General features: G+C 50.8%; 106 protein-coding genes, 9 tRNA genes, 1 rRNA gene, 1 riboswitch and 1 other annotated feature (1 of these 118 only partly in view). Of the genes, 89 read left to right on the top strand and 27 right to left on the bottom strand.

Features of this window, described 5'->3' with window-relative positions; translation table 11 throughout:
- The first annotated feature begins 122 nt into the window (after positions 1-122).
- The 13 genes from rrf (at position 123) to QQZ12_RS06950 (ending at position 4123) form a co-directional block, all read left to right on the top strand.
- Positions 123-237, top strand: a 5S ribosomal RNA gene (gene rrf, locus QQZ12_RS07010).
- Between the two features lie 583 nt (positions 238-820).
- The gene (locus QQZ12_RS07005; protein WP_284724155.1) at positions 821-1165 is read left to right on the top strand and encodes a hypothetical protein; all 345 of its coding nucleotides are present in this window, start codon (positions 821-823) and stop codon (positions 1163-1165) included.
- 117 nt (positions 1166-1282) lie between these two features.
- On the top strand, positions 1283-1756 hold the full coding sequence (locus QQZ12_RS07000; protein ID WP_284724154.1) for a hypothetical protein: 474 nt from the start codon (positions 1283-1285) through the stop codon (positions 1754-1756).
- Positions 1757-1764: 8 nt separating this feature from the next.
- Positions 1765-1941, top strand: a complete 177-nt coding sequence (locus QQZ12_RS06995; RefSeq protein WP_189318886.1) for a hypothetical protein — start codon at positions 1765-1767, stop codon at positions 1939-1941.
- A gap of 181 nt (positions 1942-2122) precedes the next feature.
- Positions 2123-2791, top strand: a complete 669-nt coding sequence (locus tag QQZ12_RS06990) for a hypothetical protein (RefSeq protein WP_102993225.1) — start codon at positions 2123-2125, stop codon at positions 2789-2791.
- 192 nt (positions 2792-2983) lie between these two features.
- On the top strand, positions 2984-3265 hold the full coding sequence (locus QQZ12_RS06985) for a DUF4190 domain-containing protein (RefSeq protein WP_102993224.1): 282 nt from the start codon (positions 2984-2986) through the stop codon (positions 3263-3265).
- Between the two features lie 227 nt (positions 3266-3492).
- Positions 3493-3586: transfer RNA gene (locus QQZ12_RS06980), tRNA-Ser, on the top strand.
- A 42-nt stretch (positions 3587-3628) separates the two neighbouring features.
- Positions 3629-3704 (top strand) — tRNA-Phe (locus tag QQZ12_RS06975).
- A 1-nt stretch (position 3705) separates the two neighbouring features.
- Positions 3706-3781, top strand: a tRNA-Thr gene (locus QQZ12_RS06970).
- 3 nt (positions 3782-3784) lie between these two features.
- A tRNA-Trp gene (locus QQZ12_RS06965) sits at positions 3785-3858 on the top strand.
- 8 nt (positions 3859-3866) lie between these two features.
- Positions 3867-3940, top strand: a tRNA-Cys gene (locus QQZ12_RS06960).
- A gap of 10 nt (positions 3941-3950) precedes the next feature.
- Positions 3951-4037 (top strand) — tRNA-Leu (locus QQZ12_RS06955).
- Between the two features lie 9 nt (positions 4038-4046).
- Positions 4047-4123: transfer RNA gene (locus QQZ12_RS06950), tRNA-Arg, on the top strand.
- 50 nt (positions 4124-4173) lie between these two features.
- Here the strand turns inward: QQZ12_RS06950 and QQZ12_RS06945 are convergent.
- On the bottom strand, positions 4174-4815 hold the full coding sequence (locus tag QQZ12_RS06945) for a hypothetical protein (RefSeq protein ID WP_284724153.1): 642 nt from the start codon (positions 4813-4815) through the stop codon (positions 4174-4176).
- Between the two features lie 243 nt (positions 4816-5058).
- A complete protein-coding gene (mnmA, locus tag QQZ12_RS06940) occupies positions 5059-6153 on the bottom strand; it encodes a tRNA 2-thiouridine(34) synthase MnmA (RefSeq protein ID WP_223247970.1) in 1095 nt (364 codons plus the stop codon).
- A 126-nt stretch (positions 6154-6279) separates the two neighbouring features.
- Here mnmA and QQZ12_RS06935 point away from each other — a divergent pair, with 126 nt between their 5' ends.
- The 6 genes from QQZ12_RS06935 (at position 6280) to QQZ12_RS06910 (ending at position 13067) form a co-directional block, all read left to right on the top strand.
- Entirely contained in the window at positions 6280-7632 is a 1353-nt protein-coding gene (locus QQZ12_RS06935) for a TrkH family potassium uptake protein (RefSeq protein WP_102993221.1), read from the top strand.
- A 242-nt stretch (positions 7633-7874) separates the two neighbouring features.
- On the top strand, positions 7875-9449 hold the full coding sequence (locus QQZ12_RS06930; protein ID WP_284724152.1) for a vWA domain-containing protein: 1575 nt from the start codon (positions 7875-7877) through the stop codon (positions 9447-9449).
- Between the two features lie 11 nt (positions 9450-9460).
- Positions 9461-9790 (top strand): hypothetical protein, encoded by a 330-nt coding sequence (locus QQZ12_RS06925; protein ID WP_102993219.1) that lies wholly within the window; start codon positions 9461-9463, stop codon positions 9788-9790.
- A 136-nt stretch (positions 9791-9926) separates the two neighbouring features.
- Positions 9927-11327, top strand: coding sequence for a basic amino acid/polyamine antiporter (locus QQZ12_RS06920; protein WP_154987996.1), 1401 nt, complete (start codon positions 9927-9929; stop codon positions 11325-11327).
- Between the two features lie 131 nt (positions 11328-11458).
- Entirely contained in the window at positions 11459-12079 is a 621-nt protein-coding gene (locus QQZ12_RS06915; protein WP_054095908.1) for a DUF47 domain-containing protein, read from the top strand.
- On the top strand, positions 12072-13067 hold the full coding sequence (locus QQZ12_RS06910) for an inorganic phosphate transporter (RefSeq protein ID WP_284724151.1): 996 nt from the start codon (positions 12072-12074) through the stop codon (positions 13065-13067). Before QQZ12_RS06915 ends, QQZ12_RS06910 begins: the two co-directional genes overlap by 8 nt.
- Positions 13068-13192: 125 nt before the next feature.
- Here the strand turns inward: QQZ12_RS06910 and QQZ12_RS06905 are convergent.
- Together QQZ12_RS06905 and QQZ12_RS06900 are read right to left on the bottom strand one after the other, a co-directional pair.
- Positions 13193-13269: transfer RNA gene (locus QQZ12_RS06905), tRNA-Arg, on the bottom strand.
- Between the two features lie 9 nt (positions 13270-13278).
- Positions 13279-13365 (bottom strand) — tRNA-Leu (locus QQZ12_RS06900).
- A gap of 410 nt (positions 13366-13775) precedes the next feature.
- Between QQZ12_RS06900 and pepV the strand changes: the two genes are divergently transcribed.
- Complete coding sequence (pepV, locus tag QQZ12_RS06895) at positions 13776-15191, top strand: dipeptidase PepV (RefSeq protein WP_284724150.1); 1416 nt, start codon at positions 13776-13778, stop codon at positions 15189-15191.
- A 40-nt stretch (positions 15192-15231) separates the two neighbouring features.
- Here the strand turns inward: pepV and QQZ12_RS06890 are convergent, their stop codons facing one another.
- Positions 15232-15873, bottom strand: a complete 642-nt coding sequence (locus QQZ12_RS06890; protein ID WP_154986833.1) for a hypothetical protein — start codon at positions 15871-15873, stop codon at positions 15232-15234.
- Between the two features lie 21 nt (positions 15874-15894).
- Positions 15895-17055 carry a cysteine desulfurase family protein gene (locus QQZ12_RS06885; RefSeq protein ID WP_284724149.1) on the bottom strand — a complete coding sequence of 387 codons (1161 nt, stop codon included), beginning with the start codon at positions 17053-17055 and terminating at the stop codon, positions 15895-15897.
- A gap of 174 nt (positions 17056-17229) precedes the next feature.
- Here QQZ12_RS06885 and QQZ12_RS06880 point away from each other — a divergent pair, with 174 nt between their 5' ends.
- The 3 genes from QQZ12_RS06880 to nadA are packed head-to-tail and all read left to right on the top strand — an operon-like array spanning position 17230 to position 20705.
- Positions 17230-18741: an L-aspartate oxidase gene (locus tag QQZ12_RS06880; protein WP_284724148.1), complete on the top strand. Its 1512-nt coding sequence runs from the start codon at positions 17230-17232 to the stop codon at positions 18739-18741.
- 12 nt (positions 18742-18753) lie between these two features.
- Entirely contained in the window at positions 18754-19602 is an 849-nt protein-coding gene (gene nadC, locus QQZ12_RS06875) for a carboxylating nicotinate-nucleotide diphosphorylase (RefSeq protein ID WP_284724147.1), read from the top strand.
- On the top strand, positions 19602-20705 hold the full coding sequence (nadA, locus tag QQZ12_RS06870; RefSeq protein WP_106341646.1) for a quinolinate synthase NadA: 1104 nt from the start codon (positions 19602-19604) through the stop codon (positions 20703-20705). The genes nadC and nadA overlap by 1 nt, the downstream gene beginning before the upstream one ends.
- Positions 20706-20794: 89 nt before the next feature.
- On the opposite strand, the gene QQZ12_RS06865 is transcribed toward nadA, so the two are convergent.
- A complete protein-coding gene (locus QQZ12_RS06865) occupies positions 20795-21952 on the bottom strand; it encodes an SH3 domain-containing protein (protein ID WP_284724146.1) in 1158 nt (385 codons plus the stop codon).
- A 267-nt stretch (positions 21953-22219) separates the two neighbouring features.
- Positions 22220-23365, bottom strand: a complete 1146-nt coding sequence (locus QQZ12_RS06860) for an SH3 domain-containing protein (RefSeq protein ID WP_284724145.1) — start codon at positions 23363-23365, stop codon at positions 22220-22222.
- A 333-nt stretch (positions 23366-23698) separates the two neighbouring features.
- Here QQZ12_RS06860 and QQZ12_RS06855 point away from each other — a divergent pair, with 333 nt between their 5' ends.
- The 11 genes from QQZ12_RS06855 to QQZ12_RS06805 all read left to right on the top strand — a co-directional run bounded on the left by QQZ12_RS06855 (position 23699) and on the right by QQZ12_RS06805 (position 35453).
- Positions 23699-24838, top strand: a complete 1140-nt coding sequence (locus QQZ12_RS06855; protein ID WP_284724144.1) for an HAD family hydrolase — start codon at positions 23699-23701, stop codon at positions 24836-24838.
- Between the two features lie 143 nt (positions 24839-24981).
- The gene (locus tag QQZ12_RS06850; RefSeq protein ID WP_102993207.1) at positions 24982-25593 is read left to right on the top strand and encodes a superoxide dismutase; all 612 of its coding nucleotides are present in this window, start codon (positions 24982-24984) and stop codon (positions 25591-25593) included.
- A 167-nt stretch (positions 25594-25760) separates the two neighbouring features.
- Entirely contained in the window at positions 25761-26042 is a 282-nt protein-coding gene (locus QQZ12_RS06845; RefSeq protein ID WP_106341641.1) for a small, acid-soluble spore protein, alpha/beta type, read from the top strand.
- A gap of 137 nt (positions 26043-26179) precedes the next feature.
- Positions 26180-27280, top strand: a complete 1101-nt coding sequence (locus QQZ12_RS06840) for an MGDG synthase family glycosyltransferase (RefSeq protein WP_284724143.1) — start codon at positions 26180-26182, stop codon at positions 27278-27280.
- A 98-nt stretch (positions 27281-27378) separates the two neighbouring features.
- Positions 27379-28389, top strand: a complete 1011-nt coding sequence (locus tag QQZ12_RS06835; protein WP_284724142.1) for a fumarylacetoacetate hydrolase family protein — start codon at positions 27379-27381, stop codon at positions 28387-28389.
- Positions 28390-28474: 85 nt separating this feature from the next.
- Positions 28475-28586, top strand: a riboswitch (SAM riboswitch).
- Between the two features lie 87 nt (positions 28587-28673).
- Positions 28674-29990 (top strand): homoserine dehydrogenase, encoded by a 1317-nt coding sequence (locus QQZ12_RS06830; protein ID WP_284724141.1) that lies wholly within the window; start codon positions 28674-28676, stop codon positions 29988-29990.
- 152 nt (positions 29991-30142) lie between these two features.
- Positions 30143-31531 carry a 23S rRNA (uracil(1939)-C(5))-methyltransferase RlmD gene (gene rlmD / locus QQZ12_RS06825; protein ID WP_284724140.1) on the top strand — a complete coding sequence of 463 codons (1389 nt, stop codon included), beginning with the start codon at positions 30143-30145 and terminating at the stop codon, positions 31529-31531.
- Positions 31532-31568: 37 nt separating this feature from the next.
- Positions 31569-32525, top strand: a complete 957-nt coding sequence (locus QQZ12_RS06820; protein WP_102993202.1) for a nucleoside recognition domain-containing protein — start codon at positions 31569-31571, stop codon at positions 32523-32525.
- Between the two features lie 145 nt (positions 32526-32670).
- The gene (locus tag QQZ12_RS06815) at positions 32671-33135 is read left to right on the top strand and encodes a GNAT family N-acetyltransferase (RefSeq protein ID WP_154986824.1); all 465 of its coding nucleotides are present in this window, start codon (positions 32671-32673) and stop codon (positions 33133-33135) included.
- 365 nt (positions 33136-33500) lie between these two features.
- Positions 33501-34430, top strand: coding sequence for an ATP-binding cassette domain-containing protein (locus tag QQZ12_RS06810; RefSeq protein WP_189318885.1), 930 nt, complete (start codon positions 33501-33503; stop codon positions 34428-34430).
- A gap of 120 nt (positions 34431-34550) precedes the next feature.
- Complete coding sequence (locus QQZ12_RS06805; RefSeq protein WP_284724139.1) at positions 34551-35453, top strand: DMT family transporter; 903 nt, start codon at positions 34551-34553, stop codon at positions 35451-35453.
- Between the two features lie 87 nt (positions 35454-35540).
- Here the strand turns inward: QQZ12_RS06805 and QQZ12_RS06800 are convergent, their stop codons facing one another.
- Positions 35541-35897, bottom strand: coding sequence for a YolD-like family protein (locus QQZ12_RS06800; RefSeq protein WP_102993198.1), 357 nt, complete (start codon positions 35895-35897; stop codon positions 35541-35543).
- On the bottom strand, positions 35894-37123 hold the full coding sequence (locus QQZ12_RS06795) for a DNA polymerase IV (protein WP_102993197.1): 1230 nt from the start codon (positions 37121-37123) through the stop codon (positions 35894-35896). The genes QQZ12_RS06800 and QQZ12_RS06795 overlap by 4 nt, the downstream gene beginning before the upstream one ends.
- A 116-nt stretch (positions 37124-37239) precedes the next feature.
- Between QQZ12_RS06795 and QQZ12_RS06790 the strand changes: the two genes are divergently transcribed.
- The 3 genes from QQZ12_RS06790 (at position 37240) to QQZ12_RS06780 (ending at position 39668) form a co-directional block, all read left to right on the top strand.
- Positions 37240-38844 (top strand): amidohydrolase, encoded by a 1605-nt coding sequence (locus QQZ12_RS06790; RefSeq protein ID WP_284724138.1) that lies wholly within the window; start codon positions 37240-37242, stop codon positions 38842-38844.
- Between the two features lie 83 nt (positions 38845-38927).
- On the top strand, positions 38928-39356 hold the full coding sequence (locus QQZ12_RS06785; protein ID WP_102993195.1) for a cell wall hydrolase: 429 nt from the start codon (positions 38928-38930) through the stop codon (positions 39354-39356).
- A 12-nt stretch (positions 39357-39368) separates the two neighbouring features.
- Entirely contained in the window at positions 39369-39668 is a 300-nt protein-coding gene (locus QQZ12_RS06780; RefSeq protein ID WP_022736918.1) for a spore coat protein GerQ, read from the top strand.
- Between the two features lie 95 nt (positions 39669-39763).
- Here the strand turns inward: QQZ12_RS06780 and QQZ12_RS06775 are convergent, their stop codons facing one another.
- Complete coding sequence (locus QQZ12_RS06775) at positions 39764-40207, bottom strand: YtoQ family protein (RefSeq protein ID WP_102993194.1); 444 nt, start codon at positions 40205-40207, stop codon at positions 39764-39766.
- Between the two features lie 429 nt (positions 40208-40636).
- Between QQZ12_RS06775 and QQZ12_RS06770 the strand changes: the two genes are divergently transcribed.
- The 5 genes from QQZ12_RS06770 to sat all read left to right on the top strand — a co-directional run bounded on the left by QQZ12_RS06770 (position 40637) and on the right by sat (position 45200).
- The gene (locus tag QQZ12_RS06770; protein ID WP_102993193.1) at positions 40637-42265 is read left to right on the top strand and encodes a nitrite/sulfite reductase; all 1629 of its coding nucleotides are present in this window, start codon (positions 40637-40639) and stop codon (positions 42263-42265) included.
- Entirely contained in the window at positions 42262-42483 is a 222-nt protein-coding gene (locus tag QQZ12_RS06765; protein ID WP_102993192.1) for a DUF3906 family protein, read from the top strand. The genes QQZ12_RS06770 and QQZ12_RS06765 overlap by 4 nt, the downstream gene beginning before the upstream one ends.
- A gap of 67 nt (positions 42484-42550) precedes the next feature.
- The gene (locus tag QQZ12_RS06760; protein ID WP_102993191.1) at positions 42551-43279 is read left to right on the top strand and encodes a phosphoadenylyl-sulfate reductase; all 729 of its coding nucleotides are present in this window, start codon (positions 42551-42553) and stop codon (positions 43277-43279) included.
- Entirely contained in the window at positions 43225-44025 is an 801-nt protein-coding gene (locus QQZ12_RS06755) for a sulfite exporter TauE/SafE family protein (protein ID WP_102993190.1), read from the top strand. Before QQZ12_RS06760 ends, QQZ12_RS06755 begins: the two co-directional genes overlap by 55 nt.
- A gap of 14 nt (positions 44026-44039) precedes the next feature.
- Positions 44040-45200 carry a sulfate adenylyltransferase gene (sat, locus tag QQZ12_RS06750; protein ID WP_102993189.1) on the top strand — a complete coding sequence of 387 codons (1161 nt, stop codon included), beginning with the start codon at positions 44040-44042 and terminating at the stop codon, positions 45198-45200.
- A gap of 84 nt (positions 45201-45284) precedes the next feature.
- On the opposite strand, the gene QQZ12_RS06745 is transcribed toward sat, so the two are convergent.
- A complete protein-coding gene (locus QQZ12_RS06745) occupies positions 45285-46001 on the bottom strand; it encodes a S1C family serine protease (protein ID WP_284724137.1) in 717 nt (238 codons plus the stop codon).
- Positions 46002-46233: 232 nt separating this feature from the next.
- On the opposite strand from QQZ12_RS06745, the gene QQZ12_RS06740 reads away from it, so the two are divergent.
- Entirely contained in the window at positions 46234-46806 is a 573-nt protein-coding gene (locus QQZ12_RS06740) for a biotin transporter BioY (RefSeq protein WP_284724136.1), read from the top strand.
- Between the two features lie 52 nt (positions 46807-46858).
- On the opposite strand, the gene QQZ12_RS06735 is transcribed toward QQZ12_RS06740, so the two are convergent.
- Positions 46859-47239, bottom strand: a complete 381-nt coding sequence (locus tag QQZ12_RS06735) for a hypothetical protein (protein WP_102993187.1) — start codon at positions 47237-47239, stop codon at positions 46859-46861.
- Between the two features lie 57 nt (positions 47240-47296).
- Between QQZ12_RS06735 and QQZ12_RS06730 the strand changes: the two genes are divergently transcribed.
- From QQZ12_RS06730 to cobT, 3 genes are all read left to right on the top strand, one after another.
- Complete coding sequence (locus tag QQZ12_RS06730; protein WP_102993896.1) at positions 47297-47488, top strand: YqgQ family protein; 192 nt, start codon at positions 47297-47299, stop codon at positions 47486-47488.
- 210 nt (positions 47489-47698) lie between these two features.
- Positions 47699-48493 (top strand): inositol monophosphatase family protein, encoded by a 795-nt coding sequence (locus tag QQZ12_RS06725; protein WP_223247968.1) that lies wholly within the window; start codon positions 47699-47701, stop codon positions 48491-48493.
- 25 nt (positions 48494-48518) lie between these two features.
- A complete protein-coding gene (gene cobT / locus QQZ12_RS06720) occupies positions 48519-49598 on the top strand; it encodes a nicotinate-nucleotide--dimethylbenzimidazole phosphoribosyltransferase (RefSeq protein WP_102993895.1) in 1080 nt (359 codons plus the stop codon).
- On the opposite strand, the gene QQZ12_RS06715 is transcribed toward cobT, so the two are convergent.
- On the bottom strand, positions 49548-49964 hold the full coding sequence (locus QQZ12_RS06715; RefSeq protein WP_102993185.1) for a hypothetical protein: 417 nt from the start codon (positions 49962-49964) through the stop codon (positions 49548-49550). The genes cobT and QQZ12_RS06715 overlap by 51 nt on opposite strands.
- Before the next feature lie 232 nt (positions 49965-50196).
- Between QQZ12_RS06715 and cobD the strand changes: the two genes are divergently transcribed.
- The 6 genes from cobD to cbiB are packed head-to-tail and all read left to right on the top strand — an operon-like array spanning position 50197 to position 54888.
- Complete coding sequence (cobD, locus tag QQZ12_RS06710; RefSeq protein ID WP_284724135.1) at positions 50197-51309, top strand: threonine-phosphate decarboxylase CobD; 1113 nt, start codon at positions 50197-50199, stop codon at positions 51307-51309.
- A gap of 10 nt (positions 51310-51319) precedes the next feature.
- Entirely contained in the window at positions 51320-51868 is a 549-nt protein-coding gene (gene cobU, locus QQZ12_RS06705) for a bifunctional adenosylcobinamide kinase/adenosylcobinamide-phosphate guanylyltransferase (protein ID WP_181352786.1), read from the top strand.
- Positions 51865-52611, top strand: a complete 747-nt coding sequence (cobS, locus tag QQZ12_RS06700) for an adenosylcobinamide-GDP ribazoletransferase (RefSeq protein WP_102993182.1) — start codon at positions 51865-51867, stop codon at positions 52609-52611. Before cobU ends, cobS begins: the two co-directional genes overlap by 4 nt.
- Positions 52608-53213, top strand: a complete 606-nt coding sequence (locus tag QQZ12_RS06695) for a histidine phosphatase family protein (protein ID WP_102993181.1) — start codon at positions 52608-52610, stop codon at positions 53211-53213. The genes cobS and QQZ12_RS06695 overlap by 4 nt, the downstream gene beginning before the upstream one ends.
- A 5-nt stretch (positions 53214-53218) precedes the next feature.
- The gene (locus tag QQZ12_RS06690) at positions 53219-53908 is read left to right on the top strand and encodes an adenosylcobinamide amidohydrolase (protein ID WP_102993180.1); all 690 of its coding nucleotides are present in this window, start codon (positions 53219-53221) and stop codon (positions 53906-53908) included.
- 5 nt (positions 53909-53913) lie between these two features.
- Complete coding sequence (gene cbiB, locus QQZ12_RS06685; protein WP_102993179.1) at positions 53914-54888, top strand: adenosylcobinamide-phosphate synthase CbiB; 975 nt, start codon at positions 53914-53916, stop codon at positions 54886-54888.
- Positions 54889-54904: 16 nt separating this feature from the next.
- Here cbiB and QQZ12_RS06680 read toward each other — a convergent pair whose 3' ends face one another.
- Positions 54905-55309, bottom strand: a complete 405-nt coding sequence (locus tag QQZ12_RS06680; RefSeq protein WP_102993178.1) for a DUF3054 domain-containing protein — start codon at positions 55307-55309, stop codon at positions 54905-54907.
- A 92-nt stretch (positions 55310-55401) separates the two neighbouring features.
- On the opposite strand from QQZ12_RS06680, the gene QQZ12_RS06675 reads away from it, so the two are divergent.
- The 4 genes from QQZ12_RS06675 (at position 55402) to QQZ12_RS06660 (ending at position 57439) form a co-directional block, all read left to right on the top strand.
- Complete coding sequence (locus QQZ12_RS06675) at positions 55402-56097, top strand: serine/threonine protein kinase (RefSeq protein ID WP_102993177.1); 696 nt, start codon at positions 55402-55404, stop codon at positions 56095-56097.
- 4 nt (positions 56098-56101) lie between these two features.
- The gene (locus tag QQZ12_RS06670; protein WP_102993176.1) at positions 56102-56524 is read left to right on the top strand and encodes a CoA-binding protein; all 423 of its coding nucleotides are present in this window, start codon (positions 56102-56104) and stop codon (positions 56522-56524) included.
- 55 nt (positions 56525-56579) lie between these two features.
- Positions 56580-56768, top strand: coding sequence for a hypothetical protein (locus QQZ12_RS06665; protein WP_102993175.1), 189 nt, complete (start codon positions 56580-56582; stop codon positions 56766-56768).
- Positions 56769-57031: 263 nt separating this feature from the next.
- Positions 57032-57439 (top strand): YjdF family protein, encoded by a 408-nt coding sequence (locus tag QQZ12_RS06660; protein ID WP_102993174.1) that lies wholly within the window; start codon positions 57032-57034, stop codon positions 57437-57439.
- 466 nt (positions 57440-57905) lie between these two features.
- On the opposite strand, the gene QQZ12_RS06655 is transcribed toward QQZ12_RS06660, so the two are convergent.
- Positions 57906-58379, bottom strand: a complete 474-nt coding sequence (locus tag QQZ12_RS06655) for an acyl-CoA thioesterase (RefSeq protein ID WP_102993173.1) — start codon at positions 58377-58379, stop codon at positions 57906-57908.
- 256 nt (positions 58380-58635) lie between these two features.
- On the opposite strand from QQZ12_RS06655, the gene QQZ12_RS06650 reads away from it, so the two are divergent.
- The 10 genes from QQZ12_RS06650 to QQZ12_RS06605 all read left to right on the top strand — a co-directional run bounded on the left by QQZ12_RS06650 (position 58636) and on the right by QQZ12_RS06605 (position 66167).
- Positions 58636-59130: a DUF3907 family protein gene (locus tag QQZ12_RS06650; RefSeq protein WP_102993172.1), complete on the top strand. Its 495-nt coding sequence runs from the start codon at positions 58636-58638 to the stop codon at positions 59128-59130.
- A 55-nt stretch (positions 59131-59185) separates the two neighbouring features.
- Positions 59186-59905, top strand: coding sequence for a tetratricopeptide repeat protein (locus QQZ12_RS06645; RefSeq protein WP_102993171.1), 720 nt, complete (start codon positions 59186-59188; stop codon positions 59903-59905).
- 313 nt (positions 59906-60218) lie between these two features.
- Positions 60219-60599, top strand: a complete 381-nt coding sequence (locus QQZ12_RS06640; RefSeq protein WP_189318883.1) for a DUF309 domain-containing protein — start codon at positions 60219-60221, stop codon at positions 60597-60599.
- Positions 60600-60692: 93 nt separating this feature from the next.
- Positions 60693-61256: a hypothetical protein gene (locus QQZ12_RS06635; protein ID WP_102993169.1), complete on the top strand. Its 564-nt coding sequence runs from the start codon at positions 60693-60695 to the stop codon at positions 61254-61256.
- A gap of 41 nt (positions 61257-61297) precedes the next feature.
- Positions 61298-61540 carry a hypothetical protein gene (locus QQZ12_RS06630; protein ID WP_102993168.1) on the top strand — a complete coding sequence of 81 codons (243 nt, stop codon included), beginning with the start codon at positions 61298-61300 and terminating at the stop codon, positions 61538-61540.
- A gap of 90 nt (positions 61541-61630) precedes the next feature.
- A complete protein-coding gene (locus QQZ12_RS06625) occupies positions 61631-62848 on the top strand; it encodes an FAD-dependent oxidoreductase (protein ID WP_189318882.1) in 1218 nt (405 codons plus the stop codon).
- Between the two features lie 876 nt (positions 62849-63724).
- A complete protein-coding gene (locus tag QQZ12_RS06620) occupies positions 63725-64009 on the top strand; it encodes a hypothetical protein (protein WP_123827473.1) in 285 nt (94 codons plus the stop codon).
- A 129-nt stretch (positions 64010-64138) separates the two neighbouring features.
- Positions 64139-64354 (top strand): hypothetical protein, encoded by a 216-nt coding sequence (locus tag QQZ12_RS06615; RefSeq protein ID WP_102993164.1) that lies wholly within the window; start codon positions 64139-64141, stop codon positions 64352-64354.
- Between the two features lie 65 nt (positions 64355-64419).
- A complete protein-coding gene (locus QQZ12_RS06610) occupies positions 64420-64704 on the top strand; it encodes a spore coat protein (protein WP_022736881.1) in 285 nt (94 codons plus the stop codon).
- Positions 64705-64709: 5 nt separating this feature from the next.
- Entirely contained in the window at positions 64710-66167 is a 1458-nt protein-coding gene (locus QQZ12_RS06605) for an FMN-binding glutamate synthase family protein (protein ID WP_102993162.1), read from the top strand.
- A 51-nt stretch (positions 66168-66218) separates the two neighbouring features.
- Here QQZ12_RS06605 and QQZ12_RS06600 read toward each other — a convergent pair whose 3' ends face one another.
- Positions 66219-67277 carry an isocitrate/isopropylmalate family dehydrogenase gene (locus QQZ12_RS06600; RefSeq protein WP_035951991.1) on the bottom strand — a complete coding sequence of 353 codons (1059 nt, stop codon included), beginning with the start codon at positions 67275-67277 and terminating at the stop codon, positions 66219-66221.
- Positions 67278-67910: 633 nt separating this feature from the next.
- On the opposite strand from QQZ12_RS06600, the gene nagZ reads away from it, so the two are divergent.
- From nagZ to acsA, 10 genes are all read left to right on the top strand, one after another.
- Complete coding sequence (nagZ, locus tag QQZ12_RS06595) at positions 67911-69668, top strand: beta-N-acetylhexosaminidase (protein WP_194830530.1); 1758 nt, start codon at positions 67911-67913, stop codon at positions 69666-69668.
- Positions 69665-70054, top strand: a complete 390-nt coding sequence (locus QQZ12_RS06590; RefSeq protein ID WP_189318879.1) for a DUF948 domain-containing protein — start codon at positions 69665-69667, stop codon at positions 70052-70054. The genes nagZ and QQZ12_RS06590 overlap by 4 nt, the downstream gene beginning before the upstream one ends.
- Before the next feature lie 20 nt (positions 70055-70074).
- A complete protein-coding gene (locus QQZ12_RS06585; protein WP_102993158.1) occupies positions 70075-70368 on the top strand; it encodes a YtxH domain-containing protein in 294 nt (97 codons plus the stop codon).
- Between the two features lie 148 nt (positions 70369-70516).
- Positions 70517-70864: a bacillithiol system redox-active protein YtxJ gene (gene ytxJ / locus QQZ12_RS06580; protein WP_102993157.1), complete on the top strand. Its 348-nt coding sequence runs from the start codon at positions 70517-70519 to the stop codon at positions 70862-70864.
- A 95-nt stretch (positions 70865-70959) separates the two neighbouring features.
- Positions 70960-72054, top strand: a complete 1095-nt coding sequence (locus tag QQZ12_RS06575) for a bifunctional 3-deoxy-7-phosphoheptulonate synthase/chorismate mutase (RefSeq protein ID WP_054095931.1) — start codon at positions 70960-70962, stop codon at positions 72052-72054.
- A 194-nt stretch (positions 72055-72248) separates the two neighbouring features.
- Positions 72249-73625, top strand: a complete 1377-nt coding sequence (locus QQZ12_RS06570; RefSeq protein WP_284724134.1) for an SseB family protein — start codon at positions 72249-72251, stop codon at positions 73623-73625.
- A gap of 144 nt (positions 73626-73769) precedes the next feature.
- Positions 73770-74807: a catabolite control protein A gene (gene ccpA / locus QQZ12_RS06565; protein ID WP_154986493.1), complete on the top strand. Its 1038-nt coding sequence runs from the start codon at positions 73770-73772 to the stop codon at positions 74805-74807.
- Between the two features lie 33 nt (positions 74808-74840).
- On the top strand, positions 74841-75557 hold the full coding sequence (locus QQZ12_RS06560; RefSeq protein ID WP_284724133.1) for a 5'-methylthioadenosine/adenosylhomocysteine nucleosidase: 717 nt from the start codon (positions 74841-74843) through the stop codon (positions 75555-75557).
- Positions 75558-75616: 59 nt separating this feature from the next.
- A complete protein-coding gene (locus QQZ12_RS06555) occupies positions 75617-75769 on the top strand; it encodes a DUF1540 domain-containing protein (protein ID WP_022736869.1) in 153 nt (50 codons plus the stop codon).
- 120 nt (positions 75770-75889) lie between these two features.
- Positions 75890-77608, top strand: coding sequence for an acetate--CoA ligase (acsA, locus tag QQZ12_RS06550; RefSeq protein ID WP_284724132.1), 1719 nt, complete (start codon positions 75890-75892; stop codon positions 77606-77608).
- 41 nt (positions 77609-77649) lie between these two features.
- Here acsA and QQZ12_RS06545 read toward each other — a convergent pair whose 3' ends face one another.
- Both QQZ12_RS06545 and QQZ12_RS06540 read right to left on the bottom strand, forming a co-directional pair.
- Positions 77650-79935: a transglycosylase domain-containing protein gene (locus QQZ12_RS06545; protein WP_102993154.1), complete on the bottom strand. Its 2286-nt coding sequence runs from the start codon at positions 79933-79935 to the stop codon at positions 77650-77652.
- 828 nt (positions 79936-80763) lie between these two features.
- Positions 80764-83112 (bottom strand): transglycosylase domain-containing protein, encoded by a 2349-nt coding sequence (locus QQZ12_RS06540; protein ID WP_102993153.1) that lies wholly within the window; start codon positions 83110-83112, stop codon positions 80764-80766.
- Positions 83113-83193: 81 nt separating this feature from the next.
- Positions 83194-83411 (top strand) — a binding site (T-box leader).
- Positions 83412-83454: 43 nt separating this feature from the next.
- Here QQZ12_RS06540 and tyrS point away from each other — a divergent pair.
- Entirely contained in the window at positions 83455-84714 is a 1260-nt protein-coding gene (gene tyrS / locus QQZ12_RS06535) for a tyrosine--tRNA ligase (protein ID WP_102993152.1), read from the top strand.
- 216 nt (positions 84715-84930) lie between these two features.
- A complete protein-coding gene (locus QQZ12_RS06530) occupies positions 84931-85314 on the top strand; it encodes a hypothetical protein (RefSeq protein WP_102993151.1) in 384 nt (127 codons plus the stop codon).
- Positions 85315-85382: 68 nt separating this feature from the next.
- On the opposite strand, the gene QQZ12_RS06525 is transcribed toward QQZ12_RS06530, so the two are convergent.
- From QQZ12_RS06525 to QQZ12_RS06505, 5 genes are all read right to left on the bottom strand, one after another.
- Positions 85383-85793 (bottom strand): NUDIX hydrolase, encoded by a 411-nt coding sequence (locus tag QQZ12_RS06525; protein ID WP_102993150.1) that lies wholly within the window; start codon positions 85791-85793, stop codon positions 85383-85385.
- 351 nt (positions 85794-86144) lie between these two features.
- On the bottom strand, positions 86145-86747 hold the full coding sequence (gene rpsD, locus QQZ12_RS06520) for a 30S ribosomal protein S4 (protein WP_022736862.1): 603 nt from the start codon (positions 86745-86747) through the stop codon (positions 86145-86147).
- A gap of 261 nt (positions 86748-87008) precedes the next feature.
- Positions 87009-87689, bottom strand: a complete 681-nt coding sequence (gene trmB, locus QQZ12_RS06515; RefSeq protein WP_284724131.1) for a tRNA (guanosine(46)-N7)-methyltransferase TrmB — start codon at positions 87687-87689, stop codon at positions 87009-87011.
- A 274-nt stretch (positions 87690-87963) separates the two neighbouring features.
- Positions 87964-89160: a cytochrome P450 gene (locus QQZ12_RS06510; protein WP_102993148.1), complete on the bottom strand. Its 1197-nt coding sequence runs from the start codon at positions 89158-89160 to the stop codon at positions 87964-87966.
- Positions 89161-89302: 142 nt separating this feature from the next.
- On the bottom strand, positions 89303-89881 hold the full coding sequence (locus tag QQZ12_RS06505) for a TetR/AcrR family transcriptional regulator (RefSeq protein ID WP_102993147.1): 579 nt from the start codon (positions 89879-89881) through the stop codon (positions 89303-89305).
- 444 nt (positions 89882-90325) lie between these two features.
- Here QQZ12_RS06505 and holB point away from each other — a divergent pair, with 444 nt between their 5' ends.
- Both holB and QQZ12_RS06495 read left to right on the top strand, forming a co-directional pair.
- Entirely contained in the window at positions 90326-91336 is a 1011-nt protein-coding gene (gene holB / locus QQZ12_RS06500; RefSeq protein WP_284724130.1) for a DNA polymerase III subunit delta', read from the top strand.
- Between the two features lie 185 nt (positions 91337-91521).
- A complete protein-coding gene (locus tag QQZ12_RS06495; protein WP_284724129.1) occupies positions 91522-92124 on the top strand; it encodes a histidine phosphatase family protein in 603 nt (200 codons plus the stop codon).
- On the opposite strand, the gene QQZ12_RS06490 is transcribed toward QQZ12_RS06495, so the two are convergent.
- On the bottom strand, positions 92106-93014 hold the full coding sequence (locus QQZ12_RS06490) for a diacylglycerol/lipid kinase family protein (protein ID WP_102993143.1): 909 nt from the start codon (positions 93012-93014) through the stop codon (positions 92106-92108). The genes QQZ12_RS06495 and QQZ12_RS06490 overlap by 19 nt on opposite strands.
- A gap of 368 nt (positions 93015-93382) precedes the next feature.
- Here QQZ12_RS06490 and QQZ12_RS06485 point away from each other — a divergent pair, with 368 nt between their 5' ends.
- From QQZ12_RS06485 to QQZ12_RS06475, 3 genes are all read left to right on the top strand, one after another.
- Positions 93383-93859: a PaaI family thioesterase gene (locus QQZ12_RS06485; protein ID WP_022736857.1), complete on the top strand. Its 477-nt coding sequence runs from the start codon at positions 93383-93385 to the stop codon at positions 93857-93859.
- A 12-nt stretch (positions 93860-93871) separates the two neighbouring features.
- Positions 93872-94306, top strand: coding sequence for an NUDIX hydrolase (locus QQZ12_RS06480; RefSeq protein ID WP_284724128.1), 435 nt, complete (start codon positions 93872-93874; stop codon positions 94304-94306).
- Positions 94307-94412: 106 nt separating this feature from the next.
- Complete coding sequence (locus QQZ12_RS06475; protein ID WP_102993141.1) at positions 94413-94970, top strand: hypothetical protein; 558 nt, start codon at positions 94413-94415, stop codon at positions 94968-94970.
- Between the two features lie 26 nt (positions 94971-94996).
- On the opposite strand, the gene QQZ12_RS06470 is transcribed toward QQZ12_RS06475, so the two are convergent.
- Positions 94997-95497: a GAF domain-containing protein gene (locus tag QQZ12_RS06470; RefSeq protein ID WP_102993140.1), complete on the bottom strand. Its 501-nt coding sequence runs from the start codon at positions 95495-95497 to the stop codon at positions 94997-94999.
- Positions 95498-95646: 149 nt separating this feature from the next.
- Here QQZ12_RS06470 and QQZ12_RS06465 point away from each other — a divergent pair, with 149 nt between their 5' ends.
- The 6 genes from QQZ12_RS06465 (at position 95647) to hfq (ending at position 102221) form a co-directional block, all read left to right on the top strand.
- Positions 95647-96777, top strand: a complete 1131-nt coding sequence (locus QQZ12_RS06465) for an aminopeptidase (protein WP_102993139.1) — start codon at positions 95647-95649, stop codon at positions 96775-96777.
- Positions 96778-96799: 22 nt separating this feature from the next.
- Positions 96800-97282: a PTS sugar transporter subunit IIA gene (locus QQZ12_RS06460; protein ID WP_102993138.1), complete on the top strand. Its 483-nt coding sequence runs from the start codon at positions 96800-96802 to the stop codon at positions 97280-97282.
- A 79-nt stretch (positions 97283-97361) separates the two neighbouring features.
- Positions 97362-98408 carry a M42 family metallopeptidase gene (locus QQZ12_RS06455; RefSeq protein ID WP_102993137.1) on the top strand — a complete coding sequence of 349 codons (1047 nt, stop codon included), beginning with the start codon at positions 97362-97364 and terminating at the stop codon, positions 98406-98408.
- 199 nt (positions 98409-98607) lie between these two features.
- A complete protein-coding gene (locus tag QQZ12_RS06450) occupies positions 98608-101067 on the top strand; it encodes a DNRLRE domain-containing protein (RefSeq protein WP_284724127.1) in 2460 nt (819 codons plus the stop codon).
- A 240-nt stretch (positions 101068-101307) separates the two neighbouring features.
- Positions 101308-101787 carry a PaaI family thioesterase gene (locus QQZ12_RS06445; protein WP_022736849.1) on the top strand — a complete coding sequence of 160 codons (480 nt, stop codon included), beginning with the start codon at positions 101308-101310 and terminating at the stop codon, positions 101785-101787.
- A 191-nt stretch (positions 101788-101978) separates the two neighbouring features.
- Positions 101979-102221: an RNA chaperone Hfq gene (gene hfq, locus QQZ12_RS06440; RefSeq protein ID WP_223247966.1), complete on the top strand. Its 243-nt coding sequence runs from the start codon at positions 101979-101981 to the stop codon at positions 102219-102221.
- Positions 102222-102274: 53 nt separating this feature from the next.
- Here the strand turns inward: hfq and QQZ12_RS06435 are convergent, their stop codons facing one another.
- Positions 102275-102340: the final stretch of a hypothetical protein gene (locus tag QQZ12_RS06435; protein WP_102993134.1), read on the bottom strand. 300 nt of this gene lie beyond the right edge of the window; only the last 66 of its 366 coding nucleotides appear in the window; the start codon falls outside the window, past its right edge; its stop codon occupies positions 102275-102277.

Raw genomic sequence — 102340 nt, 5'->3', positions numbered from 1 at the left:
CGTTTAGCTGACGGATACGAATCGGTCGAGGGCTTATCCTACTTCATCTCTTCATCTTGCAACACGCTTTATTCCATTCTAATTTTCAGGGTGTGGTTCACACCTTGAACAACAACATAACGTCTGGTGATGATGGCGGAGGGGACCCACCCGTTCCCATACCGAACACGGAAGTTAAGCCCTCCAGCGCCGATGGTACTTGGGCTTAAGCCCTGGGAGAGTAGGTCGTTGCCAGGCCACCAAACCCCACTTCAGAATGAAGTGGGGTTTTTGCTTTGCAAGTTGCCTCATATGGTATGCCAACGGCCAGTAGACAGAGATGTTTAGGAACTGATTCTTTATCCTTGCTTTGAACAAGGAAGCGGAGCAAAGCTCCATGTCACATGAGTGAGATGAACTTGGATTTGTTCCGTTGTCCACTTCTTGTATGATGATTAGCTAAAAGTATCCAACCGTTATCTTGAAACAATATAGGCTGTTGGATACGGCAGACAAAATTGTGGAGCTAAATGATTAGACGAAAAAGACAATTTTTGTTGTGGCGGAAGCCCACCAGTTCAGCCGAGACAATATATATGAGTTATATGATGCAATTAGGAGTCGCACCCGGCCGGTGGTGTTTTTGGTGGTGCAACGGGGATCGAAAAACGAGTTGAAAAATATAGACCACAAAAAAAGATTGTATACCACTATCCTAAATCTAACGAAACCAATGAATTCTTGAACGAATACAGCAGACATCTTGAGCGATATGATGATCAGGAGTTAAAGCACAAGAAAAAATGAACTAGAACAAATCAGGCATTCGAATTCTCCGGCGTTGCGGAATCCATTTTATATCGGATTGGTTACGTTTGAGGAGGATTTCCTGGGACTGTCCGATTATATTGAAAAGTTTATCAGCACAATTCGGACAGAAGAGCAAAAGAAAATTCTCATATATATCGCCTTGTGCTATCACTTTGAACAAAAAAGCCTTCCGGCCAATTTGTTTGCAATCCTCCTTAATAAAGCTGGAACTGATAAAGTGTCAGAATGGGATAAAATTGATTTGAAAAAGCACTTCAATTTCAATCTGGAGTTATTGTTGATTAAGGAGAAATACGGCAAATTTACGCATTGGTGGCCTCGTCACTATTTGTATGCAGAAGAGCTGTTGCGTTAATTGTTAGGCAAAAAAGAGGAAGTGGATAATTTTACGTACAGAAGCATTTTGGCTCAATAGTCGCTTGCTTTTTTGGGAGACACGTTTTCTGAGTATGGAGAGCAGCCAGAGTATATCATGGAAATTTTGTTCGACTTGTTCATCTGCCGAAACAATAAAGAGATGGGAGAAGAGAAGTTGGCTCGATTAATGACCGAGATCGAAGATGTCAAGTGGCAAGGGGATATTCTACGTAAATTGGTTCACTTATATCCGGAAGAACCGCATTTTCCGGCACATTTGGCACGGTATTATCTATATATGGGCAAGAATCTCGATGAAGCGAACAATGCGGCAGATAAGGCGATTGAAACATCGGAGCGGCAAGGTAAAGTGGACTCCCTGCTTTATCACATCAAAGGATTGTGCATACGAGAGCAGTTAAAAGATAAGCTAAATGCACTAAAAGCGAAGTACACAAAGCAGCCCAAGCTTCTTTCCGGGGAAGAGTTGGAGGAAGTAAAAGTGTTGCGAACCATGCGGGGAGTTGGTTTAAACGGTCCCGTGATCACAACAACTTGTTGCATGAGTCCATCTCCTATGTTGAGATGATCATACACATGATTGAAGATGTGGTTAAAATCTCAGGACTCACACATGCAGAATTTTTTAAGCGCCCAAGTAACCAGTGGGTTTTGGCTTGTCTGGATTTGGTGGAGGGCCTTTTGGAAAGCGTGAAACAAACACATATTGAAGAGGAAAGCAACACCTATATCACGCATTGTGAAAATGATTGAAAGAAACTGTACATGGATTTGAACATCGTGATACAAAACTTGAACAACTTATTGTAGTCGATCTCTAACAAACCGATGATCCGTCTGCAAATCGTTCGCTTTGCAGACAGAAATTTAAGGATTTCAGCAAAATCGGCACAAAAAATCTCAATTATATCATGAATTGCTGAAAGACAATCTCATGGAAGAGCCGGACAATGAGAAAAACATTTATTTATGGTTCCAAGTGGCACGCCATCATCCCAATGTGACTCTCGATGATGCGATTGAATATTTGTCCGCTTGGAGTAGCAGAACCAATCAGGTGCAGGCCCTTTATTATCATTATGTCCTCATGGTATTGAAAGGGATGGAAGGATATGAGTTTGAGAAAAGCAGGGCAAAGAGATTAATTGAAGCTTGTGCCAAAGAAGCGGAGAAGTCCCCCTACAAGACTTTTTGTTTTGAGTGGTTTGGAGTAGGAGAGGGATTGCAGTCATTGGTTCATCATCGGATGGTTGATGAAGCTGGTGGAAACCCGTTGCGGACAGTAAGAGGGATCGTGACGGAGTATAAGCATCCCGGCAATGGAAAAATCGAGGTCAATGGATTTGAGGTGTTTTTCAAGCCAGGGCAAGCAAAAGGAATTACAAAGGATTCTCTCAACAAAGAGGTTGAGTTGCAATTTGGATTTAGTTACGACGGGCTTCGGGCCAAGAGTAAAAGTGTCAGGGCACTCGACTACCTTGAAGAAAACGTGCCAGCAGATGATAAGAAAACGGCTCACAAAAAGACGCAACAAGCGCAAGAAGAGACCGCTTTTGAACTTGCTTACAAAAAAGCGAGTTCCAGCCAAAAAGAAAGGACATAAAGGAAAAAGCTGCCAGCAGGTGGCTTTTTTTATCAAAATGACCTCATCCCGCCACATGGAATGAAGGGGGGCTTGGGGAAAATTTATAAAAAGGGGGTTTGCGATGGAAGGAAAATGAAAAGAATGAAGAGAGAGGGAATATCTGCTTCCTGATGAATAAACTAACATTAAGATGCGGGTTGGAGGGATTTGATGGAACCAACGCAAATTCAAACCAATTTGGAAAGAATGCCACAGCGGAACAAAGAAGCGCAGATTGCATTGGTGTTGGGAATTGTCGGCTTTTTTTCAGCCTTTGTGTTTGCGCTGGCCGGGATTGTGTGCGGAGTGGTCGGATTGGTGCTGGGGCTGAGGGGTAGAAGATCAGAAAAAGGGAACTTGGCGAGCGTGGGGATGATGTTAAGCGGATTGGCGATTGGGTTCAGTTTTATTCATGCGCTGTTAAAAGCGGTGTTGATGACCGCACTCCCATAACGCAGATAGCAATCGGTTGCGGAAAAGGAAAGTCAAATCATATCTTCGGTAGATGGCGGAGCATGGGGTTGACCAGTGAGAGAAAATCCAAGCGTGCGGGGTGGCAACCAAATAAATTCAGAATAGAATTAAATTAAAATTCCCGTTGACAACATGAATGAACCAGTGTAATATATATTTTGTCAGCGAGATGAGCTGACGAAAACGAAAATTTAACTTCACAACACGGAGAGATGTCCGAGCTGGCCGAAGGAGCACGATTGGAAATCGTGTAGGCGGGCAAAACTCGCCTCGAGGGTTCGAATCCCTCTCTCTCCGCCATTTTTGACAAAAACGATTGTCTATGTTATAATAAAAGAATGTGGCTCGGTAGCTCAGTCGGTAGAGCAGAGGACTGAAAATCCTCGTGTCGGCGGTTCGATTCCGTCCCGAGCCACCACGCTGGTGTAGCTCAATTGGTAGAGCAACTGACTTGTAATCAGTAGGTTGGGGGTTCAAGTCCTCTCACCAGCACCATACAGGGGCGTAGTTTAGTGGTAGAACAGAGGTCTCCAAAACCTCCAGTGTGGGTTCGATTCCTACCGCCCCTGCCAATTATCATGGCGGCATAGCCAAGTGGTAAGGCAGAGGTCTGCAAAACCTTTACCCCCGGTTCGAGTCCGGGTGCCGCCTCCATATGAAGTTTGCGGACGTGGCGGAATTGGCAGACGCGCAAGATTCAGGTTCTTGTGGCCGCAAGGCTGTGGGGGTTCAAGTCCCTTCGTCCGCACCAATCGCATATGTGCCCTTAGCTCAGCTGGATAGAGCGTCTGACTACGGATCAGAAGGTCGGGAGTTCGAATCTTCCAGGGCACGCCATATAAAAAGTAGCCGGCTTTGAAAAAAGTCAGCTACTTTTTTTATTGGCTTCAATTGGTTAAATCTCGCAATATTTCTGCCAACTTTTTTTTAGTAGATTTTGTCGCTTCGCAGGCCAGCTCGCATGTGGGCGTATTTTGCTGTGGTTTTTCCTTCTGTACAACGGTTGAAGGTTTATTATGTATGTCTGAACTTGGTGAAGGGTTTTTTTCATATGAAGGCGTCGCGCTGGCCACTACATTTGAGGAGGCGTGAAAAATGTTAAGCGGATCCCGGTTGTCGTCATTCCCGATGTGTGAGGGTTTGTTCGGAGATTGGTTAGGGTGAGTCGCATCTGGGGTTGGGTTGGCATCTCCGTCAACCATGCCGGGAAGATGTTTTGCCGGGTCGTTGGGTTGATGGCCGTTGTCCGACGAATTCGCTTTTGTAGCGGTGGATGCGGACTGGCTTGACCTGTGCAGTTTTTGTTCCGTCTCTGGGGTAGGCCGTTTCGTTTGCTTGGCGGTGACTTCGTTGTTGTCAGTTGAAATAGAGCCAGTTGAGTTGGTGAAAATGGCGTAGGAAAAGACGGAACATGCAATGCCAGCACCAATCAGAGCGATGGTTTTTCGTTTGATTTGCGTGCTGTATTCTTCGGGAGACAGGTCGTCTGTGTCAAACTCAGGGGCGGGTAAATACGCTTTGTCCTTCAATGCTACAATCCCCCTTTATACTATGAAACTCGACTTAATGCTACTCTATTTTCCAATATTTGAATAGTAGACTAAAGTCCCGTTTTCGGTTGTGCCATAAAACGGAAACATTTTGGTAGCCAAAAGAAACAGGGGGATAGAAGTTTGCTGAACGATGTCGAGAGAGGCATCGTAAAAATAAGGTGCGGCTTTCTTGATTCAGCCCTGTGGCCGTTCAAGAAAACCGCCCAATTCTATTTTATATTAAAAGGTGCTGTCAATAATGCCCCCACCTAAACAAATTTCCTCATCATAGAAAACCACGGATTGCCCCGGGGTGACCGCCCGTTGCCGTTCGGCGAATTCTACGCGGAAAGTGCCGTCCGGTTGCGGAAGTACGCGCACCGGTTGGTCTTTTTGACGGTAGCGGAATTTAGCGGTGCATGTAAAAGGCTCGTTTGGAGTGTCGCCTTGGCCCAACCAATTGATATCGGTGGCGATGAGCCCACCGGAGTACAGTGCTTCATGGTCATGGCCTTGCGCCACATAGAGAATGTTCTTTTCAATGTCCTTTTTCACGACAAACCAGGGTTCCCCTGTTCCGCTTCCACCGATCCCCAATCCTTGACGTTGGCCCAACGTATAATACATCAAGCCGTCGTGCCGCCCTTTCACTTCCCCATCTAGGGTATGGATCTCTCCAGGTTGTGCAGGCAGATAGTGGCTGAGGAATTCGCGGAAATTTCGCTCGCCGATGAAACAGATGCCGGTGCTGTCTTTCTTTTTGGCTGTGGCCAAACCGACTTTTTGCGCGATCTCGCGCACCTCCTGTTTCTGCATGTGCCCAATGGGAAACATGGCCTGTAGCAATTGCGGTTTGTTGACGGCGTACAAGAAATAGGTTTGGTCTTTATTGGGGTCCGCGCCACGGGCTAGGTACTTTTCTCCGTTTTTCTCGATGATTTGTGCGTAATGGCCCGTTGCGATGAAATCGGCCCCTAGCTGTTTCGCTTTGTTTAAGAACTCGCCAAACTTGATTTCCCGGTTGCACATGATGTCCGGATTGGGGGTTCTGCCTTTTTTGTATTCATCAAGGAAATACTGAAACACTTTTTGTTCATATTCCTTTTCGAAGTTGACAGAGTAATAGGGAATGCCAATCTGTGCGCAAACGCGACGCACATCTTCGAAGTCCTCCGTGGCTGTGCAATGGCCGAATTCATCGGTGTCATCCCAGTTTTTCATAAACAGCCCGATAACCTCATAGCCTTGCTCTTTTAGCAACCAGGCGGTCACGGACGAGTCCACGCCGCCGGACATGCCGACCACCACGCGTATATGTTTCTTGCTCATTTGCATCACTTCCAGTGTTCGGTTTCATACCCTTGTTTCGATGGCATGTCTTCATTATAATCGAAACCAAATGTTTTCAACAAATCCGTAGGCAAACGATCTGATTGATTAGAGATTGGTGGATGTGCAAATATGGACCAAAAACAATTGTTGCAGAGCAGGCTCACTTCGACACAAATTTTGGTGCTCGGGTTTGCTGTGACGATTTTGATCGGGGCGTGCTTGTTATCTTTGCCGGTGGCCACAGAATCCGGACAGGGATTGCCTTTTATTGACGCATTGTTTACAGCCACCTCGGCTGTATGCGTGACTGGGCTAGTGGTGGTTGACACAGCTACAACGTTTAACACCTTTGGCGAAGTGGTCATCTTGTTGCTCATTCAAGTGGGCGGATTAGGTTTTATGACGTTCGGCACGTTTTTCGCATATCTTGTGGGCAAAAAAATCGGATTTCGGGAGCGGTTGGTGTTGCGGGAGACATTCAACCAGTTCAACATGCAAGGGGTAGTCAACCTCGTGTTGAAAGTTCTCAAAATTACCTTCATCATTGAAGGAATCGGATTTGTATTGTTGAGCGTGCGTTTCGTTCCCGAATTCGGATTGGAAAAAGGGCTTTATTTCTCCCTTTTTCATTCCATTTCTTCATTTAATAGTGCCGGGTTTGATCTGTTTGGGGAAAAGGAAGCGTTCAGTAGCATCACCCATTATGTTGAAGATCCGTGGATAAACCTGGTTGTTTCCTCCCTTGTTATTTTGGGAGGGATCGGGTTTGTCGTTATTTTAGAATTGCTTCATTATCGGAAGACCAAACGGATTAGTTTACATTCCAAGATTGTTTTGACCATGACGGGAATCTTGATCGTTATGGGTATGCTGGTGATTTTGGTGGTGGAATGGGCCAATCCCAAAACCTTGGGCGGGTTGTCGTTTCAAGGAAAAATCATGGCATCTTTTTTTCACTCTGTTACACCGAGATCAGGCGGCTATAACACACTTAGCTTGGGGGATATGTACTCAGCGACATTGTTTTTCACTGTATTGCTGATGTTTGTGGGGGCCTCCCCTAGTTCCACGGGCGGGGGAATCAAGACGACCACCTTGGCTACCATTCTGCTGTCGGTCTGGTCGATGATCCGTGGACGGGATGATGTCATCGCATATAAGCGCCGCATTCCCCACGGGTTGGTGTACAAAGCGCTTACTGTGACTGTGGCGGCGACCACGCTGGTCATCTTGGATACGATGCTGTTGACGATCACTGAGCAAACGGATCTGTTGACCGCTGGGTTTGAGACGGTTTCCGCGTTTGGCACAGTTGGTTTGACCATGGGATTAACCCCGACGCTGTCAGTGCCAGGTAAAGTGATCGTTCTGCTCACGATGTTTGCCGGTAGGTTAGGGCCGCTCACCATTGCTTTTGCTATCGCCCACAGTCAGAAACAACCGCCTTACCGTTATCCTGAAGATAGACCGTTGATCGGTTGACGAACGGGTTGGACAGGGGGTGCCAGTTGCCCACCCAGCATGGCAAGCGGTTGATCGGTCTTTGAAGTGGGCATGCTGGTAAGGAATGTGGTGTGACGGAGTTGGCTAAAAAATCGTACTAAGATTGTCGAAACGCCAGGCTTAAAAGCGGTTGTCAAAGCAAAGTGGTTCCAGTAAGCTATTTACAAGCGCAATGGCATAGAAATGAGTATCATGTAACCACTTTCAGTAAGGAGGGGCTTATGCGAATCACAAAAAAAGATTTCTTGCCATCGGCTCTCCTCTGCTGCAGTTTCCTCTTCTTAAGCGGTTGCGCCACCGTGATAGAAAAAATTCAGCATACGACTGGAAACCAAGTTGAAAAAGTAGAACAGCTGGCAGTAGACGATATTCAGAAGCAAGAGACGGAAGAGATGCCGAGACAAGAGGATACATCGGATTTGCCCAAGAGCCCGGCTCCACATACGGAGTTAAATGATATTTTAAACGATGAAGGAAAAGGGGAGTACGCCGGCGAGAAGTTCAACCGGGGTAAGGTGGTTCAAGCTTTGAACCAGATGCCCAAAGGATTGAGCGATGACAAGGCGTATGCCTATTTATTGGGTTTAGTGGGTGAGAACTACCGGAGCGATGTGGAACGCTTCAAAAATCTAGAGGAAGCCGATTATGAAGAGATGGTCGATGTTTGGGTGGCGGCGCGCCACAAATACCCCAAGCCGACACCTGCTTCCGCTTCCAAGGATAAGCCGTCTTCAGCGCTTACACCTGAACAGCCCAAGAAAATGAACATGTCCGTCATGCTTGACGCCAGCGGCAGCATGAAAAGTCAGTTGTCGAATCACAGCAAGAGCAAGATGGACAGTGCCAAACAGAGCATTGAGCAATTGGCCGCTGCCTTGCCTCCGAAGCGCTCCCTGTTGCAAGTGAAAGTATATGGCCATGAGGGAACCAGTGCGCAAAAGGACAAAGAGCGGTCATGCCGAAGTCAAGCTAAAATTTACGCCGGGGATAAATGGGACCGAGAAAAACTGCGTAAAGCGCTGAGCCAAATTCATCCGGCCGGATACAACCCATTGGCGCTGGCCATGGGTAGCAGTTCCAAAGACATGCAAAAAGGGGCCCCGGCTACCGTGGAAAACCATATACTCATCATCAGCGATGGGTTTGAGAATTGCGGCGGGGACCCGGTTCAAACGGCTAAACAGTTGCATCGCGAGTACATGGCCAACATTCATGTGATCGGTTTGGATGTGGAACCGGAAACGGAGCGGCAATTGCGGGAAGTGTCCACCGTTACGGGAGGCGCTTATCAAACAGTGACGGATGAAAAAGAATTGAAGCAGGCCGTAAAAGAACGGGTGCAGATGGTGAACCGACTGAACGATCCATGGCAGATCCGGGCACTCCAAACTGCGATCCATGCGCATCATCAAGACGAAAAAGAATTGACTAAACATAATCAGAAGATGAAGAAGAAAGTGGAAACTGAGCACCAGCGTTTGAATGAGGCCAATTTGTATATCAAGAAAGAAGGAAAAATTGACAAAAGGACATGGACGGAAATCGATACGTGGATTGACCAACGCTGGCAACAGCTTGAAACATTCACCGAAGATCGATATGGGGAAGTAGATTCCCTGTTGGATTCCGAGTTTCAAGAAGAGACACACCGCTTGATGAATGAATGGGAAAAAGATGGCGGCAAAAAGGAAGAGTTTCAGAATAAAGCCGTGCAGCTGTTAAAAGAGGATTTGCTGAAGAAAAAAGCGGAAGAGGCTGACGGTCTGACTGACCTGTCGAATCAGCAGAGCGAATGAGGTTGAATGTTATGTCAGAGTGTCCATTTGCGTTTGTGTATGATGAGCGTCTGGGATTAGCTCGACCCGTTCTTTATGTCGAATATGAAGAGCTTTCCCAAGAGAAGCAAGATGAATTTGAATTGAAATGCCAAGAGTGCTGTTCGTATATTCCAGAACGGATTAAGGAGATCGAGCAGGACTATTTGCAACGGTATGAAGCACTAGCAAATACGGAGGATGAAACGGAATTTTTGCGGTTGAACGACGAATTGAACGAGTTGTCCAAGCGCATCTGCGAATTGAATTTGCTGTATTTGCAAATAGAAGGAACCTATTTGTCTGCCAATGTGCATGCATAGATCAAAGGTTGGGGTGTGGAAACATATCCCAACCTTTTTTATTACTATAAGACTTTACCATACTAATGTATTAGTGTATCATCAAACAATAGTGAAACAATGTACAGAAAGAAGATGCGTTTTAGGAGTGGAGAAAATGAAACAGAAACAATTGGGCTTATTCTCTTTGATGGCGGCGGTCGTGGGGACCATCGTCGGCGGCGCCGCCTTCAATTTGCCAAGTGACATGGCGGCCGCAGCGGGAAGCGGTCCGGTCATCTTGGCTTGGGTGATCACCGGCTTGGGCATGTTAGCGCTGGCGATGGTTTTCCGAAATCTTTCTTTGCGGAAGCGGGAGTTGAGCGGAGGTATCTACAGCTATGCTAGGGCCGGATTTGGTCCGTTCATCGGTTTTAGTAGCGCTTGGGGTTATTGGATTGCATCAATTTTGGGGATTGTCGCGTTTGTGACGTTGTTTTTCCAGACACTCCGCTTTTTCTCTCCGTTGTTTGGCCAAGGGGATAATCTGCCATCCCTGGTGGGAGGGATTGCGTTTGTGTTGTTTTTCCATTGGTTGGTGGCACGTGGGATCAAGGAAGCAGCCATTATCAATATCATGACGACGGTGGCCAAGCTGATCCCGATCCTGATATTTTTAATCATTGTAGCGGCGGCATTTAAGCGCGACGTGTTCATGGCCGACTTATGGGGTTCGGGGAGCTTTTCTTGGCAGTCGGTCGGCCAACAAGTGAAAGACACGATGTTGGTCACTTTGTGGGCTTTCGTAGGAATTGAGGGTGCCATAGTCTTGTCGGGTCGGGCCAAACGAGCAAAGGACGTGGGCGTGGCGACCATTGTGGGATTGCTGGGCACTTTGGCGATTTATCTGCTGATTTCCGTACTGTCGACAGGGATCTTATCGCAAGCTGAGCTGGCTGCATTGCCGGAACCGTCCATGGCCTATGTATTGAAAGCGATCGTGGGGCCTTGGGGGGCGGTGTTGATTGTGATCGGCCTTCTGGTTTCCATCTCGGGGGGCATGCTCAGTTGGTATTTGGTGACGGTTGAGATTCCGTATGTGGCGGCGCAAGATGGCGTGTTTCCGGACCGATTTGCCCAGGTGAATCGTCAAGGTACACCGATGGTATCGCTGTGGTGGTCGACGGGAATCACTTTGCTCTTTACCGGTTTGGTGTACGTGTCGGCGTCCACTTATCAAAAAGTATATTCAATGGCCAGTGTTGCCATATTAATCCCATATCTATTGTCAGCCTTGTACCAAGTAAAATTGGCCTTGGTGGGGGAAACTTACCTAAAGGATGGACGGAGAACAAGAGATCTTTTGATCGGCGCGTTGGCTACAGGCTATTCGCTATGGACGCTTTATGCCGCTGGCCTGACTTATCTGTTGATGGTTTCCGTTGTGTACGCGGTGGGCATGGTGCTGTATCTCTGGGTGCGACGAGGGCAGGAGCAGAGCATGCGCAAGTGGGATTGGATTGTTGCCGGAATCATTGTGGTGGCGGCTTTGGTAGCACTGGGCGGCGGAATGGTGTAAATTGGTATATTAATTTTTTGTAAAGGCGAAATTAATATATGGTTAAATGTGCGTCCAAACTCTGTTCAATCCCATTTGTTAAGTCTATGATTATTTTTGGTTAAATAATGGTTAACTAGGAGGAATTGAACGTGCTGTTTAACCGCTCAAAAGACCGCCTTTTTTTCAAAATAATGGTCGATGCAACCACCAACATCGCGGAGGCCGTCCAGCTTTTCCGTGAAAATGTGGAGACGCTGGAAGAAAAGGAAGCCTATGCGGAACGCCTGAAAGAACTGGAAGACAAAGGGGACGATTACACACATCAGCTCATCAGAGAGTTGAATCAAACCTTTGTTACGCCATTAGACCATGAAGATATCCTCAAGCTGGCCTATACGCTGGATGACGTCATTGACGGCGTGGAAGCCTGCGCGGCTCGCTTTGTTTATATGCAGGTGGATAAAACCAATTCCTGCCTGATCAAGTTTGGAGAGATCTTGGAGAAGAGCGCCCGCCATCTCCATGATGCTTTCATCGCTTTGGAAAAGCGCGACTATGAGTTGATCCGCAAGATTTCCATCGAGATTAACTTGCTTGAGAATGAGGGCGACCGGTTGATGCGCGAAGGCATCATGGAGTTGTTTGCCGATCCGGTGGATGTGGTTCATCTCATCAAAATGAAAGAGATTTATGAGAAACTGGAAGATGTAACGGATGCTTTTGAAGATGTGATGGACATCATGGAAAGTGTGGTCATGAAGTATGCTTGATCCATTTTGGGTTTTAGTCGCCGTCGTCGCATTGGCCCTCGTGTTCGACTTCACCAATGGATGGCATGATACGGCTAACGCCATTGCCACTGTTGTGGGGACACGAACACTTTCTCCGGCGATGGCGATTCTGATGGCTGCCTTGCTCAACATAGCGGGGGCTTTTTTTTCGACGGAAGTGGCGAAAGCGATCGGGAAGGATATTGTCGATCCAAATCACGTGACATTGATTGTGCTACTGTCGGCGTTGTTGGCGGTCATCTTGTGGAATATCATTACGGTGATGCTGGGGTTGCCGACGAGTTCGTCCCATGCCTTGATCGGGAGCTTGATTGGCGCCGCCGTCGCTTATAAAGGTACTGCGATTCTGCAAACTCACGGTATCCTGATGATATTGGTCGCTTTGCTGATTTCACCGGTGTTGGGTGCGTTGGTTGGGGCTGGTCTCATTAAACTCATTCGTGCGTTATTCAGCAATATCCCTCGTTCCAAGGTGAAAAGAACGTTTAAGCCGTTGCAGATCTTTTCTTCCGCGTTCATGGCGTTCAGCCATGGTGCAGCCGACGCCCAAAAGGCGATGGGGATCATCGCGATGGCATTGGTTGCGTATGGCTCCCATACCGAGCTGTATGTGCCCGATTGGGTGAAGATCGCAGCCGGGCTCGCCATGGGTTTGGGTACAGCGATGGGCGGTCGGAAAATCATCCACACCATTGGCTCGCGTCTGAGTCGCTTGGAAACACCGCAAGGTTTTGCTGCTGAGACGGGAGCTGCGCTGTTGTTGGCGACAGTGGCGAAAATCGGAGTTCCGGTGAGCACCACTCACACCATCACGGGTGCCATCATGGGCGTGGGTGCTGCGGAACGGGTACGTAGTGTCCGCTGGAGTGTTGCTACCAAGATAGTGTATGCTTGGATTTTGACATTGCCGGTTACAGCATTGATGGGCTATGTGTTTTACACTATCTTTAAAGTATTAGAAGGATAAGATGACAAAGCTTGCGTTCCGTTTGTTAATTGGATGGGCGTAAGCTTTTTTCGTTTGTCAGGGGAGTTTTATGTGAACGGAAAGAAATACGAAAAAAACCAGTGGTTTCCCACTGGGTTTTTGATTGGCGTGCCCTGGAAGATTCGAACTCCCGACCTTCTGATCCGTAGTCAGACGCTCTATCCAGCTGAGCTAAGGGCACATATGTGATTGGTGCGGACGAAGGGACTTGAACCCCCACAGCCTTGCGGCCACAAGAACCTGAATCTTGCGCGTCTGCCAATTCCGCCACGTCCGCATGAATGGTAGTGGTGAAGACAGGTTTAAATATAACATCATCTTAGAGAGATTGCAATCATTTTTTTGCAACAAAATCATATTTTTAATATTCGACCCTTTTTTGATAAATTGGCATGGCTTTTTTATCCGGTTCGGGAACGTGGCGCAGGAGTGGCGCGGTGTTCCTGCTATTGATGGGTTGTTTGATTTTAAAAAAATTTGGTCGAATGTTTGGCCGCATGGTATAGTAAAAGCAGTCAAACTTCAATGAGCGGGGGGTTACCTACCCCTTACCTTGCAGGTGAACGCCTTAAGAGGGCGGCTTACTGGCTCCCCATTGCAGGGTGGGGAGGTTCGCAAAGAACATAGCAACGGTCTGTATACATCATCGCGGAAATAGAGACTGAACAAAAGCAGGAGGAATGACCGATGAGTGAGATTCGCTGGTTGGACGAAGTGGAAAAACGAAAAGAAGATTTATTAAAAGATCTGGACGGATTGCTTAGAATTGAAAGCGTACTCGATGAATCCACAGCGGGGGAGAAGGCTCCATTTGGGCAAAAAATTGCCGAGGCGTTGGAATATATGATGCGGTTGGGGGAGAAAGACGGGTTCATCACCAAAAATGTGGATGGGTATGCAGGTCACATCGAATACGGTGAAGGCGAAGAACTGATCGGTTTGATTTCCCATATCGATGTCGTTCCGGCGGGCGAAGGGTGGACTTCCCCTCCTTTCGAACCGGATGTGCGCGATGGCAAGCTTTATGCTCGCGGCGCAATCGATGACAAAGGGCCGACCATGGCCGCTTACTACGCCTTGAAAATCGTTAAAGAATTGGGCTTGCCCCTCTCAAAGCGCGTGCGGTTGATCATCGGTACTGACGAAGAATCGAAGTGGCGGGACATGAAGGCTTATTTTGCGCGTGAAGAGATGCCGACAATGGGATTTTCGCCGGATGCTGATTTTCCGATCATCGCCTCTGAAAAGGGGTTGTTGGATATTCTGCTCACTGGGAACGGACAGGGGCGACCAGTCGACGGGGATTATTGGACACTGGCTGAATTCAAGTCAGGCCAGCGGGTTAACATGGTTCCTGATCAAGCGGTGGTCAAATTGGTTGGTGAGGGCGATGTGTTCGAATTAAAAGAGAAAGTGCAAGACTTTCTGTTGACACATCGGATTCAAGGTTACGCGGAAGAAAACAACGATGGTGTGTCGATTGTGATCCAAGGGCAATCCCACCATGGTTCCGAACCGCATAAAGGGTTGAATGCTGCATTGGAAATGGCTCGCTTGCTGGGGCGCGTTCCGCTTGATCCATCGGGGCGGAACTTTGTTGACATGCTGAATGACCTGCTCGTTGACGGGTATTTTGGCGAGGGATTAGGTATTGCCCAAGAAGAGGAAGTCTTAGGCAAACTGACTGTAAATGCGGGCGTGTTTGAACATGTCCACGACGGGCGCCAGTCGCTCCGCATCAACGTCCGGTATCCGCTCAGGGGGGATTCTGAATCCATCTTGCGGACTATTACTGACAAAATGTCGGCCTATGGCTTCACCATCGACAATGTGGATCACAAACCGTTGCATCACGTAGAGCGCAATCATCCATTGATTCAAACGCTGGCCAAGGTCTACGAAGACCAGACAGGAGAAAAGGCCGAAATCCTGGCCATCGGCGGCGGCACGTTTGCACGGGCGCTCAAGACGGGAGTTGCTTTCGGCCCGTTGTTCCCAGACAGTGAAGAGACAGCCCATCAACGGGATGAACACATCCTGCTGGAAGATTTATGGCGGTCTACGGCAATATATGCCCAAGCAATTTACGAATTGGCGCGCTGATAACAAACCCCCCGGCCCATTTCAGGGTCGGGGGGTTGCGTTATTTGGCATGATACATTTTATAGATAAAGCTGTCTGGTGTGACGTCTGGAGGAAGAGGCCGCATCGTTTTCACCCGAATCTTGTTATTGAGGATCGTACGGTGAAGTGCTTCAAACTCCGTTTGCTTGTATAAAGGGGAGTTGTAACCGTTCAAGTCGATCATGGTGTTGTCTTTGAAATAGACCATGTATTTTAACCGCAAATGACGGTCGTCATTAAACGGCAACCGCTCGTAATCGTAATCCAGCACGACTTGGTCGATATCGCGCCAGCGTTTCACTTTGGCATCGTCCAAACTGAACAAGGTGTTATAGGCAATCCCTTTGGGAGTCACCAACAGATAGTTGTCAAAGGCCAATATGACCAACGGGCTGGCTACCAAATACAAGGAGGCGAAGACCAAAAAGGTTCGCCGCAGTTTCTGTGGGTGTTGCCGCATCCGGAAAAAAGCGATGACAAAGAAGACGACGCCACACAAGAACAAGAAGACAAACCCATAAGCGAATGGGGTGCCCATCAGGTAAACCTGATCGGGTTCTGCGTAATTTTCCAACTGATAATAGATGAAAGCAATCCACAGCAAGGTGGACACAATCAATCCGCCAGCTAGCCGAATAATCCAATTTATCATCGTCCGCAATGAAGTCGAGCCTCCAGATTGTTAGTGTTCTTGGGGAGATAAGGAACGCAGATAATGCATGACTTCTTTCAACTCGTCAACGAATCGGTCGATCAGTTCTAGGGTCGTGTCTTTGCCAAAGGTGATTCGCAAGCTTTGGAACGCGGTGTCCAAGCTTTTGCCCATGGCGAGTAACACATGTGAGGCGGCGTGCTTGCCAGCGCTGCAGGCGGAACCGCTTGACACGTAGATTTGTTTACGATTCAGTTCCAAGAGAATCGCTTGCCCCTCCACACCATGAAAACTTAAATTCAAGTTGTTGGGTAAGCGGTCGCTGGGGTGTCCGTTTAAATCCACATCGCCGATTTCCGACTGGATCCGCCGCCAGCAATGATCGCGTAGTGCGGTGAGGCGCGCCTGCTCATCAGCTACTTCCTGTGAGATAAGTTGGCAAGCTGCGCCGAATCCGACGATGGCCGGCGTGTTTAGTGTGCTGGCACGCATGCCGCGCTCCTGTCCGCCGCCGTGAAGCAGGGGTTCAATCCGCACCCCTTTTTTTATAAACAGGGCTCCAGCTCCTTTCGGTCCGTACACTTTGTGCGAACCGAGGGAAAGGAGATCGACGCCCAACTCGATGACAGAAAAAGGAACCTTGCCAAAGTATTGAACGGCGTCAGTATGAAACAATATAGGAGAATCCTTCAGTAATAGCCCAATTTCGCGGATGGGTTGTAGGGTTCCCACTTCATTGTTGGCAGCCATGACGCTAACGAGAATGGTGCGGTCGGTGAGCGCCTGTTTTAATTGATCCAGCTTCACCAACCCATTGGAATCCACCGGCACATAAGTAACTTCAAACCCTTCCCGTTCCAAAAAACGGCAGGCTTCCAAGACCGATGGATGTTCCACGGATGATGTGACAATATGGTTGCCGAAGGCTTTCCGTTTGCGGGCGGCGCCGATCAAGGCGAGATTGTTTGACTCGGTTCCGCTGCTGGTGAAAATGATTTCACGCGCAGTGGATGCCCCGATTGCTTGGGCTACCTGTTTTCGGGCCGTTTCAATTGCCTCGCGGCTTTGCTGGCCGAAATCATGGATGCTGCCGGAATTACCATAAGCTTGGCTAAAGAAAGGTAGCATTGCCTCTAGCGCATCGGGGCGCACAGGGCTGGTTGCCCCGTAATCAAGGTAAATCGGTTTCATTAGTTGTGCCTCCGCTCTTTCTTTCCTTTCTTCATTCATTATAACGGAAAACGCTTAGTTGAAGACCTTCATTTCCAATCTGTTCACAATGAAGTCGCTTAAAATAAAGGTTGACATTCGTCATTTTCCTGAGAAAATAAAAATGTTAAGATTTCGTGAAAGGATTAATCAAAAATGACCCGATTAGTGACCGATTATGTTGTGGTGGGAAGCGGAATCGCAGGCTTGACTACGGCTCTTTCTCTTGGGGAATCAGGTCGTGTGATTGTGCTGACCAAATCGCGTGAGCAAGAAAGCAATTCTTTCCGGGCCCAGGGAGGGATCGCGGCCGCCATTGGCGAAGGGGATTCTCCTGAATTGCATAGACAAGACACCTTGCGCACCGGGGTTGAATTATGTATTCCACAATCGGTCGACGTTCTGGTAGAGATGGCTCCCCAAACCATTCAACTGCTGTCGGGATGGGGTACTCCGTTTGACCAGGAAGGGGCGCAATTTGCTTTGGGGCGGGAAGGCTCCCATAGCGTTTCGCGCATCTTGCATGTCGGTGGGGACTCGACGGGGGCGGGCATCACAGACAGCTTGTTGAAGCAGGTGCAAGCTCATGAGCGGATTGAAATCATGACACACACCATGGTGGCGGATCTGATTGTGCATGGGGGAGTCTGCCTTGGGGTCACCGCGCTCGATGAAGGCCGTGAACCTATCGCTTACCTGGCGCGCAAAGGGGTGGTTTTGGCCACGGGCGGTTGTGGACAGTTGTACCGCTATACAACGAACGATCTGGTGTCCACCGGTGATGGTTTTGCGATGGCTCATCGCGCCGGTGTTAAATTGATGGACATGGAATTTGTACAGTTTCATCCGACAGCGCTAGCGATAGAGCAAAATCCGATGTTTTTGGTTTCGGAAGCGGTACGTGGAGAAGGCGCGCATTTGGTGAATGACCGGGGTGAAGCGTTTATGGAGCGTTATCACACCTGGAAGGATTTGGCCCCGCGCGATGTAGTGTCCCGCGCGATTTATACGGAGATGAAAGCAGGAAGAAAGGTTTTCCTCGATGCCCGAGTTCTGGGAGAGCGGTTTGAGAAACGCTTTCCGAAGATCTACCGGCAAGCGCGCGAACACGGAATCGATCCTGAAACAAACCTCATTCCTGTAACCCCAGCGGCTCATTTCATCATGGGTGGGATTCAAACGGATTTGCACGGACAAACATCGTTGCCACGCCTGTTCGCGTGCGGAGAAGTTGCCTGCACGGGTGTTCACGGGGCGAACCGCTTAGCGAGCAACTCCTTGTTGGAAGGCGCCGTGTTTGCGCAACGGGTGGCAGATAAGCTGTCTTCCTTGGCGGAGCAAGCAGTTGAGGATGTGCCCGATTTTTCTATCCCGACTTTGTGCAATGATAAGCAATCTGAAGAAAAGTTAAAACAATCCATACGGCAGATCATGTGGGACTATGCAGGAATTGTAAGAACGGATGAATGTTTGCGCAAAGGGCTATCCCTACTGGATAAGGTGGCGGAACAAGTGGAAGATGGGATGCTTGAAACGAGAAATATGTTAATAACTGCACAAATTATTATGAAAGCGGCGTGCATGCGTGAGGAAAGCCGCGGCGGCCACTACCGGCGCGATTTTCCGGAAACTCGGTTAGAGTGGTCTCATAAACATTTGGTGATATAGGGAGCATGGAAGATGAATCCAATTTATTTAAAGCAGTTTATTCGTGAAGTTTTGAACGAAGATATCGGCGCCGGTGATTTGACAACGGAAGCACTCGCTCCGGAAGGGCACCGCAGCACCTGCGTGCTTCTTGTCAAGCAACAGGGGGTTGTGGCCGGGCTGCCGGTCGCCGAACAAGTGTTTAAAGAATTGGACCCCGCCTGTGAGTGGACTCCCTTGGTTGAAGAAGGGGCGGAGGTGGACAAAGGAACGGTGATCGCGCGGATCACGGGAAGCACCCGCGCTATTTTGACCGGGGAGCGGGTTGCGCTCAACCTGATGCAGCGCATGTCGGGCATCGCAACTGTTACCCGTGAGCTGGTCAATAAGCTGGAAGGGCTTTCATGTCGTGTGCTGGATACGCGCAAGACGACGCCGGGGATGCGCCAGCTGGAGAAATACGCGGTTCGTGTTGGAGGCGGCGTCAATCACCGTTTTGGTTTGAGCCACGGGGTGATGATCAAGGATAACCACATCGCCATGGCCGGAAGTTTGGAAGAAGCCATCAAGCGCGTGCGCGAACGGGTCGGACACATGGTGCAAATTGAAGTGGAGGCCGACACACTGGAGCAAGTGAAACAGATATTGGCGTTCGATGTCGATGCGATCTTGTTGGACAATATGGATCTGGATACCATGCGCCAGGCTGTGAAGTTGATTGATGGACGCGTGTGGACGGAAGCGTCCGGAGGCATCACTCCCGAGACGATCCGCCCGATTGCGGAGACCGGGGTGGATGCGGTGTCTTTGGGCTGGCTCACACACTCTGTCTCTTCACTGGATATCAGTTTGGATTTTGAAGATGAAACGGGGGATGAATAATGTCTATTGACACGCTCACCTATTTGGACGCGGAGTTGCCCGAAGTTTACCGCAATATGTCCAGCCAGGAGCTGGATGAACGCATCGCTCGCGCTAAGCAGCAACTGGGGCGGGATCTCGTGATTTTGGGCCATCATTATCAACGGGATGATGTGATCAAGTTTGCTGATTACCGTGGGGATTCGTTGAAGTTGGCGCGGATCGGCGCGGAGCAGAAAGAGGCCAAAACAATCATTTTCTGTGGAGTACATTTTATGGCTGAGACGGCTGACACATTGGCACAAGATCATCAAATCGTCATTTTGCCCGATTTGCGAGCGGGATGTTCGATGGCCGACATGGCTGACATTGAAGACTTGGAAGAGGCGTGGGAGATCCTGCAAGAGCGGTTCGGTGACACGATTATTCCGCTGACATATGTCAATTCCACTGCCGCGATTAAAGCATTTGTCGGCAAACATGGTGGAACCACATGCACTTCTTCCAATGCCCACAAGGTGCTGGAGTGGGCTTTCAGCCAGAAAAAGCGAATTCTCTTTTTGCCTGATCAACATCTGGGCCGTAACACGGCGTATGCGATGGGCATCCCGTTGGAGCAGATGGTGGTTTGGAACCCGCAAACGGTCGAATTTGAAGAAGTGAAAGGCGATCTGGAGCAAACGCGGATGATTTTGTGGAAGGGCCATTGCTCTGTGCATCAGAAATTTACTGTTGATCAAATTAAACGCATTCGTGAGCGGGACCCAGAGATGAAAGTGATCGTGCATCCGGAATGTTCGTTTGATGTGGTGCAAATGGCTGATGACTCAGGATCGACGGAGTACATCATCAAAACGATTGAAGCGTCTCCAGCGGGGAGCAAATGGGCTGTGGGAACGGAAGTCAATTTGGTGCAACGGTTGGCCAATGAGAATCCGGACAAGAAAGTGGTGCTGTTAAGCACGACGATGTGCCCTTGCCTCACTATGAACCGCATCGACCGTCCTCATCTTTTGTGGGCGTTGGACAGCGTATTAGAAGGTCGTCCCATTCATGTGATCGAAGTGGATGATGAAACCAAGCATTGGTCTAAAGTGGCGTTGGATCGGATGTTGGCGATTTAATAAAGAGGGAATACAAAATCAACTCTTGCTTTGCAGAAAAACGAAAAGGAGCCCGATTATGGGCTCCTTTGTTATTTGAAGGGGAACAGTTATTTGGCGACGGAATTGTGAATGAATCCAGTGCGTCCGTCTTTTAACTTCACAATAAACCATTCGCCGTTTGTGCCAGTGCGTTCCAGTTTGGTGCCTTTGGCCACCCGCATGATAATGGTTGCTTTTTGTGAAGGGGCATTGCGAATGTTGGCCAAGTTCACCGTGACGGTCACCATTTGCTTTTGCACCGGTGCTGGTGCGGAGATTTTGGCGACCGATTTATGGACATACGCTGTGTAGCCAGTTGTCAGTTGAACCCGGAACCAATCTTTGTTCTCCCCGGTCAGCGCGATTTTGGTTCCTTGTTTTACTTTTTGCACGATCGGTGCACTCAGTGAAGGGTTGGAACGAATGTTGACCACGTTTTCAGTGGTGACCACGGTTCCGCTTTTGGAGACAAACGAAGAAGTTGGTGTTTCGCTTGGTTGACCGGAAACTTTGGTGACGGTCGAGTTGTGGATGAAACCAATCTTCCCGTTTTCCAGTTTTACCTGGTACCAATCTTTGACGAAGCCGGTCAACTCCAAGACGATGCCGGTTTTCTCCTGTTGGATGATAAAAGCACCAATCGATGGACCGGTACGTACATTGGCCAAATTGACGGTGACTTTCACTTTTCCTTCAGTTGGTTGTACAGCGAACGAGGGGTCGCCTGACCATTTGCCATTGGAAGCGCCTTTGTGAATCCATACGGGCGTTCCTTCAGGAATGGTATTGTACAATTCAATCAAGTCTTCTTTTTTCATGCGCACACAACCGCTGGAAGCGTGCGTGCCGATGGACTCAGGCTTGTTGGTGCCGTGAATGCCGTAAGTCCGGCCATTGTCGCCGTTGACGCTCAGACCCATCCATTTTTCTCCGAGGGGATTGTTTGGGTCGCCGCCAGGAATGTTTTTCCAGCCTGGCTTGTTGATCTTTACGACCATGGTGAATGTGCCTTCAGGTGTGAGTTCTTCCGTCCGTCCGGTAGCGACCGGATAGGTTTTTTTCAATTCACCGTCTTTATACAAATGTAACTTATTGTTGGTTTTGTCGATCTCTACTTGGTAATTGGCTGCGGCCCCAGACGTCGTGTAGTAGAACCCGAACACGACGGCGATGGCAACAAGTGTGGGGACGAACCATTTCAGATGTCTACCCGTAACTCTTCCCACCTGCGGGCCAGATGACGAGCAGGTGGGTTTCACCTCTCTTTGTTTATGTTTTTCAATGTATTTGTGATTTACTCTCTTTTCTAAATGCGAACAGACGGCTTCCCCTTCATGTGTTCATGAGGACAAGCCATTTGCAGGCTTGTCTTTTTTTACTATACAAGGAAAAGGAAGCGAACGGGGAAGTATATTTTAGCTAAAATATGAATTATTGATTAACAAAATATGGCGCCCGTAAGCGCCATTAAAGACCGTCGCGGTTATGCATTTTCAGGAAACACAAGAATGATGGATGTATGCTGTGCTTCCGCTTTTCAGTCGGATTTGTACCCACTCTCCCGACATGCCCGTCTTGGTCAGTGTCGTGCCCTTGGCCACGCGTTGCAGCACCTTGCCGGAAGTAGAAGGCGTGGCGCGGATATTGGCGAGATTGACACTCACTTTTACGGTGGAAGTGGAGGCTGTGCTTCGGGTGGCCACCGTGTGGTGCAGATATGCGGTGTTGCCATTAGACAATTTGATGCGGAACCATTCCTTGCTGGTTCCGGTCAAAGTAAATTTGGTGCCTTTTTTCGCTTTGGTGACAATGGAAGCGGATAGGCTTGGAGCGGACCGGACATTGGCGACCGAAGCCGTCACCGTCACTTGCCCTGTGGCCGGTTGGATGCCGAATGCCGGGGGTGGGTTGCTCCCCTTGGCCTCATATTTCACATAGGGACTGTACACAAATGCGAGGCGCCCATTGGCCAATTTCACTTGATACCAATCGCCAGAAATGCCGGTGACCGCCAAGCGGGTGCCTTTTGCTAGGGTTTGTATGACGAAGGAACCGGTTGATGGGCCTGAACGGGCGTTGACATTGCTACCCGTGATCGTGGCTGTCCCTGATTTGGGTTTGAGTCCGACGCGGCTGTCTCCACGCCATTGGTTGTTGCTGGTCCCGGAGTGAATCCAAACCGGAGTCCCTTCATAAATGGTGTTATACAATTCAATCACGTCTTTGTTGTGCATCCGGACGCAACCGCTGGAGGCATGTTTGCCAATTGATTGGGGATTGTTTGTCCCGTGAATGCCATAGGTGCGGCCGTTGTCGCCGCGGACGCTGATGCCATTCCAACGCTCCCCGAGTGGATTGTCGGGATGACCACCAGGGATGTTTTTCCAGCCCGGCTTGTTGATTTTGACCACCACGGGCCAAGTGCCTTCAGGTGTGAGTTGGCTGGTTCGCCCAGTTGCCACGGGGTACACCTTGCTCACTTTTCCATTTTTGTATAAGTAGAGTTTGTTCGTTTTTTTGTTAATTTCGATTTTGTAGTCAGTTGAAGCCGCGAAGCTGTGTTGTGGAATGATCAATGTGGCCATTAAGGCGATGATGGCAATCAAGGCCATGTTAAAAAGTATCTTTCTATGGAACAATATGTTCCCCTCCCTTTAAATAAAAAGCCTTTCGCGACGGGCAAAATTTGACAAATGCCTCTATTTCGATCATACTTCATGTCAAATTCCCTGTGAAGACTATATAATCAAAAATATTTAAAAATAATCGTAAGATCATTAACTTGACTTCTACTTGTCAGATAGTGATGCCTGTGCTGCTGGTAGGAAGTGGATTTATGGCGTGTGACATCATTTTAATAAAGAATTAATGCGATAAAGGCTAGAAGTCGGCGGCGGATTGATGGTAACATCAATCTCATAACCAACGGCAAGGTAAAAGCGAATGCCATCACTTTGGGGGAGGGTTTTGCGGTGTATAAGACGGTTTTGTTTGATGTGGATGGTGTGTTTTTGAGTGAAGAGCGGTGTTTTGATGCTTCGGCTCTGTCGGTGTGGGAATTGTTGCATGCCCCCCACTTCCTTGCGTTGCCGCAAGCGGAGCATGATGTTCAACTGGAAGAATCCGCCATTCGGCTGATCCGGGACCAGGTGTTCGACCGCAATCGGGTCTTGGACTGGATGAAGACACGGGGGCTTAATTCCAATTGGGACATGGTATATCTCGCTTTTGCGGGTCAGCTGCTCTTGTTGTTGAAACATCTGTATCCAGCGCATCCGACGGAAGTGAAGGCTTTTGTCAGCCAGCCGATCACGGAAGAAGCCCTTGTCGGAATCCAGCAGTGGGCAGGCGAAGATAAGAATGGTTTCACGCCAGAGTTCGCTCGGTTCCCGGAACTTTTCGTGGGGCAAGAGCATTTGGACAAGATGGCTTTGCTCACCTATTTCAACGAGTTAGCCTCTGATTGGTTTGGCGTAGAAGTGAAGCAGTTTTCACGCAACAGCGCCTTGTGGGAATGCTGTTACTCCGTTTATCAGGAGTGGTATCTGGGGGATGAATTGTACCGGAAAAGCGAAGGCGTCGATGTGCGCATGCCAGGAAAAGTAGGATTTTTGCAACAGGAAATTCCCATTGCCGCCCCTGAACGGATGGGAGAGATGCTCAAGCGGCTCAAAGAGAAAGGGATTACCGTGGGCATCGGAACCGGGCGCACCTTTGAAGAAACGGCAGTGCCGTTAAAAGAGCTGGGGCTATTCGGATTGTTCGATGAGTCGCACATCGCCACGGCATCAGACGTGATCGCCGCAGAGGAAGCCCATCCTGAAAAGGCACCGCTCGGCAAACCCGAACCGTATACGTATATCAAGGCTCTCTTGGGGGCGTCGGCCTCCATAGAAGCGTGTCTCGATTGCGCTTTGCCGCTGGCAGAGGGCGCTGAGATTTTGATCGTGGGGGATTCCGTCGCTGACTTTTTGGCAGCCAGAAAAATGGGTTGCGCTTTTGCGGCCACATTGACAGGTTTAACCGGGCAGGCGGCGCGGGCCAAGTTTGAGCAGCTGGGGGCGGATTACATTCTGGACGATGTGACCGAATTGATGAAGGTGTTCACTTAAGAAAAATAAGTTTTTGGGTGAGTTCGTTGACTAACATCACCGATTTTTTGCATAATAAAAATTGAGACGCAATCATGATAGCAGCTCTTCTCCCCTTGAGTGGGGAATAGGAGTGTGGACATATTACATAGGAGGGTTCTGGAATGGCGAAATTCGAACTGCCCGCATTGCCTTACGCTTTTGATGCTTTGGAGCCGCACATTGACGCGCAAACCATGGAAATCCACCATGACCGCCATCATGCCACATATGTGAACAACTTGAACGCCGCTCTGGAAGGGGTGGAAGTGAGCGCTACTTCCGTGGAAGCATTGATCTCCAACCTGGATGCACTGCCAGAAAATGTGCGCACCGCTGTTCGTAACAACGGTGGTGGCCACGCTAACCACAGCCTGTTCTGGGAAATCTTGAGCCCAAATGGCGGCGGTGAACCGACCGGTGAAGTAGCTCAAGCGATCAAAGATACCTTCGGCGATTTCGACAGCTTCAAGAAACAATTCACCGATGCGGCGACCAAGCGCTTCGGTAGCGGTTGGGCTTGGTTGGTTGTGAAAGACGGCAAGCTAGCTGTGACCAGCACCCCTAACCAAGACAGCCCGCTGATGGAAGGGGCCACACCGATCTTGGGCCTGGACGTATGGGAGCACGCTTACTACCTCAAATACCAAAACAAGCGTCCGGCTTACATCGAGGCTTTCTGGAATGTGGTCAACTGGGAAGAAGTAAACAAACGTTATCTCGCCGCGCGCGGATAATGGGGGAGCGCAACCCGTTATGGGGTTGCGCTTTTTTTGCTTTGGCGGCATTCCGGGGCGAAGTGTGCGCTTTTGCGCCCTGTGAACAAAAAGTGTAGAATAAAAAAAGTTCACCCCTTATATTTGCCAAGGTGTTGTCGCAGACTATCCATCAAGGAGGGGATGTGATGGCGCGTAAAAGAAAAAAACGGTTGCTCAATCCCGCAGCCAGACAGGGAATGGATTTGCTTAAGAAGAATGTGATGGGCAAGGCGTTGGGCAAGCATATCGCAAGCCCAGATGACGTAAGTATGGAAGTAGCCAAGCAATTAGGCATTCCGTTTCAGGAGCGGGGGAACGGAGAGCTGAAGGCTGAGGACGCCGGCAAGATCGGCGGAGCCATCGGAGGAAGCATGGTTAAAGAACTGGTGCGCATGGCCGAGGCCTCGTTGGCTCACAACCGGAAATGAGGGCAAATCTGTATGAACAGTTAGTTAAGATTAGTAAAGAAATCAACAGATTCATATATATGCGCTAAATGAGCGCGCTATAATGGGGAAGATGGGTTAAGGAGGGGAGTGCCATCGAACGCATACTCTTGCTTACAATGGGATTTGGGACAGGCCACAACTCCGCCGCCAAAGCGTTGGCGTGCGAGTTTAATAAACAATCGAACGTCACCGCGGAAGTCGTTGATCTGCTGCAACTCATTCCAAACAGTTTTCATCCCCTGTTGCAGTCCGGATATCACGGCATGCTAAGTAAGTTTCCGACCTTATACTATTATTTATATGATTGGACTCACCATAACAAAGTCATTCGATACGTTTCTAGTGAAGTGATTGAAAAGATGGGTTGGTCCATTCGCAAAAGGTTGAATCAGCTGATTCGCGTGACGGAGCCAACCAAAATTGTGACCACCCATCCTTTCGGATTGCTCATGTGTCCGGACATCTACGAAGAGATCCCGACGGTTGGGGTGGTGACGGATTATGAGTTGCATCCCATTTGGCTCGCTCGCGTGCCCCATGTGTTGTGCGTGCCCAAAAAATTGCCCAATTGGCATCAGTTTGAGCGGATACAGTGGCAAACCGGGTTGTCATTGATTGAGACCGGCATTCCGGTCAATCCCACATTTTATGAGCATGTATCCAAGCAAGAGGCGTGCCGCCGGTTGGGGTTGTCCCCCGTGCGCCCGGTGGTGCTCGTCATGGGCGGAGGCACTGGCCTGGGACCGTTGGAACAAGTTGTGGGCGAATTGCAAGAGTTGGACCATTTGCAGTTGGTGGTGCTGACAGGGAAGAATCGGGGATTGTTTGAGCGGCTGACCCGGCAGTTTGTCGCACCGCACATACGGATTGAAGGGTACCGCACCGATGTACCCATATGGATGTCCGCTGCCGACCTTTTGATCACCAAGCCGGGTGGGGTGACCATCACTGAAGCGATTGCTAAACAGTTGCCGATGCTGTTGTTCGAAGCTTTCCCGGGTCAGGAAGAAGCTAATCAGCAATATCTCTTGCACCATCGCGTCGCCATGATTACGCGTCCGTCAACCATTCGCCTGCAAGTCTCCAAACTGCTCGATTCGCCGTTGCAATTGGGGCGGATGCGCGAACGGTTTGGGGTGCTGATGTCATCAGACGCGTGTCAGAGAATCGTCAAAGAGACATGCAATGCCAAAGCTCCCATTTTGCAGACTTTGTAATGAAGTCTGTTTTTTTATTCGCGGTGGGATGAATCATTTCGCCGCTTGCTAAACGATTCAAAGTTGGAATATTGTAAAAAGGAGGGGAGGGAAAGTGGATGAAGTTGGTTACTTATATGGTCAAAGCGGATGAACTCAATATTCAATCACAGGATGGGATGCTGGCCCGTTTGGGCTGGGTGCGGGACGGGCATGTGATCGATGTCGGGCTGGCACAGCAGTGCATGGAGTTGGCGCAAAACCTCGTCTTTCCTTATCGTCTCGCCACCGACATGCTTACGTTTTTGCAACGGGGCGAACAGGAGCGCGACTTTCTGCAACGATTGGATCAAGCACTGGGGCAGAGAGATTGGTTGCGCTTGCAAGTGGAAGGGGAACCGGTGGCATTAGCTTTGGCGGAAGTGGATCTATTTGCGCCGATCGCGACGCCGAGTAGCCTGCGCGATTTCTACGCATTTGAAGAACATGTACGGACATGCCGCCAAAAGCGGGGATTGGGCATGGTACCGCAGTGGTATGAAATCCCCGTTTTTTATTTTTCCAACCATCAGGCAGTGATTGGCCCGGAAGCGCCTGTGAAGAAACCGGCGTACACCAATCAGCTTGACTATGAATTGGAGATTGCCTGCGTCATCGGCAAAAGGGGAAAGAACATCAAGCGCGAAGAAGCTCTTGCCCATATCGCTGGCTTCATGATCATGAATGATTGGAGTGCCCGCGACGCCCAACTGCAAGAGGTGGCGGTCGGGCTTGGGCCGGCGAAAGGGAAAGACTTCGCCACGTCGCTCGGCCCCTGGTTGGTGACGACAGATGAATTGGAAGACTGCCGCGCCGGAGAGCGCTGGTCGCTTACGATGCGCGCGCGTGTCAATGGCCGTGAGCTATCCAAAGGGAATACCAAAGATTTGCATTGGACCTTCGCGCAAATGATTGAACGAGCGTCTGCTGAGTGCGAATTGGTACCTGGAGACGTGATCGGATCGGGCACGGTGGGCACAGGCTGCTTGTTGGAGTTAGGTGAGGAAGTCCATCCTTATCTCCAACCTGGAGATGTGGTAGAGTTGGAGATCGAACGGTTGGGATTGTTACGCAACACGATTGTGGAATGACATTTTCTTTTTAATGATTGACAAGTATCCTCGGTTAGCCCATAATAAATAAAAATATTGGAAAAACGATATCGGTTGTACGATTTTCTTATCCAGAGTGGCGGAGGGACTGGCCCGATGAAGCCCGGCAACCTCGGTATATCCTTACCGGAAGGTGCCAAATCCTGCAGTGCACATGTAGCACTGAGAGATAAGAAGAATGGTTTCGTCGTGTGCAAAAACCCTCTTCTTATCTAGAAGAGGGTTTTTTCTATATTCAAACACAATCATTTGGAGGGATTGGGATGGAACAGGTGCGAGTGGCACTGTTGGGCTTGGGAACGGTAGGCACCGGCGTGTGGAAGATGATTCAAAGCAACCAAGACGTGATCGCCCGGCGCACGGGCATGTGGGTAACGGTGGAGGCCATCTTGGTGCGCGATATCAACAAAGAACGCCAAGTGGAAGGAACGCAATCGTTGTTGACCACCAGTTTTGACGAAGTACTGGCCCGCGAGGTAGATGTGGTCATCGAAGTGATGGGAGGCGTCGAACCTACCCGTGATTATTTGCGGCGGGCAATGGAAAACGGTTGTCACGTTGTGTCCGCCAACAAGGAGTTGTTGGCCCGCCATGGGGAAGAATTGCGCTCATGGGCAAAGCGGTTTGGTGTGAAGTTGGCTTATGAAGCCAGTGTGGGCGGCGGAATTCCGATTATCGGTACGGTATCCCATTTCCTGAAGGCCAATCGCATATGTAAAGTTTCGGGAATATTGAACGGTACAACCAACTTCATATTAACCAAAATGAAGGACGAAGGTCGTACGTATGAGGACATATTGATAGAAGCGCAACAAAAGGGATACGCTGAAGCGGACCCGACGGCAGATGTCGAGGGGATCGATGCTGCCCATAAACTGTCGATTCTCTCGCGCCTCGCTTTTGATGTGCATGTGCCTGTCGATCAAATTCAGCGGGTGGGCATCACGCAGGTCTCCCCGATCGAATTGGACTTGGCCGATCAACTTGGTTTTGCGGTTAAATTGCTCGCTTCTGCTGAACAATATGGTGAAAACGGCCCAGTGTCCTGCTCGGTATCCCCGACCCTGTTGCCGCTGTCCCATCCCTTGTCCAATGTGAACGATGTGTACAATGCCGTGCATGTGGAGGGGGACTTTGTTCAGGATCTTACGCTGATCGGCCAGGGGGCGGGTGAGAAGCCGACCGCCAGTGCTGTGGTGGAGGATTTGTGCAACTTGTGGCGGCTGACGGGACAGACCGCCGGCAAAGCGGCTCCCCGCGCATTGTTATTAGAGAGTGCGGATGGAGACGGCTCGCGCTTTCATCTCTTGTCTTTTCCGTCCGCGCAAGCATCGGCTGGCCAAGTGGTCGGGCACCTGGAGCGGGCGGATCTATCGGTGCAGGCATGGAAGGCGGCGCAAGAGGGGGAAACGACGTGGTTAGCGTTGATCGCCAACGGATGGGAGCGAGGGCAAGCGGACCGCTTGTTGCGTGAGCGGAGCTTGGCAGTGACTTGGCACGCAAACCGTCCCGTTGTGGGCGGAGGAGTTCCATGGGGCTCTAAGGCGGTGCCGTTGGCTAAAGCGGCGGGCGACCAGTGAACAGGCAGAATTCAAGCTTTCGGTTTTTTAGTTAGTCTGGCGGCCACTAATGGCCGTCTTTTTTTAGGGATCACCTGCCGTCAGACCTGCGTTTTCAAATTGTTTCGGGTACAATAGGATAAGCGCATTTATTAAGGAAAGGAAAACGGCAGATGAACAAGTCAACCAAGCAAGCAAAACAGATTCGCTTGAAGCGGGGGGAGGTGATCCAGCTTCCCATCCGCCGCATCGGCATCAATGGCGAGGGCATAGGCCACTACCAAAAGCAAGTGGTTTTTGTGGAAGGCGCTGTACCGGGTGAAATCGTGGTCGCCCGCGTGGTACAAGTGGAACCCAAATTTGCCAAAGCCCAACTATTAAAAGTGAAGAAAAAATCGGCTTATCGGGTGGAACCGCCGTGTCCGGTGTATCGGGAGTGCGGTGGGTGCCAATTGCAGCACATTGACCGCCGGATGCAGAAGCGCTTGAAGCGGGAGTTGGTTGCCGAGAGTTTCGCCAGGTACGCTGGTTTGCGAGATGTGCCGATCAGCGAGACTGTCACGATGGATGAACCGTGGTCGTATCGCAACAAGGCGCAATTTCCTTTGCGGCGTATGGGCGGTCAAGTCTCCATGGGCATGTTTTCCGCCGCTTCCCACCAATTGGTTGATGCGAGTGCATGCATGGTGCAACATCCCAAGCTGAACGAAGCCCTCTACGAAGCCAAGCGACTGGTGGAGGAGTTGGGGGTGGATATCTATGATGAGCGGAAACATCGCGGCACACTCAGGCATCTGGTGGGGCGGATTGCTTTCGCCACAGAAGAAATCCAGTTGGTGTTGGTCACCCGGACGAAATCATTTCCCGAAGAAGAAGCTTTTGTGCGTGAAGTGACCCGACGGCTACCTCAAGTGAAAAGCGTAGTGCTGAACCACAATCCAGATAAAACCTCACTTGTTTTTGGAGAGGAATCCCGGCTGTTGTGGGGGAATGAGAAGCTGATTGAACGATTGGGAGAATTGACGTTTGCGTTATCCGCCCGGGCCTTCTTTCAGCTGAATCCCGCCCAGACCGTCCGGCTGTATGACGCGGTCAAACGAGCGGCTCGCCTGACAGGGACAGAAACCGTGATTGACGCCTATTGCGGAGCGGGAACCATCGGCTTGTGGTTGGCTTCTGAAGCGAAGCGTGTCATCGGCATGGATACGGTGCCTGAAGCCGTTGCCGATGCCAAGGAGAATGCCAAATTAAACGGTATCGCCCATGCCGAATATTACGTGGGTGCGGCGGAAACGCTTTTGCCCAAGTGGATCAAAGAAGGATTGCGGCCGGATGTTATCGTGGTAGACCCGCCACGGACCGGATTGGGACAGCCTTTGTTGCAGGCTCTGATGCGGACAAAGGTGCCGCGCGTGGTATATGTTTCTTGCAATCCAGCGACGTTGGCCAAAGATTGTGCGCAGTTGTTGAAGAGCGGGTATCGGGTTGCCGGGATTGAACCGTTTGATATGTTTCCGCAGACAGCGCATGTGGAAGCCGTGTGTGAACTGGTGCAGATGTAAAATTGAATCGCCAAACAGAAAGAGCGGGTGGGAGAAGATGAACCGTAGCGTGGATTGGAAGAAGGGGATGCGCGCTGGCCTTAAAACGTCGTGGGAGTTGAGCAAAATCGTTCTTCCCATTGCGTTTGTCATTCAGGTGGCTAAGCAGACGCCCGTGTTGGGATGGGTGACGGAGAGCATCGCCCCCTTTATGTCTGTGTTTGGATTGGGTGGGGAAGCGGCGATTCCGCTGGTGCTGGGCAATGTGTTGAATCTTTATGCCGCTTTAGGGGCTATGCAGGCGGTTGACTTGACGGTGAAGCAAGCGTTCATCTTGGCGGTCATGCTTAGCTTCTCACACAACATGTTTATCGAATCGGCGGTTTGCCGCCGGGTGGGTGTGGCGACATGGGCCGTGATCACTGTGCGGATGGGACTGGCAGTGGTCTCGGCCTTGATCATCAACTGGACGTGGGCCGGTGGCGGAGAACCGATTGCGCAAGGAGTGGTGGCGCCAGTTGAGCATGCTCATGCTGACAGCTGGGGGGATATCTTGCTCACTGCCTTCTATGTGGCGGCCGAAGGTGTATTGCAACTGGTGGTGATTGTGCTACCGTTGATGGTCGTTTTGCAGGCCCTCAAGGATGTCGGTTTTCTGGATAGGGTGGCGCAGTGGATTATGCCGTTACTCAAACCCTTGTCGATTTCCGGGCATGGAGCCATTGCGATGGCCACGGGGTTGTTTGCTGGCTTGTTTCTAGGGGCGGGTCTTATCATTCAAGAGGCGGAAGAGCGCAACTTTTCCAAGCGCGACATGACGTTGATCATGATTTTTTTGGCCGCTTGTCATGCGGTAGTTGAGGACACCTTGATTTTTGTCCCGCTTGGGATTCCGGTCGTTTACCTGTTGTTGATCCGATTGCTGGCAGCGATTGCCGTCACGCTGGTTGTCGCCCGCCTTTTAGTGAATTCCGGGGAAGAGCCCTTAGGGCAACGGATGCAAAGAAGCAGTTAGGGCAAGTCAGGTGCATTGAAATGGATGATTGGGTATTTTTCTACATTTTATAAATGTTTAGCAGGGTTAATCTATATAAAAGTCGAATAAAATTATTTAATATTCTAGTGGTTTGGTGCAATGACATGAAAGGGATGAACATGACATGGAACTCGTTTTTCGCACGATTAAACCTGCTGATGCACCTGTGTTAAAGGAATTCTTGGAGTTGGCGATGGAGTTTTATGGAAACGAACGCGAACAAATGATGGATCATTATCTCGCAGATTGGGGAAAACGGGTGGATATCGGCTTTATCGTTTTATTAAAGAAAGAAAAAAAGCCGATTGGTGCGGTGTGGTTCCGCCAATTCACACAAGACCGCCCGGGGCTCGCTTTTCTTGATGAGAAGACGCCAGAGCTGATTGCGGCTGTTTCGCCAGAGTATCGCAATCAAGGGATTGGGCGCTACCTGATTACCCGGTTGGTTAATCAAGCCCGCATGGAGGGCTTTCAGTCGCTTTCGGTCGCCGTGCATAAAGATAACCCGGTGCTCGGCTTATACGAGCGGCTCAGCTTTCAAGTTGAGCGGGAAGACGGGTCCCTCAAGGTGTTGCGGCTGACGCTTTAGCCTTGAAACTCCTAGCGCATCGCTTTTTATCGTTCTTGCTTCTGTAAGGTTTGCCTTTTGCCCGATCGCTTTGCTGTTCGTTGACGGAGCGCGTTTGGGAGGGTTATAATAAATGACAAATTGAAGGAAAGGAACGGTATGCGAACAATGGACAATGTATCTCGCTAATCGAAACCAATCATTGAGGAATCAATTACTCAGTGTTTTCGGAGCGGGATTCGCCTGTCCATTTTTCGTTATTGCACGAGCATCACTGGCGCGTTGCTTGGCTGGTTTATACCTACCTGCCAGGCGATGGGCTTTTCGTGCATGCCGTTAAACGGATATGGCATGAATCCTCTCTGAGAGCGAAGGGAGGATTTTTTTTGTTTTTGCTAGAAGCGGCGAATGTGAATAAGTGGTTGGGTGAGCGGTTGTTGTTCACGTTGGATGAAGCCCGCTTGGAAGAGAAAGAAAAGCCGCGCGAGTTGCCGCATGTGCAATTTGATGCCAGCCATCACCATCCCATCGGGAGCAAGGTGGTGTTGCGACTGGAGCAAGTCGGCAAACCAGGCCTGTTTGCGCCGCTTCGGTGCGCGATTCCGACGGGAGCGAAGGTGGGCGTGATTGGTGCCAATGGTGCGGGCAAATCGACATTGCTTCAGCTGCTGGTTTCCCGCGCGCCTGGGGTTGCTTGGGCCTCGGCGGCGAAAATCGGCTTTTTCCAGCAACAACTCAATGTGTTGGATGAAAGAAAATCGATTTTGGAGAATGTGCGGGCATCCAGCCGGTATGATGAGACCATGATCCGCACGGTACTCGCTCGGCTGTTGTTTCGACGTGAGGAGGTGCACAAGCCGGTGAGCGTGCTCAGCGGCGGCGAGCGGGTGAAGGCGGCGTTGGCCAAAGTGTTTTTGAGTGAGTCCAATGTGCTGGTGTTGGATGAACCAACCAATTTCTTGGATCTGTTTGCGCGCGAGGAGTTGGAACGGGTGCTCAAAAGTTATCCGGGAACGTTGCTGTTCGCTTCGCATGACCGCCATTTGCTCCGGGAGGTGGCTGAACGCTTGATCATCATTGAAGATCAGCGCGCCGTTTATTTCGAGGGGACGTTTGCGGAGTATGAGCGGAGCTTGACCCGGACATCCGCCTCTCAGCCCAAACAGTCGGCCGAGGCCTTGTTGCGGATTGAAACGGCATTGGTGGAAGTGCTGGGGCGACTCGGTTTCCCGCTACCAGAGGCGGAGCGAGCCGAGCTGGAACGGCGTTTTCAAGAGCTGGTGCGAGAGCGTGACTGGTTGAAGCGAGGGGAATAGAAGCGCGTGAGAGGGTTGCATCCATGTGCCGGAATGCGACCCTTTTTTAGTGGAGGGAGTGGAGACATCGGCATAGTTTTGTCTTAAAATCAGAATATGATGCCAAAGGGAGGTGAAACGATGAATCCATCGCGTGCAGGTGTGTTTTTGCTACTCGCATTGGGAGTGGTGGCTTTCTCTTTTTCCGGTATTTTCATCAAGTGGTCGTCTGCGCCTGCCAGCGTTTTGGCCACGCATCGTCTGTCGCTGACTGCGTTGCTCATGTTGCCGTGGGTCTGGCGGGAGCGTGCTGGGCTGGTCAGCCTGACAGGTAAGGATTGGGTTCGACTGTCTTTGTCGGGCTTTTTTTTGAGCTTGCATTTTTTGTTCTGGATGTCATCCTTCCATTACACCTCAGTGGCCAGTGCGATGATTTTCTTGAATCTGACTCCGCTCTTGGTGGCGGCGGGAGCTTTTCTGATGTTTAAGGAGAAGTATCCGGCGCGCGCGTTTTGGGGAATGGGATTGGCGCTGGTCGGCACGGGGCTGGTTGTTGGCGGTGATTTTGCTTGGACCCTGACTGCGCTGTGGGGAGATGTTTTGTCGTTTTTGGGCGCGGTTGCTGTTGCCATCCATATGCTATTGGGGCAAAATTTGCGCCAGCGCATCTCTTCGACGGTTTACAGTTTTGTGGTGTTTGTGGTCGCAACCTTGGTGCTGGCCGGATATAACGTTGTTCTCGGTGTCCCGCTGTTTTCCTATCCAGCTGAAGAATGGGGCATCTTCTTCCTGCTGGCCGCCGTGCCGACCGTCTTTGGCCACTTGTTGTTCAATTGGTTGCTCAAGTTTACCAAAGCGGTTACGATTCAGATGGCAGTACTGGGTGAACCGGTAGGAACGGTCTTGTTGGCAGCGTGGCTCCTTGATGAGGCGGTTATTTGGTCGCAACTGGTGGGTGGATTGCTCTCTATCGTCGGAATTGTGTGGTTTATTCGGGCGCAGGCGCGGTCAGAAGAAGATGGAAAGTTTCAGACGGCTGCTTGAGAAGGCTTCAACCTCTGAGCGCAGCCACATCGGTGACGCTCTTCGATGGATCAATCCCCGCCCCGTATGGCCTAAGGCGGGAAGGCCTTATACGTCATCTCTGTCCGTAGCCTTTTCCATTCCGTAGATGTCGGAGAAGGGGATGGTGGTGGTTTCCCGCCCATTGGCCAGTCGAATCCAGCGCTCATGCGGATTGATCTTCTGCACAAAGCCGCACCATTCACAGGGGCGGCGCCGGTTCACATAACGGACGAGCAGAGGGAAGTCGCCATCCACCGCCTCCATCAGCAGGCGATTCATCTCGACGAGCTGGTCTTCATCCAACTGGGGGGGAATGAACGCTTCCTCGTCCTGTTTGCGCTGCAAGAGCGCCGCACGGTGTTCTGGGAGAAACATGCGGCTGCCTTCCCACAGCATGTTGTGGCGATTCAAAAATTCACTCATCGGTGATGCCCTCCTATTTTTTGTGACCGTTCAAGAGCCTGCCCGGCGCGGGTGAGCGAAGCGGCCCGCAAAATGGCAGTGGGGCCGAAGCGTTGGTTGATTTCATCCATGACATGGCCCAAACGGTGCTGTTGATCATTGTTCTCAAACAAGCTGAGTTGCATGGGTCGATCGGCGGACAGCTGGCTCAAGCTTACACCGATGGAGCGGATCGGTTGGCCGTCCCAAAAGCGGGTGAACAATTCCCGAGCATGGCTAAATACAGTCATCGTGTGATTGGTCGCTTCCGGCATGGTGCGTTGCCGATGGAAGCCGCTGGGGAAGTTGAAATCGGCTCCGCGGCAACCGACGCTGACAGTCCACCCCACTTGCCGTTGCCGACGCGCGCGCCGGCACACTTCCTCGCACAACTCCAATAAAACGACGCCGATTTCTTCCGTGGTGTGATAGTCACGGGGCAAGGTCATCTGGTGCCCGATCGCTTTTTGTTTCTGAAACGTGTCGGGATGAACGGGTGATAGGTCAATGCCGTTGGCTGTCATCCACAGAACATACCCGTTCACCCCCCACCGTTTTCGCAGGCGAGCCAGTGGGCAACGGGCGAGGTCGCCAATCGTGGCGATTCCCATGCGGCGCAAGTGGCGTCCCATCCGTTTGCCGACACCAAACATTTTTTCAACGGGCAACGGCCAGAGATGGGTTTCCAACTTGTCTTTGGTCAGCTCAAATAGGCCGCTTTCGTTCTTTTTGGCGAAGTGGTCGCAAGCCATTTTGCTGAGCACTTTGTTGGGGCCGACGCCAATCCGGGCATATAGACCGAGTTGGATGGCGATCTCTTGTTGGATTTTGCGGGCCGTTTCCATCGGGGAGCCGAATAACGTTTGGCAACCGCTGATGGAAATGAATTGCTCGTCAATCGAATATGGTTCAACCCGATCGCTAAATTGGCCCAAAATCTCCGTGATCCGCAGGGAGGTTTGCAGGTAAAGGGACATTCGCGGCCGAACCACGATCAAGTGGGGGCAACGCTCTTCCGCTTCCCGCAAGGTGATAGCGTTTTGGATGCCATAGGATTTGGCGAGCGGGCAAGCGGCGAGGATGACGCCACTTCGCCGCTCTGGGTCACCCGAGACGACCAAAGGGCGATGTTGCAACTCGGGTCGCAAGGCTTTTTCGATGCTGGCGTAGAAAGATTGCATGTCAATGAGAAGCACCGTTGATTCCATATGGGTCACTCCATTATGCGAACGTATGCTTTCGTTTGTTTTTATTATATGCAAATATATGTTCGGGTAATATCGTAAAATGTTTCCAATCAGATCGGACAGGGGAGAGGACTGGCATGAACGGGAAAACGATCTATTATCACGGGCGGATCACTACGTTGGACCCGTCCCAGCCGTTGGCGGAAGCGGCGGTTGTGGAGCGGGGGCGGATTGTGGCGGTGGGGGAGACGAAACAGCTTTTGCTCGATCATGGCCGAGCGCAAGTGAACAAGGTAGACTTGCAAGGGGGCTATGTTTATCCAGGATTCGTCGATAGCCATCTCCACTTGTCAGGGGTCGGGCAACGGTTGCGATGGCTGGATCTGGGCACGTGTCGGAGCAAAGCGGAGTTATTGCAGGCGATCAAACGGCGGGTGGTAACCAGCAAAGAGGGTGAATGGATTCTGGGCATGGGGTTGGATGGAAACCGTTTGCAGGGCGGCGCGCCGACACTGGAGGAGTTGGATGAAGCCAGCCCCCACCATCCCGTGCTTTTGGCCCGGGTCTGTTTGCATGCCCATCTTGTCAATTCGGCCGCTTACCGGGCGGCGGGGATCACAGAGGCAACGGCGCCATCGGAAGGCGGTGTGTTTGGGCGGGATGGAAACGGACGGCTGAACGGATGGGTGTATGAACAAGCTTCCCAGCCTTTCTATGCTGCGCAACCCGCCCCGTCTTACCACGAAAAGAAAGAGACGATTCGCCAAGCGATGAAACAGGCGTTGGCTTGTGGATTGACTGGCGGACACAGTGAAGATTTGCGGTATATCGGAAATGTTGGGGAGTTGGTGCGGATTTATCGCGAGTTGGTGGATGAGGGAGTGAAGTTTCGAACGCATCATCTGTTGTATCACCCTTATCTGGCTGAACTCGATGAGCTGGAGCCAACGGAGCTGGCGCCAAATCCGTGGGTACGCTTGGGGGCGGTAAAAATTTTTGCCGACGGTTCGATTGGCGGAAGGACAGCGTTGATGTCGGCGCCTTATGCTGATGATCCGAGCCAAATTGGGGTGGCGATCCACGAGCAGGCGGAATTGCTGGACTTGGCGCGCCGTGCTGCCGCCTATGGGCGCCCCATCGCGGTTCATGCGATTGGTGATGAAGCGGCGCGCCGGGTGATTGAGACCATGGAGCAAGTCCCCGCTCCGGCAGGAGAGCTACGGCATCGCCTCATTCATGGTCAATTTTTGCGGGCGGATCTGATTGCGCGCCTGCATCGACTGGATGTGGTGGTGGACATTCAACCGCGTTTTGTAGCGAGCGACTTCCCATGGGTGTTAGAGCGGGTGAGAGAACAACGGATTGCTTATGCCTATGCATGGAAAACGTTGCTCGAAACGGGAATTCCCTGCGCGGCGGGAAGTGATGCTCCAATCGAGCCCCTACATCCGCTCTTGGGAATGCACGCGGCGGTAACCCGGCGGCGCCTAGAAGATCCAGATACGCACCCTGGATATCTGCCTGAGCAGAAATTGCAACCGCTTGCAGCTTTGCGCTTGTTTACGCAGGGAAGCGCTTACGCTGAAGGCATGGAAAAGGAGAGGGGCGTGATCGCTGTTGGGCGCTGGGCCGATCTCACCGTGTACGACCGCGATCTTTTGCAGTGCCCAGCGGAGGAATGGATAGAAGCGAAGACGGTATGCACAGTGGTGAACGGACAGATAGCATACGATGGGAGATAACCCGAACCCGTCGACTCCGCTTCCAAACATTTGATGTTCTTTTTTGACAGGGGTCCACATATTTTTACCTCAGGGGGGATGGTATGGCCATCATCAACGCGCGGGAAAAAGATGTCAAGTTGTTGGCCCGGTTGATGCGGGCGGAAGCAGAGGGAGACGGGAGACTCGGTATGTTGAATGTGGGCAATGTGGGCGTGAACCGGGTGTTGGCCGATTGTCTCGATTTTGAGGGGCTGCGCTCGGTTCAGGATATGGTGTTTCAATCTCCGGGCGGGTTTGAAGCAGTGCAAAAGCCTTATTTCTACCAAGCGGCGCGCCAACTGGACATCCGGCTGGCCCGACAAGTCATTCGCGGCCAACGGTTCATCCCGGGCCGGTACGCTTTGTGGTTTTTCGAGCCACCAGGAGCATGCCCGGCCCGATGGTTCAACCAAGTTAACGCCGGGCGTTATAAAAGCCATTGCTTTTATATACCGAGCCAAAGGGATTGCCCCAAAGTATTCAGTTTTTAGGAGGCGGTGGAGATGTACTGGTCTTATCCATATGTTATGGGCATGGATGCCAATGTGTCGCAGCGGCGGCAGGAACGGCGGTTTTCAGAAGATTTGATGCAAGCCAATGTGGGAAGACGAATCACGGTGTTTTTGACTTATGATGGTAGCCAACAGTGGCGGGATGTGACATTCTCAGGGGTGTTGCGCCAAGTGGGTCGGGATTATTTCATGATCCGGGAACAGAATTCTGGCCGGGACATGATGTTTTTAAACATCAATTTGGATTATGTGGTGTTTGAGGATCAACCAGCGCGATTGGCGGATGCATAGGGGATTGCGTGACAGAAATGGAGAGATAGAAACCGGGCAGAAGGGCGCCTGGTTTTTTTGCTGTGGATGAAAGGACTCCAAAAAAGCGGAGTCCTTTACTCTTTGAAGAGATAAGCCAAGGCGTCCAAGGCTTGTTCAGGGGTTTCGACGACCAGTTGCGCGCGTTGGGCGAGTTCTTTGAGTGGATGGTGCAGACTTTCTGGCCGAATGAGAATCAATGGCTTATTTAAAGCCAAAGCCATGGATGCATCCATTGCCGTGTTCCATTGTCGGTATTTTTCACCGAATAGCGCGATCACGATATCTGCTTTTTGCATCCAAACCCGTGTGCGCAGGTTATTCACTTCTGAAGCGACATGGTCGCGATACACAGCGTTTGGTTGCGTTCCTTTGATGCGTTCGCCGATCTCATCGGAGAGATCATGGTTTTCTTGCGGCCCTTTGAAGCGGATGGGGAGGTTGCGGGCTTGCGCGCCTTGACGCAATTGCTCCCGCCAATCATCGTGAATCTGCCCAGCCAAATATACGATCAATTCCATAGCAAACGCCTCCTTGATCCCCACGGGGGAATGTGTTTTACATGGCGGCTCCATGTGGGTGGGCCACAAACTAAAGTGTATCAAATGAGCGTTCTGCGATAAATGGGTTTGCCGCGAATCGGAACAAGTGAAAAGGAAGGGTTGGCAAAGCATATGATGACAGAAAGCTTCCTACAGCGGAAGATGAATGGATCGCATCGGCAAGGCGGTTCGGTCGAACTTTAATAAATCCGATCATCTAACTTGGGTTATGATGTAAGAATTGAATAAAAAATGATTGACTGCATTAGTTATCTATTTTATTCTTAAAGCAGTGTACTTAATTCCGAGTTAGTGTATATGGAATACCTGTTTTACATGAGCAGACGCTGGAGGAAAGCGTGGGTTGCCTGTTAACACGGGGGAAATTGGGCAAAGGGAGTGACTGCCATGACGGTAGAATGGAAGTGGGCTGAACAAGCAGACAAACTAAACTCAGTAGAGCAATTGAAATTGAGACAGGATGGGCTCGACATCATTGACGAGATTAGAGAAGTTTACGCCAAACAGGGATTTGCCTCCATTCCGGAGGAGAAATTCTCCTTGTTCAAATGGGCGGGCGTATATCAACAGCGCCCAAAATCCGACGGTTACTTCATGATGCGGGTTCGCATTCCCACAGGCATATTAAACAGCCGCCAAGCGAGAGTCATCGCGGAGCTCTCTGAACGGTTCGGCCGTGGCTTGATTGATGTGACCACCCGGCAGGCCATTCAATACCATTGGTTGCGGGTGGAAAACCTGCCGGAGATGTTCGACCGTTTAGGCGAAGTCGGCCTCCATTCATATGAAGCGTGCGGAGATTGCCCGCGGACCATTATCGGCAATCCGCTGGCGGGCATCGATCCCAATGAATTGATTGATACTCGGCCGATTGTGGCTGAGTTGGAGAAGACTTTTTTGCTGAACAAAGAGTTTTCCAACCTGCCGCGCAAGTATAAAATTTCGGTTTCGGCAAGCATTTATAATCCTGCCCATGCGCAGATCAACGATCTTGCGTTTACTCCCGCAGTCAAAGAACTAGACGGGGAAGAAGTGGTCGGATTCCATGTTTGGGTGGGCGGCGGCTTGTCCAACCGTCCGCATTTGGCGCAACAATTGGATATGTTTGTCCGACCAGAGCAAGTGGTGGATGTAGCCGTGGGCGTGACCAAAGTGTTCCGCGATTATGGGTACCGACAAAAACGACACCGCTCCCGCCTGAAATTCTTGGTCGCCGACTGGGGTCCGGAGAAGTTTTTGGAGGTGTTGTCCGGCGAGATCGGCACCTATCCGACGCGCGGGGAAGATCGGATAGTTGGCTGGAATGCGGGATATTTCACCGGAGTGCATCCGCAAAAACAAGCGGGCCTCTCCTATGTGGGATTGAGTATTCCGGTCGGCCGGACTTCGGCGGAAGAATTCGCAGCGTTGGCTGATTTGGCTGATCGTTACGGCTCGGGCACATTGCGCACAGTCAACACGCAGAACATCATCATCTCCGATGTGCCTGATGAGAAGGTGGCCGCCATGCTCGAGGAGCCGCTCTTGAAGCGGTTGAGCCCGTCGCCAAAACCGTTTGAAGGCCATGCCGTGTCCTGCACCGGCAATGAGTTTTGCAACTTGGCGCTCACAGAGACGAAAGAGTTGATGCGAGAAGTGGCGCGGTATCTGGATGAGCATGTGAAGTTGGACACCCCGATCCGGATTCACGTCAATGGATGCCCCAACTCCTGCGGGCAACAGCAAATCGCCGACATCGGCTTGATGGGCGGCAAAAGCAAAACAGCCCAAGGGATGGTCGAATCTTATCAAATCTCCGTCGGAGGCCATCTGTTCGGGGCAGGGAAGTTCAACACTCCGCTCAAAGGGCGCGTGGCCAAAGAGCATGTGGCTCCGGTGTTGAAAGAGCTTGTTCTGTTCTATAAAGAACAAAGACAGGCCGGAGAACGGTTTACACAGTTTATTGAGCGGGTTGGCATAGAGGCGTGCCAAGCGGAGCTGGATCGCATTTGTGAACGGGTGGTGCCGTCAGTATGAGCCAGGAATTGTACTTATACCGGTTGAAGGCTGAACTTAAAGATGGCGACACCCATGCGGTGGTGGTGTTGTCGACCGGCGACGAGCAAGCTTTCACCCATGCGGAAAAGGAATTGGAGCGTTATCTAATAGCAACTCCAGATGTGAGGGAATGGACACTGGAAGAGAAAAAGAGAGTTCGCCCAGGTTCTGGTTATGTCTTGCCGTCCAACGGCTGAAAATGGGTCGGATATGTGATCAAACCGTGCAACCAGACATATATGGAATGGGTGAGGAGGAATGAAAATGGAAAAACAGCTGTTGCAACATGCGGTGTTGGATGAAACGCGGTTGAAGAGCCTGCAGGAAGAGTTGCGGACGAAACATCCGGAAGAAATCATCCGTTTCGGCGTGGAAGAGATTGGAGTCAAAGCGATCACACTGGCTTGTAGCTTCGGTTATGAGGATGTGGCGCTGGTGGATATGGCGCTGAAGGTGAATCCTGAACTAGATATTTTTTATTTGGACACCGATTTGCACTTTGCGGAGACGTATCAGGTGCGCGACCGCTTGAGCGAGCGTTACCAGAAAGAATTTATTCGCGTTGCGCCGGCACTGACGTTGGAAGAACAACAGGAGCGCTATGGAGATGAGCTTTGGAAACGCGATCCCGACTTGTGCTGCAAATTGCGCAAGGTGGAGCCGCTTAGAAAATTCCTGACCGGCTATCAAGGGTGGATCACCGGCATCCGCCGCGAACAGTCGCCCACTCGAGCGCATGCGGAAGTGATTGAATGGGATCAAGCCTTTGGCATGGTCAAATTGAATCCTTTGGCCTTTTGGAAGGAAAAACAGGTGTGGAACTATATCTTCGCCCATGATATTCCGTACAACCCATTACACGACCAACAGTATCCAAGCATCGGTTGCCAGCCATGTACCCGGCAAGTGAAACCGGGTGAAGATCCGCGCGCGGGCAGATGGGCCGGGTCTGCAAAAACGGAATGCGGGTTGCACGTCCCGCAAAGCGAGTAATGTTGACGGTCTCCTTCACTGGATTCATCGTCGGTTTGCTCGTGGGCTTGACGGGAATGGGTGGCGGGCTTCTGATGACACCACTTCTCATCTTGCTGTATGGCTTTTCACCGACGATGGCAGTGGGGACGGACTTGATATATGCAACAGTGACCAAAGCGGTGGGGAGCTTTCAGCATTTCCGCCAGAAGACAGTTGATTGGAGCATTGTTCGGCGCCTGGCCAAAGGAAGCGTTCCCGGCGGTTTGTTGGGTGTGCTGACGATCCAAGCGTTGAAGCGGTTTGCCAATTTAGATATTGAGCAGGTGTTGGGCCAGTTCCTAGGGTTGACGTTTATCTTTGTATCACTGTTCATGTTGATCAAAATGACGGGCAAAACGGAACGCCCAAGTGAGTGGATCAACAAGGTTCCGCTGGGATGGGTAGGCTTCTTGGGTGGTTTATTGGTGGGCCTGACATCGGTTGGCAGCGGGACGCTGTTTATGGCGATCTTGCTTTCCAGCACGTCACTCGCGGCAGCGAAATTGGTGGGGACCGATGTGGTTCATGCCTTTTTTCTCACCTTGAGCGCGGGTGCGATGCATGCTTCATTCGGTCATGTGAACGTGGAGTTTGTAGCTTGGCTGCTTTTGGGTTCGGTTCCCGGGATTTTGCTCGGGGGGAGATTGACTCTCCGCGTTCCCGACCGGGCCCTACGCATTGGCATTATCGTTGTGTTGTTTGTTACAGGAATCAAGATGGTGTGAAGGGAGACGAAAGCATGGCAGAATTGATCGCCCCTCACGGAGGACGATTGGTGCAACGTGTTGCAACAGGAGCAGAAAAAGAGAAATGGTTAGAAAGGGCGGCGGCGTTTCCCTCCATATCGGTCGGCGCAGTGACGTTGTCTGACTTGCATTGCTTAGCAACGGGCGTGTTTTCCCCGCTGACGGGATTTCTCAATGAGCGGGATTATCAGTCCGTTCGGGACGAGATGCGGCTTGCTGATGGCACGGTATGGAGCATTCCTATTACCTTGCCTATTCCTGAAGAGAAAGTGGCAGAAGTCAAGCGAGCAGAGTATGTGTCCCTTGAGACGGAAACAGGAGCGCTTGTGGCTGTGGTACGCGTGGAAAGTGTGTACCGAGTGGATTCGGAGCTGGAAGCGAGCAAAGTGTATCAGACCGTGGATCGCAACCATCCAGGGGTTGCCCGGTTAACCGCGCAGTCAAACGTGTACCTAGGCGGGGAAATCACGCTCTTGGAGAGATTGGATCAAGGCATTTTTGCGAAGTATGCGTATGACCCCGCCGATACGAGAAAAATGTTCGAAGAGCGGGGCTGGCGGAAGGTTGTCGGCTTTCAGACGCGCAACCCCGTGCACCGGGCGCATGAATACATTCAAAAAGCGGCGTTGGAAACGGTGGATGGCCTCTTTTTGCATCCGCTGGTAGGACAGACGAAGTCGGATGACATCCCTGCCGATGTGAGACTAAAAAGTTATGAAGTGATTTTGGAACACTACTACCCGCGCGACCGGGTGATGTTGGGGGTATTTCCAGCAGCCATGCGTTACGCCGGGCCGCGTGAGGCCATCTTCCATGCGATGGCTCGCAAAAACTACGGTTGTACCCACTTCATCGTCGGCCGCGACCATGCGGGGGTAGGCGATTATTACGGCACGTATGATGCGCAAAAAATCTTTAGCCGGTTTACCCCCGACGAATTGGGAATCACACCCCTGTTTTTTGAACACAGCTTTTATTGCAAGAAGTGCGCAGGGATGGCTTCATACAAAACATGCCCGCACGGTAAAGAAGACCATGTGATCCTGTCGGGAACAAAAGTAAGACAGATGTTGCGCGAGGGAACGATGCCGCCGCCGGAGTTTTCCCGTCCAGAAGTGGTTCGGGTGTTGATTGACGGCATGAAAAACGCTTGAACAAGCAAATCCGAACAACGAAATCAATTGGAAGACAAACGCAAACCACCCGGCATATGCCGAGGTGGTTTGTCGCATTTGCGGTCACGGCAAGAAACGCCGGATGTCGGCCAACACATCTTCAATGGGGATCGCAAACCCCAAGCTCTGTGAGGGAAAAATAATCAGGGTGTTGATGCCGATCACTTCGCCCAAGATGTTGACCAATGGCCCACCGCTATTGCCGGGATTGATAGCGGCATCGGTCTGAATGACGTTGTCATAGTGCAAGTCATTAATGTGGAGGGGACGATTTTTGCCGCTGATCACCCCGACGGTGACGCTTTGTTCCAGGCCCATCGGATTGCCCATGGCTAGCACCCATTCTCCCACTTGGGTCGCTTCGGAAGATCCCAAAGTAAGCGACTTTAAGGGCCGCGGTGGTTGAATTTTCAATACAGCAATGTCCTTGTCCGGGTGGGACCAAACCACAGTGGCGGGCAAGGTACGCTTGACTCCGTCCACTTTGACCCGGATTTCCGACGTGCGTTCGATCACATGCTGATTGGTCAAGACATAACCGGACGGATGGATGATGAAACCCGAACCGAATTGGCGCGACCGGTTGACCGGCTTGGCGAGTTCGGGAAACAGCATGCCCAAGACCGCGCTTTGCAGGGAGAGGCCTCTTTGCTCCTCCATGGTTTCGATCGCTACGACACCGCTTTTGATACGGCGGGCGACGGATACAAAGAGATTGGCGGGGTGATGGGCAGCAAGTCGAAATTTGTGCGTGTACGCACGCGGATTGTCATGGTTCAAAGAAGGTCACTCCTCAGCACTTGTTGACCTGGATGGGATATCTTATGTTCCGCGCCTGCGCGCTGACAAGGCGCCTGCCCGGAAACCAGCGAATCAATTGGCGTGGGGATGGCACACGGAGAGGGAAAGTGAGGTTTATTTGTAAACAGAGAATGGCTAATTAGTTGACAATATAAACGGAACGCTATAATCTAAAAATGATTTTATAGTCAATTATTAAGGAGACTGCAAGATGGACAAAAATAGGCAGACCGTGCGTGACATGACATGGATTGCATTGTTCACGGCATTGTTGGCAGTGAGCGGACAATTTCAGATTCCGATAGGACCGGTTCCCATCACCTTGCAACCATTGGTAGTCATGTTGGCAGGCTCTCTCTTAGGCGCCAAGCGGGGCGCTATCAGCATGGCGGTGTTCATCGGCCTCGCCGCGGCCGGGGCGCCAGTCATGGCGGGAGGAACAGGCGGGCTGGCTAAGTTGGTCGGGCCGACCGGAGGTTATGTCTTCAGTTGGCTGTTGGCCGTTTGCGTGATTGGTTGGATGGTTCAGAAGATGGGGCGGCATGGGCAGATCGCCTTATGGCAGCTCATCTTGGCCCACTTGATCGGAGGCGTCGCAGTGGTACATGCGATCGGATTCGCTTGGGTGGTCACTTACTTGAACCTTCCCCTCACCATGGGCACGTTGAGCGCAAGCCTGTTGATTTTCCTGCCTGGCGACATCGCCAAAGCCGTTGTCGGTGCCATTGCGGCGCAAGCGATGTATCGCGCGGTTCCCGCGTTGCGTCCCGTGTCGAAGAGATAATCCCATAACTAAAAGCCCCCCCGTTCCGTCATCAGGCATGGGGGGCTTTTTATTATGGCAACAGCGTTAAGTTGGTCACGTGGCTCAAAAAATGGATAAAACGGCTGTTGAGGGGAATGATCAAGTCCGCGGTATCTTGGGTGAACGCGCCTTGGCGGTTGACCAGATGAAGGCGGGCGACGGATAGCTTGTAAAAATCGCGGTGCCGATTGGGCTCAAGCCAGCCGACCACCGAGTGGGTTCCGCGCTGGTTGGTTGGCAGGGGATAGGGGACAAGGCCCAAAATGTCATCTAAAAAAATATGGTAGGATAAATGGGGACGTTGAAAAATCAACTCTTTGGTTGTCAAGGTGGCTCCCCAATTGTTGTGACGTTGCGACAAAATCAATTGACCGGCTAATCGTTTGATGGGAATGAATGATGATCGGTACATGGGGACACACCTTTCATGATTGAGTTGCAACTATTGTATCATAAGGGAGGGAATCTGATGCGGACGTTCGCGGATGTGTGCAAGCTATTGAAGCAATTCGGAACCGTCATTTACACCGGGGATCATCTCGGCGATTGTGAGTTAATCTTAGATGAATTGCGGGAAATGAAATCATATGGGATGATCGACGCGGACACGTACCGGATGGCCGTGATGATAGTAAAAAGTAGCCAACAGCGCCAAGCTTGACTAGGGTGTGCCTGGCAAATCAAGTTGGTGGGGAAGAAGTAGCGGAAAAACCTTTTCTCGAGGAGCGCCGAAGTACAAGTGAAGCGAATGAGAAAATGGTTTTGGAGCTGCTGGCCTATTCATCAGACACGCCCTAGTGGGAAAATTTACTCTAGTATGCTGGATACAACGCCGTCAGGCGTGAGCGGTTTGTTGACAGGAGGCGATCAAGTGGAGTGGCAACGAGTGGTGCGTGAGGCGCGCGCGGCCGCCGAAGAATTGGCGGTTGCGGCTGGGAAACTGGCGAAGGAAGCTTTTCTGCTCGACAAGGAGATCGAAGCCAAAGGGGAATACGGTGACATCGTGACGGAGATTGACCGCCAAGCGGAAGAATGGATCGTGTCTGGCATTAAGAAGCGGTTTCCAAGTCACCGCATCTTGGGCGAGGAGTTTGGCTGGCAAGGTGGGGACGATCCCGACTGGTCCTGGATGATCGATCCGCTGGACGGTACCAACAACTATGCGATCGGCTTGCCGGTGTATGCGGTGTGCATCACCTGTTTTTATCGCGATGAGCCCGTGTTGGGAGTCATTTATGATTCGCATTTGGAACGGTTGTATGTTGCCGTAAAAGGGGAAGGGGCAACAGTCAACGGCAAACAGCTAACCATCGCACCCCAAGCGTTCAAGCGCCCTACTGTCGCCTGGGTGCAGGGACATCATGTACAGGGGGATGAACGCTCTTTGGCTTTGCGCCAAGTATTGGAACAACGGTGTAAGCGGGTGTTGCGTCTCTGGGCGCCTGGGATCGCTTGGAGTTTGTTAGCACAAGGGCAGATTGACGCCATGGTGGTGTACCGTTCCGGTGGGGTCGATATGTATGCGGGAATGCTGCTAGCCCGTGAAGCGGGAGCCGTCACCGTCGATTATGAGGGCAAAGCGTTTGACGGCATCGATCCCGACGCTTCCCTGATCGCCTGTCATCCCGAGCGGTTGACAGAGATCATCAAGCTGGTGCGAACATAAAAGGGGGGGCATCGTGGTGCGTCAGATGAATCACAAACGACTGCATGAAGAGGTTCAGAGACAAGCAAAGCGGCATGTGGACAATTTGACCAAGCCGTTGGGTAGCTTGGGTGCGTTGGAACAAATCTATGTTAGGCTAGCCGGCATCACTGGACAATTGCATCCTGATATCGGTCAAAAAGCGATTGTCATCATGTGCGGGGATCATGGCATCGCGGAAGAAGGGGTGAGTGCCTATCCGCAGGCCGTGACTGGATTGATGATACATAATTTCGCCAAAGGGAAAGCCGCGGTCAATGTGCTAGCTCGCCAGCATGGAGCAGAAGTGAGAGTGATTGATGTCGGGAGTTTGTTGGATGAAGTGCCAATTCCTGTAGTGGACAGACGGGTGCGCAAGGGCACTGCTAATTTCACGGTTGCTCCGGCGATGAGCCTGAATGAAGCGGAGCAAGCCATTCAGGCCGGGCTGGACGTAGTTCGCCAATTGAAGGCAGAAGGAACGCGCCTGCTGGCTGTTGGTGAGATGGGCATCGGCAATACGACTTCGGGGGCAGCTTTGACCGCGGCGCTCACCGGGTTGGAGGTGGAGCGCCTGACTGGCCGCGGCACGGGGGTTTCCGACGAAAGCTTGTCTAAAAAGCAACAGGCGATCAAACAGGCGCTTGCCACTCATCGCCCCGACCCTAGTCGTCCGCTCGAAGTGTTGGCCCAACTGGGTGGCTTGGAAATTGCGGGCATGGTAGGGTGCTATTTGGGGGCGGCGCAAGAGGGACTGCCAGCGGTGATGGATGGTTTGATTTCCACCGCCGCCGCCCTCGTTGCCGTAAGATTAGAACCGATGGTCAAAGACGTGTTGTTTGCTTCCCATTTGTCGGTGGAACCCGCTCATGCCGTGCTGTTGCAAGAGTTGGGTTTGGAGCCACTCATTGCGGCCGGAATGCGGTTGGGAGAAGCAAGCGGTGCAACGCTCAGCTTACCGCTGTTTGATTCAGCTGTGGGATTGGCCAGGGAAATGGCTACCTTCGCTGATCTGGGTTTGCCAGAACCAAACCCGTCACTTGGTGAAATAGAGCAAGGCGAAGAACAGGGTGCCAATCAACCATAGCCACCATAACTCCACGCATTGTATCAGCAACAGCTTGGAGGCGGGAAGTGTGATGGCGGGATTTTGCCGATAGATCACGACCCAGTATCCGTCATTTACCGCATGGATGTCATGTCGCCATTCATCCTCGTGTTTAGAGGTGAGCCACGCATCCATGCTTTCTTCCATGCCCCGATGAAAGAAGCGGGCGCGGGTGAGCAGGCGGTGGGCAGGATCGTGGATCAAATGGGCGAAATAACCCGTTTCCAACTCGGTGAGGGTGGCAATGGCATAGCCGCGGTTGAAATGTTCGTTTAACCAATCTTCTTTTTCACGAATTTCTTCTTTGGTGAAGAAACGTGAACGAAAATGCACATTGTCAGCCATAGGCATTCTCCTGACGATGAAAAGGTGTCTTTGTTGATCTTATTCGAAGACAAGCGTCATTTTAAAGAGGTTTTATAAAAAAGCGCATTCTTTCCATGGTGAGAGTGCGCTTTTTTACAAATGGGGCTGAGCGTGCCTGTCTGGCGTGTTATGATGAAATGGCAGACTTTGAAAAGGTCACCGCAAGGTTAAAAAGGGGTTAACGAAGGGAAAAGAGAAGGGAAGGACAGAGATGATGATCGAACGTTTTGGGCACGGCGGGGATCTGGCCACAGCCCAAGCGATGTTCTCAATCGAAGAAAATGCATGGCTCGATTTCAGTTCAAACATATATCCTTACGGCCCTCCGTCCAGTGTGTTGGATGTTTTAAATCAGGCGCTCAGAGAGCCTGGGGTCCCTGTGTTAAGTCGTTATCCCGATCCGGACGCTCGCGTGCTACGGCGGATGATTGCCCAGTTTCACGAAATGGATGCCGAGGGGGTGATCGTGGGTAATGGAGCGGCTGAACTCATCGATTTGTTGGTGCAGGCCTTGTCGCCACAGAAGGTCGGCGTGATTCAGCCCGCTTTTGCCGAATATGCGGACAGTGCCACAAAGCGGGGAATACCCGTGCATTCCATTCATACTTGCTGGGAAGAAGGTTTTCTGCCGGAGCCGTCTGCGGTGGAGGCATTGATGAAGGAAGTGGATGCGCTCTTTGTAGGGACGCCGAACAATCCCACTGGCCATCTGCTCCCCGCCGGACTAATGGAGCAGATGGCGGCAGGGGCGAAGCGGTGGCAGACTTGGTTGATTGTGGATGAGGCGTTTCTCGATTTCGTGGCCGATGGTGAAGAACGTTCAGCGGTGCGGTTGATTTCTGCCCATCCACAGGTGATTGTGTTGCGCTCTTTGACGAAATTCTTCGCTTTGCCCGGCCTGCGGTTGGGATATGCGGTGGCCGTCCCTGAAGTCGCCGCGCGGTTGCGCTTGATGCGGACGCCATGGAATGTGAATGGCTTGGCGCAGATTGCGGGAGAAGAGGTGATGTGCCCGGAAGTGTATCGTGCGCACGCGTTGGCGGTGCGTAACTGGCTTGAGCCAGAGCGCGCGCGGATGGTTGGAGAATTGGCTCAGTTTTCGGAAATGGCGTTTTTCCCAAGCGAAGCCAACTATCTGTTGGGAAGGGTCAACGGCGGCAAGATTGACGCGCGGCAACTTCAACACGCCTGCGCCAGCCAAGGTGTCCTGATCCGGAGTTGTGCCAATTATCCAGCATTGGGGGATGATTATTTCCGTATTGCCATCAAAAGACCGGAAGAGAATGACCGGCTGCTCGCTGTTTTGCGGTCATGCATGGATTGAGGAGGAAACGATGGGAATTCGATTGGTAACGGGCGGCGTGCGTTCTGGCAAAAGCCGTTTCGCCGAATCGTTGTGTGTGAAAGAGGGGAAACCGGTCGTCTATTTGGCAACAAGCCAAGTGGTGGACGATGAGATGAAGGCACGTGTGATAGCCCATCAGCGGCAACGGCCCAAAGAGTGGGAAGTGAAGGAGGAAGCGTTTGATTTGGTGGGAGTGATCACAGAGATCCCCACGGGTAGCGTACTGTTGGTTGACAGCCTTACGGCTTGGGTCAGCAATCTGTTAATGAGCGAACCTCTCGCGGAAGGGGAAGACCCTTCGCGTTGGCGCTCCCGGAGGCTGGCGCAGGTAGAATCGCATGTGCATGCCTGGCTTGACCGTCTGGCGGCGCGAGATGCGGTGATCGTGACCGATGAGGTAGGTTTAGGCGGTGTGTCGATGCATCCGATTGGCCGGTGTTTCCAAGATGCGCTTGGCTGGGTGAATCAGGAAGTGGCACTACGGGCGGATGAAGTGTGGTTTGTCGTATCTGGTGTGCCGTGGAGAGTGAAAGGATGAGCGGTTTTGCACATGCAGTTGCGTTTTTGACCCGATTGCCCATGCCGCGGCGATGGCTGTTGGGAGATCATCGGACCAGTCCGATGTGGTATCCCGTGGTGGGGGCGCTATTGGGTTTGTTGTTGGTCTGTTTCGATTGGCTAGTGGCCCGATGGTTCCCGCAGATGGTGCGTGCGGTACTAGATGTGGGATGTTTGGTTTATCTCACTGGCGGATTACATTTGGATGGCCTGATGGATACCGCCGATGGGTTTGGGGCCAATCGTGATCCCGAGCGCACACGCCAAATCATGAAAGATCCGCGTGTCGGAGCGATGGGAGTGTTAGCCGGCGTTCTCGCTCTGTTGTTGAAAACGGCCACATTGTATTATCTCTTACAGTACCATGTCTGGAACGGAGCTTTTGCTTGGGCTAGTTCGGTAATGCTCGCGCGCTTTGCGGCCGTTGTGGCAATCTTCGTGTTTCCTTATGCCCAAGCGCAAGGATTGGGAAGCGGCTTGAAAGAATCCTTAACTTTGCGGCGCATGAATGCGGCCAGTTTTTTCACCATTCTCCCCCTGATCTGGTGGTGGGAGTGGGAAGGCGTCGTCTTGTTGGGCATTGTGTGTGTTTTGACCTGGTACCTCGGCAAAACGGCGGTTCGCCGGTTGGGAGGTTGCACGGGCGACATATACGGGGCTTTGATTGAAGGGGCTGAAATCGCCGCATTGCTCTTTTTTACGTTGGGGGTGAAACTGGCATGAAATGGGTTTGGATTCGGCACGGGGAAACGAAAGCTAATCGCGACAAAAGGTACTGCGGACAACTGGATGAACCGTTGACGGAGGTTGGAAAGAAGCAAGCGTTGCAGCTGTCCAGCCAATTGGCGGATTTGAAGCTGGATGCCATCTATGCCAGCGATCTGCAGCGATGCGCCGAAACAGCGCAAGCCATCAAAGAGGCTCACCCGTCTCTTTCCATCCGTTTCACGCCGGCATTGCGCGAGTGCTCATTTGGCGCTTGGGAAGGGCGAACCTATGAAGAACTGATGGGTACTAATCCCGAACATGTAGGCAAATGGCTGGAAAACCCTTTTTTTCATGCTCCTCCAGACGGTGAAACCCTGCGAGACCTAGACCAGCGCTTGATGGCATGGGTTCGGCAGGCGATCAAGCGGCATCGTGGAGAGACAGTTTGCGTTGTGACACATGGTGGGCCGATGCGATGGTTTTGGGCGCGGATGATTCGCCGCGATTGGGAGTCTTTTTGGGAGCCGGAGTTGCAGACGGGTCAAGGCTGGCTGGTAGAACGTATTGGAACGGAGTGGCAAGTCGTGAGGAAGTTTGGGGAAGAACGGGAGGAGTGAGTGGGATGTTACCACAGGAAAGCCGGCTGACAGTGCAATGGGACGCGGAAATGATTCAGCTGGTCGCAGCAAAACCCCTCACTTGCCTGAGTAGTGCGGTGGTTGGCGGAGGTGTGCAACATGCAGTGCGCATTATCAATCGCCATGTAGATAAGCAATATGACGCGCTTGACCCCACGAAGGAGATCAACGAATGGTTGGCCGCGCGGGGCATACCGCGAGAAGGAACAGTCGTATTGCTGACCGCGGCTGATTTGACGTTGGGCAGCGAACAAACAGTGGAGGCACCGACATTTGGATTGAGGACATGGGTGACGGCTGGGATCGGGAATGCAGCACGAGCCGGGCAGAAGGGGCCCACGTTTAGGGAGCCCTCTTTTGGTATGCCTGGTACAATCAATATCTTGTTGTTGATTGAGGGGGCCGTCGCTCCAGCCGCGCTGGTGGGCGGGGTGATCACGGCCACAGAAGCGAAAGCAGCGGCTTTAGCTGATTTGGGAGTGACAGATTCCAAAGGGCTGGTGGCGACAGGGACGACGACCGACGCAGTGGTTATCGCCGCCACGGGGAACATCCAGGATGGGGTCATTCATCCGTATGCCGGCACCCTGAGTCCGCTTGGGCAAGCGATTGCGCGGACGGTGTATGCGGGAGTAACAGAAGCGGTGGAAAACGAACGGCGCAGAAAGCGGTGAGGAAGATGGATTGGGGTTTAATCATATTGTTCGCCTGCCTGCTAGATGTGATGTGCGGAGATCCGCGATGGCTACCCCACCCAGTAGTGGGGATGGGAAAAGTGATTTCCTGGATGGACCGGGGGATTGGCCGGTGGCTGGAGAAGAGAGGGTGGTCTAATGAGACGCATCGTGTCCCCATTCGTTGGCTGGGGCTCAGTTTCCCTATCGTGGTCGTGGGTGGAGTCTGGGCGGTTAGCGCGGGATTGGTGCATCTGGCCTATGGTTGGCAACCGCTGGCTGGAGGGATGCTGGAAGCGATGATGATTTGGCTGGCGATTGCGCCCCGAGGATTGGCTGAAGCAGGGTTGAACATATACCGCGCGCTTAACAAGCAGGAACTGGAGGAAGCGAGGCGCCAGCTGGCGATGGTCGTCGGCAGGCAAACGGAAGGGTTGGATGAAGGAGAGGTGGTGCGCGGGGGGGTGGAAACCGTCGCCGAAAATCTGGTCGACGCCGTCGTGGCGCCGCTGTTTTTTGCGGCTATCGGGGGGGCGCCTCTGGCGATGGCGTATCGGGCGGTGAATACGCTGGATGCGATGGTGGGTTACCGCTCTGAGCGTTATCTTCATCTGGGGACAGCTTCGGCCCGCCTGGATGACTTGTGCAACTTTATCCCCGCCCGCCTGACAATTGGGGTCTTGCTATTGGTGTTTTGGATCATGCGCTTAGATGTCAGACAGGCTTGGCGCACTTACCGCCGCGATGCCCATCTTCATCCCAGCCCCAACAGCGGAATACCCGAGTCATTAGTTGCGGGAGCACTCCATATCCAATTGGGTGGGGTAAATGTTTACCATGGGCGCCTGTCAGAACGGGCGCGGCTGGGAGACCCGATCGAACCGCGCCAGGCCAAGCATCTGTTGCAAACAGTGCGCGTGATGTGGTGGGCGACCGGGGTGTGGGTAGCCATCCTGATCGGGGTCAGTGCATTGGTTTAGCTCTTTATTGACTTCGTTAGTTGGAGGACGTAGCCAGCCAGCGCCGGACAACCCAGCACCATCCCAGCCGCCATAGCGAGAAAGCGGCCAACATGAAGAGGGCGGTGATGCATAGAAACAGCCAGTCGAAAGGACGATTCAGATGCCAAGCCCTGAGCGCGGTTCCCAAGCAAGTGCTGATCAGAACCGCGCCGCACAACTGGAGCCAACCCGACAGTAGCGGTTGGCGATGCGGAGCGCGATAAAGCCCCATAGAGAATGCGACCATGAACCAGGCGATGAGGAAGGGAGCGGCCGTAGCCAATACCGACGGCACATCCAACGGCATCTGGTGAGTGACGCGCCCTTGCCATGAAAAATAGATAAACAAGAAGCTATCTCCAAGCAGAAGAGATGCCAATAACTTATAACATTGGCGCATGTTCTTCACTCCAATCGGGAAAATACTGTCTATAGAATAATAGAAATCTTTGATTCGGTACAGGGGCACACTCAATCACAGGAGGATCCGGAATGGATGACAAGCTTGACACAAGCTTAAAGGAAATAATCGTTCATGCGAATGACCGAAATGAATTAGTGGATGTGGAATACATCCCGTCTCCCTTTCGCTTGATCGGCGTTGGTACGGATGCGGTGGTCGTCCAGCATCCCGACTACCCTGACCTAGTATTCAAATGTTACGCGCCAGATCGGCTCGTCAAAAAAGAACAGGAAAAACAAGTGTATGAACGCTTGGGAAACTCGCCGTACTTCGCTCGCTTACGTGGGAGTGGAACCAATTACTTGGCGTTGAGTTATGAACCGGGTCCCACGCTGTACCAATGTTTGGAGCGGGGAATCACCATTCCAGAGCAGGTGATCGAGCAAGTGGAAGAAGCGCGCCGATTTGCAAGGAGCAAGGGGCTCAATCCGAGGGACATTCATTTGAAAAACGTGATTCTGCAAGGAAATAAGGCCAAGGTGATTGATGTCTCTGAATACTTGAACCCCGGCGATGACAAAAGATGGGATCATCTTGTTGAGGGATATAATGCATTTTACAGTTTGATCAAGGGAAAAAAACTGCCCGTTTGGTTGATTGAAATGGTGAAACACATTTATATGCAACAACAGGGCGGCCCTTTTCATTTGCAAGAATTCGGCAAAAAAATCATGCAACGGTTCGGTCTAGGACTAACCAATCACGATCGGAATGAAGGAGGATAATCACATGTTTCAAAATCCATCGGATCAGGAAAGAAAAGAATTGCTGGCAACTGCCAAGAACATCGCCGTCGTCGGTTGTTCCAACAATCCGGAGCGAACCAGTTATCTGATTGCGGAAGCATTGCAAAAAGCTGGCTATCGTATTTTTCCGGTGAACCCAAACCTGACAGAACCGGTGCTTGGGGAACGTCCCTACGCTTCCTTGGATGAGATTGCTGAACCGATTGACATTGTGGATGTGTTCCGGCGAAGTGAGGCGGTTTTGCCTGTGGTAGAAGAGGCAGTAAAGGTGAAACCGCGTGCAATCTGGATGCAGTCAGGCGTGGTGAATGAGGAAGCGGCCCGCTTGGCGCAAGAATATGGCATCATGGTGGTCATGGATCGTTGCATCAAAGTGGATCACGCGATCTTGCTCGGCGGAAAATAGTGTGGATGGTAGGAGGGCTGAAAGCGGATAAACATCACATCAAGAGGTGAGGCGGATGCAAGCGGTAACCTTGTCCCGCTTAGTGTTGGACCGGATGCCCGAAATACATGAGCTGTTGACGGAAACAGAAAAAGAAGCACAAATCCTCATCTATGGTGAAGTGTCGGCATTAAAAGAAGAAGAGATTTATTACATTGTCGCTGAAACGATTGCAAAAAAGCGCATGTGCCAATATTACCACTAGGGCATGTCTGGTGAATGGCTAATAGAGCTAAAACATCAGAGAAAATAAGGACGATTTGCAATAAAATGATCTGGCCTCTCACGAGGCCTCCCTTTTCCTAAACGGGAACACAAACGGAGTCGATATAAAAGGAATGAAAAATCACATTACTGGTTGGTAGTCCAGTAACATTAGGGTGCGAACCCCTAATGAAGTATCCTTGCCCCCTCGGGCTCGTCCATCATTCCTTTATTATTCAGATTTTTTTAGAGGGGGAACCTGAAATGAAGTTAACCGTTTATCATGACGGTCAATTTTGGGTTGGAATTATTGAAGAAACCATTGATAACAAACTACGCGCAGGCCAAGTCATATTTGGATCAGAGCCAAAAGATACTGAAATTCTCGATTTTGTCAACAAGAAATTGCTCGCTCATATTGAAAAACGCAAATTCCAAGTAGATATAGAAAAGAAAGAGAAAAAAGTCAACCCTAAACGCCTCGCTCGCCAAGTGGCCAAAGAGATGCAACAAAAAGGGGTCTCTACCTATGCCCATGAGGCATTGCAATTGGAACTGCAAGAGCGCAAAAAAGAACGAAAAATACTGAGTAAAGAGGAGAAAGAAGCATTGGCCAAGAAAAAAAGGGAGATAAAAATTGCCAAAAGAAAGGCAAAACATAAGGGGCGATAGGTTTTTAATCTATCGTCCTTTATGTATGTCCCCCAGTACAAACGCTGCTACCCAAAACAACAAATGAGTTTCTTTATATCTTCCAGTAGAAACGGAATCCAAATATCATTCTCTTAAATTTATTCGTATCAATACGAGCTGACATGTTTTAAAGCATGTCGGAGTATGTAACAGAAGACCAGGGATTTCTCATCCTGGCCTTTGCTATTTATCATTCGCTTTTTCTAGTTTATCCAAGCGCCGGGCGTGTTTGAAGACCGTTTTTTGGAGCTGCATGATCATACTAGCACAATCAATCTATATCCTGACGCTCGGAAATCGTATGGGGAATACCCCGCGTTTGAGGAGAAGACGCCGATCGAACAGATAGCTGGAGCCCCCCATGTGTTGCGAAAGCGCCCCATCAGATAAGCTGTGTTTCCTCCCCGCACGCCTTGAAGGTGCGGGGAGTGTTGGTTGTGGCTGATTAAGGCCGTTCTTCTTCAAAGGAGCGAATCAATTCTTTCGCCTGTTCAGGTAAAGGCTGGCTTTTGCCAGTCGTGGGATTGACATAGACCACTGTGCCGCGTCCGATGGCGGCGATGATTTCTTCCTCTGCCAAAAATAAAGCGTATTCAATATCCAAGCTGCTTGTTCCAATGCGACTGACGCGGACACCTAGGCGCACGTCTTTGCCGAAATGTATTTCTCGCAGATATTGGCATTCTAGATTGGCCGTGACAATATATCCGCCCGGCTCTGTCGGGGACTGCAATAAATAACGGGTCAGACCCAATTTTTCCAGATAAGCGATCCTGCCATGCTCGAAATAGCTGAAGTAACTCACATTATTGATATGCCCCAACATGTCAGTGTCGGAGAAGCGGACCTGGATAGGAGTGATAAAGCGGAATTGTGTGCTCCATTGGGCCAAATCGGTGGGTGGCCAAGTTGTGTTCATATGCCATTCCTCCAGTGGGATTTAAACTAGGTGTGTCTGGCAAGTCGCGTTGACGCATATCATAAGGATCAGACACGCCTTGGTTTCGGTAAATTCTTGTTTCATAATATGAATTCCTTCTAATGTCCTAGTCTTTTTCTCTCTTCTTATTTTTAAAATATCTAAATTGATTGCAGAAATGAAATGGGCCATATGATATACTAAAAGTGGAAATTTAACATGGGCGTAGTTTGTCGCAACAGGGGGTTGTTTCATCATGCCAGCCGAGCAAACCAAAGAGCTGTGCATTCTGGTGAAGGAACATTTGAAAGAGGCCAAGACACAACTGAACGAGTTTTTGGATTATACCGCCGTGCCGCAGCTGACGAGTGAGTTCACACCAGCAACCAAAGAGCAGGAAGCGTACGTTCGGGAGTTTTTGCACGATTTGCGCTATCTGAGCGTCGCCTGCGAACGGGGCTATGAACAGGTGAGCCGGGTGTTGCGCCGTGCTGATTTTCATCAGGAGCTTGCGGAAAAAGCGTTGCGTAACATCGCCCATACTTGTGTTCATTTCTTCTATCATCCCCAAAACGAAGTGTATTGGGAAAACAGCCGATATAGTTACACCCGGGGTGACAGCATTATTTTTCGGCAGACGCCGCCGACCATGTTGCGCCGCGTTACGCTCTCGTTGTCGGGATTGTTCACCACATTGCGGGATGAGCTGGACTGTTACGAGACGGACGATGTGACCCGCATGCGTCTGTGATCGCGATCAGGTAGCTGCGCTTAGGATGTTATATTAGATAAAGGGGGAGAGAAACGTGGCCGGACCCATTATCGAGTTGGATTTCGCAAGGGAGGCACAAGGGAAGCGGTATATATCGGGGAGCTACCGCCGCAATCGGGCAAAACTGGAACGCATGATCAAAGAGGAGCCTCAAGCGGAGTATTTTTTGATGTTGGCTGTGCTGGAGGTTAGAAAGCAATATTGGAGCCGGGCGCACCAGGCTGTGGAAAGCGCGCTCGCCCTTGCACCGGATCACAAAGAAGCGCATCTGCTGTATGCGCAAATATTGGAAGCCCAACAGGAGTTGACGGAAGCGGGCCGGTCTTATCAAGCGATTTTGCACCGGTTTCCCCACTTCAGCAGAGGGTACCGGGAGTATGCCCGTTATTTGATGACCCACACCGATTGTATCACCATGGCACAAAACTTGTTGTTGCGGGGGTTGGAGTTGGAGCCTACCGACGCGCTGAGCCATATCTTGATTGCGGAGATTTGTTTGTTGCGCGGCAAAACGGGACAGGCGCTGTTGCATTTTGAATTGGCGCAACAATATTATATGGAGCACCCCCGCTACCATCTAGGGAAAGCCCGTTTGTTCATGGAGATGGAGCGCTATGAGGAAGCGGCCAAACATCTCAAAATGGCGATGCGTCTCGATCCGAAGAACAAAGTGTTGCGAAATCAATTCGCGCAGGTGCTGAAAGCGACAAACACGCCGAAAATCTTTATGTTTTGGAAGCGTTGGGTGATTTGAAAAGAAGGGCAAAATTGAAAAAGTTCGAAAACAACCCTCGACACCATATCGACAAAATTCGCGGAGCGTGATAAAATGGTTCCTGTAAGTAAGGTTGACCTTCTTGCTTACGCTACCACGCTTCTTTTAACTCCTTAATCTTGACCCTCTTTCATGTGACCAGGAACGGAACCTGGTCTTTTTTCTTTGCCTTTTTTAGGCAAGGTTCCCTTGGTGGGGCAAGTTCATATAAAATGAAATCGGATGAATGATTTTCCTTCGCCGGGAAAAGCGAGGTCTCCCGCGCGTTTGGAGAGAGGAAAGGGAGTTGGCGATGTACCACACCAATTATCTCAGCTTCTTCCGCCATTATCACGCCGAAGAATATTGGGAAGCGCATGAAGTGTTGGAGGAGCTTTGGCAAACACAGCGGGACAATGATTTCTATCACGGACTGATCCAGATTGCGGCGATCATGCACCAACTGAAGCGCGGTAAAGTGCGGGGAGCGCGTAAATTGGCTACAAGCGCCTATCGCTATCTGTCGCCTTTCCGCCCTGAACGCGACGGAGTGGATGTGGATGCGTTGCTGGCGTGGCTGGCCTTGTGCTTAGAGCGTTTGCCAGAAGGTCAAGCGAGCATGGCGTTGCCAGACTTGGAGCAACTGTCGATTCCCGTGGGGCCACTCCCTCGGTTGCATGAGATGGGATTTTAAGTTTGAAACATAATATCCTCCCTTCCTGACTACATAATATATATAGAAAAATATTGTTCACAGGATGAAAGTGAGGGGAGGGGCAGAATAGATATGAAAGGGCGTCGCTGGACAGAAGAGGAAGACCAACTGTTGCGTGAGTTTGCGTTAACGGCAATCGAAAGTGGCAAAACGCAGATCGAAGCGTTTGAGGAAGTAGGCCGGAAGTTGAACCGAACACCAGGAGCCTGCGGTTTTCGCTGGAACGCCGTGCTTAGGCAACAAGACCTGAAGGCCTATGCCGACGCGAAGAAGAAGCGTGTTTATAGACAATTAAAAAAGAAAAAAGGGGATCAATTGGAGTCGTTGACGCAAGTGATTCCGCTCATCAAAGAGCTAGATCGGGAAGGGCGCCGGGCCAAAGATGAGGTCAAACGGCTGACCAAACGCTTGGCTGACGCGGAGAAAGCTTTGCGCGAGCTTGAATCGGAGAATAGCAAACTAAAAGAAGAGCGGCAATCCTACGATTGGTATGAAAACGAAGTGAAAGACAAGTACCAAGATCTCTTGCGGATGTTGCAATCGGTGCGAAAACAAGCGGAGATGCCGGAGCTTGTCATTAAAAATGAGAAAGGACAACAGGTAAATGCGGATAGCGGAATAGGGGAATCATCATAAGATAAAGTAGCAGCCAATGGGGAGAAAGTAGGTGGCGAATATTGCCTAATCCAAGCAAGTCCGCCCGTGAACTCAGCCATGTCCGCATATCCCAACTGGAAGAGCAAGTGGAACAGATGGGGCAACAAATGAAACGGTTGACCCAGGAAAATCACAAATTAAAACAAGACTTGCGTTTTTTTGAAGTGATGTTGATTGAACAATATCACATGTTGCTCCATCTGCTCGGCAAAGACCAAAGTAAATGCTTGATCCAATCGGTTGCGCCTTATCCTGAAATTTAGCGAGCCGGGAGTTTCCACGGCTCGTTTTTTGTTTCGTCCTTTTCTTCACAAATGATTTGATAGCGTTTTAAAATGAAAGGGCGAGGCTGGATGAAAGGGACGAAAAAAATGAAGCGATATCAACTCATTGTGATTGGTGGCGGAAGATTGGGCTCAGTCATTGCCGGCCAAGCGGCCACCTGGGGTGCCCATGTGGCTTTGCTGGACCCGGGCGGCGTGGGAGAAGAGGACTTTTTCGCCTACGAGGGCATGGTGGATGTGTACAAGGGGAGCGTGCGCTTTCTTACAGAACATGAAGTAGAAGTGGCTGGACAGGTGCGATTAGCGGGTAAGGCATTCATCATCGCTTTGGAACGCGTCCGGGAGGTTCCGGAGCCCGCAAGTGTAGCCGCAACCGGGGAAGTGACAGAAGAGAGCGGTTGGAGGCAGCCGCCAACCAAAAAGTGGGTTGTGCTGGGCGGAACACCGCATGGAATCGAATGGGCCCAAGCTCTTGCCCGTCAAGGGGCCCAGGTGACGGTGGTTGAAACAGGCACCCGCTTGTTGCCAGACTATGATCCGGAGTGCCTATCCATTTTGGAAGCATCGTTGCAGCAAGAAGGAGTCAGAGTGCGATGTCACACCCAAGTGGTGAAAGTGGTACAACGCGCCAACAAAAAGATCATCCAGTTGCAGTTTGACGGTTTGGTTGAAGCCTTGGAAATCGATGAAATCGTATCGGCGGATGCGTCTTTACCCCAAGTGTCCGGCCTGGGATTGGCGGAATTGGGATTGACCTACAAGGAGGGAGGGGTGGTTACGGACTCGTGGATGCGGACTTCCTGCTCCCATATCTATGCCGTTGGGCCGCAAGTCCATGGGCGTCCCGATTGCGGTGTTTGGCCGGAAGAAGTCAGGCGAGTGACGATGAATGCCCTTTTGGGCACCAAACACCGAATCGATTACTCCATTGCTCCCCGAATTGTCAAGACCGATCCGCCCTTAGTGGCAGTGGGTATGAGTGAGGAGCAAGCGCGGCAAGAGGATGAAGGTGCTCGGGTATGGCGCGCGCAGCGAATGACGGGACTCGTCAAGCTGATCACCCGCCGAGATGGGGCGATTGCAGGAATCCATGCGGTAGGGCCGGATGTGGATGGCCCGGTGGAGGCATTGCGCGAAGCCAAGCGGAACCGCGTATGTCTAGATCGTCCAGAGCGCTTTCAGCAGTTGTTGCAGCAAAATCGGACAAGTTGGGCCCATTCGTTGCCCGTTTGGTGGGGGGACTGGGTGGACAAAGTCATTCGCGCCTATGTGCGGTTGCGCAGATAATGAAAAGCGCCCTCTGATCAGAGGGCGCTTTTTTCACTCCTGGCCACCAACGCTTTGGAGGTGGAGGCTTATGCATTTTCTTATTTGGGAAGCATCCGCCGACAAAGATGCTTTAGCAATATCCTCTGCCATGGCATCCGGCTACAAACACGAAGATGGTCGCGATAACCAGCAGGAAGATCAAGAGCTGTCTCCAACCGAATCCGCCGTAATATCCGCTCATGATTACACCCCCTTTCAGGTTCAGGAGAGATGCGGCCTGCCGCAAGCGAAGTTACATCGCTTAGCAGTAACCGCCGCCTTTATAGCTGAATCCGCATCCGACGAAGACGAAGATCGTCGCGATCACCAACAGGAAGATAAGAAGTTGTCTCCAGCCAAAGCCACCATAATAACCGCTCATAGCGATTCCTCCTTTGATCTGATTTAGCTGAATGAAAGAGTGGTTGATAAAAGTCTTTAAACTTTCATCAGCAGTTGCTTTACTCTATGCCCCGGTGGAAAGGGTGGGAAAGGCGGGTGTCCAGATTGCGGTAAAATGGGATTCTGTCTAGGGGCACAGGCTTTCAACGAAGACGAAAATGGTGGGGACAATCAAAAGAAAGAGCAACAGGCACTGCCACGGATGGAGACGGTGGGGGGGCGCCACATATTGGGAGCGGCAAAGCTTCAAAGCGTGATCCATGCGAGCCATCCTTTCTCGCTGAGATATAGAAACGTGCTATCAACTTTATATACAGCGTGGCGGTTGGAAGTAATAGGTAATTCGTCCATTTTCCACGGCTTGGGCGCGCTGATTTGGGCGTATGCCCGGGACGGGATGGGCAAACGTGGCATATGGTGTAACGAGTGCGCAAACAGGAGGGAATGAATGAGATGCCACGAAACAACGAGTTTTCCATGAAAGAATTGGCGCAAATGATCAATACGATCATGGGGCGCAAGGTGTTGACTGAAGAGCAATTGGGCAAAATCATGGACGGCGCCAAAGAGGCTTTCGATAATGGTGGCATGAACGCGGTGTTGGAATATCTGATGAAAGTGACGCAAGCCGACGTCGACATGGGCCAGCTTCAGCGATTTGCCGACCAGGTGCAATCCAACCCTGCGCTGGGCCTGGACATTTTGCAAGGCAAACAGCGCTTACCGAGAAAAAAATGATGGCCATCAGATGAAGCCCTGCGGGGCTTTTTTTGTTGCACATAAGATGAAGAGGAAACATCCATACTAATTGATAAGAGCAGAGCGATTGATAAAAATTGAGCCATGCCAGCATAAGGAGGGAAACAGATGGAGCAACTCACACAAGAGGAATTGTTGAAATTGGAGGAACTGCTGGAGTTGGAGGCATTGTCGATCAAGAAAACGCAAGCGGCCATCAATGAAGGGAATGAGACCGAATGGGAGCCGTTGCTGACCGAGGCTTTAACGATGCACAAACAGCATCTGCAACAATTGATCGACCAATTGCGCAACCATAGCGGACAAGCACGGATGCAACATTGAAAGAGGTTGTCGCCGACTTTTTAGGTCGGTGAAAATGAAGTTATTTTGTAAGGAGGATGTCAAGGATGGAATGGGTGATGCGGGACATGATTCGCGACCTATTGACCACAGAGCGGACATTGAGCCAACACTATCTGCAAGCGCAGCACATCAGCGCTAACGAGGAGTTGCGGCAAACGCTGGAACAGTGTTTATACGAGGTGAACCGGGTTCAGACCAAATTGTTTAACGAAATGGAGCAACGGGGTTGGTTGACGTTGACGACGGCGGGGCAGCAACCGATTGAGAGCGCCATTATTCACTGGGAACAACAGCTGGAGCGCCATCCTGAATTGGCTGCAAAGGAGTAAGCGTTATGTTGACTCGTATTGTACACCGCATCATCAATAGTGTGGCGGATGCGGTGATGAACCGGATGATGCAAGACCCTTATACCGAGAACTTGTTTTCCTATGTGACAATTACGCAAAAGCTGACATTGCGTGCGATTGTAGAAGCGGCGATGCGGGCGGAATCGGGCAAACCGATCCCCCGGCCGTTGGGTAGCCCTATCGTTTTATCACGGTGGGAGCAATTGATGTTCAACCCCGTTCATCTGTATCGTATGCCCACGCAAGACGGGGTGCGCGTACAGACGGGCGTGACCATCGGCCCCAAAGCGAAAAAGCCGCTCATGCTGGAAATCCCCATCTTGATTTCGGGTATGTCTTACGGCGGGGCATTAGGATTAAAAGCGAAACAGGCGTTGGCGCGGGGCGCGAGCATGGCCGGTACGGCGACCAACTCGGGGGAAGCGCCGCTGGTGCCTGAAGAGCGTCGCGAGGCCCGGTATTTTATCGGCCAATACAACCGGGGAGGGTGGATGAATGACCATGAATCCCTCTCGCAACTCGATGCCATTGAAATTCAGTTAGGCCAAGGGGCCCAAGCATCCGCGCCAATGGGTACGTCTTCGTGGCAGATGGATGACGAATTCCGTCGCCGTTTCAACATCCCGGAAGGGGAGGACGCCCCCATCCATTCGCGGCTAAAAGGGGTCAATCGCCCCGAAGAGTTTCCGCCGTTGGTGCGCAAATTGAGGCAGACTTACGGTGTGCCCGTCGGATTGAAGACATGTGCGACGCACTATCTGGAAGATGAGATCGATTGCGCATTGGAGGGTGGGATCGACTATATTGTGGTCGACGGTGCCGAAGCGGGAACGCACGGAGGGCCGACGACTTTGCAGGATGACGTGGGATTGCCCACGTTGTACGCTTTGGCGCGAACCGTGCGCCATCTGGAAAAACGCGGGGTGAAGCACGAGGTATCAGTGATTGCCGCGGGCGGACTGACCACGCCAGGTCATTTTCTCAAAGCGATGGCATTGGGGGCAGATGCGGTTTATATCGGCTCGATCGCCTTGGTAGCCATGTTGCAAACGCAATTTAACCTGGCGTCCCCGTTTGAACCGCCGGTGCAGAGCGTGCTTTACCACGGAAAGTTCAAAGAAGACCTCAATATCGAACAAGGCGCAGAACATCTGGCCAAGTTTTTGAAGTCCTGTGTGGAAGAGATGAAGCTGACGGCCATTTCGCTAGGGAAAACCGATCTGCAACAAATCGGACGTGATGATCTGGTCTGTATGGATCGCGAGTTAGCTACAGTGCTGGGAGTCGACTATGCCGGATGGTCTCGCGCCGAACAGCGTGCCGCCAAAAAAGAAGAAATGGCCTTGAAGCCGAACAAGGCCGACTCGTTGTGGAAATGGGATGATTTCATGTCCTACACTTCCGGAGATGAAGCCGGAGATACGACAAAACCGCTTCATTGATCGCATGTCTGAAAGACAAAGCCAACTCCTCGTCAGGAGTTGGCTTTTTGCTTAAAACCCTTGCAAAGTGGTCCACACTTCTAATTTAGTTTGCACTTTGCTGATCACTTCATTGGTAAATTCGGAAGTGGTGGAGCTTCCTCCGAGGTCGGAGGTGCGCACGCCTTCCCGCACCGTTTCGATGACTGATTCATAAATCGCGCGTGAAGCGGCAGAGGCTTTGGCATCGCCAAAATAGGTGAGCAGGGAGGCGGCTGCCAAAATCATCGCCATGGGGTTGGCCACGTTTTTGCCGAAGAGCGATGGCGCTGTGCCATGTGGAGCTTCGGCCATGATTACTTGCGGATTGAATTCATCGTCAAAGCTCATCAAGATCGATTCGGAACCGGCGATGGAGCCAAACAGTTGCAACACCATATCGCTCAAGCAATCACCGTCGCGGTTGAGGGCGGGGATAACTAACGGATCGCCGGAGTTGTTGATCAGGAGCGCGTAGGTCGCGTCGATCAACTGCGGTTCATACCGGACTTCAGGATATTTTTGGCTCGCTAGATCCATTTCTTCTTTCAGCATGCCTTCATACACGGGGCTTACGGTGTATTTAGGCCCACCAAACACTTTGGCGTTTGTTTTTTTGGCGTGACGGAACGCGAATTCGGCTACCGCGCGGCAGGTCTTGCGATCGATGGTTTCCGTGCGGTACGCGATTTCATCGAGGCCTTCCCCATCTCGCCATTCTTTGGCGCCATAAGCGTCGCCGACAGCCATCCGAATCACGGAGATCGGCGCGAAAGTCCCTGCCACAGGCCGCACGCCAGGAATCCGACGACCTGTGCGGATGATTACCTTGCCGTCAATCTCTTTGCGCAAGATGGCATTGGGACTACCTACATCCCCTTTTTCTTCAGGGGTGATGGTGGCTGCTTTCAATCCGAAGCCAGTGCGTTTCATCGCTTGTGCGGCTTCGTATACCACTTGGTTATTGGTTTTCCGACGATGTTCCAAGCTAAGGTCAAAGGTTTGGAAATCGATTTCAAAACCGATTACATTGGGATCCAGAACGCGCAACGCTTCTTCCAGCAATTCCTGTCCTGTTTGGTCTCCCTTCATGATCACAACTGATTTTGTGCTCAAGTTTCTTCACCTCGTTCAACGGATCACAAATTTATATAAACAGGTGGGAGATAGGTCCTTTATCTCATATAGCCTGTTGACAAAGTGGCCCAGAGCCGATTTTTGAGTCCGCGTTTCCAGTTGCTCAGACGGGAAGTGGCTCCGCCGCCGAACGCAGGCAGCGGGCAACGACCGCATCCGCGAGGCGCTTTCGCCCCATAAGCCCGCTTTCTTCCTCCGTTCGGCGCTCCGCTTTGATTCAGAGCTCCCAGTCACTCTGCTCTCAAAAATCTCGCTCTTTTAGGGTTTGTCTACAATCTGGGAGATAAGCCCTTTATCTCTGTCGATATTTTATTATACTATTATATATTTGTCCATTTTATTGAATTCAAGACCATTTTTACAATGGCCTTTCCTGCCTCTTCCACCTGTCAACATGGTTCGCAGAAACACACCCGAATGGTTGAGAGAAGTTGTAGATTCATTGAAAGAGAAGTGACATTTGTTTCCGGGGTTTCGATTATCGAGTAAAATGGGGAAAGACTGATTTTTGCGCAGATGTATTAAATGATTGGCGGCCCGTGGCCTGGCGGGCTTTGTTTGAAGAGTGTGAGAAGGGAGAGTCATAGTGTGATTCTAAAACATGGGAGAAGATGGGCGCTTGTTTTGTCGGGTTTGCTCCTTGCTACGCAAGCCGCATGCTCCCCCCCAGCGCAGACTGGGCGGGAATCGCCCACCACCTGGGTGGATGAGAAGATCGAGCAGATGAGTCTGGATGAAAAGATCGGCCAGATGTTCATCATGGGCTTTCGTGGTGTGGCAACTGAACAAGCCCACACGGTGAATGCCCAGGCTGAAAAGCTGGTTAAGGACTACCATATCGGGGGGATGATCTTATTTGATCGCAATGTGGACAACCCCCGTCAAGTGGCCAAGCTCAACCAGGACTTGCAAGCGCTAGCGATGAACAATGGCGCGAAAATCCCGTTGTTTGTGACGATTGACCAAGAAGGGGGCCGCGTGAGTCGGTTTCAAGAAGGGGCTACGCTTTTTCCCGGCAACATGGCTTTGGGCGCCACCCGCAAGCCCGATTTGGCTTACCGCACGGGAAAAGAGATGGGAACCGAGTTGAGAGCCATGGGCATTAATTTGGATATGGCCCCGGTGCTAGATGTGAACAACAATCCGCGCAACCCGGTGATCGGTGTCCGCTCCTTTGGAGAAGACCCGCAGTTGGTCTCTCAGATGGGGACAGAAATGATTCGCGGTTTTCATGATGCGGGCGTGCTGACTGTGGTAAAGCATTTTCCCGGACACGGAGACACCGCGGTCGATTCCCATGTAGGCTTGCCCAAAGTGCCGCATGACCGGAAACGGCTGGAACGTTTGGAGTTGGTTCCGTTTAAAGAAGCCATCGATAAAGGCGCGGACATGGTGATGAGCGCGCACGTGGTCTTTCCGGCCATTGAACCGACACCGGGCTTGCCAGCCACCTTGTCCAAACGCGTGTTGACGGATTTGTTGCGCAAAGAGTTGAAGTTTGACGGTGTCATTACTACTGATGACATGGAGATGGGCGCCATCAAAGATCATTTCGGAACCAGCCGGGCGGCGGTGAAAGCGATCCAAGCAGGCGCGGATATCGTATTGGTCTGCCATCAATTGGATGTGCAAGAAAAGACGATTGCCGCTGTCAAACAAGCCGTCAGTGAAGGGAAGATCACTGAAGAGCGGATTGACCAATCCGTTCGTCGCATTTTGTCGTTGAAAGCAAAAAAAATTGGCAAGCGTTCGATCATCACCCATACCCAACCGGAATTAGCGCAAGGGGAGCCGTTCGCCAACAGCGCCCAAGCGCAAGCTGTGGCTAGGGAAACGGCGGAAGGGGCAGTTACCTTGCTGCAAGACAAACAGAAGCGCCTCCCGTTGGCGCCGTCCAAGACGGCTCGCCTGCTGATTGTCACTTCAAATAAGCCGCAAACGTTTAAAGCCGCGGCTGAAAAAGCAGGGTACCAAGCCGAAGTGGTCTGGGTGGAAGAGTGGGCCAAAGCGCCAGTGAATGAGCTTTTAGCCAAGGCGGAACGGGCCGACGCGGTGGTGATAGGCATGTCGCGCGCACAAACCAAACAATTGGCGCTCATCAGACAGTTGGAAATGAAACAGAAACGGGTCATCGTGATGGGCATGGATGTGCCGTATGATGCGGTGAAACTGCCGTCCACCTCCACCGTGTTGGCGCTGTATGGGGCGACCGGTCCTTCGATCGAGGCCGGCATGCGCGTGGTGGCCGGACAGCTCCCTGCTGCGGGCCGCTTGCCGGTCACCGTGTCGGGCGCTTATCCTTATGGGTTTTCAGCAGGAGTTGATGGAGGGGGAAATGAATCGTGATCATAGCGATTAGTGTGGCGGTCATCGCCGTCGCATTTGTGGTGCTGTCCATCTTTTTGATTCGCACACTCATTGCAGTCAGACAGGTGATGCTCAATGTGGATCAATCGGTGAACGGCTTGAAAGAGAAAGTGGAGACGACAGTGGAAGAAACGCGACTCACTTTGCAAGAAACCCGGTTGTTGGTTGAAGATGTCCGCGAAAAGTCCCGCAAGGCGGATGCTGTGGTCAACTCCTTAACCGAAGTAGGCAAGAGCTTGGAGCAAGTTTCTTCAAGCATCAACCGCACCGTTTCCGCAAACCAAGAAAGGTTGGGCAATGTTGTCGCATTGGTGGGAGCCGGAATCGATTTGGTGAAAAGATGGCGGTCTGACCGCAAATCTTGAACAGAGAGGATGAGACACCGATGAGCAAAGGAAAATACTTTATGGCGGGTGCCGTGATCGGCGGCTTGATCGGGGCAGCGACCGCGCTGTTGGCGACGACCAAAACGGGCAATGAAATCCGTAAAGAATTGGGGAAAGGCTTGGAATTGGCCAAAGAGCGTGGAAAAGAGTTATACCTGACGATCAAATCGCAAGCGCCGGTGGAAAGCAAATGGGAAAAAGTAAACGATGAGGGGACCGTGTTGGTCAACCGCTATATCGATGCGCCCTCCTCTAAAACGCCCGATTATATTTCGATTGAAGATAAGAAATAATGAAAGTGAAGGCGGTCATGCATGATGATCGCCTTTTTGCATAAAGTTGAAAAAGGTTTGCGAAGACGTGCCAAGAAAGAAAGCGAACGGGCGTCCAACGCCTGACGCATGAAAGATAAGCCAAAAAACTGATAAGGATGTGGAATGGATGGAAAAACCAGCGCGAATGACCTCTGTGGAACAATTGGACGAATGGATGGCAAAAGCGGGCAAACGCCCCTTGTTGTTGTTTAAACACAGCACATCGTGCCCAATCAGCGCGGCGGCCTACGCCGAATGGGAAGCGTTCTTGTCTTCAGATGCAGCAACAGAGGTGCTGTCCGCTGCCGTGTTCGTGATCGAAGACCGTCCACTGTCCAATGAGATTGCCGAGCGGTTTGGGATCAAGCATGAGTCTCCACAAGCGCTTGTCGTGGTCGGAGATGAAGTGAAGTGGCACGCTTCTCATTGGAATATCACCAAACAGGCGTTGACCGATGCTGTGCAGTCGCTCTAAGTTGATACAGGTGCAGAATTCCCTCGACAAAGTGTTTGTTTTTCGATATAATGGCGAAAATTATTTTTCTAGTTGAGAAGAGAGGAGCAAGAAGAGTGAGAGAGAATCAATTAGACGCATTGCGACAAAAGCTGGATGAAGTCAATTTGAAACTGTTGCGACTGTTAAACGAACGAGCGGAACTAGCGAAGCAAATCGGTGAAGTGAAACAAAAGCAAGGCATTAACAAATTTGATCCGGAGCGGGAGCGGGCCATGTTGGAAACGCTTGTTCAACACAACGAAGGGCCGTTTACCGACAACACCGTGCGTTACCTGTTCAAACAGATCTTCAAGGCATCTTTGGACTTGCAACAAACAAGCCAAAAGAAAACCCTCCTTGTCAGCCGCGAAAAACAGGCGACCGACACGGTGGTAGACATCAAAGGCACCTTGGTGGGGGCGGTGAAGCCCCAAGTGGTGGCTGGGCCCTGCTCCGTGGAATCAGAAGAGCAAGTGTTTGAAGTAGCCCGAGCTTTGAAAGAACAAGGCATCGAACTGATGCGCGGCGGTGCATTCAAACCACGCACTTCCCCTTACGACTTCCAAGGGTTAGGGGAAGAAGGATTGAAGATTTTGCGCAAAGCCGCTGACCAATTCGGTTTGAAGATTGTCAGTGAAATCGTCAACCCGAGTGACATGGAGATGGCTGAACAATATGTAGACGTGATCCAAATCGGTGCCCGTAATATGCAGAACTTTGAGCTGTTGAAGGCGGCGGGGGCGGTTCGCACTCCGGTCTTGTTGAAGCGAGGATTGTCTGCGACGATCGAGGAATTCTTGTTTGCTGCCGAATATATTTTGTCGGGTGGTAACCATCAAGTTATTTTGTGTGAGCGCGGCATCCGCACCTATGAGAAAGCTACGCGCAACACATTAGACATCTCGGCTGTACCGATTTTGAAAAACGAGAGCCATTTGCCGGTGTTGGTCGACATCACACATTCCACGGGCAGACGGGATATTTTGTTGCCATGTGCGCGGGCGGCTTTGGCAGCGGGGGCTGATGGCATCATGCTGGAAGTGCATCCAAATCCGGCAGTTGCTTTGTCGGACGCCAAACAGCAGATCGACATCCCCACTTTCGACACTTTTATCAAAGACTTGCGCGCTTCCGGTTTGCTAGATCAAAAACAAGTGACCGTGCGTTAACATGACATAAAAATATATCCAAAGCAGTACTTTTTGGTGAAAAAGCGAACAGACCTATCGTCGGTTCGCTTTTTTTGCTTATAATTTGTTATGATGTTACAAGGGATATTACTTTAACGCTTGCCATAGTAGATAATTGCGAGGCCTTTGCAAATAAATGAGTTGGACTTGTTTTGTAGGGGGAGGAAGCTTCGTTGAATGTACGCGAATGTTTGGAATTGGCCAGTGCCAATCGTGTTACACCAGAGCAGTTGTATCAATTTTTTGCTACACGCCTGCCGCGGTTGATTGTTTTGTACAATCACGGCGAAGCGGGGGAAACGCCGTTTCTGGCGCGGGGAAATGAACCCAACAGCCGCTTCATCGTGACCTTTACCGATTTGGAAGCGGCGCGCAATGTTAAAGTGAATGAACCGGAACATGTGCGGATGACCGAAGAACCCGCGCTTTCGTTTCTGATTAAGGCCTATCGATCGGATGCACAAGGGATTTTATTTAACCCCGGACTCCCGTCACGGCTGTTCCTGACCAAGCAACATGTTTTGCAGATGATCCAAGAGTATGCCGCCCAACAGTTTTCACAAATGACCGGGCCCTGGGTGCCAACCATGGATCAGAACATGTTGATGGTGGAGTACCAGCCTGAGTCGTATACGATCGCCGTTTACGCCTCCGAGCAAGATGCGGAGTATGTGACCCGGAAATCAGGTGGGCAACCTGTGCAACACCCATGGTCCGTCATCTGGGATCGGTGTGAGGAGTTGGGTACGTCGTCCTTGTTTTTCCACTTTAGCTTGCCGGAGCAAGCTTTGTTGACCAGCAAGCATATGGAAACGATCCGTTTTGGTAGCCAACACGGCATCATTGACGAGAGCGTCGTGGAACATCCGTTTATGATCGCTTTTGACAGCGGCTCCTCCCAGGTTGCGGCAACGCCCCAAGAAGAAGTGACACCAGTTGACGACCATCCGGTGGAACCCCATTCATCCCAAGCGGTGGAGTCCCGGCAGGAAGAAGTGCCGTTGGTGGATCATCTAGCACCACAAACGCCGATGACTCCGCCCATTCCTGAAGTGACTCCAAAAGCGACGGAATCGCCGCAACCGGTGATGCCGCCGCAGGGAGCAGCTCAGGGATCAGAGCGGCCGATAGATCCGGATGTGGCGCAAGGGCTGAAAAAATTAGAAAAGGCGACCATCGAAGGGCAAGGGATGGGCAACGGTTGGGAAGTGTGCCGGGCAATGGCGGAATTGCGCCGAATCTGGGTCGTTGTTGACCCAGACGGCAATATGGTGATTTTGGCCGGACAGGATCATAGCCCAATTGTCGACTTTTTCACTTCCGCCCGTCATGCGGAGCGGCTGATTGCGGAAGCGCGGCAAAAAAATCCGCACTTACCGCCGATGGTCCCTCGCTTGATCTCGACCAAAAAGCTGTACAAAGCGTTGGCCCCCCGTACCCCGATTGTCTGGATCAACCGGGGATCGCCGGAAGCGTGGACGAGTATCATGGGCGACACCCTGCCATATGTGTTGCAACTGATGTCCCAGTTGCGCAATGAAACGATCTGAGCAACGCCGTGAGGACATGGACAAAAGTGTGGTTGCTTTTCTCATGTCTGGAAAAAATAATTGTGCGGCCATGATCGTTGGCATAAGGCCAAGATGGACTGGCAGATCATGAAATTTGATTGAACTGGATGTGAATGGATAAATATGGTAAAGAAAAAAGAGACGATAACCATTTATGATGTGGCCAGGGAAGCGGGCGTATCGATGGCGACCGTTTCCCGCGTGGTGAACGGAAACCCTAATGTGAAACCAGTGACCCGCAAAAAGGTGCTGGATGTCATTCGGCAGTTGGGATACCGGCCCAACGCGGTGGCGCGGGGCCTGGCCAGCAAAAAGACGACCACGGTTGGCGTGGTGATCCCGGATATCTCCAACACCTTTTATGCGGAGTTGACCCGCGGGATCGAAGACATTGCCACCATGTATCATTACAATATCATTCTAAGCAATTCCGATATGAAAAAAGAGAAAGAAATCCAACTGGTTGAGGCGTTGTTGGAGAAGCAGGTGGACGGACTTCTGTTCTTAGGCGGTGAAATCACCGACTCCCACCGCGAAATTTTCGCCGCTAGTACGGTGCCGGTGGTATTGGCCGCCACGCGCGACGAAAGAAGAGAACTCCCCTACGTGACGATTGACCAAATCCAAGCAGCCAAAGAAGCGACCACCATCCTCGTTCATGAGGGGCATGAACAAATCGCCTTCATCGGCGGGCCGCTGACTGATTCGGTGAATGGATACCCGCGCTATGTGGGTTACAAAGAAGCGATCGAAGAAAGCGAAACTTCGTTTGATGAAGCGTTGGTGCGGTTGGGCGATTACCGTTACCGTTCCGGTTATGAGGCGATGAAGAGTCTGCTTGAGAGCCAGCCGGGAGTGAGCGCGGTGTTTGCGGTCAGCGATGAGATGGCGGTAGGGGCGATCCACGCTGTGCAGGATTTAGGTAAGCGCGTGCCGGAGGATGTATCCGTTATCGGCTTTGAGAATATCCCGCTTTCCTCTCAGGTGCGCCCGTTGCTTTCTACGGTCAGCGTGCCTATGTATGACATCGGCGCGGTTGCGATGCGCTTGTTGACCAAGTATATGAATGACGAGCAAGTAGAAAGTGGACAAGTATACCTGCAATACAGCATGGAGCTGAGAAACTCCACCAAACTGAAAGAATGGGAAGATGAGCGCTAAGCGGATCGGCCCGGGGAGAAGAGGGATGAACAGATGAAAGACAACAAAGAAATCATCGGCGTCATCGGCGCCATGGATGAGGAGATTAAAGCATTGCTAAACGCCATGGAGGATGTTCAAGAGCAGGAGCGTTACCGTGTCACTTATTACTCGGGGAAGCTGTGTGACACACCTGTGGTTCTCTGCAAATCCGGCGTGGGCAAAGTGAATGCCGCCGTGTGCACACAAACGCTGATCGACTATTTTCAAGTAGATGCCGTGCTGTTTACTGGAGTCGCGGGTGCTTTGCATCCCGATTTGGACATTGGGGATATCGTCGTTTCCACCGCTTGTCAACAGCATGATATTGATGCCAGCCCGGTCGGTTTTCCGAGAGGGACTGTGCCATTCCAAGACGTGTCGATCTTCCCAGCCGACGAGCAGCTCGTCGCTTGGGCGGTCGAAGCAGGCCACAGTATTTCCGGTGTCAAGGTATTGACGGGCAAAGTCCTGTCTGGTGATCAATTCATCTCTGATGCCGGCAAAGTGCGGGAGTTGCGAGAGCAGTTTGACGGGGCTTGTGTAGAGATGGAAGGGGCTGCCGTCGCCCATGTGTGCCATCTGGCCGATGTGCCATATGTGGTGATCCGCTCTATGTCCGACCGCGCTGATCACACGGCTGATGTAAATTTCGCCGAGTTTACAGAGCTGGCTTCCGAGCGTTCGGCTAGCATGATTCAAGCGATTTTGCGCCTGCGGATGCAGAAATAATTGGATGAGTACTCCCCCTTGTTCCAGGACAAATTAGGTTTAAGAAAGGGGGAGTTTATATGCCAAAAGATGTCTTGTGTGAAGTGAGCAACTGCACTTATTGGGGACAAGGCAACCAGTGCAAAGCGGATGCCATCTATGTGGTCACCCATAAAGAAGAAGCGGAGACGAGCAAGGAAACAGACTGCAAGACATTTAAACCGCAGCATTAAACTCCAACCGGCGGCTGTCTAAGCCGTCGGTTATTTTACTGTGGTAAATTGCTAATATTTATTCATGTGATATAATAATGAAAACTGAAATCGTTTGCAAACAAAGGGAGGCGTGACTTGATGACCCATAAAGAACGCGTGCCAGTCCAAACCACCGGCAACAATATGAGCCGTTATGAAGAGGCGAGGTCCCATTTTGATTGGAAACAAGTGGAGCAGGCATTTTCTTGGCACCACACCGGCAAGGTGAACGCCGCCTATGAAGCCATAGACCGCCATGTGGAAGCGGGGAAGGGAAACAAAACAGCCTTGATCTACAGTGACGCTGTGCGAGAAGAGCGTTACACGTTTTTGCAACTAAAGGAAAAATCCAATCAATTCGGCAATGTGTTGCGCAAGTTGGGCGTCAGTAAAGGGGATCGCGTATTTGTATTTATGCCGCGCACTCCAGAGTTATATGTCAGCGTTTTGGGAACCATCAAAATCGGAGCCATTGTCGGGCCTTTGTTTGAAGCGTTTATGGAAGCGGCCGTCAAGGATCGGCTGGAGAACAGCGAAGCCGTCGCGCTGGTGACGACGCCCTCTTTGTTGGAGCGGGTGCCGGTGGATGCGCTTCCCCATTTAAAACATATCATTTTGGTCGGTGCGGTGGGTGAGCTGGTCGAAGGATATTACAGCTTTGAAGAGGAGATGAGTCAAGCTTCCTCCGATTTGGACATGGAATGGGTCGATCGGGAAGACCCGATGATCATTCATTATACGTCCGGTTCTACAGGGAAACCCAAAGGTGTTTTGCATGTACATAATGCCATGATCCAGCACTACCAGACAGGGAAGTGGGTGCTAGATCTGCAAGATGACGACATTTACTGGTGCACGGCTGATCCGGGCTGGGTGACGGGCACTTCCTATGGGATTTTTGCGCCGTGGCTCAATGGCGTGACCAATGTGGTACGCGGCGGCCGGTTTAGTCCGGATGATTGGTATCAGACATTAGAAAAATACAAGGTAACGGTCTGGTACAGCGCACCGACGGCTTTCCGCATGCTGATGTCGGCGGGGGACAGCGTCGTCAAAAAATATGATCTTTCATCGGTACGGCACGTGCTGAGCGTGGGTGAACCACTGAACCCCGAAGTGGTGCGCTGGGGGCTGAAAACGTACGGCAAGCGTATCCATGACAACTGGTGGATGACGGAGACCGGTGGTATCCTCATCTCCAACTACCCGCAGATGGAGATCAAACCGGGCTCGATGGGTAAGCCTTTCCCCGGTATTCACGCGGCGATCATCGACAACGAAGGGAACGAATTGCCACCGTACACGATGGGGAATTTGGCGATCCGTACTCCGTGGCCGTCGATGATGCGCCAGATCTGGAAAAATCCCGAGAAGTATCAAGAATATTTCCGCATTCCTGGATGGTATGTGTCAGGCGACTCCGCCTACATGGATGAAGACGGGTATTTCTGGTTTCAAGGCCGGCTGGACGATGTGATCAATACATCCGGAGAACGGGTAGGGCCGTTTGAAGTGGAAAGTAAGTTGGTGGAGCATCATGCCGTGGCTGAGGCAGGAGTGATTGGTAAACCGGATGCGATCCGGGGTGAAGTCATCAAAGCGTTCATTGCGTTGCGGGAGGGCTATGAGCCTTCGGAGGAGTTGAAAGAGGAGATCCGCCAATTTGTGAAGACGCGTTTGGCCGCTCATGCTGCCCCGCGTGAGATTGAGTTTAGAGATAAGCTGCCGAAGACACGAAGCGGCAAAATCATGCGCCGGGTGTTGAAAGCCTGGGAGTTGGGTTTACCCACGGGCGATTTGTCTACCATGGAAGATTGAAAAAAAGCACCTTCCCCGGCTCGACGGGGAAGGTGCTACTATTATTGCGGCGTTTCGCCGCCACCATTTTGCGTGTTGTTTTGTCCGTTATCTCCCCCGGTTGGCTGTTGAGGAGATTGATCTCCAGCTGGCTGTTGGGGAGTTTGTCCCGTATTGGGTTGATCTCCTTGCGGAGGAGTCCCTCCTGCCGGAGGTTGTTGTCCTTGGGGTTGTCCCTCTCCCTGTGCGGGCTCTTTCCCAGGTTCCGCATCGGTTTTCGGGACGGCGCGGCCGCATTCAAAACATTTGCCGCTTGTCAATCCGCCTGGATTGTTAAAATTGCTACCCGGTTTAATCAGATCTGGCTTGGTTTGAGCCGCCGCTTTGAACAGGCGAGCCCATGCTTGCTTGGTGAACGTTTCATGTGCGTATTTATAATGTTGATCGTAACCGGACCATACTCCCAGTGACACCTCGGGAGAAAAGCCTACAAACCATAGATCAACATAATTACTGGTGGTTCCCGTTTTACCAGCGATATTGTACCCACCTAATTGTCCACCGATAACTCTAGCCGTACCAGCACGTACAACTTCCCGCATCATTTGCGTCAATTGGTATGTGGCTTGTGGGCTAAAGATTTGTTTTTCTTTAAACTGCTTACTAAATTCATAAATGACATTGCCAGAAGAATCTTCAATTCGCTCGATTAGATGAGGTTTGTTGTATACACCGGAGTTAGCGATCATGGCAAACGCGGCAGTCATTTGAGCCACCGTGTATCCTTTGCTCATTCCACCGAGAGCCGAGGCTTCACCATCCCATTTATGCGGGGGCATGTCCATCTTCCGCAAGTAGTCGAAAGCGTGTTGCACCCCAAGTTTTTTGATCAATTTGATCGCCGGAGTGTTCAACGACCATTGCAAGGCATATGTCGCTGTGACCGGGCCATTTTTGTATTTTCCGTTTGCGTTTTTGTACATCGTACCGTCACCTTTGGGAACGGGTTCATCCCAAATCATCGAATCAGGGGAGATAATGCCATCGTTTAAGGCGGGGCCGTAAACCAACAGCGGTTTGATTGCCGAACCGGGTTGCCGTTCTACTTCAAAAGCGTGATCAAGTTGCGTATCTTTAAAGTCGGTTCCGGAAACAAATGCGAGTACGGAACCGGTTTTATTGTCAATGAGTGTTGCCCCAATTTGCTCTTTGACTTTCTTTCCGTTTTTCCATTTTCCTGGGACATTCATATTTTTGATCGAGTCATTCAAAGCATTATAGAGTTGCTCATCAACGGTAGTATAAATTTTATAACCACCTTTTTTGATGCGGTCACGGTATTCTTTGATATTTGCTTCGTTTTTTTCTGCTTTGTCCTGCTCCATCAAAATATCAACAGCTTCGTTTTCTGTGGCTGTAATGATGTAGGGGTATTTTTCCAATGGATTCACAAAATCAGTTGGTTTGGCTAGGGAGCTTTTAATATCGAATTTAATCGCTTGATCATAGTCAGCTTTCGATATTTTTTTGTTCTCAAGCATTTTAGTCAGAACCAATTTCATCCGTTTTGTCCCTAACCGGATATTGTCATCCCCTCGGAATGGATTGTATGCATTGGGGCGTTGAACCATCCCAGCAATATAAGCCGCTTGTGGCAAACTGAGCTCTTTGACGTCTTTATTGAAGATCCCGCGTGCAGCAGCTACAACGCCATACATGTGTTTTCCGTGAGCACCTTTGCCAAAGTAAACGCTATTCATGTAAGCCACAAAGATTTGCTCTTTGTTGTAATATTTTTCAATTCTTAAGGCATTAATAATTTCAAGGGCTTTCCGTTCTAACGATTTTTCTTGGGTGAAAAGTTCATTTTTCACTAATTGTTGTGTAATGGTACTACCGCCTGTGGTCACTTCACTACCGGAAACTTGTTGCCAAGTTGCACGGATCAGAGATGAAGGAACGATCCCTTTATGTTGATAAAACTCATGGTCTTCGACTGATAAAAAAGCATCAGTCAAATAAGGGGTGACTTCATCCAGTTTTTTGACGAGCTTGCGATCATCAGGGGAGATTAACGCACCAATCGGTTTAGGTGGTTGCTTCCCATCTTCAGATCGGAAATAAGCGTAACTAGTTTGTGACCAACCAGACAATTCTTTGTCGAAATCAGATTTGGTACGTATTTTTTCGTCTTTGGTTAGCGCTGAGACAACTCCTGCACCAACCCCAACAGTGCCAACGGATATAATAGAAATAGTAGCTAAACTAATATATAGAACTTTGCCAATTATTTTTAATGACTTTTTTTTCCCTTTGGCTTTTTGTTTATTGTAAGGGTATTTTTTCATCTTTCGCCCCCCCTTGGTTCCATGCGAAGATAATTATATCACAGGGATATGCATGCTAGGTGTTATACAAATTATGACAATATCTTTTCTGATGAAACAATGATTTTTGATTTTGTATTCATTAATAAAGAGAATGGGAATGTATAGTGAGGATGGATGGTTATACAAGCAAGAGAGCGTGTTTGATGAATATGCCAGCGACTCCAAAACCGTTTTTCTATTCGCTTCATGCGTGGCAAGGCGCTCATTGGGAAAAGGTTTTTCCGCCGCTTCTTTTTAATTTGATGTGCTAGACACGATCAATACCATATTTGGTCATTTGCTGTTGGTGGGCAGTGTTTCATACGGGTACAGCTGATGATTCCGATCTACTCTTTTTTTGCAGGAAATCGGCGGGGAGTGGTTATACAAATAGTGCCGTGTCTGATGAATAGGCCAGCGACTCCAAAACCGTTTTTCTATTCGCTTCATGCGTGGCAAGGCGCTCATTGGGAAAAGGTTTTTCCGCCGCTTCTTTTTAATTTGATGTGCTAGACACGATCAATACCATATTTGGTCATTTGCTGTTGGTGGGCAGTGTTTCATACGGGTACAGCTGATGATTCCGATCTACTCTTTTTTTGCAGGAAATCGGCGGGGAGTGGTTATACAAATAGTGCCGTGTCTGATGAATAAGCCAGCGACTCCAAAACCGTTTTTCTATTCGGCTTTACTTGTGCATTGACACTCATTGGGAAAAGGTTTTTTCGCTACGCATTGCAGTGTAAACAAACAACCCTCCATCCCTTGACGGGTGGAGGGTTGTTTGTTAATCGGGCCTTGGCGGGATCAATCCCGATTGGGTGGGCGCGGCGGGAAAGTGGGTCTTTGATTGCCATCCCCAGGTTCGCCACCGGGATTGTCACCAGGTCCGTCGCCAGGATTGTCACCGGGGCCGTCTCCCGGATTGTCGCCAGGGTTGTCACCGGGCTCATCGCCAGGTTCGTTACCAGGCTCGTTACCGGGATTGTCGCCAGGCTGGTTTGGCTTTCTCTGCTTCTGTTCTTCTTCCTCTTTCTTCTTTTGCTTCGACAAGTAGTCGTTGATGGCGCCGCAATCCAAGCAGGAGATGTTGTCTCTTAGGCCGCCGGGCGATTGGAACCGGGCGTTTTTGTCAAAGTATTCTGGTGCGGCAGCTGCAGCGGCTTTAAAGATATTGACCCACGCCCGCTTGGTGAATTTGTCGTTATGGGACATGCGGAAGTTATGGTCATACCCGCCCCAGGCGCCGATGGTGATGTTTGGCGTGGAACCGATGAACCACAGGTCTTTGTCGTCGCTGGTCGTTCCTGTTTTGCCGGCAAGGTCATACCCGTATACGCGGGAACCGATATAGACCCCGGTGCCCTGGGTGACGACAGTGCGCAGCATTTTGATCATCTGGTAGGAGGTTTGCGGCGAGAAGACCTGTTTTTGTTCTGCTTGGTGCTCATAGATGGTGTTGCCGTTCGCATCGGTGATCTTGGCGATCAGATGAGGGGAATTGTATCTCCCTTCATTGGCGAACGTAGCAAACGCGGCAGTGATCTTATCCACGGTGTAGCCACGGTATTGCCCACCGATGGCCGCCGCTTCCGTGTCATTTTTGTGGGGAGGGATGTTCAGTTTGCGTAAGTAATCGAAACCCACATTGTGGCCCATTTTGTTAAATGTTTTGATGGCCGGGATGTTGAACGAATACGTGAGCGCTTTGGTTACTGTCACGGGGCCGTAGTATTTGTTGGCCGCGTTCTCGTAATAGCCAGAGCCGTCTGCTTTTGGATATTTCTCGTCCAGAATGAGGGTAGAGGGGCTGATAATCCCTTCTTCCATCGCTGGGCCGTACACGATGAGCGGCTTGATGGCCGAGCCGGGCTGGCGGTAAGCGTCAAGTGCGTGGTTTAGCTTCCCTTTGTTGTTGGAAGTGGGTACAAATGCCAGCACTGAGCCGGTGCGGTTGTCTAAGACCACGGCGCCCAGCTGTTCTTGCTCTTTCACTCCTTTGTAAGTGCGAGTGTGAAAGGTCAGCCCTTTGCTAGCGGCGGCGTTGATGGCGTCGTACATCGGTTTGTCGATGGTGCTGTAGATGTGGTAGCCGCGCGTCAGCACTTGTTCGATGTAGTGGTTCAAAGTCGCCAGGTATTTCCCTTCCTGACTCAGTTTTTCAATGTCCAAGCCGTCCTTCTTCATCAGGATTTCGGCTGCTTCCTCTTCCAGAGCGTACATGATGTATGAGTAGTTGGTGTAGCCGTTGCTCTCTTTATTGGGCTTGGCTAGGGATTGTTTGATGTCAAAGCTTAGAGCTTTATTATATTCTTCTTTGGTGATTTTATTGTTTTCTAGCATTTTATCCAACACGAGCCTCATGCGCTTTTTGCCGCGGGTGAGGTTTTTTTCGCCCCCAAAGGGGTTGTAATCATTGGGTCGTTGCACCATGCCGGCGATATAGGCGGATTGGGCCAGATTTAAGTCTTTGGGGTCTAAGTTGAACAAGCCTTTGGCCGCAGCCTGTACGCCATGAAGTCGCTGTTTGTTGGCCCCATTGCCAAAAAAGACAGAGTTCATATAATAAGTTAGAATTTCATCTTTTTCATACATGGCATCGAGCCGGATGGCCAAAATGATTTCTTTCGCCTTCCGCTCGAGGTCTTTGTCGAAGTCTTTCAGGATGACGTTTTTGACGAGCTGTTGCGTGATCGTGCTTCCGCCGGTGCTCACCTCGGACTTGGCCAGTTGCTGGTATGATGCACGTAATAGCGATCGGGGAACCACGCCTTTGTGCTTGTAAAAGTCGCGGTCTTCGACGGAGATAAAGGCATCCACCAGATACTTGCTCACATCGTTTTTGGATTGAATCAGTTTGCGCATGTCGCCACCATTGCGAAACGCGCCGATTCTCAAGGGTTGGCCTTGTCCGTCTTGGGTTTGGAAGTAAGCGTAGCTGTTTTGGAACAGACTGTCCAAATCCTTTTGAAAATCTTCTTTGGTGCGGATCGGCTCATCCTTCACCATGGCGGACACGATCCCCGCCCCGACTCCGATTCCCGCCGCAACCAAAATCAGTGCGACGGCGAATAAGACGTAAAGGGCCCCAAGGATTTTCTTGAATATGCGAGTATTGGAACTCTTGCGAGAACGCCGCATTTGGTGTTTATCCATTCACTTGATACCCTCCTCGTTCTAGGGTAATATTATAGCATAATCGCATGTTACAAGCCCCTGACTCGTCAGGTAACATATTGAAAAGCTGTGAACAAGCGCAGTAGTCGATGGATGGAATCCATGTCAGAGAGCTGGTGGTTGGTGCGAACCAGTGGACCGCTATCGATGAATTACACTTGGGAGCTGATGCCGGCCTAAGGGCGCCGGCGTACGGAGCGATCCGTTATGCAATGAGGGGAAAGCCAATTCGTGCTTTCAATTAGGGTGGTACCGCGGAAATAAACTCCGTCCCTTTTGGGGGGCGGGGTTTTTTATATTTCAAAAAGGTTGGTGGTAAACATGGGTACGCAAGAGCAAGCGATGAAGCCTGAAGTTCAGGCAGAATTGGAGAAACAACTGAAGATAATTCAACGCGGAGCGGCAGAAATCCTTCCAGCAGAAGGATTGATTGCCAAATTGCGCCGTTCGATTGAAACGGGAGAGCCGCTCAAGGTTAAATTGGGTTTGGACCCGACTGCACCGGACCTGCACATCGGCCACACGGTGGTCTTCAACAAGCTGCGCGACTTTCAGAAGTTGGGCCACATTGTGCAACTGGTTATCGGTGATTTCACGGCCCAAATCGGCGACCCGACAGGCAAGTCGGAGACGCGCAAACAGTTGACGGAAGCGGAAGTGAAGGAAAACGCCAAGACGTACACCGAGCAATTGTTCAAAGTGTTGGACCCGGACAAGACGGAAATCCACTTCAACAGCTCTTGGTTGAGCCCGCTCACTTTTGCCGATGTGACATTCCTCGCTTCCAAGTGCACGGTGGCTCGCATGTTGGAGCGAGATGACTTCTCCAAGCGTTACCAAAGTGGGCAAGCGATCAGCATTCATGAATTTTTCTACCCGCTCATGCAAGGATACGACTCGGTGGCGCTCAAAAGCGATATCGAGTTAGGTGGAACGGACCAGACCTTCAACCTGCTCATGGGGCGCCAACTACAAAAAGAATATGCGCAAGAGGAACAAGTGATTCTCACCATGCCGTTGTTGGAAGGATTAGACGGCGTGAAGAAGATGAGCAAAAGCTTGGGCAACTACATCGGGGTGGATGAGGAACCCAACAACATGTACGGCAAGGCGATGTCTATCCCAGATGAGCTGATGGTGAAATACTTTGAACTGGCCACGGATCTGTCGCTGGAGGAGTTAGAGGAACTGAAGCAAGGATTGGCTGAAGGAACCATCCACCCGCGGGATGCCAAGATGCGCCTCGGTCGCACGCTGGTGCGGATGTACCACGGCGAACAAGCGGCGCAAGAAGCTGAGCACCACTTCAAGACCGTGTTCCAACAGCGTGACTTGCCGGATGACATGCCCGAAGTGCAGGTCAATGCCGCCGACTTGGAGGATGGACGGATGTGGATTGTCGCCTTGCTCAGCAAATTGGGGCTAGTGGCCACCAATGGAGAAGGTCGCCGCATGATCCAGCAAGGGGGCGTGCGTATCAACCAAGAGAAAGTGACAGACCCGCAGGCAAAAGTGGAAGTGCAAGATGGGATGGTTGTGCAAGTGGGCCGGCGAAAGTTTGCCAAAGTGATCTTGGGTTGACGTAATTCAAGGTAGGTACAATCCGATCCCGATACCAGGACGGCATGCCGATGGAGGGTCGCCTCCGTCGGCTTGTTTGTCCCGGTGTGATGACAAACTTGCGTCATGGTGCCAAATCTGGATAAATAAATCATCATCCTTTTACCGATTTTTCTTATTTTTCAGTATAATGTAGGTGAGATTAAATTCCGTCTAAAAGGATGGGGATGATTTATTTTGGCGAAGCGAAGCGATAAAGGATTGCAATCGCATGATCATGGACTGCGGGTGTGGGAGAAGTTGCACCATGAGTATTGGCATGAAGAGTTGATGGAAGAGATCAAGGCTGAATTGGAGGAAGCGGTGGCTAAAATGGAAGCCCACATGGATGAGGAATGTGTGTGCGGGGACAGTCGGCTGGATGTAGCGTTTTATCGAGAAATGCTGTCATTGGTACAGACAGGGCTTCACGAGCGCAACTTTCGGGTCTTGCCGTTCGTAGAAGAATCCTTGCGTCGGTATGTGGAGGCGAAGCTGTCTGATCACAAGTGCCTCCGCCATCTTCTGAAGACGCGACACCGTTGGGGACGGGATGTGTTAAACCAAACGCATGGCTGCTAACTGACGCTCAACTACTAGGAGAAACATGCCGGCTCCGCCTCCGGCCCTTCAGAAGGCGGAGCTGACCCTTAATATTCTACAAAGAATGGGTGTTTGCGTTCATCTAAACAGTAGAGAATCCGTTGTTTAATATGGCGCCATGTGACGAGACGCATCGCTGTTTCAACCGGGAAATAACCAGCATCTTCGCATTCATCGCTATCGGTGGAGATGCGACCGCCGATAGGTTTGCCGATGAATAGCAAGTTGCAGATATTCGATCGCACATTTTGGAATATGCCGCAGTATTTGACGAGTTTGATGTGGACCCCGGTATCTTCCTTGACCTCGCGAATGGCGGCAAGGCGGATGGATTCATTCTCTTTTACTTGACCACCGGGAAGCTCCCAACCGCGTTGAGGATGTTTGACAAGCAGGATTTCCGCGTCATAGTTGAGGATCAGCACATATGCGGCGAGAATATGTTTAGGTGGTGTCACAGGGATCACCTAACCTTTGGGGATTTTGGAAAACGTTCTAATCGGTATGAAAAAGGGGATTGGGGTTCAGCACCGGGTAACGGCGCAAAAAAAGCGATATCTGATTCGAACAAGGTTTTTGAATGTTGAAACAACGGTAAGGCAAAGGAATGAAGGGATGGAGGATGGGATGGGGTGGTGAGAAGAGAAACGAACCCCTGTATCTATATTTTAACAAAAATTGCTAATGAGTTATATATAGAAAGGGATAAATATATGTAAAATAAGATTCATAGTCCTCGCTGACACTTAGTAACCATGAAAAAACGGCTGATCCATGGGATCAGCCGTTTTTTTATCAAATCCCCCAACTTAGCGGGAGTAGAACTCAACGATCATGGTTTCGTTGATTTCGGATGGCATTTCGGAACGCTCTGGCAGGCGGTTGTAGGTAGCCTCCAGTTTGTTCTCATCGAAAGACATGAACTCAGGCAGGTATTGACGCTCTTCCAGAGCTTCTTTGATGATGCTCAGATTGCGGCTTTTTTCACGCAATCCGATCACTTCGCCAGGTTGTACTTGGTAAGACGGACGGTCGAGCTTTTTGCCGTTTACCGTGATGTGGCCATGCACCACCAATTGGCGGGCTTGGGCGCGGGTGCGGGCGAAACCAGCGCGGTAAACGAGGTTGTCAAGGCGAGATTCCAGGAGTTTCATGAAGTTTTCACCATGAATCCCTTTCATTTTGCCTGCGCGCACAAACAAGTTGCGGAATTGTTTTTCGCCCACGCCGTACATCAGGCGCAGTTTTTGTTTTTCTTGAAGCTGAAGTCCGTACTCACTTAATTTTTTGCGTTGGCCTGGTCCGTGTTGACCTGGGGCATATGGGCGTTTAGCCAACTCTTTGCCGGTGCCGGAAAGAGAGATGCCCAGGCGACGGCTCAGTTTCCATGTTGGTCCAGTGTAACGTGCCATTGTTATTGCTCCTTTCATCATTTGCATTTGTTTCTTGCAAATGACAGGGTGCTGACTCGCTAACGTTATCCGCGCCTTCCGGATAGCGGCGAAAGGCCGGACACCCATGAAGTGCTCATGGGGCGAATCAGTGAGGGTGATCCTCTCACCTATCGTTTGCATGCTATCCTCAAATTCCCTTGGAGGCAGTTTGAGCCATACAAAGAATAATTATAGGGGAAATCTAGGAAAAGTCAATGTGCCAGCGGCTTGTTCCGGCTGTTAATTTTCGTCAGCTACGGCCCGCTCTTTGGGCGGAGTGACCCGCACGTAGTGAATGGGCATGCCTCGGGAAGAGAACTTATCTTCGTATTCTGTGGTGATGTTGATGGCGGCATAAGGGCTGTGGTGCAGATCGCGGCTGATTTCGATCACTTCCCATCCCCGCTCTTGAAATTCTTCCAACGAGAAGTCGAATAGGGAGACACTGTCCGTTTTTAAGATCAGGTCGCCGGCCGGCGCCAACACTTGTTCATATAAATTAAGAAACCGGCGGTAAGTTAAGCGACGCTTGGCATGCCGCTTTTTGGGCCAAGGATCGCTGAAGTGCAGATAGATGCGGTCAATTTCACCGGTTGCGAAAATGTCGGTCAAGTTTTCCACATCGGCCCATACATAGCGGAGGTTGGTGTTCTCGGTAGCTTCACCCTTGCGGACAGCCTGCAAGAGCGGCTCTTCAATCCGTTCCACCCCGATCCAATTGATATCAGGCCGCAATGTCGATGCTTTGGCCAGGAATTGGCCTTTCCCCGTGCCAAGCTCTACATGGAGCGGATGGGTTTCATGAGGGAAGACGGAGCGCCACTGGCCTTGCATCTGCCCTTTGTTGTCCTCTGTTGGGGTGAAGACAAGGGGATGTTCCATCAATTTTTGCTTTGCTTCAGGTTTTCTTCTTAATCTCATCGTTAGCCTCAACCATTCTACCAAGTATTTTCGTGTTTTATTATAAACGGGCGGAACACGGAAAACAAAAGATTTATCAAGACAAGGTCGGAGCATAGAGATCCAAAGACGACCAAAGTAACAAACTTCAAATATCCGACGAAATACCCTAGTAGAAAAAGTCTAGGCAGAACTGTCTAGAAGACAGTTTCAGATTGTAGACAAGCCAACAAAAAAGCCACCGAAGAGGTGGCAAAGGAGAGCTGGAGTCGATGCATGTGCCTTGGAACTGATTTTAAACGCGGGCGAAGGTAATGGGATATTCGTGAACGCCATAGAGGAACGGCGCGGGATTGATTACAAGGTTCGTCCCTTCTTTCAAACGCAAGTTCGCCATGCGTCCCAAAATGGTTTCAAAGGCGATTCTCGCTTCCAAACGGGCCAGGGGAGCACCCAAGCAAAAGTGGATGCCTTTGCCGAAAGACAGATGGGGATTTGGCGAGCGATCCACTTTAAAGCGGTCAGGTTTAGCAAATTTGCGTGGATCGCGGTTAGCTGCGGCAAGCCAGACTGTTACGGTGTCGCCTTGGCGGATTTGCTGACCGCGGATTTCCGCATCTTGTTTGGCGATTCGTGCCTGTCCCAGCACGGGCGAGTAATACCGCAATGTTTCTTCGACAAAGCTAGGGATCAAAGCCGGATCTTGTTTCAACGTCGATTGCAGTTCTGGCTGTTCTGTCAACACGCGGATTCCGTGCGTAATCAAATTGGTGGTGGTTTCATTGCCGGCAACGAGCAGGAGGATGCAGAAATCCACAATCTCTTTGTCGGTCAGTTTTTCCCCATCGATTTCCGCATGCAGAAGAGACGTGATCAAATCTGCTTGCGGTTCTTGCCTGCGTTTGGCCATCATGCTCAAGAAGTATTGAGTTAATTCCTGGTTTACTCGCTTATGTTCAGCGGCAACGGCTTCGTATTCTTCTTGGGAATCGCCGCTCACTCCTTTGACGACGGTGTCGGACCATTCTTTAAAGATGAGACGGTCTTCCTTGGGCACCCCCAACATTTCGGCAATAATGATGACGGGCAACGGAGCGGCCAAGTCGTGAATCATGTTCATATGACCTTGATCAAGCACTTGGCTCAGCAAGTCATTGGCCAATTCCCGGATTTTAGTCTCCTGATTTTGCATGGCTTTGGGCGAAAAGGCTTTGCTGACTAGATTGCGCATATGGTTGTGGCGCGGCGGGTCCATGGTGAGAATATCATCGTGTTCGACTGTCCTTTTTCGTTCGGAGGAAAAAAGATCATGGTTGCGCAGGATCGCATCAACATCTTCATAGAGGAAAACATCCCAACATTGCCGATTTTCGTCATAACGAACGGGCGTACTTTCACGCAGTTCGTTCAATACAGAAAAAGGAAACAATCTCTTTTCTGGTGAATCCAATTCTTTCATAAAGAAAGTACCGGCGGTAATTTGTTTTTTCATGTGGTTCCATTCTCCTTTTATAGGTATGGATTCTGGGTGCCTGATAATGGAGGTAAATGCAATTGCAAACGTAAGGTTTTATGATCCCCCCTTCCCGGGCGTTTTAGTAAGCGATCACTCACTAAAACGCCCGGGAAAAGGGCTACATGCGTAGCCCCAACAAACCATAGAAACGTGACCGAATCTCTTGCAAATAGTCGGCTGGAGATTTGGGATGAACCAAACCGATTTGGTTGATGCGGATCAAATTTAAGACAGCGCCAAAAAAGAGGGTGGATGTGAGCTTAACGTCTTGCGGCGGAAGCTCCCCGCTTTTGATGCCGCTATCCAGAAAGTCGCTCATGGCATGAAGCGGCAGGCGTTTGTCCTGCAAGGTGCTGACCAAATAAAGGTAGCGCTCCCCCAACAACAATAAGCCAAACGGATTGGCATCATGCTGGTCGATAATCGCCAAGAGCAACTGATCAAAGCGTTCCCGGAAGGAAAGGGGCTCTGCTCCGATCCGATCGATGAGTTCGGCGTAGCGAATCAGATATTGTGTCAAAAGTTCTTTGATTAACTCGTCTTTGCTGGAAAAGTGCTTATAAATTGCCGAGTCGGTAACACCCGCTTCTTTCCCTATATCCCGGACGGATGTTTCAGAAATGCCCTTGAGGGCAAACAATCGCTCGGCGGCTTGCACAATCTCGTCCCGTTTGCTGTCTATATGTTTGCGTCTCATACCTTTATTGTAAGCGATCGCTCACTAAAAAGTCAATCATCGACTTTTCGGACAATTTTTAAACGAAAACAACCAAGTACCTGTTTTACAAAGAGGTATGCACGATTTGAAGAGGGGAAGACTTGATTGTCCTCACTTTCGGAACAGTTCATATTACAAAGCAAGTCTCTACATGAAATTATGTATATTATTTGTCACTTTATATTTTATTTACTATTTTTTAATCGGACATATAATAAAATTATCTATAAGTTAATAGGTAATTATTTACAATTGGTCTGGGGGATAAAGGTGAAAAATGAGAAAAAGCAGCCCGAAGAGAAGAATGATTTTCTCTGATGCTTTGGCTTAGCCATTCACCAGACACGCCCTACGCGCGCCTTGCTTTTTCCCCGCGCCCATGTGATGATAAAACCAAAATGGTGCGAGCGGAGGCTTGGTCAGATGTCTTTCCAAAATGCGATGCAACCCCGTTTGGCGGAGTTTTTCCAGCGCGCGATCCGGCAAAACAAGCTGGCGCACGCGTTTATTTTTCACGGTAAGCCGGGGACAGGCAAAAGGGAATTGGCGTTGGAATTGGCGAAAGCCGTCAATTGTGAAGAGAGCAAGGGGGACCCGTGCGACCGCTGTCCCTCATGCCTGCAAATTGCCCACGGAAACCATCCCGATGTGGTGACCATCCAGCCGGACGGGAATGTGATCAAAATCGCCCAGGTGAGGGAGCTGCAAGCCAAGTTCAAATACAGCGCGCGCCAAGGCATCACCCGTGTCGCCGTGCTGGAACAGGCAGACAAGATGCGCGATGAAACGGCCAACAGCCTGTTGAAATTCATTGAAGAACCCAGCTTCCCCATGGTGGTGGTGTTGATTACGGAGAATTTGTCCGATTTGCTTCCCACCATCCAATCCCGGTGCCAACGCATCCGCTTTCCCGAACTTTCCCCGGAGCAAAAGCGTCAGAAACTGGCGGAGGACGGTCTGCCGGCTAAAGTGGCGAGTGTGTTGGCCAACCTGCCAGGAAAAGTGGATATGGGGGAATTTGACCCGCAAGCGTTTGAAGAGATGTGCCGGCGGATCATTGACTGGGGCAACCAAATTTTGGCCGGGCAAATGAGCGCGCTGTTGACCCCGACTGAAAAATGGTTTCAAACCGAAGTGGAGCAAGGGCGTGCGGAGCAGCTTCTCGATGTCCTGCTCCTTTGGTATCGCGATGTACTTATGCATGTGACGGTAGATGGAGCGCGTGTTTTCCGGGAGTGGGAGGTGCGCTTTCCCGACCGGTACGGGCAGGATAAATTGTTGTTGGCGATGGATAATGTCATGATCGCCCGTCGGTTGATGATTCGACCGCAATACAGCAACCAGAGCATTATCGAGCAGATGGTCATGTCGATTCAAGAAGGGCGGCTGACCATGGAGAACGGTTGGCAACTGATCTCGCTGTCCAAGGTTTGAGAACTGGGCTCTTTTGTGAAAGAGCCCGGTTTTTTATGCCAGACGTGCGCGACTGATGGCAAAAACACGTGATCAGAGAGGGGGAAGCCGTAGACTGAAAAATCGGGCGCGGGGCACTTTTATCAATAGGTTCAATATATAATATTATGAGAAAGGTAAATCATATAGCAGAGAGGAAGACGAGGATGGAAACCCATGTATTTCTAGTGCGCCATGGCGTCACCGAGTGGAACCAAACGAAGCGCTATCAAGGGCAGCAGAATGTGCCGTTGAGCGAGCTGGGGCGGCAACAAGCTGAACGGGTTGCCTCCTACTTGGCCGATCAGCCGTTTGCCGCCATTTACTCCAGTGATTTGGAGCGGGCTCATGAAACCGCGAGGTGCATCGCGGCCAAACAGGGGATATCCGTCACTTGTTTTTCCGAATTTCGCGAGCGCTACGGTGGAGAATGGGAAGGGCGCACGGTGGAAGAAGTGTTGCGGGAGTACACTGACTGGGAGACGGTGCGGCTGACGGGTGGCGTGTACGGAGTGGAACCCACCATAGCGGTGCAGGAGCGGTTTGTACGCAAGTGTGAAGAATTGGTGCGTAAGCACCGCGGCGAACGGATTCTGATTGTGGCCCATGGCATGTGTATTACCGCCGCGTTAGGCGTGTTGACTCAAGGAGAAATCGACTTTGGGAAAACCAGGCTAGATAATACGGCCATTTCACATCTGACCCATCATGAATTGGATGGGTGGAAATTGCGGTCATTTAACCAGACCCCTCACTTGGAAGCAGAATAGAAGTCCGGCCCGACCAACATGCGCAGATGGCCTGGTAACACTTGCAGGCGAGTGGGGGTGAACGTATTTTTCTCCCCGTCGCAGTCCACCTTCAAGCTCGGTTTCGTGATGACTTCGAGGTGGGAAGTCTTGAACGAAATCAACCCTTCGGCACTCGGCTTTTCCGTTGTGAACAGCGAATAGGTGAGCGAAGTGACAGCGGAGAGCGAGAGTTCTTTGAAGATCAAGACGTCCAACAACCCATCATTGACTTGGCTGTGTGGGAAATACGCTTCCACTCCGCCGACATAGGAACCGTTTCCCACCAGTACCATTACTGCTTCGCCTTTGTAATGCACCCCATCTCCGTTTACTTCCACGTGGAAGCTTCGTTGCTCTTGGATCGTGTGTAAGGCACTCAAGTAATAGGCGATGCGGCCAAACTGCTTTTTTATTTCGCTGTCGATCTGTTCAGACACTTGCGTGATCAGCCCGATACCCCAGAAGTTAAGAAAATAGCGGTCGTCATGCTTGCCGACATCGATTGCTTCTACCCTGCCTTTAAGCAAGGTCTCCACCGCCTCGTCAATGGTTTGGGGAATGCCGAGCGTACGCGAAAAATCATTACAAGTGCCCGCGGGTAAGATGCCGAACACCGGGCGCCTTTCTAACTGGCTTAAGGCATTGATGCATTCATGTACGGTGCCGTCTCCCCCAGCGGCGATAATGAGGTCGACGTCCGCCGCCTGCGAGGTGATGGCCCTGGCTCCATCACCGGGGTGGTTGGTGTGGACCACTTCAATCGATCCCAACGCATGGCGGAACTTGGAGAAGAGTCGGCCGATATGTTGGGAGAATTCATTGTTTCCGGCATGGGGGTTGATGAGGAGCAACGTCTTGTCAAATCTCATGATGTTGTTCACCTCTGTCTAGGAATTAGCTATATCTTCCCCGCGATTGGGCTGGATCAAACGGTTCGGTCAACGGGTGGAAGTCACTGGCTAGACGCATGAGCGTGAAGGGGCCGGCTTATTCCAAGTTAGATTACCACAAGCGTCTGGGATTCCGCCATCCGTTCGCCAGCAACCTTAGGCTCCGTTAGGAGTGACTGATAGATCAATTTGAAGTGAATGGGAAAACGGTTTTGGAGTCGCTGGCTTTTCACCAGATACGCGCTAGCCGGATGCCCCGACGCACGAGTCGGGGTTGCTTGCTAACCCTTTTTTGATTCGTTAATATAAAGTAAGACATAAAACAGTTGACAAGGTAGGAAAGCGCGATGACATTGGAAACCTTATATCAAGAGATGCAAGACTTGACCCCATCGGAAGTGAAGACGATCCACAAATTGGTGCAAGCTTTGAAACGCACTCGTGTCAGCCCGCTTGCCTATATCGAAGAGATGATGAATTTTCAAGTGCTCGGTTATGATGCAGACAAAGGAGTTTACTTGCACCGCATGTGCATCACCGATGAATTGCGCAACCGCTTCAGCATGTTGCACGGTGGCGTGACGGCGACGTTTATTGACACGGCGATGGGTTCGACCGTCATCCAAGCCGAGGGGAGCCAGGCGAAAGCGGTGACGCTGGATTTGAACGTGCATTTCCTCGCGCCGGGCGAAACGGGATGGCTGACGGCGGAAACGTCCGTCATCAAAAAGGGAAAAACCATCATCGTGATGGAGACGAAAGTAACCGACGAGCGGGAAAAGTTAATCGCGACAGCTTCCTCAACCTTTTTTCGCTTGAAGTAGGTGGGGGCTAACATGAATAAACCTTATAAGATTGCTGCGAAAGCTATCATTTTCGATCGGGACCATGTGCTGATCTTACGCAAGTCTGAGGAAGAGCGGACGAGGAAAGAGACGCATGGGTGGGATTTTCCGGGAGGCGGATTAGAGCCTTCCGAACCTTTGATGGACGCGTTGTCCAGAGAAGTGATGGAAGAGACGGGATTGCAAGTAAAAGTGATTGCACCGGCTTACATCTATGATGAGATTCAAGAGGAGAAGCACTTGATCATCGTCAAGTTTGCCTGCGACCAGCCGTGGGGCCAAGTGCGGTTGAGCGCCGAGCATGAGAGTTACCACTGGGTGCCGTTGGCCGACTTGGATCAAGGAGAATTTCCCGATTGGATGAAAGAGGAGATCCGCCGCGCTTACCGCGTGTACACCGATTTTCGCGGGATTGAGCGCGAATGAAACCTTCCATCGCTAGGAAGGTTTTTTTCTTGTTCACTGTAATGACAAGCTCTCAGCCCGAAAACATGCTATTATTTTTCTGATGAGGATTTAGGAGGGGTATTTCTTGAAAAAAGGTTGGAAAGTGTTGGCCGCGATATGTTTGTCCAGCGCCCTCCTTCTGGGCTGCCAAGAAACTGAAGAGCTTGGAACAGGCACGGTCGTGGGCAATGAGAACAAAATCGCGTTAGCCGAAGAGAGCAACCTAATGCAATTAAGTCCAGACGAATTGAAGGTGTATGCCGCCTTTAAAAAGAAATTTGATGATCGTGTGCTCAAAGAAGCCGACCCCATCATGGTCGCCAAGCTCTACTTCCATGCGATTGAAACCCATGATTACAACACGCAATACGAACTGTTTGTTGACGATGTGGAACAAAGGGAATGGAGCAAGCAAGAGCATATGAAAATGATGCAAGAAGAAGGCCCTAAGATGGCTGAAAAGATGCGCAAGCTCTTCGCCCGGATGCAAGAAGTTAAGTTTATCGAAGTGGATCAAAAAACAGGCTATCTGGAATTTCCGGAAGAAGGGGAGAATCTGGGCCAGTTCCAGATGGTAAAGAACAAGGCCGGAATCTGGAAAGTAAAATTCCGCCCTATGCAATGGGGATACAATATGAAGTGAGAAAAGCCACGCGAATCGTGGCTTTTTTATTTTAATAAACTGCTCCAGTCACACCCTTGGCACAAAAGCTCTGCTACCTGCTCCAGTGCCGCGCGGTCGATGTCGTCGAAGCGGCTAGTGACCGGACTGTCAATATCCAGCACGCCGATGATCCGACCATCCACTTTCAAAGGAATGACCATTTCCGAGCGGGTGGCGGCGTCGCAGGCGATGTGGCCTGGGAAGGCGTGTACATCTTCTACCAGCAGGGTTTTCGCTTCTTGCACGGCCGTTCCGCACACGCCTTTCCCCACTGGGATGCGAATGCAGGCCGGCAAGCCATGAAACGGTCCGAGGACCAGTTCGTTTCCCTTCATGAGGTAAAAACCAACCCAGTTGACCTCACCGAGGGTATGGTAGAGGTGGGAAGCTGTATTGGACAGATTGGCCAACCAGTCCCTTTCCCCATCAATCAGATGAGCCACTTGGTTCACGATGCTGTTCAACCGGGTTTGCTTGTCTCCGGCCGCTTTTTCAAATGTGAACAATTCAATTCCTCCCAGTTATGGCATTTGTCATCAGGAAAATTCATGATAAAATAAATTATTGAGGGTTCGATTGTGCTGGAATTAGGCTTGACCATTTGATCTCGTGTCATTGTACAATGATCACTCACAAATGAAAAGGGGATGAAGTCATGCGGGATTCTCGTATTTCCAAATTGGCCAAAATACTGGTTGAACATTCGTGCAAGGTGCAAAAAGGGGAACGCGTTTTAATAGATGTTTTCGGAAAAGAGCGTGAACTAGCGCGCGAGCTGATTGCCGCTGTGTATGAAGCTGGCGGTTATCCGTATGTGCAACTGCATGATGAGAAGATCACGCGGGCGCTGTTGCTCGGAACCTCTGAGGAGCACCAAGAAATCTGGGCGCGCCATGCACTCAACCAGATGAAAGACATGGATTGTTACATCGGCATCCGCGGAAGCGACAACGTTTCGGAGACGAGCGATGTGCCGGATGACAAAATGAGTCTGTATGCGCGCATGTTCAGACAGCCAGTACATAGCAACGAGCGGGTCAAAAACACCAAGTGGGTTGTGTTGCGGTACCCGAACTCTTCCATGGCACAATTGGCTAACATGAGTACGGAGGCATTTGAAGACTTTTATTTCCAAGTGTGCAATGTGGATTACGAGCGCATGGCGGAAGTAATGGAACCACTGGTGAAACGGATGGAGCAAGCGGATCAAGTGCGGATCGTCGGGCCTGGCACAGATTTGACATTCTCAATCAAAGACATCCCCGTGATCAAGTGTGCCGGGGAGTGCAATATTCCTGACGGTGAAGTGTACACGGCACCCGTTAAGGACTCGGTCAATGGAAAGATCACGTTTAACACGCCGTCCGTGTACCAAGGCGTCACCTTCGAAAACATCTGTTTCGAATTTGAAAATGGCAAAATCGTGAAAGCGACAGCCAACGATACGGAGCGCATCAACCAAGTGTTGGATACGGACGAAGGCGCCCGCTTCATCGGCGAATTCAGCATCGGGGTCAATCCATATATCAACCACCCGATGAAAGATACGCTGTTTGATGAGAAGATCAATGGTAGCTTCCACTTCACACCGGGTAACGCTTATGAAGATGCTGACAATGGCAATCGCTCCTCCGTGCATTGGGATCTGGTTTGCATCCAACGTCCCGAATACGGCGGAGGGGAGATTTACTTCGACGGAGAGTTGATCAGAAAAGATGGGTTGTTTGTGGTTGATGACTTGATTCCGCTCAATCCGGAGAACCTAAAAAACAGCAATTCATTTTAAAAGAAGGTAGGAACTAGCACGCATGTTTTTTTGGAAGCGCAAGAAAGAAACCGAGATTTTGTCACCGCTCTCAGGACGGAAAATTCCGCTGGAGCAAGTGCCAGATCAAGTGTTTTCTCAGAAAATGATGGGCGACGGTTTTGCCGTGGAACCGGATGCGGGTCTAGTGTACGCGCCGGCGGACGGGGAAGTGATCAATCTGTTTCCAACCAAACACGCCATCGGTTTGAAAACCGCCGCAGGTGTGGAAATGCTGATCCATGTGGGAATTGATACCGTCGAATTAAACGGTGAAGGGTTTGTCGCCCATGTGTCGGAAGGCGACAAAGTCAAATCAGGTCAGATGTTGCTTGAGTTCGATATGGATTACATCAAGGAAAAAGGCAAGCCGTTAACTACGCCGGTCATTTTTCCGCAACTCGCGGATTGGACCATTCGTGACCAAGCGCAGGAAAAAGTAGAAGCAGGAAAAACGGTGGCCGCCATCCTTGAACCGAAGAAATAAAATAATCGTGAATGGGGCTTCCTTCTGATATTGGGCAAGGCGAAGGAAGCCTTTATTCTGATTGCGGGGAGGGTGCCTAATGGCCTTTTTTCGAGAGAAAGAGACACGCCAGACGTTGGTTCAATTGTTAAATATTCAAAGCCCCACAGGGTGCGCGCATGAGGCGATCCAATATATCGAACAGCGCATGGATGCCTTGGGTTTGCCGTGCAAAAAAAACAACAAAGGCAGTTTGATGGTGACCATGAAAGGGGAGGATGACGATGTCCACCGTTTGGTCACTGTGCATGTAGACACATTGGGGGCCATGGTGAAAGAGATCAAGGCCAACGGACGGTTGCGGTTGAGCAAAATTGGCGGATTTGGTTGGTTTTCCGTCGATGGGGCTTATTGCTTTGTCAAAACGCGGTCGGGACAGGTGGTGCCGGGAACGATTTTGGCGACCCACACCTCTGTGCATGTGTATGCGGACGCCGAAGAGCAGAAACGGTCGGATGAGCATATCGAAGTGCGCCTAGACGCCAAAGTGAGCAACGCGGATGATGTTAAGGCGCTGGGAATCAGTGTAGGTGATTACGTTGCATTTGATCCACAAGTGGTAGAAACAGAATCAGGCTTTATCAAAGCCCGTCATTTGGATGATAAGGCAAGTGCGGCCATTTTGATAGAATTAATGGCTGATATTAAAGAAAATAATATAAAATTGCCGCATACAACGCATTTTTTCTTTAGCAATTTTGAAGAAGTTGGGTTTGGCGCCAATTCCAATATCCCTGCTCAAGTGCGTGAATATCTGGTGATCGACATGGGTGCCATCGGGGAAGGGCAGACGACGGACGAATTTTGCGTCTCTATTTGTGCCAAAGATGGAAGTGGCCCTTATCATTATGAACTGACAAGCAAATTGATCCGGTTGGCGGAAGAGCACGGAATTTATTATCAAGTGGATCTTTATCCGTATTATGCGTCCGATGGTAGCGCGGCTGTCAGAGCAGGGTTTGATGTGATGCACGCATTGATCGGCCCCGGTGTAGACGCTTCCCATGCCTATGAGCGAACCCACCGAGACGCGTTGGAACACACTTATCGGCTTTTGTACCACTACTTGCAATCCGCCTCGCTTTGATGTGAGCGGCGGTTGTGGAGAAAAAGCAAATCATTGAAATGGGCCTCAGCACTGAGGCTTTTTTTTATTTTTTAACAGTTGGAAGCGGTGCCCGATGCAAAAAAATACAAAGGTGGTCCGAATAATGAATTGAGCCCTTAAAACCCCAAGAAAGGGATGCATCAACACGGGGCATGGGTTCCAGAGAGGAGTGAAGAAATTGAAACGACCTGCCAAGCGGCGCCAATGGCTGTCTATTCCATTGCTGACTGCGATGGTGGCCATGTTGTTTCTATCGCCCAATCCGTCCGTTTTCGCGCAAAACAAAACCAAACCTGAACCGATGGGCAAAGTGAAGGAATTGGTCGAACTCCGGACGGAAAAGTCAAAAACCTACATCAAAAACGACGGAAAAACCTATGTCACGGAGCAGTACTTAGAGCCGGTTCATTATAATAAGAACGGCGCATGGATTGATATTCGGGAGCAACGCAAAGCCAAAATGAAGGCCAATACGGCGGGGGCAGGGATGACTTATATCGAGTTGGGACATGCCACCCGCTTTGCGTTTGCCGGACTATCCACTTCTCCTTCGCTGATCCGGTTTGAACAAGGCCCAGTGAAGGTTGATTTCGGATTGATCGATGGCAAGCGGGTAGCGGTTAAACAATTGGATCATGGCATTCGCTATCCCAATGTGTATGAAGGGACGGATCTGGTCTACAAAGTTGGAGTTACGGGCGTCAAAGAAGAATGGGTGTTGCATAAGTACACAGGCCGATCCGTTTTTACTATGGCACTGAAAGCCAAACACGCCAAACCAAAGTTGCAAAAAGACGGGTCTATCCAGTTTATCAACGCGAAGGGACAATCCGTCTTTGAAGTTCCCGCCCCTTTTATGTACGATCAGCAAGACGCTTCTTCCCATAAGGTGAAATTTGCCTTGCGTCAGCAAAATGGCGTCACTTATCTCGATATCAAAGCGGATGACAAGTGGTTGAGAGACCCGAAACGGGTTTATCCGGTGGTGATTGACCCGACAGTGGGTCTGCAAGGGGTGAAACAGACGTATGACAACCTCGTCTCCAGCAAAAACCCCACCCAAAATTATCGATTGTTTCCTTATGTGATTACGGGTACCCACGCGGATTATGGCGTTGCACGTACTTATCTCAAATTTGATTTGCCCGCGCTTCCCACAGGGGCAAAGATCAAGGACGCTAAATTGTTTTTGCACCAATACGCCACTGCGCAAGAAGAGCAGGTGGATGTGCATCCGGTCACATCGGAGTGGACCAGTGGTGGGCTCACCTGGCAGAATCAGCCGACCGTGGGAGCCGCGGTGACCCAAACAAATGTGGCCGGTGCGGGGGAATACGCTTGGGATTTGACAGAGCTGAGCAAAAACTGGTACAGCGGAACCCCCAACTACGGTATTTCTTTGCGCCATCATACGGAAAGCAATGACCGCAAGTCTTTCCGCTCCAGCGATTATGTGGATGATATCACCAAAAGACCGAAGCTGTTGATCACCTATCAGGTAGATCCAAACGTCCCGATCGCCGAGCCGAAAATGGAGGCCAAATCTTATATCCTGATGGATTATCAGACAGGATTGCCCCTTTTCGGAAGACAGATGGATCAACCTCTCCCACCAGCAAGCATGACCAAAATGATGACCGAGTACATTGTGCTAGAGGAAATCCGCAACAACAAGTTGACTTGGGATGAAATGGTGCAAGTTAGCCCGCGGGCGGCGGGAATTAATGAAGCTCAGATCGATCTGGAAGCCGGCGAGTTGATGAGTGTAAAAGACTTGTTCATGGGCATGGCTGTATATTCGGCGAATGACGCTACTGCGGCTTTGGCCGAGCGGGTGTCGGGAAGCGAAACGCAATTTGTGCATCGGATGAATGAGACAGCAAAGGCTTTGGGGCTTAGAAACACGCATTTTCGCAATGCGACGGGGTTGGAGATGACCGATTACCCTGATCCTCCGCAAGTGGATGGGGAGCATGTGATGTCTGCGCGGGATGCTGCGGTCCTGGCGAGAACATTATTGCAAGAGCACCCCGAATTTACGCAGATGATTTCCGTTTCCCAATATACGTTCCGCCCGGGGACGGAACGGCAAAAGAAAGTGGTCAACTGGAACCGCATGCTACCAGGCTTTGACCATTACTACCCTGGCGTTGACGGCTTGAAGACCGGTTCTACTCAAGCCGCTGGCTATTGCTTCACCGGAACCGCGCAACAAGAAGGGCGCCGACTGATCACGGTTGTCATGGGCGCTAGCTCTGAAGATGGCCGTTTCTTGGAGACGAAGAAGCTATTTGATTATGGATTTAATCAATTTGAAACAGCCACTTTGTTAAAACGCGGCGAAGTGATCCAAGGAGCGAAGTTACGGGTTCCAAATGGGGACGGGCAATATGTCCCGGTCGTCAGCAAGTACGACATTCGCTTGCCGATTCACAGGGGGGAGCGAGATCAGTATGAGATCAAAGTCCGCTTCTTCACTGGATTAAAAGCTCCGCTCAAAGCAGGGGCGATTGTCGGCGAAGCGCAAGTGTTGTACCGTGGGAAGCCTTTGCAGACGATGACCACATTTCCAGTCAGCATCACCCAGCGGGTCGAACCGGCAGGGCAATTGGAGCGGTTTTTCCAAAAGTTATGGTAAACCTGTTCTGTCCAAGCCAGACGATATGGTAGGAGCCGAGTTACATACCCACCTTTGCTAAAAAGCGAAGGTGGGTTTTGCTTTGCTTCAGCCCCATCTTCGGCTTGTCAAGCTTTTCTTTATTGGGTGGGGGATATTGTTTAAAATAAGAATGATTAGCCTAGAGCGTGTCTGGTGAAAAAGCCAGTGACTCCCAGACACACCCTAGAAAAAGTAGTAGGGGAAAGGAAACGGTGAGCCATGAATTTGGATGGAGAATTGCAACAGATCTTGCAGAATGGGACAGATGAAGAAAAGCAACTATTGGCGCTAGCTGTGCAGGCTATCAAACAGAAGCGGGAGCGGAACAGCGCGTATATATCAGGGTTTATGGGGTTGAAAGGCCGGTTTGTGGAAGACGATGTGTATGAATTTCGCGTCCCGGTGACACCCTTCACCCTGAACAGGGCCGGAATTGTGCATGGGGGGATTACGGCGACACTGGCCGATTCGACGATTGGTTCGCTGATCAATCAGCGGTTGCCGGAAGGGTATAAAGGTGCCGTCACCGTGGAGTTGAAAGTGAATTATTTAAAACAGGGATTGGGCAAAGAGCTGATCTCTCGCGCGCGATTGGTACATATGGGTTCTACTTTGGCCACGGCCACCTGTGAGATCACCAATGAAAAAAACAAATTGATCGCATTCACGACAGGGACGTTTTACATGATTAGAAAATAGGGATACTAGAGACATTCCGATGAGGGATGTCTCTCAGCCATGTTTGGGAAAGCGGGGTTTGTGGTAAATGGAATATAAATTCAAAATTTTTATTTTATTTTTGCGGCGCCCTGCCGCTGTTCTCATGTAGAGGAGACCCCAGGGCAACGCGCCGGTCGGTTTAACTCTTTATGAAAGGAAGAGCGCATGGTATGTTGAACATCCAAGATCGTTTACTGGATCAAATGCGGAAGGAACGCATCTTGGTCACCGTTTTCATGGCCACCGGAGTGACCATTCGGGGGTATATTGCCGCTTTTGACCCGTTCATCGTTCTTCTTATCGATGACAAAGGTCGGCAGCAACTCATTTTTAAACATGCCATTTCTTCGATCCAACCCATGCGTTATGTTGACATTGATACAAAACAACCCGATAACCGAGCGGATGAATAAGCGGAAGGAGACATCTGCTCCCACTGGAGAGGAAGCGGATGTCTCCTTGCTTGTTACACCAATTCTAGTTCCCTGATGTAATCGATTGGTTGCTCTTTGTTGCTCCCATCAGCGAGATA

The sequence above is a fragment of the Laceyella tengchongensis genome, assembly GCF_900182735.1.
GTDB classification, from domain to species: domain Bacteria; phylum Bacillota; class Bacilli; order Thermoactinomycetales; family Thermoactinomycetaceae; genus Laceyella; species Laceyella tengchongensis.
This window is presented reverse-complemented; position numbering and strand designations above follow the sequence as displayed.

Bases quoted from the DNA above. Each gene is read 5' to 3' on its own strand.
- QQZ12_RS06780 (WP_022736918.1), top strand. From the start codon at position 39,369: ATGTACTGGTCTTATCCATATGTTATGGGCATGGATGCCAATGTGTCG.
- QQZ12_RS06935 (WP_102993221.1), top strand. From the start codon at position 6,280: ATGGACCAAAAACAATTGTTGCAGAGCAGGCTCACTTCGACACAAATT.
- QQZ12_RS06585 (WP_102993158.1), top strand. From the start codon at position 70,075: ATGAGCAAAGGAAAATACTTTATGGCGGGTGCCGTGATCGGCGGCTTG.
- QQZ12_RS06790 (WP_284724138.1), top strand. From the start codon at position 37,240: ATGAACGGGAAAACGATCTATTATCACGGGCGGATCACTACGTTGGAC.
- QQZ12_RS06925 (WP_102993219.1), top strand. From the start codon at position 9,461: ATGTCAGAGTGTCCATTTGCGTTTGTGTATGATGAGCGTCTGGGATTA.
- QQZ12_RS06485 (WP_022736857.1), top strand. From the start codon at position 93,383: ATGACATTGGAAACCTTATATCAAGAGATGCAAGACTTGACCCCATCG.
- QQZ12_RS06730 (WP_102993896.1), top strand. From the start codon at position 47,297: ATGCGGACGTTCGCGGATGTGTGCAAGCTATTGAAGCAATTCGGAACC.
- QQZ12_RS06985 (WP_102993224.1), top strand. From the start codon at position 2,984: ATGGAACCAACGCAAATTCAAACCAATTTGGAAAGAATGCCACAGCGG.
- QQZ12_RS06735 (WP_102993187.1), bottom strand. From the start codon at position 47,239: ATGTACCGATCATCATTCATTCCCATCAAACGATTAGCCGGTCAATTG.
- QQZ12_RS06445 (WP_022736849.1), top strand. From the start codon at position 101,308: ATGAATTTGGATGGAGAATTGCAACAGATCTTGCAGAATGGGACAGAT.
- holB (WP_284724130.1), top strand. From the start codon at position 90,326: ATGTCTTTCCAAAATGCGATGCAACCCCGTTTGGCGGAGTTTTTCCAG.
- QQZ12_RS06880 (WP_284724148.1), top strand. From the start codon at position 17,230: ATGACCCGATTAGTGACCGATTATGTTGTGGTGGGAAGCGGAATCGCA.
- QQZ12_RS06635 (WP_102993169.1), top strand. From the start codon at position 60,693: ATGAAAGGGCGTCGCTGGACAGAAGAGGAAGACCAACTGTTGCGTGAG.
- QQZ12_RS06770 (WP_102993193.1), top strand. From the start codon at position 40,637: ATGACGGTAGAATGGAAGTGGGCTGAACAAGCAGACAAACTAAACTCA.
- QQZ12_RS06620 (WP_123827473.1), top strand. From the start codon at position 63,725: ATGCCACGAAACAACGAGTTTTCCATGAAAGAATTGGCGCAAATGATC.
- sat (WP_102993189.1), top strand. From the start codon at position 44,040: ATGGCAGAATTGATCGCCCCTCACGGAGGACGATTGGTGCAACGTGTT.
- QQZ12_RS06610 (WP_022736881.1), top strand. From the start codon at position 64,420: ATGGAATGGGTGATGCGGGACATGATTCGCGACCTATTGACCACAGAG.
- hfq (WP_223247966.1), top strand. From the start codon at position 101,979: ATGTTGAACATCCAAGATCGTTTACTGGATCAAATGCGGAAGGAACGC.
- QQZ12_RS06495 (WP_284724129.1), top strand. From the start codon at position 91,522: ATGGAAACCCATGTATTTCTAGTGCGCCATGGCGTCACCGAGTGGAAC.
- QQZ12_RS06830 (WP_284724141.1), top strand. From the start codon at position 28,674: ATGGAACAGGTGCGAGTGGCACTGTTGGGCTTGGGAACGGTAGGCACC.
- QQZ12_RS06815 (WP_154986824.1), top strand. From the start codon at position 32,671: ATGGAACTCGTTTTTCGCACGATTAAACCTGCTGATGCACCTGTGTTA.
- QQZ12_RS06800 (WP_102993198.1), bottom strand. From the start codon at position 35,897: ATGAGTGAATTTTTGAATCGCCACAACATGCTGTGGGAAGGCAGCCGC.
- QQZ12_RS06755 (WP_102993190.1), top strand. From the start codon at position 43,225: ATGGGCCGGGTCTGCAAAAACGGAATGCGGGTTGCACGTCCCGCAAAG.
- cbiB (WP_102993179.1), top strand. From the start codon at position 53,914: ATGGATTGGGGTTTAATCATATTGTTCGCCTGCCTGCTAGATGTGATG.
- QQZ12_RS06465 (WP_102993139.1), top strand. From the start codon at position 95,647: ATGCGGGATTCTCGTATTTCCAAATTGGCCAAAATACTGGTTGAACAT.
- QQZ12_RS06600 (WP_035951991.1), bottom strand. From the start codon at position 67,277: ATGAAGGGAGACCAAACAGGACAGGAATTGCTGGAAGAAGCGTTGCGC.
- QQZ12_RS06605 (WP_102993162.1), top strand. From the start codon at position 64,710: ATGTTGACTCGTATTGTACACCGCATCATCAATAGTGTGGCGGATGCG.
- QQZ12_RS06690 (WP_102993180.1), top strand. From the start codon at position 53,219: ATGTTACCACAGGAAAGCCGGCTGACAGTGCAATGGGACGCGGAAATG.
- QQZ12_RS06995 (WP_189318886.1), top strand. From the start codon at position 1,765: ATGATTGAAGATGTGGTTAAAATCTCAGGACTCACACATGCAGAATTT.
- nadC (WP_284724147.1), top strand. From the start codon at position 18,754: ATGAATCCAATTTATTTAAAGCAGTTTATTCGTGAAGTTTTGAACGAA.
- pepV (WP_284724150.1), top strand. From the start codon at position 13,776: ATGAGTGAGATTCGCTGGTTGGACGAAGTGGAAAAACGAAAAGAAGAT.
- QQZ12_RS06910 (WP_284724151.1), top strand. From the start codon at position 12,072: ATGCTTGATCCATTTTGGGTTTTAGTCGCCGTCGTCGCATTGGCCCTC.
- QQZ12_RS06990 (WP_102993225.1), top strand. From the start codon at position 2,123: ATGGAAGAGCCGGACAATGAGAAAAACATTTATTTATGGTTCCAAGTG.
- QQZ12_RS06455 (WP_102993137.1), top strand. From the start codon at position 97,362: ATGGCCTTTTTTCGAGAGAAAGAGACACGCCAGACGTTGGTTCAATTG.
- acsA (WP_284724132.1), top strand. From the start codon at position 75,890: ATGACCCATAAAGAACGCGTGCCAGTCCAAACCACCGGCAACAATATG.
- cobU (WP_181352786.1), top strand. From the start codon at position 51,320: ATGGGAATTCGATTGGTAACGGGCGGCGTGCGTTCTGGCAAAAGCCGT.
- tyrS (WP_102993152.1), top strand. From the start codon at position 83,455: ATGGGTACGCAAGAGCAAGCGATGAAGCCTGAAGTTCAGGCAGAATTG.
- QQZ12_RS06510 (WP_102993148.1), bottom strand. From the start codon at position 89,160: ATGAAAAAACAAATTACCGCCGGTACTTTCTTTATGAAAGAATTGGAT.
- QQZ12_RS06765 (WP_102993192.1), top strand. From the start codon at position 42,262: ATGAGCCAGGAATTGTACTTATACCGGTTGAAGGCTGAACTTAAAGAT.
- QQZ12_RS06615 (WP_102993164.1), top strand. From the start codon at position 64,139: ATGGAGCAACTCACACAAGAGGAATTGTTGAAATTGGAGGAACTGCTG.
- QQZ12_RS06680 (WP_102993178.1), bottom strand. From the start codon at position 55,309: ATGCGCCAATGTTATAAGTTATTGGCATCTCTTCTGCTTGGAGATAGC.
- QQZ12_RS06560 (WP_284724133.1), top strand. From the start codon at position 74,841: ATGAAAGACAACAAAGAAATCATCGGCGTCATCGGCGCCATGGATGAG.
- QQZ12_RS07000 (WP_284724154.1), top strand. From the start codon at position 1,283: ATGGAAATTTTGTTCGACTTGTTCATCTGCCGAAACAATAAAGAGATG.
- rlmD (WP_284724140.1), top strand. From the start codon at position 30,143: ATGAACAAGTCAACCAAGCAAGCAAAACAGATTCGCTTGAAGCGGGGG.
- QQZ12_RS06540 (WP_102993153.1), bottom strand. From the start codon at position 83,112: ATGGATAAACACCAAATGCGGCGTTCTCGCAAGAGTTCCAATACTCGC.
- QQZ12_RS06760 (WP_102993191.1), top strand. From the start codon at position 42,551: ATGGAAAAACAGCTGTTGCAACATGCGGTGTTGGATGAAACGCGGTTG.
- QQZ12_RS06920 (WP_154987996.1), top strand. From the start codon at position 9,927: ATGAAACAGAAACAATTGGGCTTATTCTCTTTGATGGCGGCGGTCGTG.
- QQZ12_RS06640 (WP_189318883.1), top strand. From the start codon at position 60,219: ATGTACCACACCAATTATCTCAGCTTCTTCCGCCATTATCACGCCGAA.
- QQZ12_RS06930 (WP_284724152.1), top strand. From the start codon at position 7,875: ATGCGAATCACAAAAAAAGATTTCTTGCCATCGGCTCTCCTCTGCTGC.
- QQZ12_RS06795 (WP_102993197.1), bottom strand. From the start codon at position 37,123: ATGGAATCAACGGTGCTTCTCATTGACATGCAATCTTTCTACGCCAGC.
- QQZ12_RS06665 (WP_102993175.1), top strand. From the start codon at position 56,580: ATGCAAGCGGTAACCTTGTCCCGCTTAGTGTTGGACCGGATGCCCGAA.
- QQZ12_RS06785 (WP_102993195.1), top strand. From the start codon at position 38,928: ATGGCCATCATCAACGCGCGGGAAAAAGATGTCAAGTTGTTGGCCCGG.
- nadA (WP_106341646.1), top strand. From the start codon at position 19,602: ATGTCTATTGACACGCTCACCTATTTGGACGCGGAGTTGCCCGAAGTT.
- QQZ12_RS06715 (WP_102993185.1), bottom strand. From the start codon at position 49,964: ATGGCTGACAATGTGCATTTTCGTTCACGTTTCTTCACCAAAGAAGAA.
- QQZ12_RS06805 (WP_284724139.1), top strand. From the start codon at position 34,551: ATGAATCCATCGCGTGCAGGTGTGTTTTTGCTACTCGCATTGGGAGTG.
- QQZ12_RS06695 (WP_102993181.1), top strand. From the start codon at position 52,608: ATGAAATGGGTTTGGATTCGGCACGGGGAAACGAAAGCTAATCGCGAC.
- cobS (WP_102993182.1), top strand. From the start codon at position 51,865: ATGAGCGGTTTTGCACATGCAGTTGCGTTTTTGACCCGATTGCCCATG.
- QQZ12_RS06460 (WP_102993138.1), top strand. From the start codon at position 96,800: ATGTTTTTTTGGAAGCGCAAGAAAGAAACCGAGATTTTGTCACCGCTC.
- trmB (WP_284724131.1), bottom strand. From the start codon at position 87,689: ATGAGATTAAGAAGAAAACCTGAAGCAAAGCAAAAATTGATGGAACAT.
- ytxJ (WP_102993157.1), top strand. From the start codon at position 70,517: ATGGAAAAACCAGCGCGAATGACCTCTGTGGAACAATTGGACGAATGG.
- QQZ12_RS06660 (WP_102993174.1), top strand. From the start codon at position 57,032: ATGAAGTTAACCGTTTATCATGACGGTCAATTTTGGGTTGGAATTATT.
- QQZ12_RS06670 (WP_102993176.1), top strand. From the start codon at position 56,102: ATGTTTCAAAATCCATCGGATCAGGAAAGAAAAGAATTGCTGGCAACT.
- QQZ12_RS06740 (WP_284724136.1), top strand. From the start codon at position 46,234: ATGGACAAAAATAGGCAGACCGTGCGTGACATGACATGGATTGCATTG.
- ccpA (WP_154986493.1), top strand. From the start codon at position 73,770: ATGGTAAAGAAAAAAGAGACGATAACCATTTATGATGTGGCCAGGGAA.
- cobT (WP_102993895.1), top strand. From the start codon at position 48,519: ATGAATCACAAACGACTGCATGAAGAGGTTCAGAGACAAGCAAAGCGG.
- QQZ12_RS06850 (WP_102993207.1), top strand. From the start codon at position 24,982: ATGGCGAAATTCGAACTGCCCGCATTGCCTTACGCTTTTGATGCTTTG.
- QQZ12_RS06650 (WP_102993172.1), top strand. From the start codon at position 58,636: ATGCCAGCCGAGCAAACCAAAGAGCTGTGCATTCTGGTGAAGGAACAT.
- QQZ12_RS06885 (WP_284724149.1), bottom strand. From the start codon at position 17,055: ATGAAACCGATTTACCTTGATTACGGGGCAACCAGCCCTGTGCGCCCC.
- QQZ12_RS06490 (WP_102993143.1), bottom strand. From the start codon at position 93,014: ATGAGATTTGACAAGACGTTGCTCCTCATCAACCCCCATGCCGGAAAC.
- QQZ12_RS06820 (WP_102993202.1), top strand. From the start codon at position 31,569: ATGAACCGTAGCGTGGATTGGAAGAAGGGGATGCGCGCTGGCCTTAAA.
- QQZ12_RS06675 (WP_102993177.1), top strand. From the start codon at position 55,402: ATGGATGACAAGCTTGACACAAGCTTAAAGGAAATAATCGTTCATGCG.
- QQZ12_RS06655 (WP_102993173.1), bottom strand. From the start codon at position 58,379: ATGAACACAACTTGGCCACCCACCGATTTGGCCCAATGGAGCACACAA.
- QQZ12_RS06505 (WP_102993147.1), bottom strand. From the start codon at position 89,881: ATGAGACGCAAACATATAGACAGCAAACGGGACGAGATTGTGCAAGCC.
- QQZ12_RS06625 (WP_189318882.1), top strand. From the start codon at position 61,631: ATGAAAGGGACGAAAAAAATGAAGCGATATCAACTCATTGTGATTGGT.
- QQZ12_RS06845 (WP_106341641.1), top strand. From the start codon at position 25,761: ATGGCGCGTAAAAGAAAAAAACGGTTGCTCAATCCCGCAGCCAGACAG.
- QQZ12_RS06545 (WP_102993154.1), bottom strand. From the start codon at position 79,935: ATGAAAAAATACCCTTACAATAAACAAAAAGCCAAAGGGAAAAAAAAG.
- mnmA (WP_223247970.1), bottom strand. From the start codon at position 6,153: ATGCAAATGAGCAAGAAACATATACGCGTGGTGGTCGGCATGTCCGGC.
- QQZ12_RS06840 (WP_284724143.1), top strand. From the start codon at position 26,180: ATGGGATTTGGGACAGGCCACAACTCCGCCGCCAAAGCGTTGGCGTGC.
- QQZ12_RS06775 (WP_102993194.1), bottom strand. From the start codon at position 40,207: ATGGAATTGATCGTATATTTGGCTGGGCAGATTCACGATGATTGGCGG.
- rpsD (WP_022736862.1), bottom strand. From the start codon at position 86,747: ATGGCACGTTACACTGGACCAACATGGAAACTGAGCCGTCGCCTGGGC.
- QQZ12_RS06555 (WP_022736869.1), top strand. From the start codon at position 75,617: ATGCCAAAAGATGTCTTGTGTGAAGTGAGCAACTGCACTTATTGGGGA.
- QQZ12_RS06480 (WP_284724128.1), top strand. From the start codon at position 93,872: ATGAATAAACCTTATAAGATTGCTGCGAAAGCTATCATTTTCGATCGG.
- QQZ12_RS06835 (WP_284724142.1), top strand. From the start codon at position 27,379: ATGAAGTTGGTTACTTATATGGTCAAAGCGGATGAACTCAATATTCAA.
- cobD (WP_284724135.1), top strand. From the start codon at position 50,197: ATGATGATCGAACGTTTTGGGCACGGCGGGGATCTGGCCACAGCCCAA.